This window comes from Spirillospora sp. CA-128828, from assembly GCF_050945415.1.
GTDB lineage: Bacteria > Actinomycetota > Actinomycetes > Streptosporangiales > Streptosporangiaceae > Spirillospora.
This window is the reverse complement of record NZ_CP191986.1, coordinates 1320001-1431726: the sequence shown is the minus strand read 5'-3', so window position 1 is coordinate 1431726 and position 111726 is coordinate 1320001. Positions and strand designations below refer to the sequence as shown.

The following is a 111726-nucleotide window of genomic DNA, read 5'->3' as shown; positions in this document are numbered from 1 at the left end:
GGCGGCCCCGCCTACGGCGCGGGCTTCGCGATGCTGGTCGCCGGGATCTCCGTGACCGGCCTGCTCGCCCGGCTGCTGCCGCGCCCGCTCACCTGGATCGGGCTGGGCCTGGCCGTCGCCGGGATGCTGTCCACGCTGACCCTGCTCGCCGACGGGTTCGCGCCGCTGATCCCGGTCATCCGGTTCGGCGGCCTCCTGTGGCTGGTGGCCGCGGCGGCGCTGCTGCCGCGCACCCGCCACAAGCGCTCCTGAGCCCCCGCACCGAGGCCGTCCCGGAACCCCCGGGGCGGCCTCAGTCGTCCCCCACGAGGACGTCGCCGACGGCCGTCCGCCGGTAGAGGACGGACCGGCCGCTGCGCTCCCTCATGACGAGCCCGGACGCGCGCAGCACGGCGAGGTGGTCACCGATCCCGCCGACGCTCATCCGCAGCCGCGCGCTCAGCCAGGTGGTCGTGGCGGGATCGGCGAGCAGGCGCAGCAGGTCGGCGCGGGTGCGTCCCACCAGCTTCGCGAGCGCGTCGGAGCCACGCGGCGGGCGGCTCTCCCAGAGCGCCGCCACCCCCCTGGCCCGGTACATCAGCGTGTACGGCCAGTCCTGGTCGAGCGCGGCGCCGAGCTCGGAGAAGACGACCGGCACGAACGTCAGCCCGGCCCCGCCGAGCCGGAAGGTGGCATCGGCGCGGATGTCCGCCTCGATCACGCCGTCCCGCCAGCGCACCTGGCGGGACAGGCCGTCCAGCGCCTCCGCCCAGCCGTAGGCGGCCAGCCGTCCGGCGCGATGGACGATGTCGCGCTCCAGGATCGACCGCAGCACCGTCCAGTCGGGTTCCAGCAGGGCGCGCCAGGCGGTCTCCAGCCCGGTGGCGAGCCGTTCGACCATGTCGGGGGCGTCCAGCACGTCCCGGACGACTGCGTCCGGCTCCGGCAGCCCCTCCAGGTTCCGGGCGATCTCCCGGCGTGCCTGGTCGAGCGGTGTCGCGCGCACCGTCGCCAGCTGCTCGGCGACCGTGAGGTTCGGCCGGGCGGGCGGCGGGACGACGAAGTCGGCCATGTACCCGTGCGGGCGGCGCAGGAAGGCCAGTGCCCGGACGGCCGGATCGCCGGCGACCCGCCGGTACGCCGGGCGGGCCCGCTCCACCCACGGCCCCAGCGGACCGATCGGCATCCGGCCTGCGAGCAGGCCGAGCGCACTGTGCACCTCGATCAGGGGCGCGATCCCGAACCGGCTGGCCGCGAGGTCGCCCGGCCCCACCTCGATGCGGTACATGTTTCGCTCCTCCCCGAAACATTGTCCCGGACGGCGGCCGCGATCGCAGAGTCAGCGTCATGACCGCTCCCCCGACGGCGACCGCCCGGTACCGCGACGTGTTCGGCGTCCCCGAGTTCCGGACGCTGTTCTCCCTTCAGACGCTGCAAGTGGCCGGCGACTCGATCCGCACGATCGCGCTGTCGGTCCAGACGTTCGAGCGGACGGGCTCACCCGTCGCCGCGGCGCTCGTCTTCGCCGCCGGGATGCTCCCTTACGTGATCGGCGGCGCCCTGCTGCTCTCGCTCGCCGACCGCGTCCCGGCGCGGCGGCTGCTCACCGGCTACCACCTGCTGCGCCTGGCGGTCACGGCCGTCCTCGCCCTGGGCGGCCTGCCGCTGCCGCTGGTCATGGCGCTGCTCGTCGTCGTGGGGCTGTTCGCGCCGGTCGGAGGGGCGACCGTCCAGGCCCGGCTGCCGGCCCTGCTGCCGGGGGACGGCTACGTGCTCGGCCGGTCGCTGTTCACGATGACCAGCGCGGGCGCCCAGATCGCCGGTCAGGCGGCGGGCGGGCTGCTGCTGGCGGTGCTCACCCCGGCCGGGACGCTCTGGCTCGCGGCGGCCGGCGCGGCGCTGGCCGCCGTGCTGGCACGGTTCCGGCTCCCGGACGCCGCGCCGCCCTCCCGTCCGCCGTCCGCGGGGATGGCGGCCGAGACGTGGCGGACCAACCGGCGCCTGCTGGGCGGCCGCGGCACGCGGGGACCGCTCCTGGCGGGCTGGCTGCCGATCTCCCTGTCGGTGGGGGCGGAGGGGATCGCCGTCCCGTACGCGGGGCACCTGGGCGATCCGGACGCGGCCGGGCTGCTGCTGTCCGCCGCAGCCGCCGGGATGTTCGGGGGGAATCTCGTGGTGGGCCGCTGGGTCCGCCCGGACCTGCGGGAACGTCTCACGCTGCCGCTGGCCGCGCTGACCGGCGCCCCGCTCCTGCTGTTCGTGTTCGGACCGGGCCTGCTCCCGGCGTGCGCGCTGATGGCGGCCGGGACGTTCGGGCTGGGCTACGAACTGGCCGTCCAGCGCCGCCTCGTGGACGCGGTGCCCGAGGAGATCCGCGGGCAGGCGATCGGCCTGTACGGCAGCGGCCTGATGACCGGCCAGGCGGCCGGCATCGGCGCGGCGGGCGCCCTGGGCGAGATCATGGCGCCCGGCCACGTCATGGCTCTGTGCGGCGCCGCCGCCCTGGTCGCGTGCCTGTTCCTCACTCGCCACCTCCGCTGACCTTCGGGCGCGGGGGCCACAGCAGCCAGGCCTGCAGCAGCCAGGCCTACTCACTTGGGCCGGGTACGTACCCAGATGGCGTGTTCGCCCTAGGCCGGGCGAACACGCCACACGGCGGTTACTTCTGCCAGGGGAAGCGGTCGGCGAAGGCGGGCTTCAGGTCGTCCAGCCAGACCGCGTCGGGGTCGTACTGGGCGAAGAAGGGCTTGCCTACCAGGTCGGCGTCGCGGCACTGGATGAAGTGCAGCGCGAACACCTTCTGGCCCATCAGGTCGATGACGCCGTCCACGCAGACCTTGCCCGGGGTCGCCGACATGGACGGCCCCCGGACGGTGCGGGAGAGCCCGGAGACGTTCTTGTAGGCGTCCCGGAAGATCTCGTACGCACGGTCGAGCGGGACGGCGAAGTAATCCTGCGGTCCCGTGTCGCGCTCGATGAACATGTAGTACGGGACGAGTCCCATCCGCGTCTGGGTGCGCCACATGGACTCCCACGTGGCGGCGTCGTCGTTGATCATCCGGATGAGCGGGGCCTGGGTGCGGATGATCGCACCGGTGTCGCGGATGCGGCGGCACGCCTCGGCGACCATGAGGGGCTCCAGCTCGCGCGGGTGCGTGAAGTGCGCCATGAACGCGAGGTTCTTGCCCGACTCCACGACCTGCTCGAACAGCCGGAGCATGTCGTCGGCGTCGGGATCGGTGACGAACTTCTGCGGCCAGTAGGCGAGCGACTTGGTCCCGATCCGGATGGATTCGAGCTGCTCCAGGTCGAGCAGCGGCTCGATGTAGCGGCGCAGCACCGGCTCGCCCATGATCATGGCGTCACCGCCGGTGAACAGGACGCTGGTCACCTCGGGATGGGAGAGGAGGTAGTCGCGCAGCGCGGTGGGCTCGTCGCCGGCCATCTTCAGGTCCGCCTCGCCGACGAACTGGGCCCAGCGGAAGCAGTACGTGCAGTACGCGTGGCAGGTCTGTCCCTGCTTGGGGAAGTACAGGACGGTCTCGTCGTACTTGTGCTGCATCCCCGGGATCTTGCCGTCCCCGAAGCTCGGGATGTTCAGCTCCATCTGGCCGGCGGGGTGCGGGTTCAGCCGCATCCGGACCAGGCGGGCGGCGGCCTCGATCTCGGCCTTCGGGGCCTCGCGGCGCAGCAGGTCCGACAGGTGCGCGACGTCCTCGGCGGGGAGCATGTCCTCCTGCGGGAAGACCAGCCGGTAGATCGGATCGTCGGGCGCGGCCGACCAGTCGATCAGTTCGTCGATCACGTAGGCGTTCGTCCGGAACGGCAGGACCGTCGCCACGGCCCGGGTCGCGAGGCGCTGGGCGGGCGACAGCCCCGCACGAGCTGTGAGCTCGTCGAGGTGCTTCGCCGTGAAGGCGCGGAACTTGCGACCTGTGGATCGCACTGCGGGCGCCGCGTCGTTCACCAGTGTCACGTGTTGGTACTCCTTGCTGTCAGCGGGGAAACGCACAGCCGGGCGGGATCGCACCCCCGGTGCGTCGTCACGGACCGTGATCAGTTCTGCTTGAGACACCCCCATTCAACCCTTTGGGACAGGTTAATGCCGAATTAATACCCCCTACCGGTGAGGGGCAACGGCTGGTCACGGACTATCCCGACATATCGCCTCGTCATCATGCTGGACGTCCCGCCGCTTGTACAACGACTACGGCACGTCAACTTCCCCATCACCCTGCGGCAAGGCTTGGGCCAGCGGATACTCGTCAAACGCCGCCCCAGGTCACCGACCGGCGGGATCTTCGGAAATACTGGACGGGGCGGGCAGGACCGATCGGCGCACGATCGTGCGAGCGTGAGGGGAGCCGGGTGGACTCTGACGAGCGGGAAGGGCCGGGCGTCGTACCCATGCGCGTGATCGTCCTCGCGCTGGTGGCGGCGATCAGCTACGGGACGTTCTTCCTGGAGAACGTGCTCAGCCCGAAGCTGGACTTCCTCAACGGCTACGTGAGCGAACTGTCGGCCGTCGACCAGCCGTTCCACCTCGTCTACAGCGGCGGCGACTTCATCACCGGCGTGCTGTCGATCCTGGTGTCGGTCGCGACGCTCCGCAGGCTCACGCGCAAGCCCCTGGCCACGGCCGGGTGGACGTTCCTCGGGCTCTTCGGCGTGTGCGCCATCGGCGACGCGTCCTTCCCGCTGGACTGCGCCCCGAGCCTGGAGACCTGGTGCGCGCTGCGGGAGCGCTCCGAGAACGTGTCGTTCTCGCACGAGTTCCACTCGGTGACCAGCAGCGCCGTGATCGTCTGCGGGGTGGCCGCGCTGCTGCTGCTGTCCCTCGCCGCCCGCCGGTACGGCTGGTGGCCGGCGCTCGCCCGCTGGGGCTGGCTGCTCGCGCTCGCCGAGACCGTGTTCGCACTGAGCACGCTGGGGGCGATGTACCTGGGACAGTGGCTCGGAATCGTGCAGCGCGTGCAGATCACCGTCCTGTGCCTGGGGCTGCTGACGATCGCATGGGCGCTGTACTCCGACCGGCGGGACGCGGCACGGGACGCGCGGGAAACGTCGGCGGCGCGGGAGGGGGCATGTCTGTGAACGGTGCGGGCGAGATCGTGAACGTGGGCCGCGAGCAGGTGCACGTGGTCGATTCGGGGCCGCTGGACGCACCACCGCTGCTGCTGAGCTCCGGGCTGGGCGGCGCCTGGTTCGACTGGACCCCTGCGGTGGCACTGCTGCGCGACGAGTACCGGGTCACCGTGTTCGACCGCCCCGGCCTCGGCCTCAGCCCGGCGGCGGTCGCACCGCCGTCGCTGCGCCGCGACACCGCGATCATGGAGGCGCTGGCGGAGCGCACCGGACGGCCGGTGACCGTCCTCGCGCACTCGATGGCGGCGTTCCACGCCGAGGCGCTGGCCAGGCTGCGGCCGGAACTCGTCCGGGGCATGGTGCTGGTCGATCCGAGCTACGAGCGCGACCCGCACGTGAGGGTGCGGGTCGCCGCCGCGCTGACCCCGCTCGCCACGGCGACGGGCGCGTTCCTCGGCGCGACGCGGCTGGCAAAGGCCGCCGGGCCGCTCGGGCGGCGGCTGGTCCTCAAGCACACCAGCCGGCGCGACGAGGCCGTCCCGGAGGACGTCGTACGGTCGGTGTACGGGCGCGGCACGGTGATCGGCGCGGTCATCGCGGAGGAGCTGGCCTACCGGGAGGAGGCCGCCGACCTGGCGCGGCTGCGTGAGCGGCGCCCGTTCCCGCCCGTCCCTCTGACCGTGGTCACCGCACTGGGGGACGTGGAGAAACCCGACAAGAAACGCGAATGGTCCGAGGACCACGAGCACCTCGCGCGGATGAGCCCGCGGGGCGGCCGGATCGAACTGCCGGACGCCCTGCACATGGTGCCGCTCGACCGTCCGGACGTGGTGGCCGACGCGGTCGCCGGCCTGCGCCGGGCGGAGATCGCCTCATGAGACGCGTTCCGGCCGTGCTGCTGGCCGTCCTGCTCGCGGTGACCATGTCCGGCTGCAAGGTCATGCAGAGGATCTCGGACGGGGCGTACCGCAACGCCGTCACCGACGGCGTCGTGGACGAGCTGAAGGCGCGGGGGATCGAGCTGGAGGCCCGTCCCACGTGCGAGTCGCCGGGACGTGAGAGCGACTCCGTGGTGCGCGTCGGCTGCACGGCCCGCACCACGACCGGCGAACCGGTCAAAGTGGAGGGCGTCGCGCTCAACGCCGACACAGCCGATCCACGGGAGTCCTACGTCGTCACCGTGGGCGGGCGCGAGGTGCTGCGCAAGGACTGCCTCGGCCTCGGCTGCGACCAGCAGAACCGCTGAGCCGGCAGGACCGGCCCGGGGCGCGGGGCAAAGGAAGCCGGGCAAGGAATCCGCATACGGAACGGAAAAACCCACCACCCGGTGCATACGCCCGCGTACCGTCGGTGACGTAGCCATTGTGAAGATACCTCGCGTGAACATGGCCCGCGTGAAGATGGCCCGTCTGAAGGTGCCGCGCCTCAAGATGAGCCGCACCATGGCTCTGATCCTGGGTTCCGCCGCGCTCCTCGTGGTCGTCGCGGTGGCCGGCGGCGCGTACCTGCTGCTGTCGGGCCACGAGGAGTTGACCTACAAGACGCAGGCCGCGCTGCGCAAGGCGCTGCCCGTCACCGCCACCGCCGAGTTGCACAAGCGCGGCGTGACGCTGACGTCGGCGCTGAAGTGCGAGGACCTGCCCGGCTGGACGCCGAGGAAGATGCGCGTGTCCTGCACCGGCACGACCTCGGACAAGAAGCCGGTCGAGGTCATCGGCAGCGGCGAGCAGGCGACCCGCAAGAACAACTACACGATCCTCGTGGACGGCCGGCCGGTCGTGGAGAACGCGCCGTGCCTGGGTGCCGACTGCGTGAAGAAGGAGGGCTGACCGGGACGGCGTGACGATCGCCACTCCGGCCGGGCACCGTCAAGACGGGTGGAAGAACGCCATACGATGCGATGAGCTGCGTTCTTGCGGCGCACCGCGTTTCCTTCCATCCTCCTGGAGCGGCCATGACCGGCACCGGCGAGCCGTCGCGCGCCGCGACGCCTCGCCCCGCGGTGCTCCGCCGACCGGCGACGGTGCGCCCGCTGCCGATCGCGGTCGACACGATGGGCGGCGACCACGCCCCGGCGGAGATCATCGAGGGCGCGGTCGACGCGGTCCGCGAGCACGGGGTCCGGGTGGTGCTGGTCGGGCAGGCGCCGCGGATCCGGCGGGAGCTGGACCGGCACGGCGCCGTCGGCAAGATCCCGATCGTGCACGCCGAGGAGGCCCTCGACATGGACGAGGGCGCGCTCGCCAGCTGGCGCAAGCCCCGCTCGTCCATCGCGATCGCCTGCCACCTGATCAAGCAGGGGCGGGCGTCGGCGCTGGTGTCGGCGGGCAGCACCGCCGGGGTGGTGGCGACGTCACGGCTGCGGCTGAAGGGCCAGCAGGGCGTGATGCGGCCGGCGATCGCGGTGACGCTGCCGACGCGTCCGCGGCCGACGATCCTGCTGGACGCGGGCGCCACCTCGGACGTCAAGCCGGAGACGCTCGTCCAGTTCGCCGCGCTCGGCACCGCGTACGCGCAGATCCTGCTGGGGCTGGACCGCCCGTCCGTGGGGCTGCTCAACATCGGCGCCGAGCCGGGCAAGGGGAACAAGCTCACCAAGCGGGCCCACGAGCTGCTCGCGGGCGGCAGCCACGGCATCGAGTTCGCCGGGAACGTCGAGGGCCACGACCTGCTCGGCGGCCGCGTGGACGTCATCGTCGCGGACGGCTTCACCGGCAACGTCGCGCTCAAGACCATGGAAGGGACGATCGGCACCGCGTTCGCCGAGATCCGCGACACGATGACGTCCAGCCCGGCCGCCCGGATGGGCGCCCTGCTCCAGCGCCGCCGCCTCCAGGACCTGCGCGACCGCCTCGACCCCGACACCTACGGCGGCGGCGTCCTGCTCGGCCTGAACGGGACGGTCGTCATCGCGCACGGCGCCTCCCGCGCCCGCGCCGTCACCTCGGCCTGCGACCTGGCGCACCGGCTGGCCGCCGGGCGGATCGTCGAGCGGATCCGCGAGCAGGTCGCCGCGACCCGCACGTCACGCTTCGGCCGCTGGACGCACGGCGAACGCGACTCGGAGCGGCAGGACCGGGCCGATCGGCCGGAGCCTCCCGCCGAAGAGGCCCCGGAGCCCCCCTCCCCCGCCGCGAACACCGTCCCCGATCCCCAAGAGCCGCCCGCCACGTCGTGACCGTCCGGAAAACCGGGTCGGGACGTGGGCGCGTCGCCGATAACCTTGGAACATGCCCGATCCGCAACTCGTACTCGCCGCCCGGGTCCAGGCCGCGCTGAGCGCCGCCTTCGGACCGTCGTACGCGGACGCCGACCCGGTCATCCGGCCGTCGCAGTTCGCCGACCTTCAGGCCAACGTGGCGCTGCCGCTGGCCAAGAAGCTGGGCCGCAAGCCGCGAGAGGTGGCCGACGAGATCGTGCGGAACCTCGACACCGCCGGCGTGGTGTCGGACGTCGAGGTCAGCGGGCCGGGCTTCATCAACCTGACCCTCAGCGACGCATGGATCGCCGGCGAGGCGCAGCGGGCCCTGGAGGACGAGCGGCTCGCCGTCCCCGCCGCCGGGGAGCCACAGAAGATCGTCGTCGAGTACTCCTCGCCGAACGTGGCGAAGGAGATGCACGTCGGTCATCTGCGGACCACGATCGTCGGGGACGCGATCGCGCGGATCCTGGCGTTCCTCGGCCACGACGTCGTCCGGGACAACCATGTCGGCGACTGGGGCACCCCGTTCGGCATGCTGATCGAGCACCTGCTCGACCTCGGTGAGGACGCCGCCGCGCGGGGCGACTCGTCCGTCAGCGACCTGACCGCGTTCTACCAGGCGGCGCGGGAGAAGTTCGAAGGCGACGAGGAGTTCGCCAACCGGTCCCGCGGGCGGGTCGTCGCCCTCCAGGCGGGCGAGCCGGAGACGCTGCGGCTCTGGAACGTCCTCGTGGACGTGTCCAAGCGGTACTTCAACGCCGCCTACGGGCAGCTCGGCGTCACCCTCTCCGACGACGACATCAGGGGCGAGAGCTTCTACAACGACCTGCTCGCCCCGACCGTCCAGGAGCTTGAGGACAAGGGCATCGCGGTGATCAGCGACGGGGCGCTGTGCGCGTTCCCGCCCGGCTTCACCGGCCGCGAGGGCGAGCCCCTTCCGGTGATCATCCGGAAGAGCGACGGCGGTTACAACTACTCCACCACCGACCTCGCGACGATCCGGTACCGGGTCGACATCGAGCACGTCGACCGGATGATCTACGTGGTGGGCGCGCCGCAGTCGCTGCACTTCCAGATGGTGTTCGCCGTCGCGCGGCTGGCGGGCTGGCTCAGCGACGAGGTACGGGCCGAGCACGCGCAGATCGGCAACGTCCTCGGCACCGACGGCAAGATCCTGCGGACCCGGGCCGGCGGCACCGTCAAGCTCTCCGAACTGCTGGACGAGGCCGTCGAGCGGGCGGGCGCGGTGTTCGACGAGATCCAGCACGACGAGCCGTTCGACGACGCGACCCGGGCGGAGATCGTCCAGGCGGTCGGCATCGGCGCGGTGAAGTACGCCGACCTGTCGGTGGCGCGCGACAGCGAGTACGTCTTCGACTTCGACCGGATGATCTCGTTCAACGGCAAGACCGGCCCGTACCTGCAGTACGCGACGGCGCGGATCCGGTCGATCTTCCGGAAGGGCGACCTGACACCGGAGGACGCGACCGGCCCGATCGTCCTCGGCCACCCGGCCGAACGGGCGCTGGCACTGGAACTGCTCGGGTTCGGCGCCGTCCTGAAGCAGGCCGGCGACACCGCCGAACCGCACCGGTTGGCGAGCTACATCTACTCGGTCGCGGACGCGTACACGACGTTCTACGAGAACTGCCCGGTGCTCAAGGCCCCGGACGAGGCGACGAAGGCGTCCCGCCTGGCCCTGTGCGCGGCCACGCTGCGCACCCTCGTCACCGGCCTCGGCCTCCTCGGCGTCCCGACTCCGGAACGCATGTAGCAGGCGCCCGCACGGTCAGGACAAACCGGCACCGTGGCGCGAGGACCGGCCGGCCTGCAACGAGGGCTCCAGGGGGTCGCCCCTCTGGGGAGATGCGGCCCGTTCGCGAGCGACCTGTTCGCGGACGGCGGGGACGACCTCCAGGGCGAACACCGGCAGCTGTTCGAGACCGCCGGCGAACAGGAACGAGTCGACGCCGTGGCCGACGGCCAGCTCGGTCAGCTCGTAGACCCACTGGCGCGGCGGGCCGTGCAGGAAACCCCGCGAGTCGCCCTCGTCGACCGCCCCTTCGAGGACGTAGACGCGGCGGATCTCGGCCGGTTCCCGGCCCGCCCGCAGTGCCGCCTCGTCGAGGCGGCGCTGACCGTCCACGAGCCGCTTCGGCGGCACGAGGGACGACGGCGCGATCCAGCCGTCGGCGACCCGCCCGGCCAGGTCGAGCCCGCGCGGCCCGGTGACGCCGAGCCAGATGCCGATCTGGTGCACGGGCGCCGGACCGGCCTGCGACGCCGCGAACCGGTAGTGCTCGCCCTTGAACCGCAGCCCGTTCTGGTCGCTCCAGTGCAGCCGGATGATCTGCACCGCCTCCTCCAGGGCGCGGCGGGCCGCCGCACCGCCGAGCCGCGGGCCGCCGTAGATCTCGATGCCGTCCGGCGACATCCCCGAGCCGAGGCCGAGCTCGACGCGGCCGCCGCTGAGCCGGTCCATCGTCGCGATGGCCTTCGCGAGCGCGGCGGGCGGGCGCAGCGGCAGGCACGCCACCGCCGGCAGCACCCGGATCCGGGACGTGCCGGCCAGCACGGACGCCATCAGCGTGAGCGCGTCGGCCGTGTCGCGCCGGTACGGCTGGTCGCGGACGCCGAGGAGATCGAGGCCGAACCGGTCCGCGTCCTGCGCGGCCCTCATCAGCGGGGCGGACGAGTCCGCGGCCAGCGACACACCGAACCGCAGGGGCGCGCGCGTCACTGCAGGTAGCCTTCGACCTCGTCGGGCGGCCGGACGCCGGTGCCGTCGTCCGGGTCCTCACCGGCCTCCAGCCGGGCCCTGCGCCGGCGCAGCAGATCCCAGCACTGGTCCAGCGCGACCTCCAGCCGCTCCAGCCGCTGGTGCTCCTCCTCGCGACCGAGCTCGTCCCGCTGGTACCGCTCGCGGAGCCGCTGCTCCTCGCCCACGTACTCGCTGATGCGGGCCAGGATGTCCTTCTCGTCCATCGGCTTTCAGCGCTCGCGGCCGGCGTTCGTGAGCCCGCTGAGGAACCCGCCGTCCGTCCGCGTCGAATGCTGGAGCGAGTTCGTCTTCGGCTCGACGACGGGCGGCGTGGGCGCGGCCGCCGCCTTCGTGCCCTGCCGGGCGGGCGTCTTGCGGGTCGCGTTCCCGGACTTGGCGGCGGTCTTCGTTCTGGCCGCCCCCTTCGCCGCGCCGGACCGGGTGCTCGCCGTCGTCCGCGACGACGTCGACTTGCGGGCCGCGGTCGTCTTCGACTTGGGCGTGCTCGCCTTCTTCGCCGTGCTCGCCGTCTTGGTCTTGCGCGCCGTGGACGCCTTGGCCGCGGTCGTCCGGGCCGACGTCGTCGACCGCGAACGGCTCGACGCGGCCGATGGCTTGCGCGCCGTGCTCTTGGCCGACGACGGGCTCTTCCTCGCCGTCGTGCTCTTGGCCGACGTGGACTTGGCCGTCGTGGTGATGACCTTCGCCGCCGCGTCCATCGCCTTCGCGGCGTCGGACATCGCCTTGGTCGCGCTGGTCATCGCCTTGGTCATCGCCGTCATGGCCTTGGCCGACGTGGACGCCTTGGTCGCCACCGACTTCATCTGCGTCGCGGCGGTCTTGGCCTGGCTCGCGGCCTTCGTGACGCGGGTCGCCGCGGCCGCCGACGAGGTGGTCCGGGCGGCCGACGTCGACCGCTTCGCCGTGCTGCTCTTCGTCCCGGTCGAGCGGGACGTCGTGGACCGTGTCGACGACTTCGCCGCCGAGGTCCGCTTCGCCGCCGGCTTCTTCGCGGTACCGGACTTGGTCGCTGATGTGCTCTTCGTACGACCGGCCGTCCCTCGGCTCGACGTCGTACGCGATGTGGTCTTGGTAGGCACTGATCTCCCCCCAGTGATGATCAGTTACGGGGAGATCTATTCCACACTTCGTGACCCTCTACACACGCAGCGTCATGCCAGATCAGACGCCGACGGGGTGCCAGACGGTCTTGGTTTCCAGGAAGGCGGTCATGCGGGTGGTTGTGGGTTGGGTGGTCCAGTCGGTTTCGGTGGGGTGGTGGAGGCGTTTGAGGTTGCCGGCGGCTTTGTCTTGCAGGTCGTGGCGGTGTTCGCCTGGTGCGCCGGTGAGGTCGAGGGCGTTGATGTCCATGTGGGAGGCCAGCGGGGGGGCGAGTTCGGTGCGGTGGCCGGTGAGGATGTTGACCACCCCGGCGGGCAGGTCGGAGGTGGCCAGGACTTCGGCCAGGGTGATCGCCGGGAGCGGGGCGGGTTCGGAGGCGATGACGATGGTGGTGTTGCCGGTGACGATGACCGGGGCCAGGACCGAGACCAGGCCGAGGAGGGGTGAGTCGGGGGCGATGACGGCGACGACGCCGGTGGGTTCGGGGGTGGAGAAGTTGAAGAAGGGTCCGGCGACGGGGTTGGCGGCGCCGGTGACGGCGGTGATCTTGTCGGCCCATCCGGCGTACCAGACCCACCGGTCGATGGCGGCGTCCACTTCGGCGGCGGCTTGGGGTTTGGTGGCGCCGGTGTGGCGGAGTTCGTCGGTGAACTGGTGGCGGCGGCCTTCGAGCATTTCGGCGATGCGGTAGAGGATTTGGGCGCGGTTGTAGGGGGTGCGGGCCGACCAGCCGGTGAAGGCTTTGCGGGCCGCGACCACGGCGTCGCGGGCGTCCTTGCGGGACGCCTTGGCGGCGTTGGCCAGGAACCGGCCTTTGGTGTCGGTCACGGGGTAGGACCTGCCGGATTCGGAGCGGGGGAACGCGCCCCCGATGTACAGCTTGTAGGTTTTGCGCACGGCCAGCCGCTCGGGCGCTCGCTCAGAGGGTCGCTCAGACATTGAGGTAGTCCTTGAGTCCGTGGCGTCCGCCCTCGCGGCCGAACCCCGATTCCTTGTAGCCGCCGAACGGGGAGGCGGGGTCGAACTTGTTGAAGGTGTTGGCCCACACCACCCCGGCCCGCAGCCGTTGCGCGGTCCACAGGATCTGCGAGCCCTTCTCGGTCCAGATCCCCGCCGACAACCCGTACGGGGTGTTGTTGGCCTTCACCACGGCCTCATCAGGGGTGCGGAAGGTAAGCACCGAAAGGACGGGCCCGAAGATCTCCTCGCGCGCGATCCGATGCGACTGCGCCACCCCGGTGAAGATCGTGGGCGCGAACCAGAACCCCTGCGCCGGGAGTTCACAGGGGGGCGACCACCGCCCGGCACCCTCGGCCTCCCCGGCGGCGGTGAGTTCGCGGATCTTGGCCAACTGTTCGGCGGAGTTGATCGCGCCGATGTCGGTGTTCTTGTCCAGGGGGTCACCGACCCGCAGGGTCGCCATCCGCGCCTTCAACCGGTCCAGGACCTGCTCGGCGACCGATTCCTGGACCAGCAGCCGGGACCCGGCGCAGCACACATGCCCCTGGTTGAAGAAGATCCCGTTCACGATCCCCTCGACCGCCTGATCCAGGGCCGCGTCCTCATAGACGATATTGGCGGCCTTGCCCCCGAGTTCCAGGGTGAGGCGTTTGTTCGTGCCGGCCAGGGTGCGGGCGATCTGGCGGCCGACGCCGGTGGAGCCGGTGAAGGCGACCTTGTCGATCCCGTCATGGGCGACCAGCGCGCGGCCGGTGTCACCGGCACCGGTGATGATGTTGACCACCCCGGCCGGCAGGTCGGCCTGGCGGCAGATGTCGGCGAACAGCAACGCCGAAAGCGGCGTGGTCTCGGCCGGTTTCAACACCACCGTGTTCCCGCAGGCCAGGGCGGGGGCGATCTTCCAGGCCAGCATCAGCAGCGGGAAGTTCCACGGGATCACCTGCCCCGCCACCCCCACCGGCCCGGGGTTGGCCCCGAACCCGGCGTGGGAGAGTTTGTCGGCCCACCCGGCGTAGTAGAAGAACCACGCCGCCACCAGCGGCACGTCCACATCCCGCGACTCGCGGATCGGTTTGCCGTTGTCGATCGACTCCAAAACGGCCAGCTCCCGGGAGCGTTCCTGGATGATCCGCGCGATCCGGTACAGGTACTTGGCCCGCTCGGCGCCGGGCATCGGCCCCCACACCGTGTCGTAGGCGGCCCGCGCCGCGGTCACGGCACGATCCACGTCGCTGTCGTCGGCGCAGGCGATGTCGGCCAGCACCGACTCATCGGCGGGGTTGATCGACTTGAACGGCTCGCCGTGCCCGTCGACGAACTCACCGTTGATGAACAGCCCGTAGCAGGCGCGGATATCGACGACGGCCCGGGACTCGGGGGCCGGCGCATACTCAAACACTGCCATGATCCCTCAGTCCAGGGTGAAGTAGTCGGGACCGGAATACACACCGGTGGCCAGCTTGCGGCGCTGCATCAGCAGATCGTTCAACACACTGGAGGCGCCCAGCCGGAACCAGTCGGGGGACAGCCAGTCCGGCCCGGCCGTCTCGTTCACCAAAACCAGATACTTGATCGCGTCCTTGGTGGTGCGGATCCCCCCGGCGGGCTTGACCCCCACCTGCCGTCCCGACGCCGCCCGGAAATCACGCACCGCCTCCAACATCACCAACGTCACCGGCAACGTCGCCGCCGGAGAGACCTTCCCCGTCGAGGTCTTGATGAAATCGGCGCCCGCCCGCATCGCCAACCACGACGCACGCCGCACATGGTCGTAGGTGGCCAGCTCACCGGTCTCCAAGATCACCTTCAGATGCGCCGCACCACACGCATCCTTCACCGCCACGATCTGCTCGAACACCGTCCCGTAATCACCGGCCAGGAACGCACCCCGATCGATCACCATGTCGATCTCGGCCGCACCCGCCGCCACCGCCGCGCGAGTGTCGGCCAACTTGGCCTCCAACGGCGCCCGCCCCGACGGAAACGCCGTCGCCACACTGGCCACCCCGATCCCCGACCCAGACAGGGCCCCGACGGCGACATCCACCATGTCGGGATACACACACACCGCCGCCACCTGCGGCACCGAGGCATCCGACGGGTCGGGGTGGGCGGCCTTGGCGCACAACGCCCGCACCTTCCCCGGCGTGTCCGCACCCTCCAACGTCGTCAGATCCACCATCGAAATCGCCAGATCGATCGCCGCCGCCTTCGCCGACGTCTTGATCGACCGCGACGCCAACCGCGCCGCCCGCTCCTCGGCCCCCACCTGATCCACACCCGGCAGACCACGCAGGAACGCACCCAGTTCGACAGCGCTGTTCAGAGTCTCCATTGACACGCCTCAAGCATCGCCGAATCACGCTCCCGGCACAAAACGGACGGCTTGATCGACCAGTGACCGCCTTCAGCCGCTCGGGGGCGGAGGACGCGCCGTCGGACGACCTGTAGAGGGCCCACACCACGGGCAGGTGTCGCCCTGCGGAACCTGGTGCCTCACGGCGCGCGAATCCGACACATTAGAAATTTGCAAACAAAAGGGAAATTCTTCCGTACGACTCGGGGACCCGACTCGATCCCACCACCGCTCCGCTCTCGGGGGTTGCCGAAGATCATCCGTTCCGGACGGTCGTCACTGCGGCCCAAGGCCGTACAGGCATCGAAAACAAAACCACGACAGGAGTTGGTCGGGATGAATAAACCCACCATCAGCGAATGGCAGAAGTGCGACGGGTTGTGCGTCACAATCCTGCCGTTCGACGACGAAGGCAATCTCTGGGCCGGCGTCAGCCGGCAGACGGGCGGGATCTACTGGCCCGCCGGTCACATCGACGAGTTCCGAGGGTCCGCCCGTGCGGCCACGGGTGAGCTCTCGGAGGAGATGGGCTTCAGGGCCCGTCGCCTGAAGAAGCTGAACTCGGAGATGATCTGGACGCCGAACAACTGCCAGCGCGAGTACAGCTTCAAGGAACGTGGACACTGGTGGGACCTCTACCAGGCCCTGGTCGACGGGACGCCTCGTCTCGAGTCCAGGGCTTTCAAGAGCGCCCGCCTGTTCACTCCCGCGGAGCTGCGGTCTCTCGGAGATCGGACGCTGTGTTCCCTACACGAGCAGACCTCGGGATACACGCGCCGGCTGGGTCAGGACGGCGAGTTCATCGATCCGCTGTGGCTGCTCTTCCTCTCGGAGGCCGGCCTCATCGACCTGAACGAGGAAGACCTCGAACTGGTCATGCTGGTCGTCGCGAACTCGGAGAGCCTGCCGGCAGGGCCTCCCGGGGCACCAGACCCGGGTCGGCCGGACGCGCGGGCCGGCGGTCCTCGGTAGAACAGGCGCGCGACCTCGCGGGCGACGTGGAATGAATTCACGTCGTGACCACATGGAGTGCGCGGGCACACGGTTTTCCGCGCCACCGTCGCGGAGACCTCTACACGGACCGGAATGCCCCTGACGGGCGGATTCCGAGCCAATCGATTTCCGGGTGGGCAAGGCTCAGTTGCCCGCCCGGAAATCTTGTCTCGCCGACCACTTGGCCGGAATTGACTTCGACCCCGCGCAGCTCTTCGCCGCCGTACTCAGATCGATCGCCTCGGCCTTAGCCGACGTCTTGATCGACCGCGACGCCGACCGCGCCGCCCGCTCCTCGGCCCCTGCCCGATCCACACCCGAGCAGACCGCGCAGGAACGCACACAGTTCGGCAGCGCTGTTCAGAGTCCCATCAACTCCCCAGCCCGGCGGCGACCGTCCAGAGCGGCGCGGCTCCCGGTGGCGACGGCGAACCTCGCCCCTTTCGAGCCGGAGGCGATCAACCGGTGACCGGCTGTACCTCCTGGGCGGCCCGCGCGTCGTAGTCGTCGCGGGCGTCCAGGACGGCGTTGATGTTCTCCTCGGACCAGGTGCGGATCGCATGCATCAGCGCGGTGACGCTCTCGCCCAGCCCGGTGGCCGCGTATTCGACCTTTGGCGGAATGGTGGGGTACACCGTGCGGGTGACGAGGCCGTCCCGCTCCAGGGTGCGCAGGGTCTGGGTGAGCATCTTCTGGGTGACGCCGTCCAGGCGGCGCCGCAGCTCGCCAAAGCGCATCGGGCCGCCTGACAGTGCGCCCATGACCAGCATGGTCCATTTGTTGGCGAGTACATCCAGGATCTGACGGGAAGGGCAGGCGGCCAGATACGCATCCGCGCCGCCGTAGAAGCGCAGGTTGTCAGTGGTACCCATGAGGTACCTATATACCTTCGAAGTGCCTTCTGTTCAATGGGTACCGCCCTGCCGAAGATAGGGACATCCCGAACGACTCTCCGAACAGGAGTGCATGACGATGCGCGCGATCACCCAGAAGACCTTCGGCAGCCCTGAGGTGCTGGAGCTCGTCGACGACGCACCCAAGCCGGCACCTGGACCGACGCAGGTGCTGGTCCGGGTCAGGGCGACCAGCGTCAACCCCGTGGACCTGTTCATCCGCTCCGGTGCCTTCCCGTTGCTGGGCGAGCCGCCTTTCGTCCTGGGCTGGGACGTCTCCGGGGTGGTGGAGCAGGTCGACCCGGGTGTGCACCGGTTCAAGGTCGGCGACGAGGTCTACGGGATGCCGTACTTCCCGGCCGCGGCCGGGGCGAGCGCCGAGTACTTGGTCGCCCCCGCGCGACAGTTGGCTCGCAAGCCCGCGGGGATCAGCCACGAGGAGGCCGGGGCACTGCCGCTGGTCGGCCTGACCGCCTGGCATGCACTGGTGGAGATCGCGCAGGTGCGGCCGGGGCAACGGGTACTGATCCACGGTGCGGGCGGCGGGCTCGGGCACGTCGCGGTGCAGCTGGCCAAGCACCTCGGCGCAGAGGTCATCGGGACGGCGAGCGCGGCCAAGCACGACTTCCTGCGCGGGTTGGGCGTGGACCAGCTGGTCGATTACCGGACCCAGGACTACACCGAGGTGCTCCGGGACGCGCCGGTGGACGTGGTGTTGGAGAGCCTGGGCGGTGGGAACGCAGAGCGTTCGTTCGGCGTGCTGCGGAAGGGCGGCGTGCTGGTGACGGCGGTGGAGCGGCTCGGCACCACACTGCCGGAGTTGGCAATGCAGTCCGGCGTCCGCTTCGCAGCGGTCGGCGTGGAGCCGGACCCTGCCGGCCTGGAGGCACTGACCGAGCTGGTCGAGGCGGGGAGACTTCGGGTGCACTTGCAGCAAGTTTTCCCACTGGAGAAGTTGCCCGAGGCGCACGAGGTGCTGGCTGCCGGCGGCGTGCAGGGCAAGCTTGCGATCACGGTCTGAAGCACCCTTGGTGACCTTGGTGCGCGGCTCTTCGCCGCCGAACCGGACGACTGGATCAGGTCTGGTTCAGGTAGGTGAGGACGGCGAGGACGCGGCGGTTGCCGTCGTCGGTGATGCCCAGTTTGCCGAACATGGACGTCGTGTATTTGCTGATGGCGCTTTCGCTGAGGTAGAGCCGCCGGCCGATGGCCTGGTTGGACAGTCCTTCGGCCATGAGGCCGAGCACGGAGTGCTCGCGTTCGGTGAGCCCTTCGAGACGCCGGTTGGAGGACCCGCTGGACAGCAGTTTGCCGATGACGGCGGGGTCCATGGCGGTGCCGCCGGCGGCGACGCGCTCCAGGGCGTCGATGAACTGGTCGGCCTCGAAGACGCTCTCCTTGAGGAAATAGCCGATGCCGCCGCTGCCGTCGGCCAGGAGTTCACGGGCGTACAGCTGCTCGACATGCTGGGAGAGGATCAGGATCGGGAGTCCGGGCACTTCGCGGCGGGCGGTGAGAGCCGCCCGCAGGCCCTCGTCCGACTGGGTCGGCGGCATGCGGACGTCGACGACGGAGACGTCCGGCCGCCATTTCAGCAGCGCGTCGACCGTCTCGGGGCCGGTGGTCGCCGTCGCGACCACCTGGTGCCCGTAGGCCTCGATGAGGCGGACCATTCCGTCGCGTAGGAGGTAGAGGTCTTCGGCTACAACGATTCGCATGGCACCGCCATTGTCGCGCGGGTCGGGCCGCCCGGCGGGCTGGTGATCTCCAGCGTGCCGTCGAAGACGGCGAGGCGGCGGCGCAGTCCCTCCAGTCCGCCGCCGGTGCGCGCACCGGCCCCGCCCCGGCCGTCGTCCTCGACGTGGACGACGATGGCGGTGCCGTCCTCGGCGATGGAGATCCGCGCGCGGGTGGCCCGAGCGTGCTTGATCGCGTTGGTCAGCAGCTCGGCGATGCCGAAGTACATGGCGGACTCGATCGGCGGGTCCAGGCGCAGCCGGAGGTCCGCGGTGACGGTCGTTTCGAGAGGGCTGTCCATGCCGAGGGTGCGGACGGCGTCGACGAGTCCTCGCTCGTTCAGGACCGGCGGGTTGATGCCCTTGACCAGTTCGCGGAGTTCGGTCACCGATGTGGCGGCGCCCGTCCGCGCCTCCCGGAGCAGCGCCTTGGCCTGGTCGGGGTCGGTCTCCATCAGCTTCTCCGCCGTCGCCAGGGAGAGCCCGAGGGCGACGAGGCGTGCCTGCGCCCCGTCGTGCAGGTCCCGCTCGATCCGGCGGATCTCGGCGGCCTGCGCGACCGTCGTGTCCGCGCGCTGGGCCGTCAGCTCGTCCACCCGGTCCGCAAGTTCCATCGCCGGCGTCGCGCGCAGGAAGCGGACGGCCACCGGCTCGACGGGCCGCCAGGCGTAGGGGGCCGTGGCGATGGCCACGACCAGTCCGAGCGCCCCGGCGGCGCGCGCGGCCGGATCGGGATGGCCGAGCCCGAGGATCGCCGCGGCCACCCCGGCGGGCGGAAGGCACGCGACCACCCCGGCGGTGAACGGCACGAGCGCCGTGAACCGGAGGTCGCGCCAGTTGGCGGGGTCGCGCCACCGGACCCGCCACTTCTGGTCCAGCAGGGCATCGTGCTTGGTGCGCTCGTAGCTGTAGCCGTTCCACCAGTACCCGGTGGACATCCGCGTCACCGGCCCGGCCTCCCGATAGCCGGCGGGGATGACGGTGCCGGTCCACCTCACGACGAGGTGGCGCACCATCTGGCAGACCGGACGGGACAGTGCGAGCGTGCCCACGCACACCAGCACGAGCGGCGCCACCCATGACCACGGGTTCGTCGCGCCCCACCAGATCCCCAGCGCCACAGCGGCGGCCCACACGGCCGGTACCAGCATGCTGACGGCGGCGACAACGCACGCCCGCACGAACCCGACGCCGGCGTGCCCCAGCCACGAACCCAGCTGCCTCATGTCTCTTCCTTCGCGTTCCGTTCGGTGCCTCTACTGTGCACCGTGCGAAGCCCGCTGCCGCCCTGGTCAGCCGAGGAGTGGGTCTAGCCCCACCCACCCGTGCGTCCAGGCCGATACCGGATCGGACACGCGCTTCCTAGCGTCGATGACCATGGAAACCGACACGCACACCACGACCGTCAACATCGACCAGCCGTACGTCCGGCGAGCCTTCGCCAAGGTGAAGAAGTTCGTCGCCGCCTACGGGGCACTCGCCGTCGCCGTCCTCATCGTGGACGTCATCCTCTCGATCGCCGGTAACGGGCTGACCTCCTTCATGTGGGGCCGGACGGGCGGCGTGCTCGCGAGCGCCGCCGTGACCTACTGGCTGACCGGTCTCGCGGCACGGGGATCGCGGCCGGCCTTTGTCCGCGTGCGCATCATCTCGGTCGTCGTGCCGATCGCGATCGTCGCCGTCGACCTGATCCCCGGCGCCCTCCCGCCGTGGTTCGTCGCGATGCAGATCGCGGCCGCCCTCGTCCTCGCCCCGACCGCGTTCATCGTCAACGGACCCCGGCTGCGGGACGCCTTCCGCAAGGCGCGCTGAGCCTCGCCGCATTGACAGACCGTAGACCTACACCTCTAAAGTACTAGCATCCTAGTTAAATGGAGGTGACGGTGATCGAGTTCCATCTGGACACCGGGTCAGGTGTGTCGCCGTACATGCAGCTCGTGCGGCAGGTGCGGCATGCGCTGCGGCTGGATCTGCTGCGGGTCGGCGATCAGCTGCCCACCGTCAAGGACGTGGTGGCGCAGCTCGCGATCAACCCGAACACCGTCCTCAAGGCGTACCGGGAGCTGGAGCACGAGGGGCTCGTCGCGCCGCGGCCCGGCGTCGGGACGTTCGTGACGCGGACGCTGGCGGGCGGGTCGCTCGCCGCGCACGGGCCGCTGCGCAAGGACCTGGAGCGCTGGCTGGCCAGGGCGCGGCTCGCCGGGCTGGACGACGAGAGCATCGAGGCGCTGTTCATGACCACATTTCGGTCCGCCGGTCAGGAGGACATAGCGTGACCGCCGTCCTTGAGGCCCGAGGGCTGGGCAAGAAGTACGGGCAGCGGTGGGCGCTGTCCGGGTGCACGCTCGATGTCCCCGCCGGGCGGGTCGTGGGTCTGGTGGGCCCGAACGGGGCCGGGAAGACCACGCTGCTGAACCTGGCGGTCGGGCAGGTGGCGCCGACGGCCGGGAGCATCGAGGTGCTCGGCGGTCGTCCGGCGAGCGGGCCGGCGCAGCTGGCGAAGGTCGGGTACGTCGCGCAGGACACGCCTACGTACGCCGGGCTCAGCGTCGGAGATCACCTGAAGCTCGGCGCCCGGCTCAATCCGGGGTGGGACGACGCCGTCGCGCGCGAGCGGATCGGCCGGCTCGGGCTGGACCTGGGGCATCGGGCCGGGAAGCTGTCCGGCGGGCAGCGTGCGCAGCTGGCGTTGACGCTGGGCATCGCCAAGCGGCCCGAGCTGCTGATCCTGGACGAGCCCGTCGCCGCGCTCGACCCGCTGGCCCGGCGCGAGTTCCTGCAGAGCCTGATGGAGGCCACCGCCGAGCATTCGCTGAGCGTCGTCCTGTCGTCCCACCTGGTGTCGGACCTGGAACGCACATGCGACTACCTGATCGTCCTCGTGGACTCGCGCGTCCAGGTCGCCGGGGACGTCGACGAACTCCTGGCCGCCCACCACCGGCTGACCGGACCGCGAAGGGACGCGGGCACGCTGCCGGCGGACCAGCACGTCGTGTCCGAGAGCCATACCGACCGGCAGAGCACGTTCGTCGTCCGCACGGACGGCCCGATCCACGACCCGGCCTGGACGGTCGGCCAGATCAACCTGGAGGACCTCGTCCTCTCCTACATGGCCGCGGCCCCGAGCCGCCCCGCGCTGGAGGCGATCCGATGATCTGGCTGACCTACCGGCAGTTCCGCGCCCAGGGTGCGGCGGTGTTCGGCGCGCTCGCGGTCCTCGGCGTGGTCCTTGCGATCACCGGGCCGGGCCTGGCGGACGACTACGGCAGCGGGCTCGCGTCCTGCACGACGGAGAGTTCCTGCAGCCGGTTCGCCAGGACGTTCTTCAACGACCACCAGGTGTACTACGGTGCCATGATCGCGATCGTCATGGTCCTCCCGGCCCTCATCGGGATCTTCTGGGGAGCGCCGCTCATCGCCCGCGAGCTGGAGAGCGGCACGCACCGGCTCGCCTGGAACCAGAGCGTCACGAGGACCCGCTGGCTGGCCGTCAAGCTCGGACTCGTCGGGCTGGCCGCCATGGTCGCCGCCGGGCTCGCCGTCCGCGCCGCGAACTGGTGGTCCGAGCCCCTGGACAAGGCCGTGGCCGACCGGTTCCCGCGGATCGAGCCGCTGTCCTTCGACGCGCACGGCGTCGTCCCGATCGGGCACACGGCCTTCGCCTTCGCGCTCGGCGTGACGGCCGGCGTCCTCACCCGCCGCACGCTGCCGGCCATGGCGATCACGCTCGCCGTCTTCACCGTCGTCCAGGTCGCGATGCCATTGTGGATCCGCCCGCACGTCATCCCCCCCGAGACCGCTACCGTCGCGATCACGTCGGAGAACCTCTCGCAGATGACGCTGGACCACGACGCCAAGGTCATGCTGGTGGAGACGGAGGCCGCACCGAGGTCATGGACGCTCACGAACCACACGGTCGACGCGTCCGGGACCGAGGCCAGGCTGCCCGGTTCCCTGGTCATGGGAGCGTGCGCACCCGCGCCACCAGAGGCGGGCCGCGAAGCCCCCGACGGACCGCCCGAGAAGTGCTTCGCCGAGATCGCCCGGCTCGGCTACAAGCAGAAGGTGGTCTACCAGCCCGCCGATCGCTTCTGGCCGCTCCAGCTGGCCGAGACCGGTCTGTTCGCCGTGGTCTCGCTGGGCCTGTCCGGTCTCTGCTTCTACTGGACGCGCCGCCGCCTCTCCTAAGAGTCCGCTCAGCCTGCGAGGGTCAGGGTGCGCTGGATGCGCTCAGCGGTCTCCCGCATCCGGTGCGCCGACCGTTCGATCTTGGGGAGCTTCCCGGGACGGCACGAGATGGCGAGCGCACCGCGGACGCTCCCGGCCGCGTCCGTCACCGGGACCGCGGCGCAGCCCGTGCCGAGCGCGTACTCCTCCCGGTCGAGCAGCAGCCCGCCGGCCGACCGCAGCGTGCGCATCAGCCGTTCGGGCTCGGTGATCGTGTGCGGGGTCAGGTCGTGGAGCGGATGCCGGGACAGGTAGTCGCGGCGCCGGTCGTCGTCGAGCTGGCTCAGCACGCACTTGCCCATCGCGGTGGCGTGCGCGGCATCCTCGAAACCGACCCACAGGTCGACGCGCGGGGTGCGCGGGCCGTCGGCGATGTCGATGAGGCGGATCTCGTCGTCCACCTGCATGCCGAAGTAGGCGGCGACGCCCAGCTCGTCGCGCAGCGCGACCAGGGTCGGGCGGATGCGTGCGAGCAGCTGCTGCGTCCTGCTCTGCCCGTGCAGGGCCTCGACCCGCTCGCCGAGCACCCAGACCCCGTCCTGCAGCCGGGTCGCGTAGCCCTCGTGGGCGAGGGTGCGCAGCAGGTGGTACGTCGTGGCGAGCGGCAGCTTCGCCTCCCGGGCGAGCTGCTTGGCGGGCGCGCCGTTCGGATGCGACGCCACCGCCTCCATCAGATGCAGGGCGCGTTGCACCGAGGCGATGAGAGTCGGTTTGCGTGTCTCATCCATTACGCACAGCGAACCCCTCTGGCCTGGTCCGGTCAAGGCCGTCGGCGACGGTCCGGACTCATTGGAGCATTTCTGCTCTCCGGCCGGGCAGGGTTTCCCCAACCGGCCACGGGAAGGTTCGATCACATGAGCCAGCGAACCCATGCGCACGTCGACGAGCGGACGGCCCGGAAGGTCGCCGAGGAGGCCCGGGAGACCGAGTGGCGGCTGCCGAGCTTCGGCAAGCAGCTGTTCCTGGGCGACTTCCGCCTCGACCTGATCCATCCGCATCCGCGCCCGGCCGAGGAGCCGCGGCGCCGCGGCGAGGAGTTCCTCGCCAAGCTCACCGAGTTCTGCGCCGCCGAGATCGACCCCGCGGTGATCGAGCGGGAGTCGCGCATCCCGGACGATGTCATCAAGGGCCTGCGGGACCTCGGCGCGCTCGGCATGAAGATCCCGGAGAAGTACGGCGGGCTCGGGCTCGGGCAGCTCTACTACGGCCGCGCGCTGATGGTCGCGGGGTCGGTCAGCCCCGCGATCGGCGCGCTGCTGTCGGCGCACCAGTCCATCGGTGTCCCGCAGCCGGTCAAGCTGTTCGGCACCCGGGAACAGCAGGACGCCTGGCTGCCGCGCTGCGCGCGGGAGGTCAGCGCGTTCCTGCTCACCGAGCCCGACGTCGGCTCGGACCCGGCCCGGCTGCGCGCCGCCGCCGTCCCGGACGGCGACGACTACGTCCTCAACGGCGTCAAGCTCTGGACGACCAACGGCGTCATCGCCGATCTCGTCGTCGTGATGGCGCGCGTCCCGAAGTCGGACGGGCACCGCGGCGGCATCTCCGCGTTCATCGTGGACATGGACACGCCCGGCATCACCGTCGAGAACCGCAACGCCTTCATGGGGCTGCGCGGCATCGAGAACGGCGTCACCCGGTTCCACGACGTCCGCGTCCCGAAGGCGAACCTGATCGGCGCGGAGGGCGCCGGCCTGAAGATCGCGCTCACCACGCTGAACACCGGCCGGCTGTCGCTGCCCGCGATGTGCGCGGCGAGCGGCAAGTGGGCCACCAGGATCGCGCGGGAGTGGTCGAAGGAGCGGGTGCAGTGGGGCCGGCCGGTCGGCGAGCACGAGGCCGTGTCCCGCAAGATCGCGTTCATCACGGCGACCGCGTACGCGATGGAGGCGATGCTCGACCTGTCCGGCCAGCTCGCGGACGACGAGCGGGGCGACATCCGGATCGAGGCGGCGCTCGCCAAGCTGTGGTCGTCGGAGATGGCGTGCCGGGCCGCGGACGAGCTGGTCCAGCTGCGCGGCGGGCGCGGCTACGAGACCGCCGAGTCCCTCGCGGCCCGGGGCGAGCGCGGCGTCCCGGCCGAGCAGGTGCTCCGCGACCTGCGCATCAACCGGATCTTCGAGGGTTCCACCGAGATCATGCACCTGCTGATCGCCCGCGAGGCGGTGGACGCGCATCTGTCGGTGGCGGGCGACATCATCGACCCGGACGCGTCCACCGGGGAGAAGGCGCGGGCGGCGGCGAAGGCGGGCGGGTTCTACGCGCGCTGGCTGCCGACGCTCGTCACCGGCGCCGGGCACCGCCCGAACGCCTACGCCGAGTTCGGGCCGCTGGCGCGGCATCTGCGGTACGTCGAGCGGGCGTCCCGCAAGCTGGCCCGGTCGATCTTCTACGCGGCGGGACGCTGGCAGGGCGGCCTGGAGTACCGGCAGGGGTTCCTCGGCCGGATGGTCGACATCGGCGCCGAGCTGTTCGCGATGAGCGCGGTGTGCGTCCGCGCCCACGCCGACGCGTCGGCGGAGGGCCCGCCGGTGGGCCCGGGCCCGGACGGCGCCGCCGCCCCGGGCAGGTCCGCCCTGCTGCTCGCCGACGCGTTCTGCCGGCAGGCGCACGTCCGCGTCGAGGAACTCTTCGACGGGCTGTGGCGCAACACCGACGCGATGGACGTGAAGCTGGCGCGGGCCGTCCTCGCCGGAGACTTCGCCTGGGTGGAGGAGGGCGTGCTGGACCCGTCCATCCCGGGGCCGTGGATCGCGTCGTCCGAGCCGGGACCGAGCAGCAGGGAGGACGTCCACCGCACCATCCGCTGACACCGCGCCCTCCTCTGACCTGGCGACACGCCCAGCGGGCGCCCGCGATCGATCACCGCGGGACGTCCGGCGCGTACGCATGGATAGACTGACCCGACCTTCGCGCCAGAGATCGAACCGTCCCACGGGGATCTGGTCGCGGCTCCGGAGCGGAGCGCCGGCGGAGCGGGGGTGTGGGGGTCGCCCCCACAGGAGAACGGTCCGGCGAACGAGAAGCCGAACGCCAACGCACCCAGCGAGCGGGAAGTAATGCAGTCACCTGGTCAGAAGAAGTCCATCGCAGGCACCCTCCTCAACCTCATCGGCAGCGGCCCGAAGAAGTCCGGCCCCGCCGCCGCCGGGCCCGCGCCCGACGGGGACGTCGTCCAGCCCGCCGCCGGTGAGGGCGCGCTGGAGAACCATCTGGGCGGGGACGAGGCCCGCAACTACCGCAAGTACGAGTACGACACCATCGCGCCGCACGTCGGCCGGTCCATGCTGGAGGTCGGCTCGGGTCTCGGGCACTTCTCCGAGCAGTTCGCCGGACGCCTGGACTACCTCGTCGTCAGCGACAACGACCCGTACTGCGTCGGCGAGCTGCGCAATCGCTACGAGGACAACGACGACGTCGAGGTCATCGACCTGGCCCTGCCGGCCGACATCAAGATCCGGCAGAAGGTCGACACCGTCGTGATGATGAACGTCCTGGAGCACATCAAGGACGACGTCCAGGCACTGCGCGACCTCGCCGCCGTCACCGAGCCCGGCGGCCGCATCGTCATCTGGGTGCCCGGCTACATGCAGCTCTACGGCGACTTCGACCGCAAGGTCGGGCACGTCACCCGGTACACGCCGGCCACGCTGGAGAAGTCCGTCCGCGAGGCCGGGCTGGTCCCCGAGGTCCTCAAGCCGATCAACTTCCTGGGCGGCATCGCCTGGTGGTTCGCGGTCCGCCGCGGCGGCGCCGGCTACCCCGACCCGAAGCTCGTCAAGATCTACGACCGGACGGTGGTGCCGCTCACCCGCACCATCGAGCGCTTCGTCAAGCCGCCGTTCGGGCAGACGGTCATCTGCGTCGCGCGCGTCCCGCGCTGACCCGCGCCGCACGGACGGGGACAGGTCACGGAAGCCGACCTGTCCCCGTCGCTTTTTTCTGTCGCCCGTAACGGTATGTCTCGCGCCGCGTCCGGGCCTACGGACCGCGACACTGGTCAGTGGCCCGACGGTCCCGGTTCGCCTCTCCGGGCGGCGAAGCACCGCCTGCTTCCGCGGGCCGTGACCGAGAAGGCCGGCCACGAAGTTCCCGTGTGGTCCGACGGTTCGTGTGGCGGGGGTCAGCGGAGGGGAGATCCCCGCCACCGAATCAGCTCCGGCGGGATCAGGCGCGGCAGGATCCGCACGATCAGGCGTCGACCCTCGGTGCGGCGAACAGGGCCAGGCGATGGGCGGTGGCGGCGGCCTCGCCGCGGCTCGTCACGTCCAGCTTGCCGAGGATGTTCGACACGTGGACGCTGGCCGTCTTCACCGAGATGAACAGCGCCTCGGCGATGTCGCGGTTGCTGCGGCCGTCGGCGACCAGCCGCAGCACCTCGTACTCGCGGGGCGTGAGCCCGAGCGGTGCGGACGCGTCGGTCCGGCGCGGCATCCGGGTGCGGCGCAGCAGGTCGGCGATCTGCCCGGCGAGCGGCGCGGCGCCCAGCCCGTCCGCGAGCTCGGCGGCGGTCTGCAAGGCGTCCGCCGCGGCGTCGTGGTCGCCCTCGGCGAGCGCCGCCTCCGCCGCGCGGGTCAGGGCCCGCGCCCGGTAGTAGGGGTTGGCGAGCGCCTCCCACTCGGCCGCGGCCTCCTCCCAGGCGGCGCGGTCGAGAGTGCCGCGCGCCCGGGCCAGTTCGGCGGCGAACGTGAGGCAGTGCGCGTGCTGGAGCGGGCCGCTGGCTTCGAGGCCGGCGGCGCGCTCCTCGAACCGGTGCAGATGGTCCGCGGCGGCGTCGCCCAGTTCGGTGCAGGCCGCCGCGCCGACGGTGAGCGCCGGCCACGCGTAGCGGGCGTCGTCCGGCATGCCGCCCTTGTCGAGGACGAGGCGCAGGGCGTTCAGCGCTTCCTCGGGGCGTCCCTCGGCGGAGGCGATGCTCGCCTCAAGCCAGAGGGTGCTGAAGTAGTCCTGTGTCTTCAGCCAGTTCAACTTGAGCCGCAGGATCTCGCGGGACCTGGCCAACTGCGCCCGGGCGGTCGCGAGGTCGCCGCGCACCAGCGCCACCCAGCCCGACAGGACGAGCAGCGACGTGCGGGTGGTGATCGCCGGGTCCTGCTCCAGCGCGTGGTTCATCACGGCCATGGCCTCGTCCCACCGGCCGAGCGAGACCAGGGGCTCGGCCTGGTTGATCGACAGGAACGTGCCCTGGGTGCGGGCCACGCCGTACTCGCGGGCGAGCGTCGTGCCGCGTTCGGCGACGGCGGCGGCCTCCTCGTGCCGTCCGGCGCCCTCCAGGAAGTGCGACTTGATCACGTAGTAGCGGAGCAGCACCCGGTGGTTGCGGCTACGCTCGGCCGTCTCCCCGACCTCGGTCAGGCGCCCCTCGTCCTCGTAGTCGATGTGGGCGCAGAACAGCGTGATCAGCGCTTCTGCCTCCGCGATGGGGTCGCCGAGGGCGCGCGCGATGGCGAGCGACTCCAGCGCCGCCTCGCGGGCCTCCTCCATGGAGATGGTGATGCGCACGTAGTTGCCCAGCGTGGACAGCGCCCGGGCGCGCAGGATGGTCGGCGGGTCGGCGGGCAGCGCCTCCACCGCGGCGCGCAGATCCTCGACGAAACCCGGGCGCGCCAAGTGGTAGAGCATGCGGCCGCGCAGCTCCAGCAGCATCGCCCAGCGGGCGGTGTCGCGCTCGCCGTCCGCGGCCTCGACCTCCTTGAGCGCGGCGGTGACGAGCTTGACGCCGCGGTCGTACTCGCCGGCCGCGTCGGCGGCGGCCGCGGCCTCCTCCATCACGGTGACGTGGTCGACGCCGATGTGCTCGGCGGCGTCCGGCACCTTGTCCCAGAGCTGGAGGACGCGTTCGAGCATCGCCAGACGTTCCGCGTAGGCGACCGCCTTGCGGGCCTCCCCGGCGGCGCGCCAGGACGCGACCAGCGCCCACGTGCTGTCATGGGCCTGCATCCAGTGGTAGCTCAGCTCCACCCAGAGCCGCCCTGCCGAGACGAGCCCCGGGTCCTTTTCGAGGGCCTCGGCGTAGCGGGTGTGGAGACGCGTGTACTCGCCGGGCAACAGGTCGTCGTGAACGGCCTCGCGAATCAGGGCATGCCGGAATGCGTAGCCGTCGCCGTCGACGACGAGGACGTTGGCGGCCACGGCGGGCCGCAGGACGCGGGTCAGCGCGGCGTCGTCGAGCCCGGACACGGCCGCCAGCAGCGCGTGCTCGATCCGGGTGCTGCCGCCGCTGGCGTCCCGCAGGACGTCCTGCGTCTCCTCGGGAAGCCGCTGGACGCCCGCCAGCAGCAGGTCGCGCAGCGACTCGGGCAGCTCGCACGCCAGCGTGCCGTCGTCGTCGAGCAGCGTCTCGATGAACAGCGGGTTGCCCTCGCTGCGGGCCTCGATCCGCTCGACCAGGCCGGGCGGTGGCGTCTGCCCGAGCAGCTGGGTGACGAGGGCCTCGACGTCGGCGCGGGGCAGCCGGCCGATCTCCACCCGGCGGACGCGTTCGAGCCGTTCGAGCCCGGCGAGCAGCGGACGCAGCGGATGGGTGCGGTGCAGCTCGTCCGACCGGTACGTCATGACGATCAGCAGCGGCGCGGTGCCGAGATTGCGGATCAGGAAGGCCAGCAGGTCGCGAGTGGAACGGTCCGCCCAGTGGGCGTCCTCGATGACCAGCACGAACGGGCCCCGCTCGGCCAGCCGCTCCAGCAGCGTCAGCACGACCTCGAACAGCCGTGCGCGCTCCTCGCCGGACGCGGTGTCCGACTCCGGCTCCCCGAACTCGGGCAGCAGCCGGGCCAGGGCGCCGGTGTCGCCGCGCGGGACGAGCCCGGCGACGCCGTCGATGCCGATGTCGCGGACGAGCCCGCGCAGGACGGTGGTGAACGGCGCGAACGGCAGGCCGTCGGAGCCGAGTTCCAGGCAGCCGCCGACCAGCACCCGCGCCTCGGCGTCCTTGGCGAACTCCCGGATCAGGCGGGTCTTGCCGAGCCCGGCGTCGCCGCCGACGAGCACGGCCCCGGGCGCCGCGGCGAGAGCGCCCCTGAGCCGCCCGAGTTCGGCGGATCTGCCGACCAGGACGGGACTCATCGCGCGTGCGTTCACGTCACAAGCATGCCAAACGTATCGGACAATCCGCCCGGAATTTCAGTCCGTGAGACGCCGCCAGGTCTGGCCTCGGTGCTCGTCCAGCCTGGGGACCGCTCCCTGCGGCAGGGGCGGGTGGACGGTGGTCCGCACGGGGCCTTCCTCCTGAATCCTCCGCTCCCGGAAATGGTCGAGATCGAGCATCTCGGCATGCGAGACGAGTGGCGCCACCGGTGCCCCCGCCTCGCCGAGCCTCTCGATGGCCTCGGCCTGCGTCAGCCCGGCCACCGCGGCGGTCACGGCCGCGTCCAGCTCGCCTATCCGCCCGAGCCGTTCGGCGAAGGGAACGTCGGCGTGCTCGTCGATCCCGAGGGCGCGGCAGGTGGCGGCCCAGAGCCTCTCCTCGGACACGACACCGAGGGTGATCTTCCGGCCGTCCTTCGTCGGGTAGACGCCGTAGCCGGGGACGGGCCCCGCGCCCGAACGCCGCGTCGCCGCCGGCACGGTGCCGACCCAGTGCGCCAGGACGTCCGCCATGCCCAAGTCGATGCGGTCGCCGACGCCCGTTCCGCGCGCCTTGAGGCAGGCAGCGGTGATCGCGAACGCGGCCATCGTCGCGGCCGCCATGTCCGCGAGCGGGAGCTCGTCGGCCTCCGGCGAGACGGCGTCGGGCGGCAGCGCGGCGGCGTACGCGCGGTAGTTGATGTCGTGCCCTGGGACGTCCTTGAGCGGCCCTTCCGCCCCGTACCCGGAGATGGAGCAGTAGACCAGGCGCGGGTTGAGCTCTCGCAGGGTTTCGTGCCCCACCCCCAGCCGCTCGGCGACACCCGGCCGGAACCCTTCGACGAAGACCTCGGCGTCCTTGGCGAGCCCCCTGAGGGCCTTGAGCCCGTCCTCGGACTTCAGATCGAGCGCGATGCCGCGCTTGTGCCGGTTGAGGACGTCGAAGTGGTCGCCGAACATCCGCATCGGCTCCCCGCCGGGCGGCTCCACCTTGATCACGTCGGCGCCGAGCTGGGCGAGCAGCTGCGTCGCGTACGGCCCGGGCCGCCACATCGTCAGGTCGAGGACGCGGAGTCCGTCCAGCGGCGCCATGGCGCTCCTCTCGCATGTCGTCCGCCTCACCGTGCCGGTCCGATGCGGCGACCGTCAAGCGAGCGCTTGGTCGACAACTCGATCCTCCGGGACCTTCCCCGGCAGAGGAAGAGCCCGACCTGCGAGAGCAGGTCGGGCACTTGTCCTGTCCGGGGCCGTCCGATCTCACCGGCCCAATCGGGCCGAACACAAGCCGACGGCGACACCCGCGGCCATACCGCAGATGAGATTGACGAGAAGGGCGTAGCCAACGGGGATGTCCCAGACCGGGGCGGCCAGGGCGACGCAGCCGATGACGGCGAGCACGATGCCACCAGCGATGTGGCGGGCGAGCTTCCTGCCGGCGGCGGCGTCGGGGCCGTCGAGGCCGCAGAAGACCCCGGCGATGCCGCCGATGCCTCCGCCCAGGGTGTGGAGGGAGAGATCAGCGAGAGCGAAGTCCGAGCCCTCGATGAGGGCGCCGACGAGGGCGCCGATGAAAGCGCTGATGAAGGCGCCGACAGCGTACGCGGTCCGGCGACGATTCTTCATAGTGGATTCCCTGGTTGTGTCGGGTGCTCGTGCGGCACGGGCACCGGGTTGTTTGCGTGGACGCTCGTGGCTTCACCACGGTTTCGGGCTCTACCGTGCCAAGCGCGGCCCTCCCGGCAAGCGAGCCGGGATGTGATCCCGGCCGGTCATGCGTGTTGACGCGGTGTCCAATTCGAGTGAGGCTGGCCGGGAGGTGGTTCGCCATGCGGTTCTCGCTGTTCTACGAGCAGCAGATTGACTAACGAATCTCTAGACTTAGAGGCATGCCAACCCCCGAAGACCTCCGCGTCCACGTCCCCGAGTGCGTACCCGTAACTGCCGAATACTTTCCGCTCGGCCGAGGCGGCCTGTCGTACTGGCTCATCCTCGATCCGCACACGTTCAGCGCGGGAGGCCCCGTCGTCGCCGGGGGGTACGCCCGGATCTCCCGCGACGAGGACCGTAGCCTTCGGGGCATCAGCAAGCAGATCACCGACGTCATGGAGCGCGCCGACGAGCTTTGTTGGCCACTGTCCCGGCTGTACGTGGACGACGACCTCACGGCCGCCAAGTACGGCGTTGTGCGGCCCGCGTTCGAGCAACTGATGAGCGATCTCGCCAAGGGCGTCATCAATGCCGTGATCACATGGAAGTCTGATCGATTCGCGCGTCTTGACTACGACCTGGCCCGGGTCTTTCGGGAACACGGACTCAAGCGGAACACCAAGCACGGCGGGATTCACTTCGCATCCAAGGCCACCATCTACGACCTGGACGACCCCGCCACGCACCAGCGCCTCACGCTTGAGATCTCCATCATCGGGACAGGCGAGGTATCGGCCATGCGGGAACGGCAGACTCGTGAGCACGCGCGCAAGGCCAGTGCGGGGCAACCGACCGGAGGCCGCCGAGGGTTCGGCTACCAGGCCACTCCCGAGGCACTGGCCGAGTTGCGGGAAGCCGAGGCATCCGCAGACAAGCTGCGCATTGACGCGGCCAAGAAACGCGTCTGGTACGAACTCCGCTACCGACAGGACCCGCGCGAAGCGAAGGCGCTGCGGGACGCCCGAAGGCGCGTACTGGCCGGTGAGAAGCTCACGGCCCTCGCACGGGAGTGGAACGAGGCGGGCTTGCTGACCCCACTCGGCAGGTTGTGGACGCAGAGCGTGATCAAGGCGGTACTCACCTCGCCAAGGCTGGCGGGATACCGCATCTACCGAGGTGAGATAGCGATTGGCCGTGATGGCAAGCCGGTGTTCGTTGAAGGTCAAGACCCCGTCTTCACCGTTGCCGAGCACGAGGAGATCGTGGCCTACCTCGCCGGCCGCTCCACGAGCCGAGCCAATCCGGCGCCAGGACAACGCCGATTCCTGCTGGCGTCCTTGCTGCGGTGCGGAGTGTGTAAGGGCCCGATGTACGGCAACGTGGTGGCTGGGTACAGCAAGGCAACCAAGACGTGGGAGAAGCGGCAGCGCCGGGTCTACAGGTGCAGCGGCGACGCAACATCGTGCGGGAAGATGACGATCAATGCCGACCGGACAGACGAGCATGTGATCGAACTTGTAGCCCGGCACATTGACGAGTTGTCGCCCGCGATCGTCCCAGGTGACAACGCGAAGTGGGATGGCGAGGAGGAGTTGGCCGACGCGATCAGCAAGCGCGACATGTGGGCCGACAAGATCGACTCTGGCGAGACCAGCGAGTCGTTCGGCATGTCGCGGGTCGCCAAGTGGGAGAACACCATCAAGGAACTGCGCCGTCAACGTCAGACATGGCAGCGCACCGCCACCGAGACCCACGCCCGTGTACTCGATAGCGGGAACGAACTGCGCGCCCTGGCGAAGGATCCAGCGACCATCGACCGGCAACGCGCCATCATTGACCGGTACGTGACGGGCATCCTGGTCAGGAAGCTTCCGCCAAAGGGACCGAAGTTCCAGCCTGAGCGCCTCGTTCCGCTCTGGCTTGAGCAAGAATCCTGACCGTGTCGCGGGCTTGGGCCTCACTGATGGGCGGTGCTTTGGCCAACTGCGCAGCGAACCATCGTTCCGACTCCTCAGACCACTTGTTCTCACCGCTCACGCAGCCCGCCTAGTTGCCGAATGATCGGGAGTGTCGGTCCGGGTTGCTTGGTCGAGTTGTGCTTGTCGGGTGACGCGTTCGTTGATCATGTGCATGAGCCGTCGTTCGATGGGCTTGACGTCGGGGTCGCCTGGTCCGGCGCGTTCCCAGACGTGGACGGCGTTCGGGTTGGCCGGGTTGAGCACGGGGATACCGGCCTCAGCGAGGCGGGCCAGGACCCACGCCTTACGGTCCGCCTTGTGGTCGGCGAGGGTCTTGCCGGACCATTTGCGGGAGACCAGGACGCGGCGGCCGCCGTAGCCGAGGTGTTCGTGTCGGTGTGCCTTGCCTTTGCAGTAGCCGGGGGTGAGGCCCTTGCGGGGTTCTTGGGCTGGACGCCGTAGCGCAGCCAGTTCGCGCACGTCGGTGAGCACGGCTCATAGCGGAGCGCTTCGGCCATCCGATCGGCATGTTCACGCTGCGTCGCAGTCTGGGCGGTGTGGCATTCGGCGACGCCCTTGACCAGGTACTTGGTCAAGTAGCCGATGAGCTTGCGGGACTTCGGGGAGTCGGGCATCACGCCTTGGGCGTCGATCTGCCGCCCGAACTTCACCACGTGGAGCGGTTCGGCATCCTCGTCCAGGCCCACGGCGTCCAGCGCCTCATCCCAGGTTGGGAGGACTTCACCGGTAGTGGGGTCGAGGTAGCCGCCATTGTCGCCCGCAGCGTCGTCCCAGACCGGGAGGTGTTCGCCGTCGAAGACGACGCGGTCGGTGGGAGGCCACCACACTTGGTGATAGGTGGCCGCCACCACCTGCCGCAGTTCGGCGCGGGAGATGGTGCCCCGGATGGCCATGTGCAGGTGGGGAGCCAATCGCCGCTGCGGTTCGACGGTGGCGAAGTACTGGACGTCGTAGCCGACGAACCGGCGCAGGTTCTGCACGAACCGGTCCACCAGCTTGGAGAAGTGCAGGGCATCGCGCGTGGCCCGCGTGTAGTCGTACGTCGCCGGGTCGACTGGGGTTCCGTCCGAGCGCACCCGCCCGTAGGAGTCCAGCGTCAGGGTCAGGAAGATCGACGGCCGGAACGTCTTGCCGTCACGGCCCCGGAACACCTTGCCGACCGTGCGGGAGTCGACCGGACGCCGAGGCAGATCCGGAGCGTCCTGCCGCCGCCGAGTCGACCGGGCACGCCGGCCTTTGCTCTCCTCGCCGGTCTTGAGCGAGCCCCGCACGCCGGAGCGTTCGAGTTCGATGTCGAGGTCACGCACCACGGCATCCCAGAACTCCGGCCCTTCCCCGTCCGCCGAACCCTCCTCGGCCGCACGGTCACGGGCCGATTGAGCTTGTGCCCGCAGTTCCATCCACGCGCGTTGCTCATCATCGGGGTCAGCGCGGGTGATGACGGGTTCTTCGGTCAGGTGCCAGCCTTGGGAGCACTGGACGGCGCGGAGTTTGCGCTTGCGTTCGGCGCACGAGGGGCACACCGAGGCCATTGTGTGATTGCACGGGACGTACACCACCTCAGCCGCGCCCGTGTTGAGGTCCACGCGCCGCATCGGCACCGGCCGGATGCAGACGCCGTGTTCGACCGCGACCGCTTCCAGCACCCCGCGCGCCAGCGGGGGCAGCGTCTTGACCACCGGTTCCGGGGCGGGTTCGGGCTCAGCCGCTGGGGATGCGCGACCGTCGAGGGTCAGTTGATTCACGCCGCCTCCACATCAGGGAAGCCCAGCGCGACCATGTCTTTGATGTCGTCATCGGACACATACGCCGCCCGCACCCGCACCGGATCCGGACTCGCCTCCAGCCGGACGAAGCCGACACCAGCGCCGACCTCGGGGATAGAGGAGATCTCGTCGGCCAGGGCGCCACGGTCGCGGGCGCCGTCGCCGAGCACCATGTCGACTTGGTCGTCTTCGTCCAGGCGCAGCGCGATGCGGTCGGGGAACAGGTTGCGCAGGTTGTTGACCTCTTTGCGGGCGTCCTGCTGCGCGCCGATCACGCAGTACCCGACCGACCGGCCCTGTGAGGTGAGCACGGCCAGCGCCGACTCGGCCCGCTTTCTCAGGTCGCGGTCGGGGCAGTAGGCGGTGAGGAAGGCCAGTTCATCGACCACGATGACCCGGAACGGGTGCTCATGCGACGGCGTGAACGAGCGGGTGACGCCTGCGAAGCGTTCGGCGCGGGCGTTCATGTCCTCGGCCGCCGCCTCCAGCAGTTCAACCATGCCGCCCTTGGGGTCGTCGCTGTAGCGCCCGCACCGTTCGAACAGCGCCCGCCCAAAGGACAGTTCCATGCGCTTGGGGTCGATGCCCCACACCTCCACCAGCCCGGACAGCATCCAGGGCAGCAGCGCACGGATGATCGACCAGATGACCGACCCCTTGCCGGCCCCGGTTGCGCCCGCGATGAGGACGTGGGTGCCGAGGAGCCGGAGCCGCCAGGGTGAGCCGTCCTCGGCCCGTCCGATCTCCAGCCCGGACAGGTCGACGTCGGCAGGGTCCGGGATCGGGAGTGCGGGGATGGGGACGGCGAGGGCATCGCGGCGGACGAACTCCAGCCAGATCCGGCCTGGACGGTCCCCGTCCCGGACGCGGACGAGGGTTGCGCCGAAGCCGTGCGCCAGGTTGACCGCGACCTGTTCCCAGGCGTCCGGGGCCTGGCCCTTGAGCATCTTCACCAGCACCCGATCCGACGTCGGGCCGCAGCGGACCCGGACCAGGGAGGGCAGGTATTCGCGCCCCTTGTGGACCTTGGTCAGTCCGGCGGTGACGAGGACGGGTTGCCAGTCGCGCCGGTAGATCGTGACGAGCCGCCATCGGGCCCGGACGGGACGGGCGATCCAGCGGACGAAGGACGGATTGTCGACCAGTGCCCACGCGCTCAGGCCCTGGAGGACGAGGGCCAGGACGATGACGGGGACCGTCCACCCGAACCGGTAGCCGAGCCAGCCCAGGCCGGACGCCACGGTGACGGGGACGATGTTGCGGACCAGGAAGGCGACCGTCCGGACCAGGATGCGGACGGCGTTGACGATGAGCACCAGGCCCTCGGGCATGTGCCACACCGGAGGGGCCCATTTCGGGGGCGCGAACGGGTCACGCTGCGCTTCGACGGCGACGTTGTCGCCCGGACGGATTTTGCGGAACTCCCATGCCATGATGGATCACCTCTTCGTTGCGTTGTTCAGGGGAGAGAAGCGGGGCGGCCGGAGGTACCAGCTCCAGCCGCCCCACCTGGTTTTCAGGCCGCAGGTGCGGCGGACTGTGACGCGGTGTGGAGCCGTTCCACCTCGGCCGCGTACCGGGCGAACAACTCCGCGAGCTGGCGGGCGGTCGCGAGGTCTTCGGCGGTCGGCGCGGTCGGGTTGGTCGGCATGATGACCACACGGGCGCCTGCGTGCGAGATCGAGATCTGCGCGCGGTCACGGCCACGCGGGCACAGCACCGAGACCTCCCGGTCGGGCCGCAAGGCCACGTTCACCGATGCCGTCCCGTCCGGGTCCACATTCACCGTGGTGTAGCTGTAGGCGTCCATCAGGCAGCCACCCCCTTGCCCGACGACCGGCCCGACGAGGGACGACGGCCGGAGCGATACAGCCGCTCCACCTCCACCGCGTACGCCGCCGCCTGCTCGGCCAGCCCCCGCGCGAACTCCACATCCCCAGCGTTGACCCGCTCCGGGAGCGTGAGGGTGACCAGCACCCGACCCGCCGACACCGTGAACAGCGGAGTACGCCCCCGGAACGGCTTGAACTTCACCGACGCCGACGCGTCGATGGGCAGCGACAGCGCCGACATGCGCCCGCCCGCCATCAGGCAGCGTCCTTGGCCGCGTTGTCCTTGCCCGTGCGGGAAGCGCCGCCGCCCTTGAAGTTGGCCGGACGGACCGCAGCCGCCTTGAGGCTGTAGGCCAGCCGCCCGGTACCGGAGTTGACGTAGGGCGTCACCGCCAGCCCATCGAACTCCACCGGCACGAACGGGAACCCCGCCGGAGCCTCCGGCACGATCGGCTGAACCGGCCCGGTCAGCTTGACCTTGAACGTGCCCTTGGACTCCGGATCGGCGTCCAGGACCTCCACCGCCCAGACCAGTTCGCCCGTGTCCTTGTCGCGGGCCTGGACGAAGTTCTCGGGGGTCGACCGGTCGAAGTCCCGCACCGGCTCCACCCCGCCCTTGATGAACGCCCCGAACGGGAACACGTCCCCGAACGAGACCTTGAACGGACCCCGTACCGCCATCGCGATCACACCCTCTCGATCGTTCTTACTGACGACAACTCGCTTTGTCGAGTTGCTGTACTTAGAACGTACCCGAGAGATCCGGATCTTCAACCGGTGAAAGACGACTTATCGAGTGATCTGCGTCACAAGCCGTAGCTGTCTTCGAGGACATGCAGCGAGCCCGGTAGGGCGACCTCCACCACCAGGACCGTCCGCCCGGCCGAGTCCACCACCGACCCCAGGACCGACAGCACCGGCTCACCCTCGACCAGGTCGAGCGCATCGCGTTCATCGCTGGTCGGACGACGGGCCCGCAGCCGTTCATCAATGCGGGTCAGTCGTTCGGTGATGCCCGCCGTCATCAACTGACGGACCGGCACCGTCAACGGGCCCTCCTGGTCCAGGCCGGTAGAGCGCGCGACATCCAGCGGAGCCCACAGCGAAACCAGTTCACTCGCGATGTCGTCGTACAGGCCCACGTACCGCCGCAGCAGGACCGGAGCCGACTCGGCCAGGCCCAGCAGCGCAGCCACCTGGTTCGGTGCAGGACGGCGGCCGACCTCCAGCACCCGGACAGACGACCCCGTCTCCTGCCGATCCAGGACCGCCAGACCGGGCCGGCTACTGTCCGAGGCCCGCGACGGGGAGGCGGCTCTAACGAAGGTGCCCCGCCCGTGCTCGCGATGCAGCTCACCCAACAGCGCCATCTCATTGAGGGCGCGGACCACCGTCGGTCGCGACGCCCCGAACTCCCGCCCTAGCGCCGCCTCAGACGGGATCGGGTCCCCAACGGGATAGGTGCCGTCCGTGATCCGACGCCGAAGCGTCTCCATGATCTGGACGTACTTCGGGGCGTACGAAGCGTGATCTGCCACGAGGTCCTGCCAACAGCTCGACAACACGAGTAGCACCAGCAAACCAGACGCCACCGGCCGCTGTCACGCTTTCACCGGTCCCGAGCTGGCAGTTCTTCACCCTGTCGTCCGCAGCCTGTCTGCGCGTCGCCGCTCATCACGATCAGGCCCCATCGGACAAGAAGGACTCGACCTGCTGACGGCTGAATCGACGGACGCCCCCCAGCGTGCGGACACAGGCCAGCTTCCCGTCATCAGCCCAGCGCGCCACGGTCTTGGGGCCGACACGGAACATATCGGCTACATCGCCAGGGCTCAGGAGCTGCTCAGGGCTGAAGTCCCAGCCGTCAATGATCAGCGGCCGGTTGATCGTTCGCTTGAGTCTCACGGGGGGGTTTCCATCTCGTTGAAGGCGATCGGCGGACGCTCGGGGAAACCCACCAGACCAGGGGACCCGGCAGGGACGCGCCGGGGGTCGTCTATCGGGTTGTCGTCGGTGCGGTCGGCCTGTCCACGTGCGGCAGGGGCCCGACCACCGGACGGCCCGCCGACCGCGCGGCGGACAGCATGCACGCGTAATCGATCGCGATGCGCGCCCAAACGATCTTGCCTGCTCCCAGGCTGCACCACCCCCAGCCACCGGACGCGAACGCCTGAACGATGATCAGCCCGCGCCCGCACTCCGCACCGTCACGCGGCGCTTGCAGCTCGGGGCGCCCAGGGTGCCCGTCCCACACGCACACCTCTACGCCTACATCGATCCGGCTCACCCAAGCCCGGACCGTGGCACCCTTGCAGAGCCTTGCGGCATTCCCTGCAAGCTCACCCATGATCTGACAGGCGTCGCTCTCGTAGGCCGCCAGCCCCCACCCGTCCAGAGCCTCACGCACCAGAGCGCGCGTCAGATACACGCTGTCCGGACACGCCTTGGTCAGCGTCTGCCTGCGCTGATGCGCCAAGGTGTCCACTTGGGCTGTCGCGGTCATCGGGTGCCGGCCTTTCCACCGGCGACCATTCCGGCCAGCACCGCCGGAGCCGACTCGACCTCATCGACCGGCACAATCCCCTCACCAGAGTCGGCCCGCACGAACCACCACACCCCGCCGACCCGCTCACACCCCACATGCACCGACCGCGCCCGATCCGCCCCGCTCACCACCAACAGCACCGGCGGCCCGCCCTCCCGGCTCACCAGCCCACACGACAACGGTTCCTCGCTGCGTCCGATTACCGCGTCCAGCGCCGCCAGATGCAGCCGACGCGCGCCCATCGCGTGATTGAGCCGAGCGGACCGACCGCCATCGCCCGCCGTCGACTCCATCGGCCCAGTGACCACGGTGGCCTTTCCCGTCTCACCCGCCATCGCAACGTCTCTCCCTTCGGTGTTCGGATACCGCCGGACGAACCGCCACGTTCACGCGCCCGCCCCCGCCATGTAATGGATGCGAGTCCGGCGACACGGGGTCACTGCCGTCCCCTGGTCGACCCGCAGCAGAACCGGGCCGATCAACGGCCGCCCGCACCGTGCCGCCGGACCCGCCGCTTTCACGCCACCTCGGCCCGGTCTGCCTCGCCACACTCGATGCAGTTCTCTCGCTTTCGTTCCGGTCCACGTCCGGAGCCACGCCGCGCCACCAGCAGGTCAACCCGGGACGACACCCAGGACCACCCGCGTCCCATGCACGCAACGCACTCGTTCCGGTCGTTCGCCTTCACGCGCTACCTCCGGCCCAGCTCGGCGATTAGGTGGGGACCATCGTGCGGCAGCGATCAGCCGGAACCGATATGAAGCCCATATATGGAGGTCATATATTCGGGGGGTGAGTGATCCGCGACCCTGGACAGACCCGCAGCTACGAGCAGCATGGGCGAAGCGCGATTGGGCCCGGATATTGAAGCGGTACCGGGACCTGACCGGTCTGACTCAGAGCCAGCTAGAGGCACAGATCGGGGTAAACCAACCGTACATATCGAACATCGAGCGAAGAGTTCACCGCGTGAAGACTGCGGCCATAGTCGAGCGGATCACTCTTGGTCTAGGGGTGCCAGCGGAGTTGAGCGGCGTATCAGCGGACGACGACAGTCCAACCATGTGGCAACCACCAGTAGAGCTGCGAGAACGTATCGCCCACTCGCAGAGCCGGGGCCGGGTTGATATGAGCCTTGCGAACTGGATAGCCGACGTGTTGGCTACCTACCGCCGGGCCGAGGACAACGCCAAGGGGCGCGACCTCTGGACAGTTGTCCGGAGCCAGCTGGACGCAGTAACCGAGCGTCTTCCCGACTCCTCAGGCAAGGTCGCTGACGGACTCCTCACCTTGGCCGCAGAGCACGCGCATTGGCTGTCATGGGTGGCAGCCCAGGAGAACAAGCCCGGTCCAGCGTTGGCATGGCTGGACCTCGCCCAGGGATGGGCCATCGACGCCGGAGCCGAAGACCTCACATCATGGGTCACCCGCGTCCGGTCCTACTACGCCCTAGACCGAGGGGACCCAATCCGAGCACTGCGCACGGCCGAGCTGGGCCGCCGCAACGCCGGAGGTCTCACCCCGGCAGCCGCTTCCGCCGCAGCGCATCAGGAAGGTCTGGCAGCGGCAGCACTCGGGGAACGCGACCGGGCGCGCAGTCTTGCGGATGAAGCGCTCGACCTGGCGCTACGGGCGCCGGACGCGGAGGAGCGCCCCGGGTGGCTCTACTGGCTTGACCCCGTACGCGCTCAACTCCAGCGAGCCGACATGGCGTATGCCGTGCGTGATTGGAGCGACGCAGCCGCGGGCTATGCCCAGAGCCTTGACCAGCTGCGCGAGTACCCCCGAGATCACGCCTACTACTCAGCCCGCTACCAGGACGCCCGCAGTCGTACCAGCTCTTAACTGGTGATCTGCTGAGCGTCCGTCAGGATCGCACCTTCGCCCGCGTGCTCACGAACAGCAGCGCGCATCATCTCTAGAATGCGCTGCTCGTCGTCACCTTCCCGCTTCAGACCCGCCGTGTTCAACTTGTCAATCCCCTCAAAGCGTGGAGACGGTGTTATGCCACTTCGGCCCTGAGCTGGGCCGTTGATGCTCTGCGGGTTTCTGCCATCTGACGCTCGAACGTGATCGGGGCGAGCCCGTCGTTGGCGCTGTGCCTGCGGCTGGTGTTGTAGAAGTCGGCGATCCAGGTCGCGACCTTGATGCGGGCCTCGGCGCGGGTGGTGAAGCGGTGCCGGTGGACGAACTCGACCTTCAGAGTGCTGTTGAACGCCTCGGCGGCGGCGTTGTCCAGCGCGCAGCCGACCCGGCCCATCGACTGCACCACGCCCAGGGCGCGGCAGGCCGCGGCCGTGCGGGCCGCGGTGTACTCCGATCCGCGGTCGGTATGGAAGATCACCCCGTCCACGTCACCGCCTCTGGTCGCGGCCGCCATCTGCAGCGACGCCACCGCCAGGGCCGCATCGTGGTGCTCGCTCATGGCGTGGCCGAGCATCCGGCGCGAGAACAGGTCCTCGACCGTGGCCAGATACAGCGGTCCCTCGTCGGTGTCGATCTGCGTCACGTCCCCGCACCACAGCAGATCCGGCGCCACGGCGGTGAAGCTGCGGCGCACCAGGTCGGGCGCGGCCGGCCGACGTCCCGGCCGGGTCAACGACCGCCGCCGCCCCGGCGGACGCCCGGCCAGACCGAGCTCGGCCATCCGCACGGCAACGGTGTTGACCGAGACCCTCCAGCCCTCCTCCCGCAGATCATCGGTGATCCGCGGGCTGCCGTAGGTGCCGCCCGAGGCGGTGAACAGCCGCTTGATCGCCTCGTCCAGCCGGGCCCGCCGCTGCTCGCGCGCGGTCGGGGCGCGGTTGATGTGCTTGTAGAACCAGGACTGCGAGACCTCAAGGGCCCGGCAGGCGATCGCGTGCGGGATGCCGTGCTCGGTCCTGCAGGACGCGATGAACTCCGCGACGATCACCGGTTCATCGAGTCCTTCACCCACAGGACCACTGATCGCTTGAGCACCTCACGCTCCATCTCAAGCTCAGCGCGTTCCTTGGCCCACTCGGCCTTCTGCCGGCGCAGCCGAGCCAGCTCCTCACGCTCGGACCCGCGCAACGCCTCGCCCGCGGCCTCCCGCTCACGGTCGACCTTCATCCAGTTGTGCAGCGTGTAGGGGTTGATCCCCAGATCCCGCGCGACCTGCGCGACGGGCTTGCCGGTCTCCTTGACGATCCGCACCGCTCCCTCACGGAACTCCGGATCGAACCGGCGTCTCTTGTCTCCCACGACCCAACCATCTCTCTGGTTCAGGTCTCCACGCTACGAGGGGAGGCACAAACTCGACCTCAAACGGGTGTTCACGCGCAGGCTCCAGGCCGAACATGCCGCCGCCATCGTTGACCACATAGGTCAGCTTCCACTTCTCCATACCGCTCCCTACCAGTGCCAGCCTGCACAGCGAGCCTACCGACGCGCAGCGACTCGCAGCGAACAGCCAGCGGACACCCGTGATCATTGCCGAATTGGGCTGTTTGAGATCAAGGGGCGGCGGCGCTCAGGCCGCTGGCGCGGCCCCGCGCCAGGCCGCCCGGAGCGTGCGGCGTGGGCGCCGGTCACCGGACGGCCGCGCCGGGCCACGCATCGCGCCACGCCCGCCGGCCCCGCCCCGACCGCTCACCGCAGGGGCGCGCCGCCGCCCTGACGAGTCGACGCCGGAGCTTCTAACTAGTGCAACTGGAGTGGCTGACATCCCGGAATCGGTCTCATGCGCAAGCGGGGTCCCTGCGGACTGTCCCTCCCGTACTCACTTACAAACTGAGCTTGGACGACGTACTCGTCCCAAACAGTCGGGAGACATCCGATGACGAGCAGCGAGGCTGCGTCGAACGGGAATTACGCACTCACCGTGGGGTCCGTGACCAGGTTTCCCGATCCCGGCACGAGCCGGGAGGAGGCCATGGTCGCGATGCTGCGCCGGGGCTGTGAAGCCTTTCCTGGCGCGGCACTCCAGATCCAGTACTGGGCAGATCCCAGCGAGTACGACGAGTCGAGTGGCTGGCCTAAGCCGCCCTGGTTCCCGGCCGTGACAGCCAGGCCCGTCGACTGAACCACGGGAGACCGCTTCGCAGCGGTCACCTCATCAGTGGCCCTTCCCGAGCACGGGGAAGGGCCACATCCATGTTCTTCCCCGCCCAGCGAAACCACCTAGAGCCATTCGGCGGCGAGCACCAGGGCGTGAATGTGCCGAGCGCCGTTGGAGTCCTCGGAGGTTGCCGGAAGATCGGCTGAGCGTGCGCGACTGGGGAACCCCGTGGTTCCCCAGACCCCTCCTGGACCCGGAGGGCACTCCCGCGCGAATCGGTCTATCACGGGGTACGCGCCATTCGCGCGGGAGCACCCTCCGGACAGGTCCGTTCGTCCGTTGCGGAGCGCGGGACGACGGCAGACGGGAAGCTCAGGCCGGTGGGTGCTGCATGTGATCCACGCAGCAGCTTCCTCAGCTTGAGACGTCCCGCCGTTGACGATCCGTCCAATTCGGGTGACGCTGGCCAGATGAGGCCGGGACAGGCGCGTTCTGCCTGGTCAGGCGGAAGGGGTGTTTGAGATTCGTTTTTCCATCTTCTACGAGCACCAGTTGCCGCGGCCGTGGAGCGACGGGCAGGAGTTGAAGCTCTACCAGGACGCGCTGGACCAGGTGGAGATCGCCGACCGGGTCGGGTTCGACTACCTGTGGGAGGTGGAGCACCACTTCCTGGAGGAGTACTCGCATTCCTCCGCGCCCGAGGTGTTCCTCGCCGCCGCGTCGCAGCGGACCAAGCGGATCCGGCTCGGGCACGGCATCGTCCAATTGCCCCCGGCCGTGAACCATCCGGCGCGGATCGCGGAACGGATCGCGACACTCGATCTCGTCTCGAACGGGCGAGTCGACTTCGGGACGGGCGAATCCAGCTCAAGCGCCGAGCTGGGCGGGTTCGGAGTGCGTCGCACCGAGAAGCGGGCCCAATGGCAGGACGCCATCGACGCCATCACACGGATGTTCGTCGAGGAGCCGTTCGCCGGGTGGTCGTCGCGGGACATCAGGATGCCGCCGCGCAACGTGCTGCCAAAGCCCGTCCAGAAGCCGCATCCGCCGCTGTGGGTGGCGTGCTCGCGCCGGGAGACCATCCAGTTCGCGGCCCGTAACGGCATCGGCGCCCTGTCGTTCTCCTTCGTGGAGCCCGAGGACGCGGGCAAATGGGTGGACGAGTACTACCGCATCCTGGCCTCCGAGGAATGCGTCCCGGCGGGGTTCGCCGTGAACCCGAACGTGTCGGTCGTCCTGCCGATGATGCTGCACGAGGACGAGGCCACCGCCATCGAACGGGGCATCGACGGAGCGCATTTCTTCGCGTTCGCACTGGCGCACTACTACGGGCCCACGCCGCACGATCCCGGACGCACCGACGTCTGGGAGGAGTTCCTTTCGCGGCGCGACGCCCGCGGGTTCTCCCGCGAGCAGATCATCGCCAATGCCGAGACGCTCAACGTCAACGTCGGGTCCCTCCGTGGCGCCGTCGGCACGCCGGAGCAGGTCATCGAGCTGATCCGGCGCTACGAGTCGGTCGGCGTGGACCAGATCGGGTTCGTCCTCCAGGCGGGGCCTAACAGGCACGAGCACATCTGCGAGTCGCTCGAACTGTTCGGGAAGGCCGTCCTGCCGCACTTCACCGAGGGGCGCGAGGAACGGGAGGCCGCCAAGGCCGAACGGCTGGCCCCGGCCGTCGAGGCCGCCCTCGCCCGCCGGAAACCCGCCCGGACTCTGCCTCCGGGCTACCGCATCGACGAAGACGCCGAAGTGGCCCGCGCGCACCGTTCCCGGGACATCCGCTCCGCGAGCCGCAGACGGTTCAGGGAAGGTTTCTACAAACTCGTCCACGGCCGGTCGGACGAGCAGATCGAACGCCACTTCGGCCCCGCCGCCCAGCGCATCTTCTTCGCCGGAATGGCGCGCGCGTTCGACCCGTCCGCCGCGGCCGGCTTCACCGGTGAACTTGAGTTCCGGCTGACCCGCACCGTGTGGACGCTCGAAATCGGGAAGACCCGCGCCCGCGCTCATCCGGGCCCGGCGAAGGACCCATCCCTCGTCCTCACGATGGCGACGGCCGATTTCTTACGGGTACTCGCCGGCGACGCCAATCCGGCGTCGCTCCTCATGGACGGCCGCCTGCGACTGCGCGGCGATCCCGAACTGGCCCCGCGCCTCAGCGAGATGTTCGGCGGCCCGTCCCCGTACTGACTCGGGGTGGCCGTGGTCCCCCGACATCCACGGCCACCGTTTTGTCAGACGTCCACGCCTCCGGCAAAGTTCGCACAGCTGGATGAAAAGCCTCGCTCCCGGACAAGAAGACGGGCCGCACCCCCGCGTCGGCCGCTCGATGGCGGCCGGCGCGGAGTGCGGCCCGTCGGTTGCTCAGGAAGACCGGGAGGCCTCCCCGATGTCACGTCCGTCCGGCGCCGGGGCGCCGGACGGACGCGGGTGGGTGATCAAGGTGCGTCGCTCACATCCGGTCGGGTGTGGGGACGCCGAGGAGGCTCAGGCCGGTGACCAGCGTGCGCAGTGTGACCGCGCACAGGGCCAGCCGGGACGCCCTGGTCTCCTCGTCGGGGGCCTTGAGCACCGGGCAGTTCTCGTGGAACGCCGTGTAGTGCTTGGCGAGCTCGTAGAGATAGCCCGCCAGCAGGTGCGGTTCCGCCGCCGCGCCCGCCTGCTCCAGTGTGGTACCGAAGTCCAGCAGGTGCAGCGCCAGGGCCCGCTCCTCAGTGGTCCCGATCACGATCGGGCCCGTGGCCGTCTCCGGCGTCCGCCCCGCCTTGCGGAGGACGGACTTCATCCGGACAACGGCGTACTGCACGGAGCCGGCCGACTTGCCGGTGAACGAGACCATCCGACCGAGGTCGAACGTGTACTGCTTGTCCCGCGCCACCAGCAGGTCGGCGAACTTCACCGCACCGATGGCCACGTCGCTGACGATCGCCGCACGGGTCGCGCTGTCGATCGGCGCGTCGTGCCGGATCTCGTCGAACACGGCGTTGGCACGCTCGTACGCCTGGTCCAACAACTCGGACAGTTTCACGGCCTCGCCGGACCGGCTCTTGAGCTTCCGGCCGTCGGGGCCGGTCACGAGGCCGATCTTGGCGTGTTCGAGGACGACCCCCTCGGGCAGCCAGCCCGCCATCTCCGCGATGGCGAACAGCAGCTCGAAGTGCTCCGTCTGCTCGGCGCCCACCACGTAGACGACCCGGTCGGCGTGCTCGACGCCGATCCGGTATCGGATCGCGGCGAGATCGGTGGTGGTGTAGAGGTACCCACCATCGCTCTTGCGGACGATGACCGCCTTCGGCCCGCCGTCCTGCCCCTTGAACCCGGGCGGGAAGGCGCACAGCGCCCCGTCACTGACGAACGCGAGGTTGTGACCCACCAGCGCGTCGACGGTCAGGGCGAGCTCGCCGTTGTAGAAGCTCTCGGCCTTGACGTGGTCGTCGGTGAGCTGGACGCCCAGCCGCTCGTACAACGAGTTGTAGGAGCGCATGGAGACGTCCACGAGGAGCCGCCAGTACCGCAGCGTCTCCTCGTCGCCGGTTTGCAGTGCGACCAGTCGCCGCCGCGCCCGTCCGGCGAACTCCTCGTCCGACTTGTCCTTCGCGTCGGCCGCCTTGTAGAAGGCGCCCGGGTCGCTCACGAACGCGTCGGCTCCGGCGTCGGGGCCCCCCTCGTGGTCGAGGAGGTACTCGATGAGCTTGCCGAACGGCGTGCCCCAGTCACCGATGTGGTTGACGAGGATCACGTCGTGCCCCAGGAAGTCCAGGACTCGGGCGATGGCGTCGCCCACGACGGTGCTCCTCAGGTGACCGACGTGCATCACCTTGGCGATGTTGGGTGACGAATACTCCGTCACGATCCGAAGCGGCTGCTCGGCGATCGGCACCAGAAGGCGCAGGTCGGCCGAGATCCGCTGGACCTGGGCGGCGATCCACTCGTCACTCAGCGTCAGGTTGATGAAGCCGCGCCCGCTGATCGCGATGTCCGACACGACGTCCGCGACGTCGAGTCGGCCCACGATCTCCCGCGCCACCACCCGGGGGTTGTACCCCAGGGGCTTGGCCAGCGCCATTGCGACGTCGGCCTGCAGATCCGCGTAGTTCGACGGACGGATCGCGGGGTCGGTGCTCGCGTACTCCCGGCCGAAGGCCTCGCTCAGCACGGCCTGGAGCCGTTCGGTGAGCACGAGCACCGGCGACGGGCCGGTGACGGTGAACCTGGGTCGTTCTGGGTTCATCGCGCTTTTCTCCTGTTCTTGTTTTTCTCGGTCGCGGGACTATCCCGCACCGATTACCGTCCGCATTCGCCAAGCCGCGGCAACCCGGGGTTACGGAGGCGAGTCCGCAGATTCAGCCCCCTGCTTCACTAAGACTTGATGGACGGGCGGCCGGCGACGAGGTCGCTCAGCCGGTCTCCCAAGCGCTGGATGGGGAGGCGGTAGCGGCGCTCCCGGATCCGCGCCCGCCGTTCCTTCCGGGAGCCCTCCGCGTACCGGCGCCGCGCCCACAGCGAGTCGGGACGGGCCAGCCGGACCGCCCCGACGATCGCGAACACACTGATGAACAAGCCGAGGACGCCGGTCCAGACCTTGCCTTTGAGCAGCGCGATCACAGCCACGCACAGGTTGAACAAGATAACGCTCACGATGCTCCAGAGGCCGTCCCCGGCGTCGTTCACACCCACGGGGCTGAGCCCGAGCAGCATCAGCCCGCTCAGCGCGATCGTGATGAACACCACCTCGACCGACAGCCGGCCCTGCTCGGTCCAGTAGACGTCCTGCAGATGCAGGACCAGCGCGAACTCGTCCAGCACGAGGGCCGTCCCGACACCGAACACGGCGGCGGCGGCCGCCGCCCATCCGGCGGCGTCTTCCGGGACGGCCAGGCCGCCCACACCCCCCACGCACATGAACACCAGCCCGAACACCACGTGGTGGACGTGGTGCCCGCCGGGCGTGACGTTTCCCGGCCACCATCGCACCTGCGCCCGGATCATCCGCACGCTGAACCGGATGAACAAAAACCCCGCGATGAACGCGACGAAGAAGCAGAACAACCGGAGCCGTCCGGCGTCCGTGATCTCCCGCGTGAACCAATCCCCCACATCGGGCCCCATTCCCCCGAAGCGGTAAAGCCCACCTCCTCGTTGACGGACCCGCTGGAGGCGGACGATCTACCCTTCCGGGTAGAAGAGGAACAGCGTGCAGCCCGAGGTCGTCTGCGGGACGTGCGAGGAACCCGCGGGGGCGTGGATGAACGAGCCCGCCGGATAGTCCCGGTCACCGTCGTTGAAGACGCCGGAGACCACGTAGACCTCCTCGGGACCCGGTTCGTGGACGTCGACTCCCTGCCAGCGTGTGTTCGCGTCCATCTCCAGCACAAAGGCCTTCGCGCCGTTGTCCCCGCTCCACAGCGGGCGCAGGCGGATGCCGGGGAAGAGGTCGCGGACCGGCGCGTCGTGGACGGAGGCCCACACGTAGGCAGGCGTGTTCCGTTCTGTCGTCATGGAGCCAGCCTGGCCCCCGGCCGCCGGCCCCGCCGAGTGTCAGGAAAGACATCATGCGGTACTTTTCTGCCATGCACCGAGTAGCGGCGCTCGTCCGGCCGCCGCAGTCGACCTTCGAAGTCGCCTGCGCGGCCCAGGTGTTCGGGATCGAGCGGCCGGGACTCCCAACGAGGTACGCCTTCGGCGTGTGCACGGAACACCCCGGCCCGATCGCGACACGCGCCGGGTACGACATGCTCGTGACCGACGGCCTGGACGCGCTCGACCGGGCGGACACCGTGGTCATCCCAGGCTGGGTGCCCGCCGACGAGCCCTCACCCGCGGTCGTCCGGGCATTGCGCCGCGCACACTCCCGGGGAGCGCGAGTGGTCAGCATCTGCTCCGGTGCCTTCGTACTGGCGCACACCGGCCTCCTGGACGGACGCACCGCGACCACCCACTGGGCGCTGGCGGACGAACTCGCAGCACGCTTCCCGCGCGTCCGGGTCGACCCGGACGTGCTCTACGTGGACCACGGAGACGTGGCCACCAGCGCCGGCGCAGGCGCGGGCATCGACCTGTGCATGCACCTGGTACGTGGCGACCAGGGCGCCCAGTACGCCGCACACATCGCACGGACCATGGTCATGCCGCCCCACCGCGAGGGCGGGCAACTGCAGTACACGACGCCGCCGCACCCCGCACAGATCGACGGCACGCTCGCACCGTTGCTGGAGTGGATCACCGGGAGACTCAGCGAGCCGGTGACCATCGAGAGCATGGCCGCACACGCGGGCGTATCGGCGCGCACCCTCACCCGGCGGTTCATCGATCAACTCGGCACCAGCCCGGGTCAGTGGCTGCTATCCCAGCGGATCGCCACGGCCCAGGACCTGCTGGAGTCCTCCGACCTTCCCCTGGACGCCGTGGCCCGCCGCGTCGGCCTCTCCTCGGCCACCAACCTCCGCCGACGCTTCCTCAACACCCTCGGCACGACCCCGGGCGCCTACCGCCGCGCCTTCCGCACCAAGCCGGCCGGCAATGGCCTGCCGACAGCCAAGTCCAGTTGAAGCCGCCCTTCGCGGGGCCGCCCTCTCTGATAGCGAAACAGCGGCGGGCGGGCGCGGGTCAGAGCCAGTCCACCGATGACCACGCCGATCGGCGCCGACACGGCGACCGATCGACGCGGCTCAGCTCTCGGAGGCTCGAACCAAGGGTCAGCGGGGCTGTTGATCGAGGTTGCCGTGAGCCTCGGCCGAAAGGTCCTGCCCGTCGGCCCAGGTCTTGAGCCGGTCGGCGTAGGCCTGCTGGATCATCGGGTAGAAGCCCAGGCCGAACAGCACCCGCAGGGGCGGGTCGTCGGAATCGACGATCTTGAGGAGGGTCTGCGCCGCGGCGGCCGGGTCGCCGGCGGGCTGCTTGCCCGCGACCTCGGCGAGGCGCCGGCGGAGACCGTCGTAGGCCGGGTTCGTCTCGGCCATGTGGCCGTTGTTGAGTGGATCGGGGTTCTCGCCGGACCTGGTGGCGAACCCGCCTGGCTCGATAATGGTCACCTTGATGCCGAAGTCGGCGACCTCGTGGGCGAGGGCTTCGTTGAGGCCCTCCAGCGCCCACTTGGAGGCGTGGTACGCCCCACCGAGCGGCATCGCGATGAGGCCGGCGGCAGAGGACAACTGGATGATGTGCCCTGAGCCCTGCTCGCGCAGGTGGGGCAGCGCGGCCTGGACGACCCACACCGCGCCGAACAGGTTGGTCTCCATCTGGTCGCGCAGCTCCCGCTCGGTCAACTCCTCGATCGCGCCGATCTGGGCGTAGCCGGCGTTGTTGACGACGACGTCGAGACGGCCGAAGTGCTCAATGGCCCGCTTCACTCCCGCGAAGGCGGCGGCCTTGTCGGTCACGTCCAGCTCAAGCGGCAGCACCGCGTCGCCATAGGCGGCGACCAGCTCATGAAAGCCGTCGGTGTTCCGGGCGGTCGCGGCCACTTTGTCGCCGCGCGACAGCGCGGCCTCGACGAAGCTGCGGCCCAGACCGCGCGACGAACCGGTGACGAACCAGACCTTGCTCATGATGACCTTCCGTTCTTCCGTTGTCGGCTGCCGAACACGAGATGCCGTCGACCCGATCCCTGTGACGGGTACGGCTACGTGATCTGCGCCATAGATGGTTCGCAGTTGTGCAGTCATTGCACTGCTGTGCAACGACTGCACCAAGGTATACTCATGCCACGAGCGGCCGTCAAGACAGCCGCCGACCGACCCGACCGGCCCAGGGAGTGACAGGCGGCACGATGACCAGTGACGATCCGGTCCGGCGCGGTGGACGTGAGGCGCAGCGCCGCCGCACCCGCAAAGCGATCGTCGACGCGGCGGTCCGGCTGAGCGCCGGTGGAGCGACGCCGTCCATCGATGAGATCGCGGCCGCCGCCGACGTATCCCGTCGGACGATCTACATGTACTTCCCGACCCTGGACCACCTGCTGATCGATGCGACCCTCGGCGCGTTCAACGAGCCTCCGATCGAGGACGTACTGGCCGACCCCGCGCTCGCCGACGATCCCGCAGGTCGGGTAGAGGCCCTCATCCGGACGATGCTGGAACACTCGCCGCAATCGCTTCCTCTGGGCCGCCGGCTGATCCGTCTGACCGTCGACCCGCCGCCGAACGAGGCTCGGGACCCGGCCATCCCGCGCCGGAGCCCACGCAGGGTGCTATGGCTGGAGCGAGCCTGCGAACCGCTCCGCGGCACCCTGAGCGAGGAATCCTTCGAGCGCCTGGTCTCGGCCCTGACCGTCGTGGGCGGCTGGGAGGCGCAGATCACCCTGCGCGACGTCCGCGGACTTGACCCGCAGGCCGAGCAGGAGGCCATCACCTGGGCCGCACGCGCCCTGGTAGAGGCGGCAATCAAGGAACACCGAGCCGACACCGAGCGCACGAACGACGATTGATTCGCTGTCCCATGCGCCATCCGACCACCGCCCTGTCGAAGACGATCCGGTCACTGATCCGTCGCCGGTGGCAACCCAGAGGGTGGCCCGGGTCGTAGTGGGGCCGCTCGGGCACGAGTGCGGCGAATTGGTTCCATAGAGGCTCGGCGAGCCAGGAGGCCAGTACAGGCACAGGCCTTCCAAGTGATCATGGAGCGTCGCAGCTTCGTGATCGAACGCGGTGCCTGTGGCGATGCGGCCCTCAATGCTTGAGCCTGTGGCGCAGAGACGTGCATCTCCTGGGGGAGGGACAAGGCTTCTGTGCCCCTCCCCCGGATGGAGATCAGGCGGATTCGATGGGGAGTCCGGCTTCGATCCAGTCCTGGATGCCCTCGCGGTACTTGCGGACGTTGGTGTAGCCGAGGGCGGTGAGCCGGTCGGCGACCTGTCCGCTGTTGGGGCACGCCGGGTTGGAGCAGTAGGTGACGATCGCGGCGTTGAGGTCGGGGAGCAGGGCGGGGGCCTGGGTGTCGACATCGTCGCGGATCAGTGCGATGGCACCGGGCAGATGCTGCTTTGCGTAGTACTCGCCGCCCAGCGCGTCGATGACGGTCACGGCGCCGGCGTCGATCGCCGTCTTGAGTTCGTCGCGGGTGATGAGTGCGGTCATACCACTGCCTCCAAGAGATTCGGACTATAGTCCGGTTGCATCTCGGTGACGATAGCGGACCATGGTCCGGTTCTGCAATGCCGTTGGAACCACTGCGCCTACCCGCCATCGTGGTCGGCGAGGCAGGTGCGTCCCAGGGGCTCGCGTTCGGCGATCGCCCGGCCCGCTACGGGAACCCAGAAGACGAAACCGGCTGCTGCCGCGTTGGTCACCGGTACTCGGCGGCCAGTTGGGCCCACACCGTCTTCCCGTCGAACTCTGCGCGAACCCCGTACTCCTTTGACAGGAAGTCGACGATGCCCAGCCCCCATCCACCGGGGTCGGGGGCGTCATCGGGGAGGGGGCATTCCGGCATCGAGAGATCGGGGATGGACGCCTTGGGTCGGACCGGCGACGAATCCCAGACCTCCACCCGCAGCCCGGCCTCGGACAGAGCCATCCGCAGCGACACCGGGCGGCCGCGCGTGGCCCGCACCGCGTTCGTGAGCAGCTCCGACGCCACCAGCACGGCGTTCTCCACCGTCTCCTCGGCCAGACCCCACTGCAACGCCTGCGACTCGACGATCAGGCGCCCCTGCTGGACGACCTCCGGCATGGCCTGAAATCTCCGCCGCAAGGCCCGCGGCCCGGCCGCCGTCCTTTCCATTCGAACCAACGCGTCCGTTTTGCCGAACTCATCGCTCGGCCGCACCCGCCTGACGATCATTTCTCCCACCGCTTTCGCCGCTCGAATCACATGATTCCGCACACATTCTGTGAGACGGCGGCTACCGTCGGAAGTGGAATCGACTTTGTCCAACTCGATACTTCAGGGGGGCATCTCGTGGTGAATCGGAAGCGTCTCGATCCGACCGAGTCGGCCGCGGCACTTTTCGGGGCAAAGCTCCGGAAGCTTCGAGACAAAGCCGGACTTTCGCAGGCTCAGCTGGCCGGCGAGGTCGGCTACTCGAACGACACGATCTCCAAGGTCGAGACCGGCGCCCAGGCCCCGTCCCCCGAACTCGCCGAACGCCTGGACGCCCACTTCGGCACCGAGGACCAGTTCCAGGAGCTCCAGCCCCTCGCCGCCAAGGAGGGCATCCCCCTCTTCTTCCGCCCCTACGCCGCCTGGAGGCCACCGCGGATTCCCTCCGCGTTTATGACCACCTCGTCATCTCCGGCCTACTACAGACTGAGGACTACGCTCGGGAAATACTGCGCCCAGGCCAGTTCACTGGCGACTTGGACAGAGCTGTGGCTACGCGAATGGCCCGCCAAGAGGTGCTCGGGAGAAGCAACCCGCCGTGGGTCGTCGTTCTGCTGATGGAGACGGCGATCCGCAACGTCGTCGGCAGTAAGGACATAACAAAGGCACAGCTCATTCGGCTCTTGGAACTCCGCCAGGAACCCAATATCAACGTTCTGATCGCGCCGAGCGGCTCACCCGTCTACCCCGCGAGCGGGTTCACCCTTCTGAGCAGCAAGGACGACCCCGACCTTGCCTATGTCGAGGCGGCAGGCGGCAACGGGCATGTGATCGAACTAAGCTCGAAAGTCGAGCAGATCCGTCGGCTGTGGGACATGATCAGCAGCGTTGCTCTGACTGACTCGGCCTCGGAAGCTCTGATCCGCGAGGTAATGGAGAGCTTGTGAATGACGTGAAGAGCGCCACCTGGCGCAAGAGCAGCCACAGCACCCAGGAGGGCGGACAGTGTGTCGAGGTGGCTGACTTGGAGACCACGGTGGGCGTTCGGGACAGCACGGACCCGCGTGGGCCTGTCCTTCGGTTCAGGCGGGACGCCGTGACCGGGCTCCTCGGCCGTATCAAGAGCGGCGAACTCGATTGGTAGCCGTCCCTCCGCCGGGGCCCTCTTGGGAGGGCGCGTTCTTCTGGCGGGTGTTGCGGCGGTGGCGGCCGGGGGCGATGCCGAATTCGCGCTTGAAGGCGTTGGCGAAGGCGTATTCCGAGGTGTAGCCGACCTGGCCGGCCACCGCGCTGAGCGGGGCGTCGGAGTCGCGCAGCAGGCGCATCGCGGTCGCCAGCCGCCACCAGGTCAGATACGCCAGCGGCGGCCGTCCGACCAAGGTCGTGAAGCGGCGGGAAAAGGCCGCTCGTGACAGTCCCGCCTGTGTTCCCAGTGTGGCGACGGTCCAGGGGTGGGCCGGGTCATTGTGAATGGCGGCCAAGGCCGCGCTGATCGCCGGGTCTGTGAGTGCGACCGCCCAGCCGGTGGCCTCGCCGTGCGCGGGTCGTTCGGCGAGCCACGCCCGGAGTATGTAGAGCAGGAGGGTGTCCAGCAGGGCGGGCACGATGGCGTCCGTCCCCGGCTGCGGCCGTTCCAGTTCCGCGCCGAGTAGATCGACCGCGGCGCGCAGGTGGGGGTGGTGCCCGACGCGGGCGGGCAGGTGCAGGAGCGGGGGCAGGTCGTCCAGCAGCGGATGGCCGCGTCCCGCACCGAGTTGGTAGGCCCCGCACAGTGTCACCGTGGCGGGGTCGTCGGCGTGCACCCGGCCGACCGGCGCGGCGGCATACCTGCGTTCGAACCTCACGTCGTCCTGTGGGTCGCAGACGTGCTCGGCCAGCGGCGTCGACGGGGCGTCGGCCAGACCGTGCTCACCGCCGTGCGGAAGGAACACCACATCCCCTGCGGCCAGCGGAAACGGATCACCTTCCTCGGGGATCACCCAGCACGGTCCGCGCAGGACGATCTGAAAGCCCGCCGCTCCCGGGATCGTCCGGAACCGCTGACCCCACGGCGCCTGCCATTCCACGAGGGCCGACCGTGGCTCACCGGTGCGCATCACTGCGATCACATCGCTCAGCACATCCACCCGGGCAGGGTAGTCACATCTTGCGACGAGAGACGAACGCGTATGAATCCGAGATGAATGCGCATTGGTCGTCTGGCGGTCGCCCCCTACGGTCAAGGTGAACGAAGATCACCGAACGGCGGAGGCGGCTCATGACGGCAGAACAGACGGCGGCTCGACGGAGCCTGACGATGATGGCCGCCCGCGTGCACGCGTTCGGTGGCCCCGGTGTGATCCATCATGAGCGGGTCCCCCGTCCTGCTCCCGGGCCGGGCGAGGTGCTGGTGCAGGTCGCCGCCGCCGCGTTCAACCCCTCGGACGTCGGGTTCCGGGCGGGCCTGATGCGGGACGTCGTGCCGCTGGACCTCCCGTTCACCCTCGGCGCCGAGGCCGCCGGGACGATCGTCGAGACCGGAGAGGGCGTCGAACACCTGCGCGTCGGCGACGATGTCGTCGGACGCCTCGACGAAGGCGGCGCCGCGGCCGAGTACGTGACCGCCCCCGCCGCCCGGATGGTCCGCGCTCCGCGCGGCATCCCGCTGGCCCATGCCGCGGCGATCCCCGTCGCCGGCCTGACCGCCTGGCAGGGGCTGTTCGAGCACGCGCGCCTCGGGACGGGCACACGGATTCTCATCAACGGCGCGGGCGGTGGGGTGGGCATGTTCGCCGTCCAACTCGCCCAGCACGCCGGTGCGCACGTGATAGCCGCCGCCGGCCGGCGGAGCACGGAGCGAGTCCGCGAGTACGGCGCCGAGCAGATCATCGACTACACCCTCCATAGGCCGCATGAGGTTCTGGCCCGTCCGGTGGATCTGGTGTTCAACCTCGCCGCGATATCGCCCGAGGACGCGACCGGGCTCTGCCGGGCGGTCCGGCCGGGTGGCGCGCTCGTCTCGATCACCGGCCCGGTGGAGCCTCCGGCCGGAGCCCAGGTGACCGCCGTACACTTCGTCGCCCGCAACGTCCCTGATCAGCTGGCCGAACTCGTCGCCCTCGTCGATAAGGGCGTGATCCGCGTGGACATCGGCGCCGCCCGTCCACTCGCCGAGATCGCGGCGGTGCACGCCGACGCCGAGGCCGGCCGTACCGGCGGCAAGACCATCCTCATCCCCTGACCTAATGAGCCGGCGAGGACGGGGTCGCTCGGATGCTCGGTCAGCGGCGTGGTCTCCACCCGCATCAAGGGGTAGAGCGGTAACGACTCAAGGATTGCCTGCATCTCGTCCGTGTCCCTGGCCCGCCAGAGGCCCAAGGCTTCGGGACCACCGTCAGTAGGCAGCGCCCACAGCCGCAGGAGGTTCCCCAGTGCAGCCAGCTCACGCGCCCGGTGCGCCTCACCCGCGATCGCCTCATCGACATCCCCGCGGGGAGTCCCCTCGGGGACGGCGAAGGTGAAGGTGGTGAGGAACTCCCGAGGCCCCTGCGCGGGCTGCGGCACCGGGTCGTTCGGGTGCGGCAGGAGTGGGGTGACCTCGTCGGTGCGCCATACCCGCAGCGGCATCGAGGACAAGGCTCTCTCCAGTTCATCGCCGTCAACGGCGGAGAAGAGCCCGAGAGTTCGCCACTCGCCGGGCCGCAGCGGCGGACGCCACAGGCGCAGCAGGTGCCGCTCCGCGGCGAGTTCCCGGGCGCGTGCGGCCTCGCGCGTACGGATGTCGGTGACGGCTTCGTCCGACGTCCCATCTGGTACGTGCGTGGTCATGGTGACGAGATATTCCATATACAAGACCTGCCCGTCCCGATGGGCATGTCACTCCACGCCACGTGATGCGTTCGGCGGCTCCTACCTGAGCGTCCAGGTGGTGAGGCTGGTGCCGCCGGCGGCGATGGTTCTGCTGTCCGGGCTGACGGCGACGCAGGTGATCAGGGCGTCGGTGCCGGTTTCGAGGGCGGTGATCTTCCTGCGGCGGGTGATGTCCCACAGCGTGACGATGCCGTTCTTGGAGCCGGCCGCCAGGAGGCCCTTCCCGCCGGATCCGATGCAGGTCATGCCGGATCCCGGGCCGGTGAGGGTCGCGGTCGTGGTGCGGGCCGCGACGTCCCAGAGCGTGATCGTTCCGTCGTTGCAGAGGTTCGCCAGCGTTGCGCCGCCGGGGCCGAACGCGAGGGAGTGAAGGTCGGAGTTCGTATTCGCGAGAGTGGCGATCTGCTGCTGCGAGGAGGCGTCCCACAATTGCAGCAGGCCGTCCGTGCTGGTGTTGCCCGGGATGCGGTTGCCGCTGGCGGTGGCCAGGACGTCACCGGAGGGGCTGAACGCCAGCGCCGCGACCCAGTAGCCCACGCTGCCGGTGGTCAGGGTCGCACCGCTCTTGCGGCTCGCCCGATCCCACAGCCTGACGAGCGGGGAATCGTAGGTGGTCGCGAGCGTCCGGCCCGCCGGGTCGATCGCCACGTCGCCGAAGGAGCCGTTCCACAGGACCGGGTCGGTATAGGGCAGTTCGGCGAGGGTTCCGTTCCTGATGTTCCGGAGACTGATCGTCCCGTCGCCGTTGCCGATCACCAGGGTGTCCCCGTCCGGGGTGAAGACCGTGGACAGGGTGGCCTGGAAGTCCGGGCTCAAGGCGATGACCTCCGACAGCGGCTTGTCGAACGGGTTGACGGCTCGATGAGCGAACGACCTGGTCGGCGTCCTGGAGGACACGTCCCACAGGTCGGCCGTGCCGCCGTCCCCGACACCGGCCAGGAGTGCGCCGTCGGGGCTGAACGCGACGGATCGCACCACCCCGTGATTTCCGGGAAGTGTCACCGGCGGGCCGAAGCGGGAGGGCCTCGGGTCCGGTTTCCCGGCATCCGCCGGGGGCGAGCGCAGGAGCCAGGCCGCCGGGACGGCCGCGCCGACGGAGGCGACGCCCAGCCCGGCCATCATGAACCCGCGGCGGGTCGGACGCCATGCGCGGGCGGGTGGAGAAATGTCCGGCACCGGCTGCGAGAACTCGCGGTCGTAAGCGCCGATCATCGCCGTGACGATGGGTGGGAGCCAGCCTCCGACCGGCTCGGCCGGAACGGCCAGGCGGTCGAGGATCTCGGCGAGGCCCGGCCGCCGCTCCGGGTCCTTGGCCAGGCAGGCGCCGACCAGAGCGGCGAGGTGGGAGCGCAGGCCGCTGAGGTCCGGGGCGTCATGGACGATCCGGTAGACGATCGCGCTCACCGGGCCCGTGCCGAAGGGGCCGTTCCCGGTCGCGGCGTAGGTGAGCACCGCCCCCAGCGCGAACACGTCGCTGGGCGGCCCCACATGGAGACCGCGGGCCTGCTCGGGTGACATGAACCCGGGCGTCCCGAGCACGGTGGTGGAGGTGTGGGCGTCGTCCAAGGCGCGGACAATGCCGAAGTCGATGACGCGGGGGCCGTCGGCGGCGAGGATGATGTTGCCCGGCTTGAGGTCGCGGTGCACCAGGCCCGCGGCATGGATCGCGGCCAGCCCCTCGGCCAGCCCCGCCCCGAGGACGCCGAGCGCCTCCGCGGGCAGCGGCCCGTGCTCGGTGACGGCCTGGTGCAACGACGGGCCGGAGACGAAGGCCGTCACCAGCCACGGCGGGTCGGCCTCCGGATCGGCGTCGACCACCTGGGCCGTGTAGAAGCCGCCGACCTTCCGGGCCGCGGCGACCTCCTGGGCGAAGCGGCGGCGGAACCCCGCGTCGTCCGCGAGCTCGGGACGGACGAGCTTGACCGCGACCAGCCGGCCTCCCGGCGACCGGCCCGCGAACACCTGGCCCATCCCGCCGCCGCCCAGCCGTCCCAGCAGGCGATACGTCCCTACCCGCTGCGGATCGCCGGGCCGTAGAGGGTCCATGTGGAGAGAGCCGCCCATCTAACGAACACCGGTGTACTTCTGACAGATTCTTTCAAGAACCACCGGCCCGGGCAACGCACGCCGGGGTTCAGGGAACTTGCGTTATGCCTCCGTCCACGCGGAGGTCTATTCCGTTGACGTAACCGGCCAAAGGGCTGGCCAGGAAAGCCACCGCGGCGGCGATGTCGTCTTCGGTGCCCAGGCGGCCGCTGGGATTCGGGGCGTACTCGGCCAGCACCGTGGGCTCCAGCTCGGACCATGGGGCGGGACGGCCCTGGGCGGCGGCACGGTCTTCGAACATGCGCCGCATGCCTTCAGTGACGATCACGCCGGGGCTCACGGTGTTGGCGGTGATGCCCGATCCGGCGAGGTGGCGGGCGAGGCCGGTGGTCATGTTGACCACGGCGGCCTTCGCGGCGGAGTAGTCGACCATGTTCGGAAGCGGTGTGGTCGCCGCGCGGCTCCCCACGTTGATGACCCGGCCCCAGCCGCGCTCGCGCATCGGGGGGACGAGCACGCGGATCAGCCGCACGGCGGACACGACGTTGCCGTTCACCGCGTCCAGCCAGGCAGAGGGCTCGGCGGTGTCCCAGTCGTGCTCCACGAACGGCCCTGCGTTGTTCACCAGGACGTCCACGCCCCAGAGGCGGGCTCGGGCGGCCACGTCCGCGGCGGCCTCGTCATCGGTGAGGTCGCCCAGCACGACTTCGGATTCCCCGCCCGCGGCGCGCACACTCTCCGCGGCCTCCAAGGCCCGCCCCTGATCGCGGCCGTGCACCATCACTGCACAACCCTCGCCGGCCAGCCGGCGAGCGACCGCCGCGCCGATTCCGCCGCTGCTCGCCGTCACCAGCGCCCGCCGTCCAGAAAGCCTAAGGTCCATGGCCGGCACCTTAGGCGGGCACCCCGACACTCAGCGGCGGCGCGGGACGACGACGGTCGCGGCCAGAGCGGCGGCGGCCAGGACGGCGAAGACCGTGAAGCCCTGCGCGTAACCGGATTCGGAGGGCCAGGACGAGGACGCCCGAACCGCCAGGACGGCCGCGGCGGTCTGGGCGCCCACGGCCCCGCCGACCGTGCGCACGATGGTGTTGACGCCGGTGGCGATGCCGGTCTGGTGAGCCTCGGCGTTCTGCACGATCAGGAGTCCGATGGCGGCGAAGGCCAGGCCGTACCCGGCGCCGAGCAGCAGACCGGCGAGGTAGAAGTACGCGATGTGCCCGTGCGCGGCCGCGAGGACGGCGAGCGATGCGGCGGCGCAGACCGTCCCGGCCTGGAGAGGGAGCCTGGCCCCGTGGCGGTGGCCGAGCCGGGCGGCGACGGGTCCGGCGATCAACATGACGAGTGCCACCGGCAGCATGATGAGCCCGGCCTCCGACGGCGTGGACGCGAAGCCGTACCCGGCGCCGGCGGGCGTCTGGACGAACTGCGGGACCAGCGTGATGGCCCCGAACATCGCCACGGCCACGACGAACGTGACCAGGTTGGTCGTCGCCTGCCCCCGGACGCCCATCAACCGGAGATCCACCAGCGGGTCGCCGATCCGTGCCTCCAGGACGGCGAACGCGGCCGACAGCAGCAGAGTCGCGCCGAACAGCGCGAGAACGGCGGGCGATGTCCAGCCCCACGTCCCGCCCTGGCTGATGCCAAGCAGCAGGCACACGAGCGCGCCGGACAACAGCGCGGCGCCGCCGAAGTCGATCCTGCCGCTACGGGCCGGACGGACGGCGGGCAGCGCCGGGGCGGCGGCGAGGGCGGCTCCGGCGAGCAGGAGCGTCCCCCAGAACAGCGCCGGTGTGCCGAACGCGTCCACGAGGGGCCCGGCCACCACCATCCCCGCCGAGCCGCCGATGCCGAACATGGCGCTGAGGAGGGCGACGGTCCAGGGGAGCCGAGCCGGTGGCAGGGCGGTGCGCGCGATGCCGAAGGCCAGCGGGAACACGCCGCCGGCGACGCCCTGGAGAGCGCGCCCCGCGACCAGCGCGCCGAGGGAGCGGGACTCGGCGGCCAGCGCGCACACCAGGCTGCCGGCCGTGAAGAGGCACAGGCAGGCGAGCAGGACTCGGCGGTGGCCGAACAGGTCGCCCAGCCGTCCGGCGATCGGCGTCGCGACCGCGCTGGCGAGCATGAAGGCCGTCAGCACCCAGGTCACCTCGGCGGTGGGCGCGGACAGTTCGCGGGCGAACGCGGGCAGCACCACGATGACGATCGTCTGGGCGAGGCTGGCCGCCAGCGCGGCCACCAGCAACGCCGCCGCCACGATGCCGGGCGCGCCGCCCGCCGACGTCCCGTGCCGTACCGGCACGGCCTGTTCCTGGGGAGCCACGAGACACGTCCTTTCCGGGGCCGAGCAGCTTTAGGTTAGGCAAACCTAAATCTTGTGGACGCCTGTCCGCAAGATACGGTTTCGGCTGTGAGCCCGTCCTCCACCCCGCGCCCGGCCGGGGAGCGCCGCGCCTGGGGCACGCTCGACCGCGCGCAGATCGTCGACGCCGCGCTGCGCATCGCCCGCAGCGAGGGCATGCAGGCGCTCACGATCCGCCGGCTCGCGTCCGATCTCGGTGCCTCGCGGATGGCGCTGTACCGGCACGTGTCCGGCAAGGAGGAACTGGTCGATCTCGTCACCGACGCCATCGCCGAGCAGGAGGTCGTCCCGCCCGGCATCGACGACGGGCCCTGGGACCGGCGGCTGCGTCTCCTGGCCGCGGGCATCCGCCGCGAGATGGCCGCCTATCCCGGCCTGGCGGAGATCGCGACGACCCGCGCCCACCACGGCCCCGGCGCGCTGCGCACCGTGGAGCTCACTTTGGAGATCCTCGCGGAGGCGGGACTCGACGAACGACAGGCCGCCCGGTACTACATGGTCTTCCTGGACATCGTGCTGGGACGGGTCCAGCGCGAACTGCACGGCGACCCCGCGAGCATGCATCGCCGCGCCAGCCTGGACGCAACCGAGGGGGGAGAGCACCCGCGACTGGACGCCGCCGAGGCCCATCTCCGCGCGATCACCGCCGACGAGATCTTCGACACCGAACTCGACATGCTCGTCCACGCCATCGAAGCCGCCGTGCATCCCCGCTGAACCGTCGGGCGTTACGTGGCCGGAACGGCTAGCGGGCGTCCCGCTCCGCTTCTTCGGCGATGCGCTTGATGTTCGCCAGGCGCCGGTCCCAGTCGGCCGCGAGCGCGGCCATCCACCGCGCCGTCGCGTTCAGGGCCGCGGGGCGCACCGCGTACCGCACCTCGCGTCCGACCCGGCCGCAGGTGACCAGCTCGGCCGCGTCCAGGACGGCGAGGTGCTTCACCACTGCCTGCCGCGAGACGGGAAGCCGTCCGGCGAGCGTCGTGGCGGTGGCCTCGCCCTGTTCGGCGAGAAGATCGAGCAGGCGGCGTCGCGTCGGATCGGCCAGCGCCGCGAAGACGCTGTCGACCGACGCGACGCCGTCGCGAGGGGTGTCGGTCACGCGGCTTCGACGCGGGTCTTGAAGGCGTCCAGGACCTGCGGCCAGCCGCCGGCGTTGTCCTCCAGCGCCTTGCGGCGCAGGTCCTCAGATCCGGCCAGCAGCGCGAACCCGCTCTCGACGACGCGGAGCCGGGTCTTGCCACCCTCGGGGGTCAGCGTGAACTCCACGAGGGTGCTGTTGTCGTCGCGCAACTCCTCCCCGGGAAAGGCGCTGGCCCAGCGGTAGGCGACGTACGTCGGCGGCTCGACCTTCTCCACGCGCACGGGGAAGGTGCCGTACTCGGCGTTCTTCGCCACCATCGACTCGCCTTCCTTGGCCGCGCCGGGCGGGCCCGGCTCGTCGGACACCCAGAACCCGGGATCGGTCACCAGCGACCAGACCCGCTCCAAGGATGCCGCGATCAGGGTTTCGCGTTCAATCCGGTCCTCACTCATGTGATCGCTCCTCCCTCGTACCATTTCTGCAACCACAGGGTTGCACATGGATCCAGCCAGGCGCAACTCTGTGGTTGCAGGACGCGCTGCCGGAGGTCTACCTCCGCTGGCGGCGACCGGGGAGTTGCGCAGGTGAGCGCGCTTGTGAAGGATGATCCGCACGTTGAACGAAGGTGGCGATGTGGACATCACGGTCGAGTACCAGCCCACCGCGGACGAGGTGGTGCGGGCGTTCTCCCAGGGACTCAGACGGCAGCTCGCCGCCCTTTACGCGGTCCTGGTGTCCGTACTGGTCGCCGGAGCTCTGGTCTTGTTCGTCACCGGCAACGTGACGATGGCCATCGCCCTGCTCGTCTCGTCGGTCTTGGGCCCGCTGGCCGGGAACTGGTGGCTCCGCAGGCGCGCACGGACGCAGCTCGCGTTCCTCTGCGTCCCCACGACGGTGCGGGTGACCGATGACGGTTACGAGTGCCGCACCGACCAGTCGACCACGGCGATGCGGTGGTCCATGTTCTCCACCGTCGTGACCACCCCGGAGTTCTGGCTTCTGTTCGTGAACAAGCAGCCTGCGGCGTTCCTCCCCAAGAGTGCCTTCGACGCTCGGCAGCAGGCCGAGATCGACGGCTTCCTGACCGCCCGCAAGTCAGTCGCAGTCGGTGACCGCTAGGACGGCCACCGTCCGGTGGCCGGGACGGAGGGCGGCGATGCCCACGTCCAGCGGCGGGATGACCTGGAGATGCCACTCCGAGGTGTAGAAGAGCCAGGTGCACCGGCCGGCGGCCTGCTCGATGGCCGCGACGTCGGTCTCCCGCGCGCCCGCCAGGGCCGCTAGCGACTCCCACGACGCCATGCGCGCATAGCCGCCGTGCATGCCGGGGCCGTACGCGCCGCCGGACGCGGCTCCGGCGTAGAGCTTCCGCAGGACGTGTCCGGCGGTCACCCGCCGTACTCCGGTCGCGCCGGCGCCGGTGCTGTCCGCTGGAAGGACGCGGAGCAGCGAGGCACCGAAATCGGCGGCGGCAAGGGGACGATCCAGCCGGAGCAACCGGGCCTCCTCGACGTCCGCGCCCGACGGCCAGTTGCGGTAGGCGCTCAACGCCTGCCGCGCATCGGGCCAGTCGAGCGCCGCCGCCGTGATGTCGATGCCGGCCGGCCCCGGCGCGTCCCGCGCCTCCTCGTCCAGGTGACGCCAGCGGGGCTTCGGCAGCCCGGGATACCAGGGCAGGCCGTGGTCGCGCTCGGCCGGGGACGGGCGCAGCGGCAGGTCCGCGAGGGGATGCCCGGCGGCACGCAGCCTCCCGGCGAATCCCACGGCGGACGTCACGTCATGCCGCAACGCCGCCTCCTGGAGCAGGCAGGCCGCGAGTTCGTCCGAAGGATCGGCATCCTCGAAGACCGTGAGGAGATGTTCCAAGGGCTGCCCGCAGGCCAGCCATTCCGCGACCTCGGGCAGGCTGTAGCCGACATCGCCCCACGCCCGTCCCTTGGCGGCGATGGCGCGGACGCTCGCGACCCGGCCCGCGTCACCGGGTGCGGTGGCCAGTCGCCGCAGCGCCATATTGAAGCCGTACCGCATCGGATAGGTCGGCTCCTCAACCTCCAGCAATGCCAGGAGCAGCCGTTCAAGCCATTCCGGCGCCGCCTTCTGGACGGTGTTGTCGGTCACCTTGACCGCCCGGCTCCAGTGCCGGTCCCGGTAGGTGTCCGCGAGCCCCATCCGCCGGACGACCTCCTTAATCTCCATGCCGCGAAGTCTCACACACGCGGCACCGCGGGGAAGGGCGGCATCTAGAGTGAGCCGGTGATTCACGTTCCACGGCATGCCACCACCTTCAGCCTTTTCGTCCCCGACGAGGAAACGGCCCGGGAGGGCGCCCAGGAGCTGGCCGCGCGTGGTCACACACTGGTCCGCGTCGCTCCGGCGTCCGGTTCCGGGTGGCGGATCGCCAGCCTCGACGAGGGTCCCTACCCGGACGAGGACGACACCTGGTGGACGGCCGCCGAGGACCGCGTCGTCACCGAACTCGCCGTGGACCTGGGTGCCGACCTCAGGCGCTCCATGGCTCATCCGGAGACGGCCCGCCGGATCTTCCCCGAGGGGGAGACCGTCTGCGACCGGACCGTGGAGCAGGTACGGGACACGCGGATCTCGGCGCTCTCCCGGATACCCGCCCGCGCTACCCGCCCGGCCGTCGTCCACGACCTCGGGAAGCCGGAGCCGCCGGACGTACCGACTGGCGAACCCGTCGTCCTGCGGGGGCTCGACGACGTCGACTGGGCCGCGCTCACCGGCGCCTACGGGTCGGCGGAGGAGGTCCCGGACATACTGCGGGGGCTCGCCGCCAACGACGAGGGGTGGGACCAGGCCATGGAGGAGTACTTCAGTGCCGTCGTCCATCAGGACACCTGCTACGACTGCACGCCGGAGACCGTCAGGTTCCTCGTTCAGCTCACCCGCGCGCCGCACCTCTCCCCCGTGTACCGGCTAGAGCTGCTGATCCACCTGAGCTACATCGCCACGATCGAACCGGTGCCGCCCACCGGTGAGGACGGATCGGACGAGGCGGCCACCTGCCGGGCCGTCATCGACCGCCTCCCCGACCTGCTGGGCTTCTGGCCGGACGCCCCGGCGGCGGCACGGGCATGGCTGATCGTTCTGGCGGCCCTGCGGCCCGCTAGGGATCGGCTCCCCGATTTCCAGGAGTTCCGGCGGCAGGTGGACGGGCCGAGCCCCGCGCTCGATCTCGCGCTCGCCCTGGTGTCCGGCGACGACGACGTGGTCCTCGACCTGACGCTCGCCGCCGCCTCATGGGACGAACAGGTCTCGGCCATGCTGGAGACCCCGATCCCCCTGCGCGCCCGCCACCTGAAGATCCTCTTCCACCTCGCCCAGGCCGAGCTCACGCCCGGGAACTAGCCGTCTCAGCGGCCCTGGAAGTCGGGGGGACGGTTCTCCAGGAAGGCCGTGATGCCTTCTTTGGCGTCTTCGGTGGCGGTCAGCTCGACCAGTTCGCCGAGCAGGTGGGCGACCTGGTCTTCCAGGGGGCGGCCCTCGACCGCGAAGAAGGCGTCGCGGCCGCGGCGCAGGCCCACGGGGCTCTTGGACGCGATGACCCGGGCGAGGTCGTCGACGCGGGCGTCCAGGTCGGCGCGCGGGACGACCTCGGTGACCAGGCCGATGTCGCGGGCCTCGGCGGCGGTGATGCGGGAGCCGGTGTAGTAGAGCTTGAAGGCGTGCTTCGGGGCGACGTTCCGGTTGATGATCGCCATGATCATCATGGGCCAGAGGCCGACGTTGACCTCGGGGGTGGCGAGCTTGACGTCGTCCGCGGCGATCACCAGGTCGCAGGCGGCGGCGAGGCCGAGGCCGCCTGCCACGGCGTGCCCGGAGAGGCGCGCGATGATGGGTTTGCCGAGCTTGGGGAAGGCTGTGAAGAGGCGGAACGGGGCGCTGTCGCGGATAGCGGCGGCGTCGGCGACCGGCCGTCCGTCGGCCTGGGCCCGGCCGAGGCCGCCCAGGTCGGCACCGGCGCAGAAGGCGCGGTCACCGGCCCCGGTGAGGACGATCACCCGGACGTCGGCGTCGGTCTTGGCGCGGTCGAACGCGTCCAGGAGCTCCTCGATCATCTGGTCGCTCAGCGCGTTCCGCGCCTCCGGCCGGTTGAGCGTGATCGTGGCGACCCGCTCCGCCACCTCATAGATGATCGCCTCGTACACGCGCCCTCCTGGATGGGGAACGGGCGGGACGTAAAGTCCCGCCCGTGACGACCGAGGTCGCTAAAGCCTTTCAATAATCGTGGCGTTGGCCTGGCCGCCGCCCTCGCACATCGTCTGCAGGCCGTAGCGGCCGCCGGTGCGCTCCAGCTCGTGCAGCAGCTTGGTCATCAGCACGCCGCCGGTGGCGCCGAGCGGGTGGCCGAGGGCGATCGCGCCGCCGTTGGGGTTGGTCTTCTCCAGCGAGGCGCCGGTGTCGGCCGCCCACGCCATCGGGACCGGGGCGAACGCCTCGTTGACCTCGAAGACGTCGATGTCGTCGATCTTCAGCCCGGCGCGGTCCAGGGCCTTCTCGGTGGCGGGGATCGGGCCGGTCAGCATGTAGACCGGGTCGGAGCCGCACACGGCGAGGGTGTGGATGCGGGCGCGCGGGGTGAGGTTGTGCCGCTTGACGGCCTCCTCGGAGGCGATCAGCACCGCGGACGAGCCGACGGAGATCTGCGAGGCGACCGCGGCGGTGATCCGGCCGCCGTCCCGCAGCGTCTTCAGGCCCGCCATCTTCTCCATCGTGGTGTCGGGGCGGGCGCCCTCGTCCTTGGCGAGCCCGGCGATGGGGGCGATCTCCCGGTCGAAGTAGCCGGCCTCGATCGCCTTGGCGGCGCGCTGGTGGCTCTCCAGCGCGAACCTCTCCAGGTCCTCGCGGCTGAAGCCCCACTTCTCGGCCATCAGCTCGGCGCCGCGGAACTGGGAGATCTCCTGCATGCCGTAGCGCTCGGCCCAGCCCTCGCCGTACGGGAAGGGCATCCCCTTCTCCAGGGCCATGGCGACGGACGACCCCATCGGGACGACGGCCATCTGCTCGACGCCGGACGCGACGACGAGGTCCTGGGTGCCGGACAGGACGCCCTGGGCGGCGAAGTGGATCGCCTGCTGGGACGACCCGCACTGCCGGTCGATCGTCACGCCGGGCACGGACTCCGGCAGCCCGGCCGACAGCCACGCGGTGCGGGCGATGTCGAGGGACTGCGGGCCGACCTGCATGACGCAGCCCATGATCACGTCTTCGACCGCGGAGGGGTCGACGCCGGTGCGGTTGACGAGCTCCTTGAGCACGTGGGCCCCGAGGTCGGCGGGGTGGACGTCCTTCAGGGCGCCCTTCTTGGTACCGACGGGGGTACGGACCGCGCCGACGATGTAAGCCTCGGCCACTACGCCTCCAAAATCTGGGGTTCCGTCCCTAAACCGAGTGGGATTCGGTCTGTCAGTATGAGATTACATCGCTCACGGCGCAACGCCATGTGAGCTGGGTCTCGGGGACCCTACGCCCCGCGCTCGGCGGGCCCGGACTCGGGGCTCAGGACCTTGCCGTCCGTCTCGTCGCCGAGGGACGCCTCGGCGAGCCTCGTCAGGACGTCGGCCAGCTCGGGATGCTCCTCGGGCGCCCAGCCGTCCAGGTGCCGGGCGAGTCCGGCGCGGCGGGCGGCGAACAGGCGTCCGGCCACGGTCTGCCCCGACGCCGTGATGGCGAGGATCCCGTCCTGCCGCTGGACGTATCCGGCATCAACGAGCAGGTCGACGTACGGGCGCCCGTGTTCGACGGGGACACCGGCGCGGGCGGCGAGTTCCTGGCCGCTGACCGTCTCGTCCTTGGCGATCCGGCACAACGCCCAGACGCTGCCCGCGGGCAGCGAGACGCCTGAGAGCGCGGCCAGCCGGTCGTACAGTTCGAACGCCTTCGCGTCCTTGCGCATGAGTTCGCTCAGCGCGCGCTCTATCTCGTGCCTGGACGAGCGGACCGTCGGCGCCGCGCCGAATCCCTCCCCGTAGTCGCGCGTCTGCCCGGTCGCCCGCAGCGGGACCTCGCGCAAGAACCAGGTCAACACGAATGCCGCCGCCGCTACTGGGACCGCCCAGAAGAACACCGAGTCGATCGACTGCGCATAGGCGTGCAGGACGTCCTGCTTCACCGCGGCCGGGTACTTGTCGAGCAACTGGGGGTTCCCCTGGATGGCCGCCGGGTCGAACCCAGGCGGCAGGGCCCGCGCCAGATCCTCGACATGCCCGGCGAGCTGATTACTGAAGACCGAGCCGAACACCGCGACACCGAACGACCCGCCGATCTGCCGGAAGAACGTGACACCGGATGTGGCCGAACCGAGGTCCTCGTACGTCACCGCGTTCTGGACGGCGATGACGAGCACCTGCATGACGAGCCCCAGCCCGAAACCGAGCAGCGCGAACCGCAGGCTCATCGTGAGGGTGGACGACCCCTCGTCCAGCCCCGAGAGGAGGAACATCGCCAGCGCGATGATCGGGGTGCCGACGACCGGGAAGATCTTGTAGCGGCCGAACCGGGTGATCAGCTGCCCGGACCCGATCGAGCTGACCAGCATGCCGAGCATCATCGGCAGCAGGTAGACGCCGGACAGCGTCGGCGAGACGCCGTGCACCACCTGCAGGAAGATCGGCAGGAACGTCAGCGCGCCGAACATCGCGAAGCCGACGGCGAAGCTGATCGCGGCGCCGAGCGAGAACACCGAGTTCGCCAGCAGCGCCGGCGGCATGACCGGCTCGGCGGCGCGGCGCTCGACGAGCAGCCACACCACGATCAGGACCACCGAGCCGGCGGCGAGCGCGACGATCGGCGCGGACAGCCAGTCGTAGCGTGTCCCGCCCCAGGTCGTCATCAGCACGAGCCCGACCGCCCAGCCGACGATCAGCAGCGTCCCGAGGTAGTCGATGCGGTGCCGTTCCCGCTCCCCCGTCGCGGGCAGCACGGCGGCGATCACGGCGAGCGCCACGACCCCGATGGGCAGGTTGATGTAGAAGACCCAGCGCCAGGACAGGTTGTCGACGAACCAGCCGCCGAGCAGCGGCCCGCACACGCTGGCCACGCCGAAGACCGCGCCGAACAACCCCTGGTAGCGGCCGCGCTCGCGCGGCGGCACCACGTCCCCGACGATCGCGACGACGAGCACCATCAGCCCGCCGCCGCCGAGGCCCTGCAGGGCGCGGAACCCGATCAGCTCGGTCATGTCCTGCGCGAGACCGCACAGCGCCGACCCGATCAGGAAGAGGACGATGGACGCCTGGAACAGCCGCTTGCGCCCGTACTGGTCGCCGAGCTTGCCCCACAGCGGCGTCGACGCCGTGGACGCCAGCAGGTACGCCGTCACGACCCACGACAGGTGGTTGAGCCCGCCGAGATCGCTCACGATCGTCGGCAGCGCCGTGGACACGATCGTCTGGTCCAGCGCCGCCAGCAGCATGGCGAGCATGAGGGCGCCGAGGATGACGTACAGGTCCCTGCCCTTCGGCATGACCCGCTCGTCCCTCGCCGTCGTCGCCGCCGTCATGCCGCCGTCCCCCTGCCGCCCAGTTGACGGGTGTGTGCCGGGGGAGATCTACCCATGAGCCGGGCGAGATCACCCAGCTCGGGCGGCAAGGTCGGAAAAGGTCAGCGCAGCAGGTCGCGGGCGACCTTCGCGGCGCCGATCGAGGCGGCGACGCCGGCGATCCCAACCGCTCCGGCGGTGACCCACAGCGGCAGCCCCCTGCGGGTCTTCAGCCCGCTGGCGAGGTCCATCGAGTCGACCGCGAGGCCGAGCCGGGCCCACAGCCGGCGCCCGGACTCCTCGCCGCTGAGCAGGTAGCCGGCGCCGAGGGCGATCTCCCGGGCGGCGAACATCCGGACGACGTAGTCGCGGCCCGGGTGCGCGTCCCCGCCCAGCCCCGTCAGCTTCACCGTCAGCTTCGGCGCGGCGAACGCGGCGAGCCCGAGGGCGACCCGTCCACGCGCCAGGTTGGTCATCATGTCGTCGACCTTGTCCCGGTCGTCCACTTCCTTCACATCTGCCACAAGAGGGAGATTATCCGCCCCCACCCCGCACGCGCCGACCCGTCTATCGTTCAAGGAGGCGGCACTCCCCCGGAATGAAGGTGGCCATGGAAGGCATCCTCACCCTCGTCGTCGTGTCACTACTGGCCGCGTTCTGCGTGCGCTGGGCTGCGGTACGGCTCCGGCTGCCGATGCCCACCCGGATCGCGGTGATCACGGTGTTCGTGCTCGTCGCCCTCGCGATGTACGGCAACCATGTGCGGGGCTGAACCGCGCGGTGGAACAGGACCGCGCGGCCGGACGTCGCATCTGAACGGCCGGAGAATTTCCGCGGCCGATTTCCGAACCTCCCGGCCCGGCGGCGAGTCATAACAGGCGAAACCGGCTTCACGCCCGTTCGACGTCCCGCCGAGGACGATGCGCCTCACCCGGCCCCCGGGTGGGATCCCCGGGGCGCACCCCGCGGCGGACGCGAGCGGTACCCCGTCCGGCGAAGCCGGCCCGAGCCGAGGGAGAACACCCGTGCCGCATCCGGCGATCGCCGTCCAGGAGACCGGGGGCACGATCGCCCCGCATCTGAGGCGCCTGCTGGAGTTCGTCGAACCCGACCGGGACGACGTGTGCCTGGACGTCGCGCGCGGACGCGGCCCCATGCCCGCCGCGCTCGGCCCGCAGGTCCGCCACATGACCGCGGTGGACGCCATGCCCGTGCCGGCGGCGTCCGCGACCGGCCGGTCCGGGGGGCGGGACGGCGGCCGCATGGAGACGGTCGAGTTCGGGACGGGCCCCGTCCGGATCACCGGCGGCGCCCGCGACGGCGACCACGTGCCGTCGTCGGTGACGCGCGAGGACCGCAGACCGTGGGCGGGCGGCCCGGACCGGCGCACGACGATCAAGGCGGACGCCACCGCGCTGCCGTACCGGGACAACGCGTTCTCCCTGGTGACGGCCCGGTTCTCGCTCTACAACCTGGGCGATCCCGATCATGTGCTGCGGGAGCTGCTGCGGGTGTGCCGGCCGGGCGGGCGGGTGGTCATCGCCGACCTCGTCCGCGGCAACCTCGCCGGCCCCGAACGCGACCGGATCGAGCGGCTCCGCGACCCCGACCATCCCGGCACCCCGTCCATCGCCCGGCTCACCGAGATGATCACCTCGGCGGGCGGCAGCATCCGGCGGCTCGACGTGTTCACCGTGGAACGTCCCGCGGAGCCGTGGCTCGCCGGGGCCCGCGACGACGCCGCGGCCGACCGCATCCGCATGGCCCTGCTCAACGAGGTGGACGGCGGCCCGAAGACCGGTTCGAAGCCCCGCATCATCGGCGGCGAGCTCTGGTTCACCCAGTCCTGGGCGCACGTCGCCGCGGAACCGATCCCCTAGGGAACGAGAACGGCCGCGCCCGTGAAGCGGTCCGCGGCCAGGTCGCCCAGGGCGCGGTCCGCGTCGTCCAGCGCGTAGGTGTGCGTCGTGACGGCGACGTCGAGGCGCGCGGCGAGCATCAGGAACTCCTCGCCGTCCGCGCGGGTATTCGCCGTCACCGAGCGGACCTGCCGCTCCTGGAACAGGTACCGCTCGTAGTCCAGGGACGGCACGTCGCTCAGGTGGATCCCGGCGATGGCGCACGTCCCGCCGCGGTCGAGGCGTTCCAGCGCGGTGGCCACCAGCTCCCCCGCCGGCGCGAAGACGATCGCCGAGTCCAGCGGGGCCGGGGCCGCGTCGAACGAGTCGCCCGCCCAGGACGCGCCGAGGTCGCGGGCCAGCTCGCGGGCGGCCGGGCTCCGGGTGAAGACGTGCACGTCGGCGCCCTCGGCGACGGCGATCTGGGCGGCCAGATGAGCGGAGCCGCCGAACCCCCAGATGCCGAGCCGCCCCCCCGGCGGCAGGGCGGAACGGCGCAGCGCCCGGTACCCGATGATCCCCGCGCACAGCAGCGGGGCGGCTCGCACATCGTCCAGCTCGGGGGGCAGCGCGTAGGTGTAGGCGTCGACGGCGAGCGCGTAGTCGGCATAGCCGCCGTGCGCGTCCCAGCCGGTGTAGACCGAGGCCGGGCACAGGTTCTCGGCGCCCCGGCGGCAGAAGCGGCAGGCGCCGCACGTCCCGCGCAGCCACGCCACGCCGACACGGTCACCACGACGATGCAGAACGCCGGGGCCCGCGCCGGCGACCTCCCCGACGATCTCGTGGCCGGGCGTCACGCCCGGCAGGTGGACGGGCAGGTCGCCCTCGGCGACGTGCAGATCCGTCCGGCAGACGCCGCAGGCGAGCACGCGGACCAGCAGCTCGCCCGGGCCAGGTGAAGGCACGTCCCGGTCGGCGCGCCGCAGCGGCCCCGCCGCGATCGGGGACGGCTTCTCGACCACCCACGCGCGCATCGCGGTCAGGACGGCGTCAGCGGCAACTCGAACCAGACGGCCTTGCCGTCCGAGATCGGCCGGGCACCCCACCGGGTGGCGAGCTGGTCGACCAGGTACAGGCCGCGCCCGCCCTCGTCGGTCTCGCCCGCGCTGCGGATGCGCGGCAGCCGCATGTCGGAGTCGAACACCTCGACCCAGATCGCGTCGGCGCCGCGCCGCAACCGGAGCCGGAACTCCTTGGTCGGCGGCTCGCGGCGACCGAGGTCGGCGCCGAGGTTCCAGTCGTCCTCGCCGAAGTCGCCGCCCTCGAACGCACCGGCCTCGAACGAGTCGGCGGACGTCCCGGTGCCGAACTCGGTGTTGAACTGGACGGGCGGCGGCGCGCTCAGCGGCTCACCGCCCCGTCCGGGCGGCCCGGCCGGGACCGGGACGACCATCTCGCGGCGCGGCGCCGGGGTGGCGGTGGCGTGCAGGACGACGTTCGTGACGACCTCGGAGACGAGCAGGCAGGCGAGTTCGGCCTGCTCGTCGAGCATCCCCCAGGTCGCGAACGCGTCGGCGGCCATCCGGCGGGCCTCCGACACCATGATCGGCTCGGCGGTGAAGGTGCGCTCCTCCACGGCCAGTTCCTCGCCGGCGGTGCGGATCACCACAATGGCGACGTCGTCGTCGATGTCGCCGGGCACCGCGTCGTAGGCGGCGTTGGCGATCGCCTCGACGCCGGCGCGCGCGACCTTGGCGACGGCGGTGCGGACGAGCTCCCGCGACTCCTCGCGGGTGTAGTAGTCGCCGTCGTCCTTGGGCCGCCGGTCGATGAGGCCGTCGGTGTAGAGGACGAGGGTCGAGCCCGGCTTCAGCTCGGTCGTCTCCTCGTTGAAGAGGATCTCCCCGCCCATGCCGGGGGCGCGCAGGCCGAGCATGCCGCCCTGGCTCTCGAACGCCAGCTCGCCGACCTCGCCGTCCACGATCAGCAGGGGCGGGTCGTGCCCGGCGTTGGCGAACTCCAGGACGCGCGACCACGCGTCGTACACGAAGTAGGTGCAGGACACGAGCGGCGGCCGGACGAGGTCGTCGCTGTTCCAGCCGGACCGCATCCGCTCGGGCCGCGTCATCGTCCGGACCCACTCGTCCAGCTTGCGCAGTATGTCGGCGGGCGGCTTGTCGTCCTGCGCGAAGGCGCGCAGCGCAGCGCGGAGCTGGCCCATGACGGCGGCGGCTCGGGCGCCGCGCCCCTCCACGTCGCCGATGACGAGGCCGACGCGTCCGGCCGACAGCGGGATGACGTCGTACCAGTCGCCGCCGACCTGTGTCTGGATGCCGTGGCCGTGCGACTCCAGCGGGCGGGCCGGCTCGTACCGCCAGGCGATCTGCAGGCCGTCCAGCGGAGGCGGCCGGTCGCCGGGCAGGAGGTGCTTCTGGAAGGCGAGCGCGGTGTCGCGCTCCTCCTCGAACAGCAGCGCGTTGTCGACGGCGAGCGCGACCCGGCTGGCGATGGCGCCGATCAGGTCGCGGTCGAAGCCGTCGTAGTGCGGGTCGGGCCGCTTGGACAGGTTCGACAGGGCCAGGCTCATCACGCCGAGCAGCTCGCCGCGCACCAGGAGCGGCGCGGAGATCACCGAGGTGATGCCCATCTCGGTGCCGAGCCGCTGGGACGACTCGGTCGGCGCCGCGAACCGGTGCTGGATCATGTCCTCGACGAGGATGGCGTCGCGGCGGTCCATCGCCTTGGCGCTGAAGTGGCCCGGCGGGTAGGACACGGGCTCGCCGACGTCGGCCCAGGTGCCGGGCGGCGGCTCCCAGCCGCCGGCGTGCCGGGACACCCGCCGGTAGAGCCGGTCGCCGCTGTAGAGGTCGATGAAGCAGTGGTCGGCGAACTGCGGGACGAGGGTGTCGGCGACGCGCCGGAGGGTGCTCTCCAGCTCCAGCGACCCGGCGAGCCGCTCGCCGATCCGCTCCATCAGGCCGTAGCGGTCCTGCTCGCGCTGGTTGGAGCGGAGCGCCTCCCGCGCGAAGATCACGGTGCCGTCGACCGCACCGGACGGGTGCCGCAGCGGGACGGCGTGCGCGCGCGTGTAGACGGTGGTGCCGTCCGCGCGCAGGTTGCAGAAGGTCCCCTCCCAGACACCGCCCTTGAGGACGTGCTTGGCCAGCTCGGTGGCCTGCTCGTGGTCCTCCTCGGCGATGCCCAGCGACAGGATGGAGTGGCCGATGATCTCGTCGCCGCCGAAGCCGAACAGCTGGCGGGCGAAGGCGTTGCCGTAGATGACGTTGCTGAAGCGGTCACAGACGATGACCGCCATCTCCATCTGGTTGAGGACGGTCTCGGGCGGCAGATGCGCCTCGTCAGGCGCTTCCCCCCAGTGGTTCATCTCCCCATCCCGATAACAGTCGCGATCCTCGCCCCGATGATCACCGCGCGTCGCGGCACGGACGTCGTACGTGTTTGCCTCGTCGTATTGAACGACGAACCGGCCGCTGGGATACGCCCTGGAGACACGAAGCTGTGGAGATCTTCGGTATAGACCGTCGAGGCGGGTGCGCGCACGCCGTTCGTGTCAGCGCTGGCTGACGAAGACGTGCTCGGCGATGTCGCGCCGCAGCTCGGTCGCGGGACTGTCGTCCTCGTCGTCACTGATCACCCGCACCCCGTCGTCGGTCGCCCGGAGAATCACCTCTCGTCCCGGTTGTATCCCTATCTGCTTGAGTCTAAGCATCAGGTCGCTGTCGCTCTGCACCTGCTCGCTGATCCGCCGGATCACCGCGGCCGCGCCCGCCGGGCTCGCCACGGCGGTCATCACCGAGAGCGGGGCGGAGTCGGCGTCGTCGCCGTGTCCGCCCAGTTCGTCCAGGCCGGGAATGGGGTTGCCGTGCGGGCAGGCGGTCGGGTTGTCCAGCAGCGCGACGAGACGCCGCTCGACCTCCTCCGACATCACGTGCTCCCACCGGCACGCCTCGATGTGGACGTCCTCCCAGGGCAGCCCGATGACGTTGACCAGCAGACATTCGGCGAGGCGGTGCTTGCGCATGACGCGGGTCGCGAGACCGCGTCCGCTATCGGTCAGCTCGAGGTGCCGATCGCCTTCGACCCGCAGCAGCCCGTCGCGCTCCATCCGCGCGACCGTCTGGCTCACCGTCGGGCCGCTCTGGGAGAGCCGCTCGGCGATGCGCGCGCGAAGGGGAATGATCCCCTCCTCTTCCAGCTCGAAAACCGTCCGGAGGTACATCTCCGTGGTATCGATCAGGCCGTGTGAGGTCACAGCTCCCTCCAGTCTTATTTGCAGAAGTCTACTTGCATCGGCCCCGGGTCGCCGGGGCACGCGAATATCCCTCTGAAGCCGGGTACAGGGGAACGCAAGATGAACGCGAAACCTTCCCAGGACGCGGAACCGTTCCTGCCGGAGACGCCCGAGGAACGATCCGATCTCGACGCGCTGCGCCGGGCCGCCGCGGACTGCCGCGGCTGCGGCCTCTATGAGAACGCCACCCAGACGGTCTTCGGTGAGGGCTCGCCGGGCGGCCGGGTCGTGCTCGTCGGCGAGCAGCCCGGCGACCAGGAGGACCGCAAGGGCCACCCGTTCGTCGGCCCGGCCGGACGCGTCCTCGACCGGGCGCTGGAGGAGGCCGGGATCGAGCGCGGCGACGTCTACGTCACGAACGCCGTCAAGCACTTCAAGTTCAGGCGGCAGGAGGGCGGCAAGCGGCGCATCCACGAGGCGCCGAACGCCGGCGAGATGCGGGCGTGCCGCCCCTGGCTGCTGGCCGAGCTGCGGCTCCTCGATCCGGACGTTGTGGTCGTGCTGGGCGCCACGGCGGGCAGGGCGCTGCTGGGCTCGTCGTTCCGCGTGACGAAACAGCGCGGGCGCCTGCTACCGCTGCCGGATCTGGAGACGATAGGGACCCCTGCCGCCGCGCGCGAGATCGGCGACGAGCCGCCCGGCGAGGCCGACACGCGGCTGCTCGCGACCGTCCACCCGTCCGCGGTCCTGCGCGCCGAGGACCGCGACGCGATGTACGCCGGGCTGGTCGACGACCTGAAGCTCGCCGCCTCAGCCCTCCGCTAGGACGTGGGCTCGCCGCGGGGTTCCGCGCTCGGCGATGACACCGGCACGGTCTCGGCGGTGCGGGTGTCGTAGCGGAGCAGGGCGGGGACGGCGAATCCCGCCACGACGACCAGTGCCGCGCAGGCGAGGCCGCCGCCCACCCAGGACGCGGTGGCGCCGGCGACGCTCGCGGTCGCGCCCGCCCGGACGTCCCCGAGCCGGGGCCCGCCCGCGACGACGACGGTGAACACGCCCTGGAGACGTCCGCGCATCCGGTCGGGTGCGTAGGTCTGCAGCATCGACTGGCGGAAGACCGACGACACGAGGTCGGCCGCGCCGCCGACGGCGAGCAGCACGACCGCGAGCCACAACCGGTGGGACAGCCCGGCGGCCGCCACCGCCAGCCCCCAGATCGCGATGGCCGTGACCAGGGCGATCCCCTGCTTGTGCACCCGCCCGATCCAGCCGGACGACAGCCCGCCGGCGAACGCGCCCACCGCGATCGCGGCGAACAGGTAGCCGACCGCCCCCTCGCCGCCGAACCGTGTCTCGGCCACCTCGGGGAACAAGGCGCGCGGCATGGCGATCGCCATCGCGATGATGTCCACGACGAAGGACATGAGCAGGACGGGCTGCGTGACCAGGTACCGGAGCCCGTCGAAGACCGACCGCAGCCCCGGCGAGCCAGTGACGTCGCCGAGCGGCGGGACCGGCGGCAGGCGCAGCGCCGCGTACAGCACGACCGTGAACAGCACGGCGTCGAGCGCGTACGCCGCCGCGTAGTGCCAGTGGGCCAGGAGCACACCGGCGAACAGGGGCCCGGCCAGCATCCCGAACTGGCTCGCGGTGAAGTTGAGCGTGTTGGCCGCCGGGACGAGCGGCCGGTCGATCAGCCGGGGAATGATCGCGCTGCGGGTGGGCGAGGACACGGCGAAGCCGACCGCCTGGAAGGCCACCACTCCCATGATCAGCGCGAGGCTGCCGACGTCCAGCAGCGCCTGGACGAGCAGCAGCAGCGTCGCCGCCCACATGACGCAGGAGGAGGCGAACAGCAGCCTCCGCCGGTCCATGTGGTCGGCCACCGCGCCGCCCCAGAGCCCGAACACGATCAGCGGGACGAGGTTGACGATGCCCAGCACGCCCACCCAGAAGGACGACCTCGTCATGTCGTACACCTGGACGGGCACGGCGACGGCGGTCACCTGGAACCCGACGAACGAGACGCCCTGCCCCAGCCACAGCCGCCGGTAGGCGGGGTGGCCCAGCGGCCGGGTGTCGATCGCGAGCCGCCGCAGGCGCCCGCGGCGGGCCCCGGCGCGGGGTCTCGCGGGTTCCTCCGGTTCGGAGTCGCCCTGCTCGGAGGACTCGGTGGTGTCAGGACGGTCGGCGGGGGTTCGGTGCTGTTCCGCTGTCACGGGGACAGTCTCTCCAGCACCCACCCCTCCTTGTCGTCCGGGGCCGTGCGCCGGTAGCGGATTCGATCATGGAGGCGGTCGGGACGGCCCTGCCAGAACTCGATCGACTCGGGGGCCACGCGGTAGCCGCCCCAGAAGTCCGGCAGCGGGACGGCGTCGGCGGCGTCCTCGTCCGGCGCCCCCGGCGGCCGGCCCTCCGCCGGGTCCGGCCAGCGCTCGGCCAGCTCGGCGTAGCGGCGCTCCAGCACGTCCCGCCCGGAGATGACGCCCGACTGCTCCTCGCTCGCCCAGGCCCCGAGCCGCGACCCGTACGGCCGGGTCCGGAAGTAGGCGGCCGAATCCTCCCGGGACAGCCGGAACACCGGCCCCGCCACGCGCACCTGCCGGTACATCGCGTGCCAGGGGAACACGAGCGCCGCGCGCGGGTTCTCCGCGAGGTCGCGGCCCTTGTGGGACGAGAAGTTGGTGAAGAACCGGAAGCCCTGCGGCCCGTACCCCTTCAGCAGGACCGTGCGGGCGCTCGGGACACCGTCGCCCGACGCGGTGGCGAGCACCATCGCGTTCGGCTCGATCAGCCCGGAGGCGTGCACGTCGGCGAACCACGCGGCGAAGAGGGCGAGCGGATCGGCAGGGAGCGCCGACTCCGACAATTCGCCCCCCTCGTAGGATCTGCGGAGCCGTGCGGGATCGGGCGTTGGGGAATCCACAGCGTCAGAGCCTCTCACCTGGGTCTTGTGCAACTCACATGACCCCTGGGTACTGGTCGGTAAGGCGGACAGGGTTCAATGGCACGGCACCGCCTTATCACTCTGGGAAAGGCAGGACGACATGTCCGACTTCAAACCCGGTCTCGAGGGGGTCGTCGCCTTCGAGACCGAGATCGCCGAACCGGACAAGGAGGGCGGCGCCCTCCGCTACCGGGGCGTCGACATCGAGGAGCTCGTCGGCCGCGTCTCCTTCGGCGACGCCTGGGGCCTCCTCGTGGACGACAGTTTCGACCCGGGACTGGCCCCCGCCGACCCGCACCTGCTCCCGGTCACCTCCGGTGATGTCCGGGTGGACGTGCAGAGCTCCCTCCCCACCCTCGCCACCGCGTACGGGATGAAGCCGCTGCTCGACATCTCCGACGAGGAGGCCCGCGCCGACCTCGCCCGAGTATCGGTGACGGCGCTGTCGTTCGTCGCGCAGTCGGCCCGCGGCGTCGGTGTTCCCATGGTGCCGCAGAGCCGGATCGACGAGGCGAAGACCATCACCGAGCGGTTCATGGTCCGCTGGCGCGGTGAGCCCGACCCGAAGCACGTCCGGGCCATCGACGCGTACTGGGTGTCCGCCGCAGAGCACGGCCTGAACGCCTCCACCTTCACCGCCCGCGTCATCGCCTCCACCGGCGCGGACGTGGCCGCTAGCATCTCCGGCGCTATCGGCGCCATGTCCGGCCCGCTGCACGGCGGCGCGCCCGCCCGCGTCCTGCCGATGATCGAGAAGGTCGAGCAGCTCGGCGACGCCCGCAAGGTGGTCGCCGGCATCCTCGACTCCGGCGAGCGGCTGATGGGCTTCGGCCACCGCGTCTACCGCGCCGAGGACCCGCGCGCCCGCGTGCTGCGCCGCACCGCCAAGGAGCTGGACGCGCCGCGCTTCGAGGCCGCGAAGGCCCTGGAGGACGCCGCGCTGGCAGAGCTGCGCGAGCGCCGCCCGGACCGTCCGATCGAGACGAACGTGGAGTTCTGGGCCGCGGTCATCCTGGACTTCGCCGAGGTCCCGACCGCGATGATGCCCGCGATGTTCACCTGCGGCCGCACCGCCGGCTGGGCGGCGCACATCCTGGAGCAGAAGCGCACCGGACGCCTCGTCCGGCCGAGCGCCCGGTACACCGGCCCCGGCAGCCGTTCCATCGGGGACGTGGCGGGCGGAGCGGAGATCCTCAAGCGCTGACCCGTCCCCCCGCACGACGCGCCTTGAGGCCCCCGGCCCGGACCGGGGGCCTTTGCCGTGTCCGGGGCCTACTCCGGCGCGTTCCCGCCCTTCTCGCCCCCGGGCGGGCAGTCGGCCCTGCCCTGCCGGCCCGCGATGAGGCGGCCGCAGACCTCCTTCACCTCGGTCGTGCCGTCCTGCTTGATCGTCGCGAGGATGACCGGCCGGTCGATCACCTGGTGGCCGGTACCGCGGGAGCCGAACCGCAGCACGCCGCTGGCCCCGTTGCGCAGGACGTCGTGGTCCGGGTCGTTCAGCGCCGCGAACACCGACCCCGCCGACGGCAGCGCCTTCTCCTGCCAGTACACCTTGCTCGCCACGGTCGCGACGAGCGTGGCGGCGTCGTAGCCGACGGCGGCGCGCGTGATCGACGGCCGCTGCCCGGACCCCTGGTCCTCGTCGGTCATCTCCCGGACGGCAGGGTCGTAGTCGGAGTAGAAGGTCTGCGGCGACTGGTCGCCGATCCACCGCCACGTCCACGCCTCCCGCGCGGCCAGCGGCGTGAAGTACAGGTCGAAGGTGTTCTTGCGGCCGATGTCCTCGGCGTTGTCGCTGACGTACTTGGCGATCTCGTCGTCCGCCAGGACCAGCGGGCGCTTGGGGCAGGACAGTTCGAGGACGTTGATGAACGAGCGGAACTCGTCCGAACGTCCGGCGTAGTAGAACAGGTCGGGCTGGTCCTGGCACGCCTCCCGGACCGACCTGTTCAGTTCGCCCGGGTTCTTGTAGGGGCGCATCAGCGCCTTGCCGGGCCGGAACGCCTTCTGGAAGTCGGTGGCCAGGTTCCCGCTGTACAGGTCGTCGGGGTCGCCGTCGTAGATGACCACCGCGTCGTCGACCTTCCTGCCGCCGACGTCGCCGTGCCGCGCCCAGTACGCGGCGTGCGCCGCCGTCCGCGAGTTCGGGGACGCGAGCCGGAAGTAGTACGGCGAGTAGCCGGCGTCGCCGTCCAGCAGGGCCGTCCCGTCGTAGCTGTTGGCGGTGCCGACGAGGGGCAGCGCCGATTTGGCCAGCAGCTTGATCGCCTGCTGCGTCTGCCGCCGGCTCTGCTCGAAGCCGATCACCGCGACGATGGAGCGGTCCTTCAGCGCCCGCCTGCGGATCTGGTCGGCGACGTGCTCGGCGTAGCGGAACCTGGCGCCCGCGTTGGCGATCAGCACCCGCAGCCGCAGGTCGTCGCCCTCGGCGGCGTCGTTGAACCGCTTCTGCGCGATCGCCAGCCCGATCAGCTCGCCCTGCACCCCGGCGAGCAGGTCGATCCGCTTGTTCTTGATGGACGGGTCGGCGGTCACCGGGCCCAGGTAGACGACCGTCGCGTACGGCTTGCCGGACTCCTTGACGTGGTCGTTCTGCGCCTCGATCGCGTCCAGGACCTTGTTCAGCCGGTTGTCGTTGTTCTTGCCGCCGGAGTCCTCGCCGAAGCGGTAGGACCCGTCGGTGACGCCGACGCATTCGCCGTTCGCCATCCGCCTGATGCCGAACGGCGAGCAGTACTTCACCACCTGGACCGAGATCACGCTGATGGAGGCGGCGGCCACCGCGACCATCGCGATCCACGGCAGCGCCGGATGGGTGAGCCGGGGGCGGCGCCGCACCGGCCGGACCGGCGGCAGGTCGCCGCCCGGGTCGCGGGTGATGTCGACGCGCAGTTCCCTGCGCGAGCCGAGGACGCCGACGCGGCGCTGCTCCCGGGTGTAGCGGTCCCACAGGCCGCGCGCGGCGATGACGCTCTGCGGCTCGCCGGACGACATGTCCACCCGGACGGCCTGCGCGAGCCGGTCGACCAGCCGCGGCCCGGACGGGGCGGACGGGTCGTCGTCGGCCGGCGCGGTCGGGTCGACGCCGGCGACGACGATCAGCGGGTCGAACCCGGGCAGCCGGCCGGTCATCTGGCTGTCGGCGCGGACCCGCTCGACCAGCTCCACGAACGTCACGCCGGGGTGCCCCGCGGACAGGTGCTCGAAGATCAGCACCGGGTAGCGGACCCGTGCCCACGCCGCCCGCCGGTAGTCGCGCCGGTAGTTGCGGCGCAGGTCCTCCAGGAACGCGGCGACGAGCAGCAGGTCGAGCTGCTCGCCGTGGTCCTCCGGCTCGACCGGGCGCGGGTCGAACACGCCGAGCGCGAAACCGAGGAAGCCGGTGGAGTCGCGGTCGACGTAGGGCTGGCGGAGGAACCAGCTGAACCTCCGCACGCCGTACCAGCCGCGCGTCCGGGCGAGGATCTGCACGGTCACGAACGCGAGCCCGATCACGGCGGCGAGCACGGCGGACGCGAGGTCGAGCGCCGCCGCCGTCCCCGCGCTGATCAGCGCGACGACCGCGATCCCGATCGGGGCGATCTGCTCCAGGAAGGACAGGAACGTGGCGGGCCGGCTGCGCACCTCCTCCAGGTCGCGCAGGACGTCCCGGCCGCGCCGCCGGATCACCCGGTTCAGCTCGCGGCGCCGCGCGTTCTCGTTGTCGCCGACCGGCGGATGCGTCAGCCGCCGCACGAGCTGGTGGTTCTCCCGCTCGGTGGACGACGCGCCGCGCGGCGCCGGACGGTCCCCGGCGAGTCGGATCTCGCGCAGGTCGCGCAGCCACAGCGCCATCTCCAGCAGCGGGAACCGCAGTCCCGGCTCGCCCCGGGCACGGCTGCTCGGCTGCGACAGCTCGCGCTTGGCCTCCCGCAGCACGCCCGCGACGTCGGTGGCCGGGGTCTCGGCGGCGATGTGCGACACCGGGGCCCGCTCGTCCTCGCACCGGGACTTGAGCATCTCGGCCGCGTGGGACGCGGCGCGGCCCGGTCCGAGCAGGAGCAGCAGCGGCCGCAGCCGCTCCCGCCACCGCCACGGCGGTCGCTCCCGCAGCCGTTCGAACAGGTCGAGCACCCCGCGGAGCCGATCCTCGCTCAGGATCCGGTCGCCGTCGCCCGCCATGCGCCACGCCTCGCTCTCTCGCTCGCCTCCGCCCGGCCGCTCCCCCACCGCCGCCCTTTCGAAGATTGGACGCGCCGGGCAGCGAAAAAGATCGAAAATTTCCACTGATCATGCGACCGAGCATGAAACTCGGCCACTTTGTCATCATTGGCGCCATGAGTGAAGACCCCGCCGGCCGCGACGAGCCCCTGGAAGGCGACATCGGTCCCGCGTCCGGCATGGCGGCTCCCACGGCGCCGAAGCCCGACGCCGCCGAGGAGCTGCGCCGGTACGAGGCGGAGCGCGAGGAACGCCGCCGCCGCACCAACGCCGTGTCCGGCCGGATCGCCGTGATCGCCGCCGCCCTGTTCCTGGCGTTCCTGACCTACGACTCCGTCAACACGGCCATCGAGGCGCACTCCAAGGGCGACGACTGGCTCTACCCGCCCGCCGTGATCGCCGGGGTCTGCACGGCAGCACTGGCAGCCCTCCTGACCTGGACCCGACGCCGCCGGCGCAACTGACCTCAGCCGCCATCACGGGCCGGGCGGCCGGAGGGCGCTCTGCGCCCGGAGGTCGCACGGTCCGCCGGGCGGGAGGCCGTTTCGCGAGACGCGGAGCGGATCGGGAAACGGCCTCCCGCCCGTGACGGGGGTTCCAGGGGGTCGCCCCCCTGGGCAAACACAGGTCAGATAACCTCGGGTGAGTGACCGAAAGCGCGAATCCAAGCATTGACATTCCCGCCAATCTCAAGCCCGCGGACGGCCGTTTCGGGTGCGGTCCGTCGAAGGTGCGGCCCGAGCAGCTCGCCGCCCTCGCCGAGTCCGGTTCGACCTACATGGGGACCTCGCACCGGCAGAAGCCGGTGAAGTCCCTCGTCGGCCGCGTCCGGGAGGGGCTGGCCCAGCTGTTCTCCCTGCCCGAGGGGTACGAGGTCCTGCTCAGCAACGGCGGCACCACGGCGTTCTGGGACGCGGCCGCGTTCGGCCTCGTCCGGCAGCGGTCGCAGCACCTGACGTTCGGTGAGTTCTCCAGCAAGTTCGCCAAGGTCACCACGGGGGCGCCCTGGCTGGGCGACCCGACCGTCATCAGCGGCCCGCCCGGGACGCACCCGGAGGCGTCCGCGGAAGAGGACGTGGACGTCTACGCGTTCACCCACAACGAGACCTCGACCGGCGTCGCGATGCCGATCAGGCGCCCGGCGGGCACGACGGCGCGGGAGGGCCTCATCCTGGTGGACGCCACGTCCGGCGCGGGCGGCCTGCCGGTCGACGTTTCGGAGACCGACGTCTACTACTTCGCGCCGCAGAAGTGCTTCGCGGCCGACGGCGGCCTCTGGGTGGCGCTGGCGTCCCCGGCGGCGCTGGAGCGGATCGACGAGATCGCCATGTCCGACCGGTACGTCCCGGAGTTCTTCAACCTGAAGACGGTCGTGGACAACTCCGCCAAGGACCAGACGTACAACACCCCGGCCGTGGCCACGCTGCTGCTGCTCGCCGAGCAGATCGAGTGGATGAACGGCCAGGGCGGCCTTGAGTGGACGACGTCCCGCACGGCCGATTCGTCCCAGCGGCTCTACACGTGGGCGGAGAAGACGTCGTACACAACGCCGTTCGTGGTCGACCCCGCGCAGCGTTCGCAGGTCGTCGGCACGATCGACTTCAACGACGACGTGGACGCGGCCGCCGTCGCGAAGACGCTGCGCGCCAACGGGATCGTCGACACCGAGCCGTACCGGAAGCTGGGCCGCAACCAGCTGCGCGTCGGCATGTTCCCGGCGATCGACCCGGACGACGTCGAGGCGCTCACCGCCTGCGTCGACTACGTCGTCGAGCGCCTCTAGGCGAACGCCGTGAAACCCTCGGGGGCACCGCGCCGGGCCCCCGAGGGCCGTCCCCTCAGGCGACGGTCAGCAGACCGCCGGTGCCGCCCTCGCGCTCCACGACCCGGTGAAGCAGGCCGACGCGGTCGCTGTCGGCGTCGGAGCGCGTGAAGCCCGTCCACACGCGCGGGTCCATGTCGGTGTCTCGGGCGGTCGGCACGAAGGTGGCCGTCGCGAGCACCTCAGGGAGGTCACGGCGTCCGGGACGGCTTTCCATGCCGACCTTCAGGTAGGTGCCCTCGCGCAGCATGACGGCGGTGGCGAACCGCACCCGCGTGTGCCGCTCCGCCTCACGGAACCAGCGCGGGTTGGACGCCCAGTAGATGTTCTGGTCGGTGTCCACGGCCACGGTCAGCGGGCTGAGCGCGCCGCGGGCCAGGTGCACCTGGGTGGGGCGGTCGCGGTCGACCCAGGCCAGCGCGACCCGTCCGACCAGGGCTTCGAGGACCCCGGTGACGTCGGACGGGGTCCGGCAGCCGGCCAGCAGCTGGAAGACGGGCTCGCTGTCGGTCGTGCCGGACGCGGGCGGCGGCGCGAACCGGGCACGCAGGCCGGCTGCGTCGATGTCGCCGTTGTGCGTGGCGACGACCCCGGCCGACGGGCCGCCCGTGGCGGGGAACGCGGCGGCGGTGCCGGGGACGACCATCGGGCTGGCGTTGTCCGCCTCCGCCGGGGAGCCCTGCGTCGCCCAGCGGGTGTGGCCGAGCGCGACGGGCGCGCGGTCCAGCTCGGGGAGGAACTCCGGCCGCCAGATCCCGGAGAAGCGCCCGCGGCCCTTCACCACCCGGCAGCTCGCGCCGCCGGTTCCCGGCCCGCCGAGGCCGGGCCAGTCGCCGAGCAGCGCCAGGCCGGCCGAGTCCGTGCCCCGCTCCTCCGCGAGCGTTCCCAGCGTGACGAAGACGTCCGAGGCGAGCCCCGGATCCTCGGCGAAAGGCGAACGCAGCACCCCGAACAATCCGCACATGCAGGATGAGATGCAGATCATGGGCGGGCGGTTCGAGCCGGGTGGCGGGCCGAATAAGCTCGGGGGCGTGAACCGCGCGCCCCAATGGCTGCTTCCCACCGTGCTGACCGCGCTCGTCCTGGCCGTGGTCGTCGGTGCGCTGCTGAGCTGACCGGCGCGAAGTCACATGATCGTCGGGGCGCGGAACGGGGATGATCGGGCCATGACAGCACGCCGCGCCGCCGTCCGCGCCTGTGCCGCGACCGTTCTCGCCGGCACCGCCGTGTGCGTCTTCTCGCCGGCCGCCTCCGCGGGCCCGCCGGCCGCGCGCCGGGACGACAGGGTCGCGTTCACGATCAAGGATCCGCGGATCACCGAGTCCAGCGGGCTCGCGGCGAGCGCGCGGCATCCGGGCGTCGTCTACACCCACAACGACTCCGGCGGCGTCCCGAAGATCTACGCGCTCGGCCCGGACGGGCAGGTCAAGGCCGTCCTCACGGTCGGCGGCGCCGGGGCCCGCGACTGGGAGGCGATGGCGCTCGGCAAGGACGGCCGGGGCCGCCCGGCGATCTTCGTGGCGGACATCGGCGACAACCTCGGTGGCGCGTGGCCGTACGTGACCGTGTACCGGATTCCGGAGCCGTCCAGGCTGCAGAGCCGGACGCTGTCCGCGACCCGGTTCCGGATCAAGTACCCGGACGGGCCGCGCAACGCCGAGACCATGATGATCAACCCGCGCACCAACCGGCTCTTCATCGCCAGCAAGCTGTTCGGCGGCAAGATCTACGAGGCGCCGGCGCGGCTGCGGACCGGCGGGTTCAACGTGCTGCGCAAGATCGGGGACGCCCCGGCCATCGCGACCGACGGCGCGTTCTCCCCCGACGGCCGGACCTGCGTCATCCGCACCTACTTCGGCGCCCGCCTGTACTCGGTGGACGCCGACGGCCGTCCGGGCGAGACGCTGAAGACGATCGACCTCCCCATGCAGTCGCAGGGCGAGTCGGTGACGTTCACGGCCGACGGCAGGTCCCTGCTGGTCGGGTCGGAGGGCAGGAACCAGCCGGTCTACCAGGTTCCGCTCCCGGAGGAGGCGCTGCCGTCGCCGTCCCCGTCGCCCAAGAACGCGGGGAACGGCGGGAACGGCCACCGGGACGCATCCAACACGCGGATCGGGCTGTTCCTCGCGCTCGCCATCGCCGCGGCGGTCGGCTACGGGCTGATGCGGCAACGGCGGTGACGGCCGGGGCCGATGTGACGGGTGCGAATCGGCGGACCTGACCGGCACGATGGAAGTCGGTTTCGGAGGGCGATCGGATCGTGGAAGGGGGCGACGGTCCCGCGGGGACCCGTGTGAGGATGCGGACTGTGGAGCATGAGCTGGTGGGACTCGCGGGTTCCGGCGGGCGGTGGCGTCCCGTCGCCGCCGGTCCGTTCACCGTCCTCGCGGTGGCGCTGGCGCTGCTGCCGATCCGGCCGGTGTGGCTGTGGGCGGCGCTGATCGGCGCCGTCGCGGCGATCCCGTGGCTGCTGGGCGCGGCCCCGGAGGCGCGCCGCCGCCGTCCCCGGCCGTACTGGCGGCTGTCGGCGGCCGGCCTGGAACGTCTCGGGCCCGGTGGGCTGATCATGGTCTCCTACGAGCGGTCCCGGATCGACGGCCTGGCGATCACCACCGGCGACGGCATGCTGACGGTGTTCCACAGGTTCGGGCGCACCGCGGTGGGCGGGATGACCGCGATGGGCCTGGAGCCGCTCGCGGTGTTCGTGACGGCCCGCCGGCTCGGCATCCCGATGCACGTCCTGGACGGCGAGGCGAACGACCTCCTCGATCCGGCGCTCGACGAGGCCCTGCGCGCGTCCGGGCTGGAGGACGACGTGCCCGGGGGCGGCCCGCTGCCACGCGACCACGTGGCCGAGAAACGGCTGCTCGACCAAGAGGCGGCCCTGCTGGCGGCGGCGCACGAGCCGCCCGCCGAGACGGCCGCCGCGGCCGGGCGGACGCGCGACGAGCAGCGGCTGGACACTCCGGAACCGCTGCCCAGCCGCCGCCGGATCGTGCTCCTCGGCGCGCTCACCGCGCTGCTCGGCTCCGTCATGATCATCCGGATCGCGGTGGACGGGACGGGCGAGTTCGGCGCCCGGCTCGCCGCGGGCTGCTGGGCGCTCGCCGCGGCCGGCGGCGTCCTCGCGGCGCGCCGCCGGCTGCTGCGGGCGGCGCAGATCCGCTGGACGATCACCGCGGAGCGGCTGCGGGTGCGGGCCCGCCCCGGCCGCCGCCGGGAGATCCAGGACCTTCCCGCGGGGGACGTCGCCGCGGTCGTCGTCGGGCCCGGCCTTCGCCTCGACCCGCTGAGCGGCGAACCGCGCCGGGCCGACCTCGCCGCGCTCGCGTTCGGGCACCGGCTGGAGCTCGTCGCCCGGCTGCCCGCGCACGGCCTGGACGGCTTCCAGCTCGCGCACGCCCTCGACGACCACGGCTACCGGGTGATCACGCCGGGCGCGAAGGCGCCGCGCCGCCCCGACTACGGGCTGGAAGGGCTGCCGGAGATCTTCGCGCAGGTGCCCGGCGGGCGGCTCGTCGTCGCCGACGACGGGCTCGGCTGGGCGGACGCCGCCGGCGACGTCGTCCTGAAGATGCCCCAGGACCGCATCGGCGGCATCGAGCTGCTGACCATCGCCGGGCACGCCTGGGTCCGGCTGTACGACTCCGACGGCGACGAGTTCTTCGCCGCGCCCCTGTCGGCGCTGCGGATCTCCCGCACCGACCTGCGCGACTCCGCCCGCCGCGCCGGGCTGCCCGTCAACGACGCCGAATACGACGCCTACCTGAGCGCCGCGTTCCATTCGGCCGTGTCCACGCTCGCCGCCGATCCTGCACCCGCCGCAGCTCCGGTGCCCGCGCAGAGCGTGGGTTCCCCCTCCCAGCCCGATCTCGCGGAGGGGCACGACTTCACGTTCCCGGTCTCCGCACCACCCAGCCCTGCCACGGCACCAGGTGCGCTCTTGGACGCGACCCGCCGCTCCCGCATCGGCACGTACGGGATGAGCGTCCTGCTATGCGAGGCGGTCGCGCTGCTGGGTGCGGTCTGGCTCGGCCCAGACCTGGGCGGGTTCAACGCCACGGCGAGCTGGTCGGTTCCCCTCGGGTTCGCCATCGGGCTCTTCGGCTACTGGCTGTACGACCGAAACCGGTCGCAGCTGCGCGTGTCGTCCGCCGGTCTCGCCGTCGTCACCCGGCGCGGCAAGGTCGAGTGGGATCTGGCCCGCGACCGCATCGGCGGCGTCGGCATCGACGAGGCGGCCGAGCGGATGCCCCGGCTCGTGGTGTGGGGGCCGTCCGGGCGGGTGCTGCGGCAGATCACGTTCCCGCCCGACCTGGACGAGCTGCGCCGCGCCTGCGAACGCTACGGCGTCCCCTGGGGGCCGCCGGACGCCGACCGTCCCGCCCCTCCGCCGCCGGAGCTCTGACGCAGCGACCACGTCTTCAGCGACTCGTACGTCACCTGGCTGTAGTCCTTGCCGGGCAGGTGGCTGCGCATCAGGTGCACGGAGTCGGCCGTCCACGACACGCCCGCGAACGATGACAGCGCCTCGACGAGCCATCGCACGTCCACCGGGCGCCGGGTCCGCGCCAGCGTCATGTGCGGGCGGAACCCCTTGTGCTTGTCGGGCAGCGTCCCGACGCGGCGGCCGGCGGCCGTGGTGGACGCGGCCAGCCGCGCCAGGCTGCGCCGGTCGCCGTACAGGCCCGTCCACAGGACGCGGGCGTGGGCGCCATTGGCCGGGAACGCGCCCGCACCGGCCAGCGACAGCGTCATCCGCTCGTGCCGGCGGGCGGCGCGTTCCAGCCTGGGGAGCAGCTTGTCCAGGGTGCGGTCGTCGACCTCGCCGAGGAACGTCAGCGTGACGTGCAGCAGGTCGCGCCGGATCCAGCGCAGGTCGGGGAGCGCGTCGAGGTGCGGCCTGACGGCCTCCTCAAGCTCGTCCAGCACGTCCGGCGGCGGGACGAGCGCCACGAAAAGCCTCATGAGAGCGTCCGGAGGGCCACCCCGCCAGCTTTTCAGCAGGTGGCGCCCGTTGTCACGCGGATAGGCGGGACGGCCTTCATCCTTCGGCGGCCCGGGCGCGGCGGAACCGGGCCAGCGCGGGACGCACCCGCCCCCGCTCGTCCGGCGCCCACCGCAGCGCCAGCACGCCCACCGCGGCGGCGGCGACGGCGGAGATCAGCCCGCCGAGGATCAGGCTCATCCGCGCGCCGAAGTGCTCGGCCAGCCAGCCGATCGTGGGTGCGCCCACCGGGTTCGTCCCGAGGAAGACGAGCATGTAGAGGGCCATCACCCGGCCGCGCATCTCCGGCGCGACGCCGAGCTGGACGGTCGCGTTCGCCGCCGTGGTGATCGTCATCATCGCGATGCCGGTCGGGACGAGCAGCACCAGGAACGACCAGTACGTCGGCATGAGGCCGGTGAGGACCTCCAGCGTCCCGAACGCCAGGCCCATCGCCACCAGCAGCCGCAGCCGGGGCCGCGCCACGCGGCGGGCGGCCAGCAGGGCGCCGCTGAGCGCGCCGAGCGCCAGCATGCTGGACGCCAGGCCGAACGCGGACGCGTCGGTGTGGAAGACCTCCTTGGCGACCAGCGCGACCGTGGTGGTGAAGTTCATGCCGAACATGGCGAGGAACCCGATGAGGATCAGGACGAGCATCAGGTCCCGGCGTCCGCGCACGTAGCGGAGCCCCTCGCGGAGCTGCCCCTTGGCGCGCTTGACGGGGACGGCGTGACGCAGCTCGTCGGTCCGCATCGCGTACAGGCTGAAGAGGACGGCGCCGAACGACGCCGCGTTCACCAGGAAGACCGGGCCGGTGCCGATCAGCGCGATCAGCACGCCCGCGACGGCCGGGCCGAGCAGCCGGGCGCCGTTGAAGGTGGCGCTGTTCAGCGCGATCGCGTTCGGCAGGTCGCGCTTGCCGACCATCTCGACCACGAACGACTGGCGGGTCGGGTTGTCGACGACGGTCGCGACGCCGAGCCCGAACGCCAGCAGGTACACGTGCCACACCTGCGCCGAGCCGGACACCGCCAGCAGGCCGAGGATCAGCGCGAGCACGCCCATCGAGACCTGCGTGAGCATCAGGACCCGGCGCTTGGGGTAACGGTCGGCGATGACGCCGCCCCACAGGCCGAACAGCAGCATCGGCAGGAACTGCAGGCCGGTCGTGATGCCGAGCGCGGTGCCGCTGCCGTGGGCGAGGCCGAGTACCAGCCAGTCCTGCGCGACCCGCTGCATCCACGTCCCGGTGTTGGAGACGACCTGGCCTGCCGCGTACACCCGGAAGTTGCTGTTGCGGAGCGACCGGAACATGCCGCCGCTGCGCTCGGCCTCATCGCCAGAGTGCTCCACCGGCTCGCGGACACCCTCTTGGAACGTTCCGCTCGCCTCGGGCACGACACCCGCTCCCTCCCGCCCGAGCGCAACCTCAGCAGGCGGTGCGGCCTCACCAGTCGCCGCAGAATCAGCAGGCGGCGCGGAATCAGCGGGCGGGGTGGAGGTGTCGGCGGCCGCGCGGGTGGCGGGGCGGGGCGGGGTGTGCGCGCTCGGATGGGCGGCCGCGGGGCGACGGCGGCGGGGGCGCGTGGGAGGCGCGGTCAGGGGGGACGGTTTGGCGGCGGCGGTCCGGGGCGGGTGTACGGGCCGCCGGCCGTGGGGGCCGCGCGTCGCGGTCCCCTCCGGTTCGTCGGGGCCTTCGTTAGCAGAAGTCATTACCAAGGCTAACGGTAATCGGAGCGGCCGCATTCCGGCAAGGGCATATCCGGACGATCACACCGGCGGGCCGCCCGAATCCCGCCGCGAGGTCAGGAACGGCTGAGCTTGTCGATGACCGGAGCGGCCCGGCGGAGGATCTCCCGCTCGTCGTCGGTCAGCTCGCCGAGCCGCTGGGCGAGCCACGCCTCCTTGCGGCGCCGTTCGTCCGCGAGCAGGGCGGCGCCCTCCTCGGTCGCGTTCAGCACGACCTGGCGCCCGTCCGTCGGATGCGGGCTGCGCGCGACCAGGCCCCGCTCCTCCAGGTAGGCGATCACACGGGTCATCGACGGCGGCTGCACCTTCTCGTGGTCGGCCAGCTCGCGCGGCGTCATCGACCCGTGCCGCTCGATGGCGGCGAGCGCGGCGAACTGCGTGAGCGAGAGCGGGCTCGGGCCGGCGTCGCCCGCCGCGGACGGCCGCAGCGTGCGCAGCCTGCGCGAGAGCCGCGCGATCGAGATGCGCAGCTCCTCGGCCAGGCCCGGCGCGGACGCCGTGCGGCCCCGGATCGGTGGGGTGGTCATCGTCATTGGTCTCCCGTGCTGCTGCCCATGCTGCCACGCCGCCGCTTGACACACTCACTAAGGCTATTAGCCTCTAAGCTAGCGATATTAAAGGAGGATCGGAATGCCCCGTGCGGGACTGTCGCCGGACGCGGTCGTGGACGCCGCCGTCGCCGTCGTGGACGCCGGGGGTCCCGGTGCCCTCACGCTGGCGGCGGTGGCGGGAAGGGCAGGGGTCGCGACGCCCTCCCTCTACAAGCATGTCCGCAATCTCGCCGAGTTGCGACACCTGGTCACCGCACGCGTGCTGGAAGAGCTGGCCGGACGGCTCGGGGAGGCGGCGCTGGGACGGTCCGGCGACGACGCCGTCCGGGCGCTCATGTACGCCTACCGGTCCTATGTGGTGGAGCACCCGGACCGCTACGGCGCGATGGAGCAGACGTCCGCCCAGGACGACTCCACCGCACGCGACGCCGCGGCGGAACGCATCCTGAACATCCTGTACGGGGCCCTGCGCGGCTATGCGCTGGAGGGCCCGGAGCTCGTGCACGCCGCCCGCTGCCTGCGCTCGGCCGTGCACGGGTTCGCCGTCCTGGAGGCGGCGGGAGGCTTCGGGCTGCCCGCGGACCTGGAGGCCAGTTATGAGCTTCTCATCACCATGGTCATCGGAGGTCTGGCCCAGGGCCGCCACGTAGCCTGATCCCATGACCCCTCCGCGCCGCCCGGACCCCCCGCCGATGCAGACCAACGATGTCCGCATCGCGGCCGCGGGCACGGCCGCCTGGGCGGTGGCACTCGTCGTGCTGCTCATCGTCGGGCTGCCGTCCGACGACCGGTGGTGGCTGTGGGTGTGCGGTGCCGGCGTCGTGATCGGTCTGTTCGCCATGTGGTACACCCCCAGGCTCCAGGCCGGGCGGGCCCGGCAGGAGGCCGACCGCGCCGCCAAGCGCGGAACGGCCGGCTAGGGCTGCAGGTCGTCTTCGGCCAGCAGCATTGGCAGGGTTCCAGGGTCGCGTAGGACGGCCTCCAGCAGGAGCCGGTCGGTCCAGTGCCCCGTGGACCATGCGAGAGCTCGTGCCAGGCCACTGACGTTGCTCGCGTGGATCTGGCCGTCCCTCGTCCACCACGGGACGTTCTGGCCGTCGACGGTCAGGCGCTCATGCGCGAGGTAGCCGGCGGGGGCATCCGGCAGGACGGCCTTGACGAAACCTGGCACCGGACGCTTTTCGCCCTCCGACTCGACCACTCCCGGCACCTCATCGCCCGCAAGGGGCAGGTCGAGCATTTCGGCCAGCCGCACGTCCCTTCCCTGCGCGGCGATGATGAGCGGTTGCCCTTGGAGGAGAGGCAGGACATCGGGGCTGTCCAGGACGAGGGCGTCCGCAGCGTCGACGACCTCGACTTCTCCGTCCACGACTGCACGCACACGGTCGGGCGGCTCAACGACTGCTTCTGGAGTGTCCGCCAAGGCCGTCCACAGCACGCCCAACTGAGCGCGGCTCACGGATCGGTCAGGGTTACCGAGCCGGTCGAGCAACTCTTGGGCGCCCCTGGGCTCGTCGAGCAGGTCCGTGAGCGATGTGCGGACTCCCAGAGCAAGCAGGAGCCGCTCGTCCAAGCCCTCTGGCGCGACGTCGTAGAGGCCGGTCAGGGACTCGTCGCCGCCTAGCCGGAACTCGCCGGGTCTACGGCCGTCCAGAACCGGGTGTCGACTCAGCCACCACGCCGTGTACGACGGGACGGCGACACGCATACCGTTGTGCAGCGTGACGTGGGCGGGATCCACGATCGCGGCCCGCCATGGCGGTTCGGCGAGAACCTTGAGCGCGGCCGTCCAGTCGTCCACGAGTTCCAGATCGCGGACGGCCGCGAACTCGGGAACGAGCGGGGGAAGGTCCTGGGCGCCGATGCGCCGCAGCACGTCGTCCGCCCACAGATCCTCGTCGTCGAGTTCCAGGGTCTCGGCCTCGTCGGCCAGGCCCATGAGGTTCACGTCCTCGGCCTTGGCGAGGGCGAACCCGTCCAAGACGCCGACGGCCGTGAGCGTCTCCGGACCCCACCGCTCCAGCGTCTCGCCGTCCACGACGCCGAACGGCGCGTCCTCCGCCATGAGGCCCCGCAACGGGCTCTCCGGCAGGAGCAACTCACCCGCCGGGTAGAGCTCGCCGTCGTCCCCCGGCAGAGCCAGTTCGGCCAGCCAGGGCTCGTCACCGGGATCGACGTGCGCGGCCGCGGCCAGCCCCAGGACGGCCTCGGCGACCGCGTCCGGGTCCTCGGCCTCGAACGAATCCGCGACGGCCGCACGCACGGCCGCGTCCGCGAGCACGGCCCGCGGCCCCGCCTCGACCGCCCCGAGCCGGAGCAGCAGCGGATGCACGGCCTCCGGATGAACGAATCGCAGGCCCAGCGCTTCCGATCCCGCCGGATCGACGCCATCCGCGATCAACAACCCCCGCGGTCCTCGCACCAGACGACCCGCGTCGCCCGCCAACGGCACCGGCAAGGCCCCCAGAGCGTCCGTGGCGGCCCCTGCGAGCGCTTCGTACATCCGATGCCACCACGCGGGTTCCCGGTCCACAGCGGCCAGCTCATCGATGACGTCGGCCAGTTCCACCCGCCGGACCCCGAGCGCGGCCAGCGCCGGGCTCCGGGCGGGCCACTCCGGCGGCAGCAGGCCGCCGACCACGGCGTCCTCGCCGCCGAGCACGCCGACGAACGCGGCCGGCGCGTCCACGGCGATCGCGTCCCGCCCGCGCGTGCGGTGGGGCAGCAAGGGCGCCTCCGGAAGCCGCTCCCGGATCCCCCGCCGAATCCGCGCGTCGAGTTCCCCCGCCCCGACCGGCCCTGGGACGAGCCCGAGCACCTTCGGCGAAACGGGCAGCTCGCTCAACAACCTCACATAGGCGTCCGCAGCCCGGTCCACGAGGAACTCGGTCAGCGCCCCTGGCGCAACATGCCTCCGATCAGGCGCGAGTGGAAACGACCCAATGAGCAACGCGGGCAGATCAAGCCGTTCGTCGCTGGGCGTGGGCGCATGCAGAACACTCGGCGTGCCTTCCGGAAGGCCGTCCTCAGGCAGGGCCCAACGCACCTGCCAGAAAGGGCGTCCCCGTTCCTCAACCGGACGGTCTTCCAGAAGCGCCGCAGGAATCTCCCCATGCGCCTCGACCGTCCGCCACACACCCCCGTCGATCACCACCTCGCCCGGCGGGCGATGCTCGGCGGTCAGCGTCCGGACGTCCCCGTCAACATCGGTCTCAACGCGCTCCAGGGCAGGCAAGGCCAGCATCAGCGCGGCCCCGACCTGCCCCAGCTGCCGCCGGACCGACCCGACCGCGTCGTCCCGCAACGGCAACCGCACAACCGTGTCGAACCCGTCCGGAACCTCGGGCGGCTCATCCAAGGCGAACGGCAACCGCAGCAACGGAACATGTCCGCCCCGCCGCCGAAGTTCGTCACCGAGCCCCGGAATCGCCTCGGCCAGCCCCCGAGCCCGCTCCAGCGACCACCCGACCCCCGCCGCCCCAGACGCGATGGACGGTTCGTCGGTCACGGCGACGACGGCGGCGAAGCCCACGCCGAAACGGCCGACCGCTCCGGTCTCGTCGCGTTTGGCTGAGGCGCGAAGTGTGGAGAGGGCCTCCACGCCGGCGGCGTCCAGCGGCGCACCCGTGTTCGCCGCCATCAGCACCGGCCGGCCATCGGTGCGGAGGGTCAGGCGGAGACGGCCGGGGGCAGCGGCACGGAGCGCGGCATCGGCGGCGTTCTGGGCAAGCTCGATGACGACGCGATCGCGATAGCCGCCAAGGGCGTGGTCCTCTTCGGCGTTGGCGTCCTCGCGGAACCGCGCCGGCGACTCGGCCCAGGCGCGCAGCACGCGCTCACGCAGGTCCCCGGCGCCGAACACGTCCTCCATGGGATCAGCTGTGGCCGAGAGCCTCGTCGTCCAGTGACGCGGCGTCCTCGTCACCACTCGGCGGGACGATCTCGTAGCCCAGTTCGTCGATGACCGGCGGATTGTGCTCGGAAACGGCCGGAAGGGACACGGCCTCGGAGTGGGCGCCGCAGCCGTGGTCGGCGGAGACGACGCGACCGTCGTCGGGGGCGTACTCGTTGGCGCAGACGCCGAAGACCTGCCGCAGCTCGCCCGCGAGGGCGACGAAGAAGCCGCAGGTGGAGCACTGGGCGGGCGCGGACGCGGCGATCGGGGCGCGCGGGCCGGCGACGCCGTCGTACCAGCGGGTGGCGGCCTCGTCCCGGCCCTCCCGGGACAGCACCCGGACCCGGCCGAGGCCGAGCTCCCACTGCGCCTCGCGGTCGGTGGTCTCGTCCACCTGCGTGAAGCCGGCGGCGAGCCGGACGTCGTCGGGCGCGGTCGGGAGCAGGTCGCCGGGGCCGAGGTCGCCGGGGCGCAGCCGCTCCAGCCACGGCACCCACGGCGGCGCGAGGAGGGCGTCGTCGCCGGGCAGCAGGACGCATTCACTGACCGTGACCGACTTGGCGCGCGACGCACGGGTCACGGTGACGGCCCAGCGCCAGCCCGTGTACGCGGCGTCGAGGCACGTGAAGTAGTGCGTGACCACGCGGTCCGCGTCGGCGCGCACACCGAGGTGCTCGCCGACCCGGCCGGGCCGGGCGGTGTCGGCGGCGGCCTCGCGGGCCAGGTCGACGGCCTCGGCGCAGGCGGTGTCGATGGCGGGCGTACGGGTCCGGCGGGCGGTCCCGGAGGCGGTGCGCGCGGCGGCCGGACGCGCAGGGCTGGACTGACGCTGTGGGCTCACAGGTCAATTCTCGCCCATGCGAGCACGTGGCCGGACACGAGCCCGGGGCGTCGGTGAGGTGAGCCCGCATCCCAGCGGGGAACGTACTCTCAATTGAGCCACTCCAAGGTCCGTGCCTCGACGAAGAGCCGGGACGACCGCAGGGGAGAGATCAGCGCGCATGGGAGACCGCACACGGGCGGGTCGGTCCGTACGCGCCGTCGCCGGTGGTGCGGCGCGGGCGTGCCGCGGCGCCCGCTCGGCCGTGCTGGGGACGGGACGGCTCACCCGCCGCGTCACGCACGCGCAGGGCGCCGGGCGCAGCGGGCTCGGCAGCCTGATCGAGTCGTCGGCGTTCAACTCCGCCGGGGACGCCCTGGTCACGGTCGCCCTGGCGGGAACCCTGTTCTTCGGCCTGGACGTCAACCAGGCGCGCGGCCAGGTCGCCCTCTACCTCGTCGCCACGATGGCGCCGTTCGCGCTCGTGGCGCCGCTGATCGGCCCGGCGCTGGACCGCGCCCGGCACGTCCGCCGGTACGCGATCGCGAGCACGTTCGTGATGCGGGCGCTGCTGTGCTGGGCGATGGCGAGCGCGCTCCCGCACGGCGACCAGGTCACGTTCCTGCCGGCCGCGTTCGGGGTGCTCGTGCTGTCGAAGGCGTTCGGGGTGCTGCGGGCGGCGGTCACCCCGCGCGTCCTGCCGGACGAGATCACGCTGGTGACGGCGAACGCGCGCTCGTCGTTCGCCGGGCTGATCGCCGCGTCGATCACCGCGCCGATCGGGGCCGGTCTCGCCGTCCTGATCGGGGCCGGCTGGGTGCTGCGCATCGGCACGGTCGTGTTCCTGCTGGGCGTCGTGTTCACCATGCGCCTCCCCCGGCACGTGGACGTCCCGGAAGCGGAACCGGCGGCGGACACCTCCGGGAGACCCCGCCGGCTGTGGCGGGCCCTGCCGCGCGTCGGACCGGTCGTCGCGGAGGCGATGCAGGCGAACGCGGCGCTCCGCGCGTTCTCCGGCTTCCTGATCATCTACCTGGCGTTCCTGCTGCGGCAGGAACGGTTCGACCCGGTGTCGCACCACGTCGCGCTCGGCCTGCTGGCGGCGTGCGCGGGGGCGGGCGGGCTGATCGGCACGGCGCTGGGCGCCTGGATGAAGGCGCGGGCGCCCCGGTTCATCGTGTCGGCGACGCTGGCGTCCGTGACCGTCGTGACCGCCGCCGGCGCCGCGTTCTTCGGGCTCTGGGCGGCCCTCGCCGTGGCGACCGCGGCCGGTCTCGGCCAGGTGCTCGGCAAGCTGTCCATGGACGCGGTCGTGCAGCGCGAGATCGGCGAGGAGATGCGCTCGTCCACCTTCGCGGTGTCGGAGACGCTGCACCAGCTGAGCTGGGTGCTCGGCGGACTGCTCGGCCTGGGCATGTCGATCGTCGCGGACGGACGGGTCGCGCTGGCTGTCGTGGCGGCGGCGCTGGCCCTCGCCTTCGGCCTCCTGCTGTCCCGTCAGGCCGGCACGCACCACAGGGAGCACCATCCCGGCCGCCCCACCACGATCAAGGACGCCCGCCCCGAGATGCACACCTGAGGCGAGTCCCGGCGGTCAGGGGGACAGGTCGTCGGCGACGGCGCGCAGGACGATGGCGATCTTCTTGGCCTCCGCCGGGGCGGGGTGCTTGCCGCGCCGGTAGGTGTTGGAGATCCCGTCCAGCAGCTTGATCAGGTCCTCGGTGATGACGACCATCTCGTCCGGCTTCTTGCGCCGCTGCTTGGCGATGGTCTTCTCCACCGACGGCAGCGTCTCCAGCACCCGGACCTGGAGTGCCTGCTGGCCGCGGCGTCCCTCGACCACGCCGAACTCGATGCGCTGGCCCGGCCGCAGCGTCGTGACCCCGCCAGGGAGCGCCGACGAGTGCACGAAGACCTCACCGCCGTCGTCGCGGGTGAGGAAGCCGAACCCCTTGTCGGAGTCGTACCACTTGACCTTGCCAGTCGGCACCGGAGACCTCGTTCGGTAATCGTCCTGAAATCGACCCCAAGATTAGTGCCTCGCCGCGGGCCGGTGAACACGCCGGGTGCCCCCGCGACGCCTGTGGGGCAACGCCTCAGAAGCTATCCCGGACGTCCCGGCATGGCATCCGAATATCGACCCGCAGTTCAGGCCGTCCGGAACTCGCCGAGCCATTCGGGGAAGGCCAGCAGGTCCGGCAGGACGACGTCCGCTCCGTAGGCCGCGAGGGCCGCCGAGTCGTACGAGCCGGTCGCCACGGCCACCGCGACCGCGGACGCGGCCCGGGCGGCGTCCACGTCGCCGGTGTGGTCGCCGATGTACGCCCCGGCGCCGTGCGCGCGCAGGGCGCCGCCCTTGTCCGCGCCGAACAGGCCTCCCACCACGGCGTCGGCCTCCAGCCCGAGGAACCGCACGGTGCGCTCGGTGTCGGCCTGGTTCTTGCCCGAGACGACCACCACGCGCCCGCCCCTGGCCCGTACCGCGTCGAGGGCTTCGACGGCGCCCGGCATGGGGAGGGTCGCCGGGACCGCGACGTCGGCGTAGATCGCCCGGTAGCGCGCCGCCATCACGGGCACCTCGTCCGGCGGGAACCAGTACGCGAGTTCCTCCTCCAGCGGAGGGCCGATGCGCCGCACCACCAGGTCGGTGTCGATCGCGACGCCCGTCTCCGCGGCGAGGGACGCGTAGACGGCGCTGATGCCGGCCCGGGTGTCGGCGAGGGTCAGATCGAGGTCGAACCCGACAGCGAAGTCGATGTCAGGAGATTTCGGGAGATCAACGTCGAGCACCCCCCTAGGGTAAGGGGCTGGACACACGCGAGGACCCGCGCTCTCCTGGTAGTGGCGATGCGACGGGATCCGAGTAGGAGAGCGCGGGACCGTGCTGCGGATATACCCGGGCCCCCGGCCATAAACCAGGTGACCAGGGAAAACACAGCACCCGAACAAACCACCCCCACCCCAAGGACGATCACCGCCCGCGCCGCCGGAGTCCCCCGGTGAAGGAGGCCGCAGATGGCAGAGACCCAGACCGAGCCCGGCGGTGACCACCGCGCCCCGCGCACGCGGCGGCTCACGGCCGGCGCCGCCACGGCCCGCCGCCGAGCCGTCGGCCTGCTCGCCACGGTGATCTCCGTCGTGACCACGCTCGTCGTGCTGGTCCTGGCCGTGCACATCGTGTTCGTGGCGTTCGAGGCCAACACGGGCAACGACCTCGTCCGCTGGTTCGGCGAACGGGCCACCGACCTGTGCTGGCAGTTCAAGGACGTCTTCCAGCCCGAGAACCACAAGGTCGAGGTCGCCGTCAACTACGGCCTGGCCGCCCTCGTCTACCTGGTGTTCGGCCGCATCCTCGTCGGCCTGGTCCGCCGCCTGGGCTAGTCGCGACCGGGGAAACGGACCATGTCGAAGGGCCACGCCGTGGTGACCCACGTGCGGACGAACTCCTCCAGCTCCTTGTCCAGGGCGGAGTTCTCCTCGTCCGCACGCACCCAGAAGACCACGACGGCGTCCGCCCCGGCCTCGTCGGACGGGGCGACATGGATGCGGCCGAGCTGCCGCTCCCCGTCCGGTGTGATCACGACGTAGCTGAACGAGCGGCGCAGCTGCCCCTGCTTCTGCAGCCACGCGACGTCGATCAGGGCCTGCTCGAACGTGAACTCACGGTCGGGCCAGCCCCACTCGGGCCCGAACCGGCCGGCCAGCCGGTCCAGGCTGCCCATCACGGCGCCGTAGTCCTTGACCACGTCGTGCACGGTGATCGGGCGGATCTGGAAGTCGGGCCCGGCCACCAGGGTGGGCACCACGAAGTCCTCGGGCAGGAAGGCCCCGTCGGCCGCCTTCCGCGGAGACTTGAACATCGCCGACCTTTCCGACAACGCCCCTCCCGGCGATAGGGCGCGGACGAAGGAACTCTAGTCGCCCCCGGCCCGGTACGAGCCGCATCGGGGATTCGGGCGCGCCGCGACGTCACGCGGCGCCCCGGCCGGTCGAAGATGCCTTAGTGTTCTTGCGGAGGATTTCATCACCATGACGACATCTACGCGCGAGCGCATCGTGGCCGAGTCGCTCCGGTTGTTCGCCGAGCGGGGCTACGCGGCGACGTCCGTCGCGGAGATCGAGGCGGCGGCCGGGCTGTCGCCGGGCGCGGGCGGTCTCTACCGGCACTTCCGGTCGAAGGAGGAGGTGCTCGCCTCCGCCATCCGCGAACACATCGAGCGGACCCGCCGGCAGATCAGCGACGTGCTCGTGCAGGCGACCGCGTTCGAGGGCCGTCCGCTGGAGATCCGGCTGCGGATGACGTGCCAGGCCGGGCTCGCGAAGATGCGCGAGGAACAGGACCTCATCCGGGTGCTGTTCCGCGACCTCGACCAGTTCCCGAACCTCGTCGCGGAGATGCGCGAGGGCATCGTCAACCCGCTCTACGACGGGATCGCGACCTGGCTGTCGGCCCAGCCGGAGTTCGAGGGCGTGGACGAGGACTGGCCGGCCGTCGCGGCGATCCTCGGCGGCGCGGTGGTGAACTACTGGCTGGCGAACGAATCGATGTACGAGCCGCCGACCCGCATCGACGAGAAGCGGTTCGTGGAGAGCTGGGCGCGCCTCGGGCTCGGGCTGGTGCACCTGGAACGCACTCCCGCCACCTGACCTGCGCCATCCCTGTTCCCCGTCGCGCGCGGGCTTCTACTCTTGAGGGCCTGCGCACCCGCGGCGTGCACGCCACATAAAGTTGGGGAACTGATGGAAACGTATGCGGACTGGCTGCGCGCGCGAGGCGATGACGAGCTTCGCGCGCTGCTGTCCGCGCGTCCCGAGCTGCTCGCCCCCGTTCCCGCCGACCTGACCGCCCTCGCCGCCCGTGCCGCGACGCCCGCCGCGGTGTCCCGGGCGCTCGACCGCCTGGACCGTTTCACGCTCGCCGTCCTGGAGGCGCTCCTCGTCCTGCCCGCACCGGCCGGGCCGGACGCGCTGGCCGCCACCCTCGACGCCGCACCCGGCCAGGCCGCCGACGCGCTCGGCACGCTCCGCCGGTACGGGCTGGCCTGGGGGGACGACACGCCGAACACGGCACCCGGCGTCCGGCAGGCCCTGCCGCACCCGGCGGGGCTCGGACCGCCCGTCCGGGAGGTCTTCGCGGGCTACTCCACCGAGCGGCTCACCGATCTGATCACCGACCTGGACGGCGAGGAGCCGCGCGGGTTCGCCGACGCCGCACGGCTCCTGGGCCGGCTCACCGAGCTGCTCGCCGACCCCGGCGCCCTGATCGACGACGCCGGACCCGACGCCCGCGCCGCCCTCGACCAGCTCGCCTGGGGCCCGCCGGTCGGACGGGTCGCCGACGCGCGCCGGCCCGTGCGGACCGACACCGCGACCACCCCGATCGAGCGGCTGCTCGCGCGCGGCCTGCTCGCCGCCGAAGACGACCGCACGGTCACGCTGCCCCGGGAGGTCGCGCTGCATCTGCGCGGCGGCCGGCTGTTCCGCGACGTCCCGGCGGAGCCGCCCCCGCTCACCTCGGCCACGGAGCCGCGCCGGGAGGACGTCCTGGTCCGCGCCGCCGCCGGCGAGGCGTTCAACGCCGTCAGGCTCACCGAGGAACTGCTGGAACGCTGGGGCCTGGATCCGCCTCCCGTGCTGCGCAGCGGCGGCCTCGCCGTCCGCGACCTGCGCGCCGCCGCGGTGCTCCTGGACGTCCCGGAATGGAAGGCGGCGCTCCTCGTCGAGGTCGCGTGCGCCGCGGGCCTGCTGACCCGCAGCGGCGACCTCGACGGCGAATGGCTGCCCACCCCCGCCTACGACCTGTGGCTGATGCGCGACACCGCCGGCCGCTGGACGGAACTGGCGCGCGGCTGGCTGAAGTCCGACCGCGCCGCCGGCCTCGCCGGGGAACGCGACGACCGCGACCGGCTCATCAACGCGCTCAGCGAGGCGATGGTGCGCAGCAGCGCGCCGTCCACCCGCCGGGCGATCCTGGACGTCCTCGCGGGCGCGGGTCGCGGCGTCGTCGTCGACGAGGACGCGCTCCGCACCCGGCTCGCGTGGCTGCGGCCCCGCCGCGGCGGCCCGACCCGCGACCGGCTCCTCGGCTGGACGCTCCGCGAGGCCGCCGTCCTCGGCCTCACCGGCTTCGGTGAGCTGGCCCCCTTCGCCCGCGAGCTGCTCGCCGGCGACGACCCCGAACCGGGGCTGGAGAAGTACCTCCCCGCGCCCGTCGACCAGATCGTCATCCAGGCCGACCTGACCGCGATCGCGCCCGGCCCGCTGGTCACCGACCTCGCCCGGGAGCTCGCGCTCGCCGCCGACGTCGAGTCCACCGGCGGCGCCACCGTGTACCGCTTCACCCCCGAGTCGATCCGCCGGGCCCTGGACGCCGGACGGACCGCCGCCGACGTCACCGACCTCCTCACCAGGCATTCGGCGACCCCGCTCCCGCAGCCGCTCGGCTATCTGATCGACGACGTGGCCCGCCGGCACGGGCACCTGCGCGTCGGCGTGCTCTCGTCCTACGTGCGGACCGACTCGCCCGCCACCCTCGACGAGATCCTCGCCGACCGCCGCGCCGGCCCGCTGCGCCTGCACCGCCTCGCCCCGACCGTCCTCGCGTCCGGGCTGCAGCGCACCGACCTGCTCGACGGGCTGCGCGCCATGGGCCTCGCCCCGGTCGCCGAGGCGCCCGGCGGCGGCGTGATCGTGACCCGGCCGGACGCGCAGCGCGCCGAGCCGCCGCCGACCGCCGAGATCGTCCGGCTGCGCCCCGACACCCGCAGCGACGCCTCGATGATCACCGCTGCGGTGCGGGCGCTGCGCGCCGGGGACGAGGCCGCCCTGCACGGCGCCGAGCACGCCCGGCAGGCCCCGTCCGGCGAGCCGCCCCGCTCCCCCGCGATGGCCACCATCGAGCGGCTCCGCGCCGCCGTCGAGCGCGGCGGACGCGTCTGGATCGGCTACCTCGACCAGCAGGGCCAGGCGTCCAGCCGCATCGTCGAGCCGGTCCGCGTCGAGGGCGGCTTCCTCACCGGCTACGACGCCACCCGCGCCGCCGTGCACCGGTTCGCCCTGCACCGCATCACCGGCGTCTCCGAACTCGACGACGCCTCATAACCGCTCCGGTGCGGGGGCCGGTGCCCGGTGTCCGGAAACGGACGCGAGAAACGGCGGGAACCGGCGAACGTCGCATACGGTCCAACCTGTGACCCATCGGACCGATAGCGTGTCCGGGCGAGTGGTGTGAGGAGGCTCCCGATGAGCGGGTACGGAGGGCGTCCGCCGTCGGGCTGGGACGACCCCTATGGCGGATCGCAGGGCTGGGACTCTGGCGGCACGTACGGGCAGGGGCAGGGGTACGGCTACAGCCAGCCCGGATACGGCCAGCCCGGATACGGCCAGCCGGGTTACGGCCAGCCGGGATACGGCTACGGGCCCCCGGGCGTCCCGTACGGGGCCCCGAGCAACGGCTCCACCATCGCCGCCCTCGTCTGCAACGCCGTCGCGATCCTGCTCTGCTGCAACATCGTCGCCATTCCCGGCGTCATCACCGCCGCGGTCGCCCTCGGCCGCACCCAGACCGACCCGCCGTCCGCCCGGAGGCTGACGATCTGGAGCTGGTCGCTCTTCGCCGCGTCCGTGTTCATCGCGATCATCGTCCTGATCATCTACATCATCATCGGCGTCACGGCGTCCGACCCGGACTACAGCTCGTCCGACGGCATCTGACCGGCGGGCGCCGGCGCTAGGAAGACCGGCGCAATAAAGACGCCGGACGGGGCGTTGAACCCTGCGATCCGGCATGGAACGCGCGACGTGGCGTCGCGGCTCGGGTAGCGTGCGGCAGCGGTGCCCCGGCGTCCGGACGAGGCATCGATCACCGAAATCCGACGGGGGCTCCTGCTTTGACCGACGGTCCGCTCATCGTCCAGTCCGACAAGACGCTGCTGCTGGAGGTCGACCACGAACTGGCCGACGCCTGCCGCAAGGACATCGCGCCGTTCGCCGAGCTCGAACGGGCCCCCGAGCACATGCACACCTACCGTGTGACGCCGCTCGCCCTGTGGAACGCGCGTGCCGCCGGGCACGACGCCGAGCAGGTCGTCGACACGCTGATCCGGTACTCGCGGTACCCCGTCCCGCACGCGCTGCTCGTGGACGTCGCCGACACGATGGCGCGGTACGGGCGGCTGCGGCTGGAGAAGGACCCCGCGCACGGGCTCCTCCTGTCGTCCTCCGACCGCTCGGTGCTGGAGGAGGTGCTGCGGGCCAAGAAGATCAAGGGCATGCTCGGAGACCGGGTCGGCGAGGACGCCGTCGCCGTCCACCCGAGCGAACGCGGCGCACTCAAGCAGGCCCTGCTCAAGCTCGGCTGGCCCGCCGAGGACCTCGCCGGCTACGTGGACGGCGAGGCTCACGCCATCTCCCTCGTCGAGGACGGCTGGGAGCTCCGCTCCTACCAGCGGGACGCCACCACGGCGTTCTGGCACGGCGGGTCGGGCGTCGTCGTCCTGCCCTGCGGCGCCGGCAAGACCATCGTGGGCGCCGCCGCCATGGCCCGCGCCCAGGCGACCACGCTGATCCTCGTCACCAACACCGTCTCGGCGCACCAGTGGAAGCAGGAGCTTCTGCGGCGCACGTCCCTCACCGAGGACGAGATCGGCGAGTACACCGGCACGAAGAAGGAGATCCGGCCGGTCACCATCGCCACCTACCAGATCATGACGACGCGCCGGAAGGGCGCCTACGCCCACCTGGAGCTCTTCGACGCCCGCGACTGGGGGCTCGTCGTCTACGACGAAGTCCACCTGCTGCCCGCGCCGATCTTCCGGATGACCGCCGACCTGCAGGCCCGCCGCCGTCTCGGCCTCACCGCCACCCTCGTCCGGGAGGACGGCCGCGAAGGCGACGTGTTCTCGCTGATCGGGCCGAAGCGCTACGACGCGCCCTGGAAGGACATGGAGGCGCAGGGCTGGATCGCGCCCGCCGACTGCGTCGAGGTCCGCGTCACCCTCACCGACGCCGAACGTCTCGCCTACGCGACCGCCGAACCTGAAGAGCGTTACCGCTTCTGCGCCACGACGGATACCAAGACCAAGCTCATCCAGGCACTGGTGGACCGGCACCGGGGAGAGCAGACACTGGTCATCGGCCAGTACATCGACCAGTTGGACGAGCTCGGGTCGCTGTTGGACGCTCCCGTCATCAAGGGCGAGACGCGTGTGCGTGAACGGGAGCGCTTGTTCGACGCGTTCCGCGCACGTGAGATCGACGTCCTGGTCGTGTCCAAGGTGGCGAACTTCTCCATCGACCTGCCTGAAGCCTCTGTCGCCGTCCAGGTGTCGGGGGCCTTCGGGTCACGGCAGGAGGAAGCGCAACGGCTGGGACGTCTGCTGCGGCCCAAGGCGTCCGGGGCCGGGGCCCGGTTCTACGCCGTCGTCGCCCGCGACACCCTGGACCAGGACTATGCCGCCCACCGGCAGCGGTTCCTGGCCGAGCAAGGGTACGCCTACCGCATCGTCGACGCCGACACCGTCCTGGCCGGAGACGATTTCTGACGCGATGACCCGAGGGCGCTCCCGGGCTAATCGGGCTTCGCGTGCCGCCAGAGAATCGGCCGACCGTCGGGGGTCGAGGTCAGCCAGCTGCCGTCGCCCAGTGGCTCGAAGTCGTAAGCGTTGCGGGAATGGGCATCGAGGCTGTCCTGAACACCACCCGTCCGCAGATCCACCAGGTAGTGCTGGTGCCACTCCTCTTCGTCTTCCGTCTCGCCCCCGACCGTGACGATCGCCGTATCGGGGTCCAGGTAGCCGCCGCTCCATTCGACGCAGGCATCCTCAGGCCCGTGCCCGAAGACTTCGATGGGGAGGGTCAGCACGACCTCGCCGCCGGGGTGGTCATGAAACTGGACGTCGGACTGGCCATGGTCGACGCTCATGAAGCGGCGACCATCCGGCGAAATGTCGATCGGACAGCGGTCGGCCCATGGATACCGGTCGAGAACGAGTGCGCCGTCCGAGAGGGCACCGCGGTAGACGACGCAGCCGTCCTGGCCTTCGCCGACCGAAAGCATGAAGTGGGAGCCGCTGGGATGCCTGAGGCTTGTGGCGCCGTGTCCGGCGGTCTCCAGCTCGGCTTGGGCTACGACACTCCCTGAGCCGGCGTCCAGGACGACCCACATGTCGGGGTTGCCGCGGCCGGCCATGGCATCCGGGCGGTAGACCCAGACGAGAGATTCATCGAGGGAGTAGTCGCAACTCGGCCAATGGCCGTACTTCTCCTTCGACCTGGGGGCGAATTCATAGCGCCATAGCTCGGCGCCGGCCCGGTCAATGCAGACGACTTCGTGTTTGGTGGCATACAACGCTCTGTGGAGTTCAGCGGTGACCGCGTGATCGTGTACTTCGTCGTCGGAGGCGATCCGGAACTTCGCCACCGGATCAAGCTCTCCGGGCCGGGACGTGGTCGGCTCGTAGGCGCACACACTGCCTTGCAGATGGCGAGTGATGATCCGCTGCATGGCGGAAAGAGTATCTAAAACGAGGAAGGGCCCCGCCGTGTCGGCGGGGCCCTATCCATAATATGAGTCCGGCGGTGTCCTACTCTCCCACACAGTCTCCCATGCAGTACCATCGGCGCTGAAGGGCTTAACTTCCGGGTTCGGGATGGGACCGGGTGTTTCCCCCTCGCCAAAACCACCGAACGACCAACCCCCAACACCCCCAGCAGGGGTGCGGGAAGAACTCGTCCGAGCAACCAAGGCTCGATATTATGTTGTGCGGGTTCCCGGTTGTTTCCTGGGAACCACACAGGGACGCGAACATCGTCTCGCAGCGAGATGCTTTGAACGTTCAGTGTGTTCAAGCCACTCGGCCTATTAGTACCGGTCGACTCCACACGTCACCGTGCTTCCATCTCCAGCCTATCAACCCGGTCGTCTACCGGGGGCCTTACACCCCACAAAGGGGGTGGGAGAACTCATCTCGAGGAAGGCTTCCCGCTTAGATGCTTTCAGCGGTTATCCCGACCGAACGTAGCCAACCAGCCGTGCCCCTGGCGGGACAACTGGCACACCAGAGGTTCGTCCGTCCCGGTCCTCTCGTACTAGGGACAGACCCTCTCAATTCTCCTACGCGCACAGCGGATAGGGACCGAACTGTCTCGCGACGTTCTAAACCCAGCTCGCGTGCCGCTTTAATGGGCGAACAGCCCAACCCTTGGGACCTACTCCAGCCCCAGGATGCGACGAGCCGACATCGAGGTGCCAAACCATCCCGTCGATATGGACTCTTGGGGAAGATCAGCCTGTTATCCCCGGGGTACCTTTTAGCCGTTGAGCGACACCACTTCCACACGTAGGTGCCGGATCACTAGGCCCTGCTTTCGCACCTGCTCGACACGTCCGTCTCACAGTCAAGCTCCCTTGTGCCCTTGCACTCGCCACCTGATTGCCAACCAGGCTGAGGGAACCTTTGGGCGCCTCCGTTACTCTTTGGGAGGCAACCGCCCCAGTTAAACTACCCACCAGGCACTGTCCCCCACCCGGATACACGGGTGCGGGTTAGACGCTCAAAACGACCAGAGTGGTATTTCACCAATGACTCCACCCAAACTGGCGTCTGGGCTTCACAGTCTCCCACCTATCCTACACAAGACGCTTCAGGCGCCAATGCCAAGCTGTAGTGAAGGTCCCGGGGTCTTTCCGTCCTGCTGCGCGAAACGAGCATCTTTACTCGTACTGCAATTTCGCCGGGCCTGTGGTTGAGACAGCGGGGAAGTCGTTACGCCATTCGTGCAGGTCGGAACTTACCCGACAAGGAATTTCGCTACCTTAGGATGGTTATAGTTACCACCGCCGTTTACCGGCGCTTAGATTCTCAGCTTCGACACCCGAAAGCGTCTAACCGGTCCTCTTAACGTTCCGGCACCGGGCAGGCGTCAGTCCGTATACAGCGTCTTACGACTTCGCACGGACCTGTGTTTTTAGTAAACAGTCGCTTCCCCCTGGCCTCTGCGACCCCACCCAGCTCCCCGTGCAAGACGGTTCACCAAGCGTGGTCCCCCTTCTCCCAAAGTTACGGGGGCAATTTGCCGAGTTCCTTAACCACAGTTCACCCGATCGCCTTGGTATTCTCTACCTGACCACCTGAGTCGGTTTAGGGTACGGGCCGCCGATACACTCGCTAGAGGCTTTTCTCGACAGCATGGGATCACTCACTTCACCTAAAACGGCTCGGCATCACATCTCACCCTTAAACGGTGCACGGATTTACCTGCACACCGGGCTACATGCTTACCCCAGGACAACCATCGCCTGGGCTGAGCTACCCTCCTGCGTCACCCCATCACTCACCTACTACCCCCTCGGGCCGACCGCTAGGCCCAGGACAAGCCCGAAGGCTCAACCCGGGATTCGGGGTCTTAGCATCAGAGGGTTCAGCGTTGGCGCATACCAGCGGGTACGGGAATATCAACCCGTTGTCCATCGACTACGCCTGTCGGCCTCGCCTTAGGTCCCGACTTACCCTGGGCGGATTAGCCTGCCCCAGGAACCCTTGGTCATCCGGCGCACACGTTTCTCACGTGTGATTCGCTACTCATGCCTGCATTCTCACTCCCACACCCTCCACCCCTGGGTCACCCCGAGGCTTCACCGGACGCAGGACGCTCCCCTACCCATCACACCCAAAAGGATGCAATGCCACGGCTTCGGCGGTGTGCTTGAGCCCCGCTACATTGTCGGCGCGGAATCACTTGACCAGTGAGCTATTACGCACTCTTTCAAGGATGGCTGCTTCTAAGCCAACCTCCTGGTTGTCACAGCAACTCCACATCCTTTCCCACTTAGCACACGCTTAGGGGCCTTAACCGATGATCTGGGCTGTTTCCCTCTCGACTACGAAGCTTATCCCCCGCAGTCTCACTGCCACGCTCTCACTTACCGGCATTCGGAGTTTGGCTGACGTCAGTAACCTTGTAGGGCCCATCAGCCATCCAGTAGCTCTACCTCCGGCAAGAAACACGCAACGCTGCACCTAAATGCATTTCGGGGAGAACCAGCTATCACGGAGTTTGATTGGCCTTTCACCCCTAACCACAGGTCATCCCCCAGGTTTTCAACCCTGGTGGGTTCGGGCCTCCACACCGTCTTACCGGCGCTTCACCCTGCCCATGGCTAGATCACCCCGCTTCGGGTCTACAGCATGCGACTAAAACGCCCTATTCAGACTCGCTTTCGCTACGGCTACCCGCCACCGGTTAACCTCGCCACACACCATAACTCGCAGGCTCATTCTTCAAAAGGCACGCCATCACGAACAAGAGAAACAAGTTCCCCTCGAGGACGCTCTGACGGCTTGTAGGCACACGGTTTCAGGTACTATTTCACGACCCCTCACCGGGGCACTTTTCACCTTTCCCTCACGGTACTAGTCCGCTATCGGTCACCAGGAAGTATTCAGCCTTACCACGTGGTCGTGGCAGATTCACACGGGATTTCACGGGCCCCGTGCTACTCGGGAACACACCCAGAAGCCACTCGAATTTCGTCTACCGGACTCTCACCGTCTACGGTCGGCCATCCCAAGCCGTTCAACTATCCGAGCAGTTTATAACTCCTTGCCGTCCCGGCAGAGACGACCAGATGGTCCCACAACCCCGCACACGCAACGCCTGCCGGCTATCACACGCGCACGGTTTAGGCTCCTCCGCTTTCGCTCACCACTACTCACGGAATCACAATTGTTTTCTCTTCCTGCGGGTACTGAGATGTTTCACTTCCCCGCGTTCCCACCAACCTGCCTATACATTCAGCAGGCGGCGACACCCCATGACGAGTGCCAGGTTTCCCCATTCGGAAATCCCCGGATCAAAGTCTGGTTGCCGACTCCCCGAGGCATATCGCAGGCTCC

General features: G+C 70.6%; 104 protein-coding genes, 2 rRNA genes and 5 pseudogenes (2 of these 111 cut by a window edge). 47 read left to right on the top strand and 64 right to left on the bottom strand.

Annotation, left to right across the window (positions count from 1 at the left end):
- Nucleotides 1-252 carry the 3' portion of a hypothetical protein gene (locus ACQPXG_RS07405; protein WP_433466863.1) on the top strand. Its footprint begins 438 nt before the window's first position, so the window shows 252 of its 690 coding nt (coding positions 439-690); its start codon lies beyond the left edge, outside the window; the stop codon is at nt 250-252.
- Between the two features lie 40 nt (nt 253-292).
- Here ACQPXG_RS07405 and ACQPXG_RS07400 read toward each other — a convergent pair whose 3' ends face one another.
- On the bottom strand, nt 293-1267 hold the full coding sequence (locus tag ACQPXG_RS07400) for an ArsR/SmtB family transcription factor (protein WP_433466862.1): 975 nt from the start codon (nt 1265-1267) through the stop codon (nt 293-295).
- Nucleotides 1268-1326: 59 nt separating this feature from the next.
- Between ACQPXG_RS07400 and ACQPXG_RS07395 the strand changes: the two genes are divergently transcribed.
- On the top strand, nt 1327-2520 hold the full coding sequence (locus tag ACQPXG_RS07395) for an MFS transporter (protein ID WP_433466861.1): 1194 nt from the start codon (nt 1327-1329) through the stop codon (nt 2518-2520).
- 118 nt (nt 2521-2638) lie between these two features.
- Here ACQPXG_RS07395 and ACQPXG_RS07390 read toward each other — a convergent pair whose 3' ends face one another.
- Nucleotides 2639-3955, bottom strand: a complete 1317-nt coding sequence (locus ACQPXG_RS07390) for a KamA family radical SAM protein (protein WP_433466860.1) — start codon at nt 3953-3955, stop codon at nt 2639-2641.
- 392 nt (nt 3956-4347) lie between these two features.
- Between ACQPXG_RS07390 and ACQPXG_RS07385 the strand changes: the two genes are divergently transcribed.
- The 6 genes from ACQPXG_RS07385 (at nt 4348) to argS (ACQPXG_RS07360) (ending at nt 10040) form a co-directional block, all read left to right on the top strand.
- On the top strand, nt 4348-5073 hold the full coding sequence (locus ACQPXG_RS07385) for a DUF998 domain-containing protein (protein ID WP_433466859.1): 726 nt from the start codon (nt 4348-4350) through the stop codon (nt 5071-5073).
- The gene (locus ACQPXG_RS07380) at nt 5064-5942 is read left to right on the top strand and encodes an alpha/beta fold hydrolase (RefSeq protein WP_433466858.1); all 879 of its coding nucleotides are present in this window, start codon (nt 5064-5066) and stop codon (nt 5940-5942) included. The genes ACQPXG_RS07385 and ACQPXG_RS07380 overlap by 10 nt, the downstream gene beginning before the upstream one ends.
- Complete coding sequence (locus ACQPXG_RS07375; RefSeq protein WP_433466857.1) at nt 5939-6310, top strand: hypothetical protein; 372 nt, start codon at nt 5939-5941, stop codon at nt 6308-6310. The genes ACQPXG_RS07380 and ACQPXG_RS07375 overlap by 4 nt, the downstream gene beginning before the upstream one ends.
- A 154-nt stretch (nt 6311-6464) precedes the next feature.
- Nucleotides 6465-6893, top strand: a complete 429-nt coding sequence (locus ACQPXG_RS07370; protein ID WP_433469914.1) for a hypothetical protein — start codon at nt 6465-6467, stop codon at nt 6891-6893.
- Nucleotides 6894-7018: 125 nt separating this feature from the next.
- On the top strand, nt 7019-8242 hold the full coding sequence (plsX, locus tag ACQPXG_RS07365) for a phosphate acyltransferase PlsX (protein WP_433466856.1): 1224 nt from the start codon (nt 7019-7021) through the stop codon (nt 8240-8242).
- Between the two features lie 52 nt (nt 8243-8294).
- Nucleotides 8295-10040 carry an arginine--tRNA ligase gene (argS, locus tag ACQPXG_RS07360; protein ID WP_433466855.1) on the top strand — a complete coding sequence of 582 codons (1746 nt, stop codon included), beginning with the start codon at nt 8295-8297 and terminating at the stop codon, nt 10038-10040.
- Nucleotides 10041-10055: 15 nt separating this feature from the next.
- Here the strand turns inward: argS (ACQPXG_RS07360) and ACQPXG_RS07355 are convergent, their stop codons facing one another.
- From ACQPXG_RS07355 to deoC, 6 genes are all read right to left on the bottom strand, one after another.
- Nucleotides 10056-11006, bottom strand: coding sequence for an LLM class flavin-dependent oxidoreductase (locus ACQPXG_RS07355; protein WP_433466854.1), 951 nt, complete (start codon nt 11004-11006; stop codon nt 10056-10058).
- Entirely contained in the window at nt 11003-11251 is a 249-nt protein-coding gene (locus tag ACQPXG_RS07350) for a DUF2630 family protein (RefSeq protein WP_433466853.1), read from the bottom strand. The genes ACQPXG_RS07355 and ACQPXG_RS07350 overlap by 4 nt, the downstream gene beginning before the upstream one ends.
- A gap of 6 nt (nt 11252-11257) precedes the next feature.
- Entirely contained in the window at nt 11258-12127 is an 870-nt protein-coding gene (locus ACQPXG_RS07345) for a hypothetical protein (RefSeq protein ID WP_433466852.1), read from the bottom strand.
- Nucleotides 12128-12209: 82 nt separating this feature from the next.
- Nucleotides 12210-13088 carry an aldehyde dehydrogenase family protein gene (locus tag ACQPXG_RS07340; RefSeq protein WP_433466851.1) on the bottom strand — a complete coding sequence of 293 codons (879 nt, stop codon included), beginning with the start codon at nt 13086-13088 and terminating at the stop codon, nt 12210-12212.
- Nucleotides 13081-14514, bottom strand: a complete 1434-nt coding sequence (locus ACQPXG_RS07335) for an aldehyde dehydrogenase family protein (protein ID WP_433466850.1) — start codon at nt 14512-14514, stop codon at nt 13081-13083. Before ACQPXG_RS07335 ends, ACQPXG_RS07340 begins: the two co-directional genes overlap by 8 nt.
- A gap of 6 nt (nt 14515-14520) precedes the next feature.
- Complete coding sequence (deoC, locus tag ACQPXG_RS07330) at nt 14521-15444, bottom strand: deoxyribose-phosphate aldolase (protein ID WP_433466849.1); 924 nt, start codon at nt 15442-15444, stop codon at nt 14521-14523.
- 267 nt (nt 15445-15711) lie between these two features.
- On the opposite strand from deoC, the gene ACQPXG_RS07325 reads away from it, so the two are divergent.
- A complete protein-coding gene (locus ACQPXG_RS07325) occupies nt 15712-16437 on the top strand; it encodes an NUDIX domain-containing protein (RefSeq protein WP_433466848.1) in 726 nt (241 codons plus the stop codon).
- 154 nt (nt 16438-16591) lie between these two features.
- Nucleotides 16592-16927 (top strand): hypothetical protein, encoded by a 336-nt coding sequence (locus tag ACQPXG_RS07320; protein WP_433466847.1) that lies wholly within the window; start codon nt 16592-16594, stop codon nt 16925-16927.
- Here the strand turns inward: ACQPXG_RS07320 and ACQPXG_RS07315 are convergent.
- A complete protein-coding gene (locus ACQPXG_RS07315; protein ID WP_433466846.1) occupies nt 16917-17330 on the bottom strand; it encodes a winged helix-turn-helix transcriptional regulator in 414 nt (137 codons plus the stop codon). The genes ACQPXG_RS07320 and ACQPXG_RS07315 overlap by 11 nt on opposite strands.
- A 94-nt stretch (nt 17331-17424) precedes the next feature.
- Here ACQPXG_RS07315 and ACQPXG_RS07310 point away from each other — a divergent pair, with 94 nt between their 5' ends.
- Nucleotides 17425-18372 carry an NADP-dependent oxidoreductase gene (locus ACQPXG_RS07310; protein WP_433466845.1) on the top strand — a complete coding sequence of 316 codons (948 nt, stop codon included), beginning with the start codon at nt 17425-17427 and terminating at the stop codon, nt 18370-18372.
- Between the two features lie 55 nt (nt 18373-18427).
- Here ACQPXG_RS07310 and ACQPXG_RS07305 read toward each other — a convergent pair whose 3' ends face one another.
- Both ACQPXG_RS07305 and ACQPXG_RS07300 read right to left on the bottom strand, forming a co-directional pair.
- Nucleotides 18428-19069 (bottom strand): response regulator transcription factor, encoded by a 642-nt coding sequence (locus ACQPXG_RS07305; protein ID WP_433466844.1) that lies wholly within the window; start codon nt 19067-19069, stop codon nt 18428-18430.
- Entirely contained in the window at nt 19054-20313 is a 1260-nt protein-coding gene (locus ACQPXG_RS07300) for a sensor histidine kinase (RefSeq protein ID WP_433466843.1), read from the bottom strand. Before ACQPXG_RS07300 ends, ACQPXG_RS07305 begins: the two co-directional genes overlap by 16 nt.
- A gap of 151 nt (nt 20314-20464) precedes the next feature.
- On the opposite strand from ACQPXG_RS07300, the gene ACQPXG_RS07295 reads away from it, so the two are divergent.
- Genes ACQPXG_RS07295 through ACQPXG_RS07280 form a run of 4 tightly spaced genes read left to right on the top strand, consistent with a single transcriptional unit; the run spans nt 20465 to nt 23275 of the window.
- On the top strand, nt 20465-20899 hold the full coding sequence (locus ACQPXG_RS07295; RefSeq protein ID WP_433466842.1) for a hypothetical protein: 435 nt from the start codon (nt 20465-20467) through the stop codon (nt 20897-20899).
- Between the two features lie 59 nt (nt 20900-20958).
- On the top strand, nt 20959-21363 hold the full coding sequence (locus ACQPXG_RS07290; protein WP_433466841.1) for a GntR family transcriptional regulator: 405 nt from the start codon (nt 20959-20961) through the stop codon (nt 21361-21363).
- Nucleotides 21360-22241: an ABC transporter ATP-binding protein gene (locus ACQPXG_RS07285; RefSeq protein WP_433466840.1), complete on the top strand. Its 882-nt coding sequence runs from the start codon at nt 21360-21362 to the stop codon at nt 22239-22241. The genes ACQPXG_RS07290 and ACQPXG_RS07285 overlap by 4 nt, the downstream gene beginning before the upstream one ends.
- Nucleotides 22238-23275, top strand: coding sequence for an ABC transporter permease subunit (locus tag ACQPXG_RS07280; RefSeq protein WP_433466839.1), 1038 nt, complete (start codon nt 22238-22240; stop codon nt 23273-23275). The genes ACQPXG_RS07285 and ACQPXG_RS07280 overlap by 4 nt, the downstream gene beginning before the upstream one ends.
- An 8-nt stretch (nt 23276-23283) precedes the next feature.
- Here the strand turns inward: ACQPXG_RS07280 and ACQPXG_RS07275 are convergent, their stop codons facing one another.
- Entirely contained in the window at nt 23284-24042 is a 759-nt protein-coding gene (locus ACQPXG_RS07275; protein WP_433466838.1) for an IclR family transcriptional regulator, read from the bottom strand.
- 126 nt (nt 24043-24168) lie between these two features.
- On the opposite strand from ACQPXG_RS07275, the gene ACQPXG_RS07270 reads away from it, so the two are divergent.
- Together ACQPXG_RS07270 and ACQPXG_RS07265 are read left to right on the top strand one after the other, a co-directional pair.
- A complete protein-coding gene (locus ACQPXG_RS07270) occupies nt 24169-26121 on the top strand; it encodes an acyl-CoA dehydrogenase family protein (RefSeq protein ID WP_433466837.1) in 1953 nt (650 codons plus the stop codon).
- A 249-nt stretch (nt 26122-26370) separates the two neighbouring features.
- Entirely contained in the window at nt 26371-27195 is an 825-nt protein-coding gene (locus ACQPXG_RS07265; RefSeq protein ID WP_433466836.1) for a class I SAM-dependent methyltransferase, read from the top strand.
- A gap of 307 nt (nt 27196-27502) precedes the next feature.
- Here ACQPXG_RS07265 and ACQPXG_RS07260 read toward each other — a convergent pair whose 3' ends face one another.
- The 3 genes from ACQPXG_RS07260 to ACQPXG_RS07250 all read right to left on the bottom strand — a co-directional run bounded on the left by ACQPXG_RS07260 (nt 27503) and on the right by ACQPXG_RS07250 (nt 31999).
- Complete coding sequence (locus ACQPXG_RS07260) at nt 27503-30391, bottom strand: helix-turn-helix transcriptional regulator (protein ID WP_433466835.1); 2889 nt, start codon at nt 30389-30391, stop codon at nt 27503-27505.
- A 42-nt stretch (nt 30392-30433) separates the two neighbouring features.
- Nucleotides 30434-31468: a CaiB/BaiF CoA transferase family protein gene (locus ACQPXG_RS07255; protein ID WP_433466834.1), complete on the bottom strand. Its 1035-nt coding sequence runs from the start codon at nt 31466-31468 to the stop codon at nt 30434-30436.
- Between the two features lie 165 nt (nt 31469-31633).
- Nucleotides 31634-31999: a hypothetical protein gene (locus ACQPXG_RS07250; RefSeq protein ID WP_433466833.1), complete on the bottom strand. Its 366-nt coding sequence runs from the start codon at nt 31997-31999 to the stop codon at nt 31634-31636.
- 263 nt (nt 32000-32262) lie between these two features.
- Between ACQPXG_RS07250 and ACQPXG_RS07245 the strand changes: the two genes are divergently transcribed.
- The gene (locus ACQPXG_RS07245; protein ID WP_433466832.1) at nt 32263-33960 is read left to right on the top strand and encodes a recombinase family protein; all 1698 of its coding nucleotides are present in this window, start codon (nt 32263-32265) and stop codon (nt 33958-33960) included.
- A gap of 96 nt (nt 33961-34056) precedes the next feature.
- Here ACQPXG_RS07245 and ACQPXG_RS07240 read toward each other — a convergent pair.
- The 10 genes and pseudogenes from ACQPXG_RS07240 to ACQPXG_RS07195 form a co-directional block, all read right to left on the bottom strand.
- A pseudogene (locus ACQPXG_RS07240) lies at nt 34057-35597 on the bottom strand (replication initiator).
- 146 nt (nt 35598-35743) lie between these two features.
- On the bottom strand, nt 35744-37201 hold the full coding sequence (locus ACQPXG_RS07235) for an FtsK/SpoIIIE domain-containing protein (RefSeq protein ID WP_433466831.1): 1458 nt from the start codon (nt 37199-37201) through the stop codon (nt 35744-35746).
- Nucleotides 37202-37284: 83 nt separating this feature from the next.
- Complete coding sequence (locus ACQPXG_RS07230) at nt 37285-37578, bottom strand: hypothetical protein (protein ID WP_433466830.1); 294 nt, start codon at nt 37576-37578, stop codon at nt 37285-37287.
- Complete coding sequence (locus tag ACQPXG_RS07225; protein ID WP_433466829.1) at nt 37578-37856, bottom strand: hypothetical protein; 279 nt, start codon at nt 37854-37856, stop codon at nt 37578-37580. The genes ACQPXG_RS07230 and ACQPXG_RS07225 overlap by 1 nt, the downstream gene beginning before the upstream one ends.
- Nucleotides 37856-38281 (bottom strand): plasmid replication, integration and excision activator, encoded by a 426-nt coding sequence (locus ACQPXG_RS07220; RefSeq protein ID WP_433466828.1) that lies wholly within the window; start codon nt 38279-38281, stop codon nt 37856-37858. The genes ACQPXG_RS07225 and ACQPXG_RS07220 overlap by 1 nt, the downstream gene beginning before the upstream one ends.
- Nucleotides 38282-38406: 125 nt before the next feature.
- On the bottom strand, nt 38407-38832 hold the full coding sequence (locus tag ACQPXG_RS07215; protein WP_433469913.1) for a UTRA domain-containing protein: 426 nt from the start codon (nt 38830-38832) through the stop codon (nt 38407-38409).
- 99 nt (nt 38833-38931) lie between these two features.
- Nucleotides 38932-39096: pseudogene (locus ACQPXG_RS07210) on the bottom strand (GntR family transcriptional regulator); the annotation flags it as partial.
- Nucleotides 39097-39280: 184 nt separating this feature from the next.
- Nucleotides 39281-39505 (bottom strand): helix-turn-helix domain-containing protein, encoded by a 225-nt coding sequence (locus tag ACQPXG_RS07205; protein ID WP_433466827.1) that lies wholly within the window; start codon nt 39503-39505, stop codon nt 39281-39283.
- Nucleotides 39506-39596: 91 nt separating this feature from the next.
- Entirely contained in the window at nt 39597-40103 is a 507-nt protein-coding gene (locus ACQPXG_RS07200) for an ATP-binding protein (protein WP_433466826.1), read from the bottom strand.
- Nucleotides 40100-40480, bottom strand: a complete 381-nt coding sequence (locus ACQPXG_RS07195) for a hypothetical protein (protein ID WP_433466825.1) — start codon at nt 40478-40480, stop codon at nt 40100-40102. The genes ACQPXG_RS07200 and ACQPXG_RS07195 overlap by 4 nt, the downstream gene beginning before the upstream one ends.
- 457 nt (nt 40481-40937) lie before the next feature.
- Between ACQPXG_RS07195 and ACQPXG_RS07190 the strand changes: the two genes are divergently transcribed.
- Nucleotides 40938-41990, top strand: a complete 1053-nt coding sequence (locus tag ACQPXG_RS07190; RefSeq protein ID WP_433466824.1) for a helix-turn-helix domain-containing protein — start codon at nt 40938-40940, stop codon at nt 41988-41990.
- 157 nt (nt 41991-42147) lie between these two features.
- On the opposite strand, the gene ACQPXG_RS07185 is transcribed toward ACQPXG_RS07190, so the two are convergent.
- Nucleotides 42148-43059, bottom strand: a complete 912-nt coding sequence (locus ACQPXG_RS07185; protein ID WP_433464066.1) for an IS3 family transposase — start codon at nt 43057-43059, stop codon at nt 42148-42150.
- Entirely contained in the window at nt 43056-43370 is a 315-nt protein-coding gene (locus ACQPXG_RS07180) for a transposase (protein WP_433461962.1), read from the bottom strand. Before ACQPXG_RS07180 ends, ACQPXG_RS07185 begins: the two co-directional genes overlap by 4 nt.
- Nucleotides 43371-43998: 628 nt before the next feature.
- Here ACQPXG_RS07180 and ACQPXG_RS07175 point away from each other — a divergent pair.
- Together ACQPXG_RS07175 and ACQPXG_RS07170 are read left to right on the top strand one after the other, a co-directional pair.
- The gene (locus ACQPXG_RS07175; protein ID WP_433466823.1) at nt 43999-44190 is read left to right on the top strand and encodes a hypothetical protein; all 192 of its coding nucleotides are present in this window, start codon (nt 43999-44001) and stop codon (nt 44188-44190) included.
- Nucleotides 44191-44679: 489 nt separating this feature from the next.
- Nucleotides 44680-46359 (top strand): LLM class flavin-dependent oxidoreductase, encoded by a 1680-nt coding sequence (locus ACQPXG_RS07170; RefSeq protein WP_433466822.1) that lies wholly within the window; start codon nt 44680-44682, stop codon nt 46357-46359.
- Between the two features lie 262 nt (nt 46360-46621).
- On the opposite strand, the gene argS (ACQPXG_RS07165) is transcribed toward ACQPXG_RS07170, so the two are convergent.
- The 3 genes from argS (ACQPXG_RS07165) to ACQPXG_RS07155 all read right to left on the bottom strand — a co-directional run bounded on the left by argS (ACQPXG_RS07165) (nt 46622) and on the right by ACQPXG_RS07155 (nt 49668).
- Nucleotides 46622-48400 carry an arginine--tRNA ligase gene (argS, locus tag ACQPXG_RS07165; protein ID WP_433466821.1) on the bottom strand — a complete coding sequence of 593 codons (1779 nt, stop codon included), beginning with the start codon at nt 48398-48400 and terminating at the stop codon, nt 46622-46624.
- A 128-nt stretch (nt 48401-48528) separates the two neighbouring features.
- The gene (locus tag ACQPXG_RS07160; RefSeq protein WP_433466820.1) at nt 48529-49266 is read right to left on the bottom strand and encodes a hypothetical protein; all 738 of its coding nucleotides are present in this window, start codon (nt 49264-49266) and stop codon (nt 48529-48531) included.
- A 69-nt stretch (nt 49267-49335) separates the two neighbouring features.
- Nucleotides 49336-49668 (bottom strand): cupin domain-containing protein, encoded by a 333-nt coding sequence (locus ACQPXG_RS07155; protein WP_433466819.1) that lies wholly within the window; start codon nt 49666-49668, stop codon nt 49336-49338.
- A gap of 53 nt (nt 49669-49721) precedes the next feature.
- Here ACQPXG_RS07155 and ACQPXG_RS07150 point away from each other — a divergent pair, with 53 nt between their 5' ends.
- Nucleotides 49722-50717 (top strand): helix-turn-helix domain-containing protein, encoded by a 996-nt coding sequence (locus tag ACQPXG_RS07150; protein ID WP_433466818.1) that lies wholly within the window; start codon nt 49722-49724, stop codon nt 50715-50717.
- Between the two features lie 147 nt (nt 50718-50864).
- Here the strand turns inward: ACQPXG_RS07150 and ACQPXG_RS07145 are convergent, their stop codons facing one another.
- A complete protein-coding gene (locus ACQPXG_RS07145) occupies nt 50865-51716 on the bottom strand; it encodes an SDR family NAD(P)-dependent oxidoreductase (protein ID WP_433466817.1) in 852 nt (283 codons plus the stop codon).
- Nucleotides 51717-51937: 221 nt separating this feature from the next.
- Between ACQPXG_RS07145 and ACQPXG_RS07140 the strand changes: the two genes are divergently transcribed.
- The gene (locus ACQPXG_RS07140) at nt 51938-52594 is read left to right on the top strand and encodes a TetR/AcrR family transcriptional regulator (RefSeq protein WP_433466816.1); all 657 of its coding nucleotides are present in this window, start codon (nt 51938-51940) and stop codon (nt 52592-52594) included.
- 7 nt (nt 52595-52601) lie between these two features.
- On the opposite strand, the pseudogene ACQPXG_RS07135 reads toward ACQPXG_RS07140, so the two are convergent.
- The 3 genes and pseudogenes from ACQPXG_RS07135 to ACQPXG_RS07125 form a co-directional block, all read right to left on the bottom strand.
- Nucleotides 52602-52766, bottom strand: a pseudogene (locus ACQPXG_RS07135) (IS5/IS1182 family transposase); the annotation flags it as partial.
- A gap of 150 nt (nt 52767-52916) precedes the next feature.
- The gene (locus ACQPXG_RS07130; RefSeq protein ID WP_433466815.1) at nt 52917-53243 is read right to left on the bottom strand and encodes a rhodanese-like domain-containing protein; all 327 of its coding nucleotides are present in this window, start codon (nt 53241-53243) and stop codon (nt 52917-52919) included.
- 208 nt (nt 53244-53451) lie between these two features.
- A complete protein-coding gene (locus ACQPXG_RS07125) occupies nt 53452-53838 on the bottom strand; it encodes an ATP-binding protein (RefSeq protein ID WP_433466814.1) in 387 nt (128 codons plus the stop codon).
- A 141-nt stretch (nt 53839-53979) separates the two neighbouring features.
- Here ACQPXG_RS07125 and ACQPXG_RS07120 point away from each other — a divergent pair.
- The 3 genes and pseudogenes from ACQPXG_RS07120 to ACQPXG_RS07110 form a co-directional block, all read left to right on the top strand.
- Nucleotides 53980-54270 (top strand): annotated as a pseudogene (locus tag ACQPXG_RS07120) (helix-turn-helix domain-containing protein); the annotation flags it as partial.
- Between the two features lie 80 nt (nt 54271-54350).
- Complete coding sequence (locus tag ACQPXG_RS07115) at nt 54351-54875, top strand: DUF5753 domain-containing protein (RefSeq protein ID WP_433469912.1); 525 nt, start codon at nt 54351-54353, stop codon at nt 54873-54875.
- Entirely contained in the window at nt 54872-55072 is a 201-nt protein-coding gene (locus ACQPXG_RS07110; protein WP_433466813.1) for a DUF397 domain-containing protein, read from the top strand. Before ACQPXG_RS07115 ends, ACQPXG_RS07110 begins: the two co-directional genes overlap by 4 nt.
- Here ACQPXG_RS07110 and ACQPXG_RS07105 read toward each other — a convergent pair.
- Nucleotides 55047-56054 carry an AraC family transcriptional regulator gene (locus tag ACQPXG_RS07105; RefSeq protein WP_433466812.1) on the bottom strand — a complete coding sequence of 336 codons (1008 nt, stop codon included), beginning with the start codon at nt 56052-56054 and terminating at the stop codon, nt 55047-55049. The two genes, ACQPXG_RS07110 and ACQPXG_RS07105, sit on opposite strands and share 26 nt — an antisense overlap.
- Nucleotides 56055-56185: 131 nt before the next feature.
- Between ACQPXG_RS07105 and ACQPXG_RS07100 the strand changes: the two genes are divergently transcribed.
- On the top strand, nt 56186-57148 hold the full coding sequence (locus ACQPXG_RS07100) for an NADP-dependent oxidoreductase (RefSeq protein ID WP_433466811.1): 963 nt from the start codon (nt 56186-56188) through the stop codon (nt 57146-57148).
- A 35-nt stretch (nt 57149-57183) separates the two neighbouring features.
- Here ACQPXG_RS07100 and ACQPXG_RS07095 read toward each other — a convergent pair.
- The 4 genes and pseudogenes from ACQPXG_RS07095 to ACQPXG_RS07080 form a co-directional block, all read right to left on the bottom strand.
- A pseudogene (locus ACQPXG_RS07095) lies at nt 57184-57753 on the bottom strand (muconolactone Delta-isomerase family protein); the annotation flags it as partial.
- A 63-nt stretch (nt 57754-57816) separates the two neighbouring features.
- Complete coding sequence (locus tag ACQPXG_RS07090) at nt 57817-59823, bottom strand: WD40 repeat domain-containing serine/threonine protein kinase (protein WP_433466810.1); 2007 nt, start codon at nt 59821-59823, stop codon at nt 57817-57819.
- Between the two features lie 88 nt (nt 59824-59911).
- The gene (locus ACQPXG_RS07085; protein ID WP_433466809.1) at nt 59912-60706 is read right to left on the bottom strand and encodes an SDR family NAD(P)-dependent oxidoreductase; all 795 of its coding nucleotides are present in this window, start codon (nt 60704-60706) and stop codon (nt 59912-59914) included.
- Between the two features lie 30 nt (nt 60707-60736).
- Complete coding sequence (locus tag ACQPXG_RS07080; RefSeq protein ID WP_433466808.1) at nt 60737-62149, bottom strand: MFS transporter; 1413 nt, start codon at nt 62147-62149, stop codon at nt 60737-60739.
- 87 nt (nt 62150-62236) lie between these two features.
- Here ACQPXG_RS07080 and ACQPXG_RS07075 point away from each other — a divergent pair, with 87 nt between their 5' ends.
- A complete protein-coding gene (locus ACQPXG_RS07075; protein ID WP_433466807.1) occupies nt 62237-62905 on the top strand; it encodes a TetR/AcrR family transcriptional regulator in 669 nt (222 codons plus the stop codon).
- Nucleotides 62906-62933: 28 nt separating this feature from the next.
- Here ACQPXG_RS07075 and ACQPXG_RS07070 read toward each other — a convergent pair whose 3' ends face one another.
- Together ACQPXG_RS07070 and ACQPXG_RS07065 are read right to left on the bottom strand one after the other, a co-directional pair.
- Nucleotides 62934-63287, bottom strand: a complete 354-nt coding sequence (locus tag ACQPXG_RS07070; protein ID WP_433466806.1) for an ArsR/SmtB family transcription factor — start codon at nt 63285-63287, stop codon at nt 62934-62936.
- Complete coding sequence (locus tag ACQPXG_RS07065; protein ID WP_433466805.1) at nt 63284-63721, bottom strand: SRPBCC domain-containing protein; 438 nt, start codon at nt 63719-63721, stop codon at nt 63284-63286. Before ACQPXG_RS07065 ends, ACQPXG_RS07070 begins: the two co-directional genes overlap by 4 nt.
- A 181-nt stretch (nt 63722-63902) precedes the next feature.
- On the opposite strand from ACQPXG_RS07065, the gene ACQPXG_RS07060 reads away from it, so the two are divergent.
- Nucleotides 63903-64388, top strand: a complete 486-nt coding sequence (locus ACQPXG_RS07060) for a YcxB family protein (RefSeq protein ID WP_433466804.1) — start codon at nt 63903-63905, stop codon at nt 64386-64388.
- Here ACQPXG_RS07060 and ACQPXG_RS07055 read toward each other — a convergent pair.
- Nucleotides 64365-65465 (bottom strand): DUF6183 family protein, encoded by a 1101-nt coding sequence (locus ACQPXG_RS07055; RefSeq protein ID WP_433466803.1) that lies wholly within the window; start codon nt 65463-65465, stop codon nt 64365-64367. The genes ACQPXG_RS07060 and ACQPXG_RS07055 overlap by 24 nt on opposite strands.
- Nucleotides 65466-65522: 57 nt before the next feature.
- On the opposite strand from ACQPXG_RS07055, the gene ACQPXG_RS07050 reads away from it, so the two are divergent.
- Nucleotides 65523-66638: a hypothetical protein gene (locus ACQPXG_RS07050; protein WP_433466802.1), complete on the top strand. Its 1116-nt coding sequence runs from the start codon at nt 65523-65525 to the stop codon at nt 66636-66638.
- Nucleotides 66639-66643: 5 nt separating this feature from the next.
- On the opposite strand, the gene ACQPXG_RS07045 is transcribed toward ACQPXG_RS07050, so the two are convergent.
- The 4 genes from ACQPXG_RS07045 to ACQPXG_RS07030 all read right to left on the bottom strand — a co-directional run bounded on the left by ACQPXG_RS07045 (nt 66644) and on the right by ACQPXG_RS07030 (nt 71294).
- Nucleotides 66644-67438, bottom strand: coding sequence for an enoyl-CoA hydratase-related protein (locus tag ACQPXG_RS07045; protein ID WP_433466801.1), 795 nt, complete (start codon nt 67436-67438; stop codon nt 66644-66646).
- Nucleotides 67439-67498: 60 nt separating this feature from the next.
- On the bottom strand, nt 67499-68644 hold the full coding sequence (locus ACQPXG_RS07040) for an acetyl-CoA C-acetyltransferase (RefSeq protein ID WP_433466800.1): 1146 nt from the start codon (nt 68642-68644) through the stop codon (nt 67499-67501).
- A 110-nt stretch (nt 68645-68754) separates the two neighbouring features.
- Entirely contained in the window at nt 68755-70791 is a 2037-nt protein-coding gene (locus ACQPXG_RS07035) for an MFS transporter (RefSeq protein ID WP_433466799.1), read from the bottom strand.
- Nucleotides 70792-70892: 101 nt separating this feature from the next.
- Entirely contained in the window at nt 70893-71294 is a 402-nt protein-coding gene (locus tag ACQPXG_RS07030) for a hypothetical protein (protein ID WP_433466798.1), read from the bottom strand.
- Between the two features lie 86 nt (nt 71295-71380).
- Here ACQPXG_RS07030 and ACQPXG_RS07025 point away from each other — a divergent pair, with 86 nt between their 5' ends.
- Together ACQPXG_RS07025 and ACQPXG_RS07020 are read left to right on the top strand one after the other, a co-directional pair.
- On the top strand, nt 71381-71542 hold the full coding sequence (locus ACQPXG_RS07025) for a hypothetical protein (RefSeq protein ID WP_433466797.1): 162 nt from the start codon (nt 71381-71383) through the stop codon (nt 71540-71542).
- A 253-nt stretch (nt 71543-71795) separates the two neighbouring features.
- Nucleotides 71796-72650: a class I SAM-dependent methyltransferase gene (locus tag ACQPXG_RS07020; protein WP_433466796.1), complete on the top strand. Its 855-nt coding sequence runs from the start codon at nt 71796-71798 to the stop codon at nt 72648-72650.
- Here ACQPXG_RS07020 and ACQPXG_RS07015 read toward each other — a convergent pair.
- The 3 genes from ACQPXG_RS07015 to ACQPXG_RS07005 form a co-directional block, all read right to left on the bottom strand.
- Nucleotides 72647-73642, bottom strand: coding sequence for a zinc-dependent alcohol dehydrogenase family protein (locus ACQPXG_RS07015; RefSeq protein WP_433466795.1), 996 nt, complete (start codon nt 73640-73642; stop codon nt 72647-72649). The two genes, ACQPXG_RS07020 and ACQPXG_RS07015, sit on opposite strands and share 4 nt — an antisense overlap.
- A gap of 5 nt (nt 73643-73647) precedes the next feature.
- Nucleotides 73648-75993: a SpoIIE family protein phosphatase gene (locus ACQPXG_RS07010; protein ID WP_433466794.1), complete on the bottom strand. Its 2346-nt coding sequence runs from the start codon at nt 75991-75993 to the stop codon at nt 73648-73650.
- A gap of 186 nt (nt 75994-76179) precedes the next feature.
- Complete coding sequence (locus ACQPXG_RS07005; RefSeq protein WP_433466793.1) at nt 76180-76881, bottom strand: metal-dependent transcriptional regulator; 702 nt, start codon at nt 76879-76881, stop codon at nt 76180-76182.
- A gap of 99 nt (nt 76882-76980) precedes the next feature.
- Here ACQPXG_RS07005 and ACQPXG_RS07000 point away from each other — a divergent pair, with 99 nt between their 5' ends.
- Nucleotides 76981-77685 carry a UdgX family uracil-DNA binding protein gene (locus tag ACQPXG_RS07000; protein WP_433466792.1) on the top strand — a complete coding sequence of 235 codons (705 nt, stop codon included), beginning with the start codon at nt 76981-76983 and terminating at the stop codon, nt 77683-77685.
- Here ACQPXG_RS07000 and ACQPXG_RS06995 read toward each other — a convergent pair.
- Together ACQPXG_RS06995 and pdxH are read right to left on the bottom strand one after the other, a co-directional pair.
- Nucleotides 77682-79079 (bottom strand): MFS transporter, encoded by a 1398-nt coding sequence (locus ACQPXG_RS06995; protein WP_433466791.1) that lies wholly within the window; start codon nt 79077-79079, stop codon nt 77682-77684. The two genes, ACQPXG_RS07000 and ACQPXG_RS06995, sit on opposite strands and share 4 nt — an antisense overlap.
- Nucleotides 79076-79786, bottom strand: a complete 711-nt coding sequence (gene pdxH, locus ACQPXG_RS06990) for a pyridoxamine 5'-phosphate oxidase (RefSeq protein WP_433466790.1) — start codon at nt 79784-79786, stop codon at nt 79076-79078. The genes ACQPXG_RS06995 and pdxH overlap by 4 nt, the downstream gene beginning before the upstream one ends.
- Before the next feature lie 121 nt (nt 79787-79907).
- Between pdxH and ACQPXG_RS06985 the strand changes: the two genes are divergently transcribed.
- Nucleotides 79908-81011 carry a citrate synthase 2 gene (locus ACQPXG_RS06985; RefSeq protein WP_433466789.1) on the top strand — a complete coding sequence of 368 codons (1104 nt, stop codon included), beginning with the start codon at nt 79908-79910 and terminating at the stop codon, nt 81009-81011.
- Nucleotides 81012-81079: 68 nt separating this feature from the next.
- On the opposite strand, the gene ACQPXG_RS06980 is transcribed toward ACQPXG_RS06985, so the two are convergent.
- Nucleotides 81080-83968: an ABC transporter substrate-binding protein gene (locus ACQPXG_RS06980; protein ID WP_433466788.1), complete on the bottom strand. Its 2889-nt coding sequence runs from the start codon at nt 83966-83968 to the stop codon at nt 81080-81082.
- A 155-nt stretch (nt 83969-84123) separates the two neighbouring features.
- On the opposite strand from ACQPXG_RS06980, the gene ACQPXG_RS06975 reads away from it, so the two are divergent.
- Nucleotides 84124-84471, top strand: coding sequence for a hypothetical protein (locus tag ACQPXG_RS06975; RefSeq protein WP_433466787.1), 348 nt, complete (start codon nt 84124-84126; stop codon nt 84469-84471).
- Between the two features lie 182 nt (nt 84472-84653).
- Nucleotides 84654-85790 carry a phosphoserine transaminase gene (gene serC / locus ACQPXG_RS06970; RefSeq protein WP_433466786.1) on the top strand — a complete coding sequence of 379 codons (1137 nt, stop codon included), beginning with the start codon at nt 84654-84656 and terminating at the stop codon, nt 85788-85790.
- A 55-nt stretch (nt 85791-85845) separates the two neighbouring features.
- Here serC and ACQPXG_RS06965 read toward each other — a convergent pair whose 3' ends face one another.
- Complete coding sequence (locus ACQPXG_RS06965; protein ID WP_433466785.1) at nt 85846-86775, bottom strand: class II glutamine amidotransferase; 930 nt, start codon at nt 86773-86775, stop codon at nt 85846-85848.
- 16 nt (nt 86776-86791) lie between these two features.
- On the opposite strand from ACQPXG_RS06965, the gene ACQPXG_RS06960 reads away from it, so the two are divergent.
- From ACQPXG_RS06960 to ACQPXG_RS06950, 3 genes are all read left to right on the top strand, one after another.
- On the top strand, nt 86792-86944 hold the full coding sequence (locus ACQPXG_RS06960) for a hypothetical protein (protein WP_433466784.1): 153 nt from the start codon (nt 86792-86794) through the stop codon (nt 86942-86944).
- 51 nt (nt 86945-86995) lie between these two features.
- Entirely contained in the window at nt 86996-88009 is a 1014-nt protein-coding gene (locus tag ACQPXG_RS06955; protein ID WP_433466783.1) for a hypothetical protein, read from the top strand.
- 128 nt (nt 88010-88137) lie between these two features.
- Nucleotides 88138-90237, top strand: coding sequence for a hypothetical protein (locus ACQPXG_RS06950; protein ID WP_433466782.1), 2100 nt, complete (start codon nt 88138-88140; stop codon nt 90235-90237).
- Here ACQPXG_RS06950 and thpR read toward each other — a convergent pair.
- From thpR to ACQPXG_RS06935, 3 genes are all read right to left on the bottom strand, one after another.
- The gene (gene thpR, locus ACQPXG_RS06945; protein ID WP_433466781.1) at nt 90174-90797 is read right to left on the bottom strand and encodes an RNA 2',3'-cyclic phosphodiesterase; all 624 of its coding nucleotides are present in this window, start codon (nt 90795-90797) and stop codon (nt 90174-90176) included. The two genes, ACQPXG_RS06950 and thpR, sit on opposite strands and share 64 nt — an antisense overlap.
- 76 nt (nt 90798-90873) lie before the next feature.
- Nucleotides 90874-92130, bottom strand: coding sequence for an MFS transporter (locus ACQPXG_RS06940; RefSeq protein ID WP_433469911.1), 1257 nt, complete (start codon nt 92128-92130; stop codon nt 90874-90876).
- Nucleotides 92131-92621: 491 nt separating this feature from the next.
- Nucleotides 92622-93092, bottom strand: coding sequence for a MarR family transcriptional regulator (locus ACQPXG_RS06935; RefSeq protein ID WP_433466780.1), 471 nt, complete (start codon nt 93090-93092; stop codon nt 92622-92624).
- A gap of 103 nt (nt 93093-93195) precedes the next feature.
- Here ACQPXG_RS06935 and ACQPXG_RS06930 point away from each other — a divergent pair, with 103 nt between their 5' ends.
- The gene (locus tag ACQPXG_RS06930) at nt 93196-93771 is read left to right on the top strand and encodes a TetR-like C-terminal domain-containing protein (RefSeq protein ID WP_433466779.1); all 576 of its coding nucleotides are present in this window, start codon (nt 93196-93198) and stop codon (nt 93769-93771) included.
- Between the two features lie 4 nt (nt 93772-93775).
- Entirely contained in the window at nt 93776-94036 is a 261-nt protein-coding gene (locus ACQPXG_RS06925) for a DUF2530 domain-containing protein (RefSeq protein ID WP_433466778.1), read from the top strand.
- Here ACQPXG_RS06925 and ACQPXG_RS06920 read toward each other — a convergent pair.
- Both ACQPXG_RS06920 and ACQPXG_RS06915 read right to left on the bottom strand, forming a co-directional pair.
- Nucleotides 94033-96987, bottom strand: coding sequence for a sacsin N-terminal ATP-binding-like domain-containing protein (locus ACQPXG_RS06920; RefSeq protein WP_433466777.1), 2955 nt, complete (start codon nt 96985-96987; stop codon nt 94033-94035). The two genes, ACQPXG_RS06925 and ACQPXG_RS06920, sit on opposite strands and share 4 nt — an antisense overlap.
- Nucleotides 96988-96991: 4 nt before the next feature.
- Complete coding sequence (locus ACQPXG_RS06915) at nt 96992-97735, bottom strand: DUF3027 domain-containing protein (RefSeq protein WP_433469910.1); 744 nt, start codon at nt 97733-97735, stop codon at nt 96992-96994.
- Nucleotides 97736-98012: 277 nt separating this feature from the next.
- Here ACQPXG_RS06915 and ACQPXG_RS06910 point away from each other — a divergent pair, with 277 nt between their 5' ends.
- Nucleotides 98013-99410, top strand: coding sequence for an MFS transporter (locus ACQPXG_RS06910; RefSeq protein WP_433466776.1), 1398 nt, complete (start codon nt 98013-98015; stop codon nt 99408-99410).
- Nucleotides 99411-99425: 15 nt separating this feature from the next.
- Here ACQPXG_RS06910 and ACQPXG_RS06905 read toward each other — a convergent pair whose 3' ends face one another.
- Nucleotides 99426-99821 carry a cold-shock protein gene (locus tag ACQPXG_RS06905; RefSeq protein WP_433466775.1) on the bottom strand — a complete coding sequence of 132 codons (396 nt, stop codon included), beginning with the start codon at nt 99819-99821 and terminating at the stop codon, nt 99426-99428.
- Nucleotides 99822-99979: 158 nt separating this feature from the next.
- Complete coding sequence (locus tag ACQPXG_RS06900; protein ID WP_433466774.1) at nt 99980-100621, bottom strand: HAD family hydrolase; 642 nt, start codon at nt 100619-100621, stop codon at nt 99980-99982.
- A 225-nt stretch (nt 100622-100846) separates the two neighbouring features.
- On the opposite strand from ACQPXG_RS06900, the gene ACQPXG_RS06895 reads away from it, so the two are divergent.
- On the top strand, nt 100847-101212 hold the full coding sequence (locus ACQPXG_RS06895) for a hypothetical protein (RefSeq protein ID WP_433466773.1): 366 nt from the start codon (nt 100847-100849) through the stop codon (nt 101210-101212).
- Here the strand turns inward: ACQPXG_RS06895 and ACQPXG_RS06890 are convergent.
- A complete protein-coding gene (locus ACQPXG_RS06890; protein ID WP_433466772.1) occupies nt 101209-101691 on the bottom strand; it encodes a GNAT family N-acetyltransferase in 483 nt (160 codons plus the stop codon). The two genes, ACQPXG_RS06895 and ACQPXG_RS06890, sit on opposite strands and share 4 nt — an antisense overlap.
- 169 nt (nt 101692-101860) lie before the next feature.
- Here ACQPXG_RS06890 and ACQPXG_RS06885 point away from each other — a divergent pair, with 169 nt between their 5' ends.
- From ACQPXG_RS06885 to ACQPXG_RS06870, 4 genes are all read left to right on the top strand, one after another.
- Nucleotides 101861-102478, top strand: coding sequence for a TetR/AcrR family transcriptional regulator (locus tag ACQPXG_RS06885; protein WP_433466771.1), 618 nt, complete (start codon nt 101861-101863; stop codon nt 102476-102478).
- Nucleotides 102479-102571: 93 nt separating this feature from the next.
- Nucleotides 102572-104932, top strand: a complete 2361-nt coding sequence (locus ACQPXG_RS06880) for a helicase-associated domain-containing protein (RefSeq protein WP_433466770.1) — start codon at nt 102572-102574, stop codon at nt 104930-104932.
- Between the two features lie 141 nt (nt 104933-105073).
- Complete coding sequence (locus tag ACQPXG_RS06875; protein ID WP_433466769.1) at nt 105074-105544, top strand: hypothetical protein; 471 nt, start codon at nt 105074-105076, stop codon at nt 105542-105544.
- 176 nt (nt 105545-105720) lie between these two features.
- A complete protein-coding gene (locus ACQPXG_RS06870) occupies nt 105721-107373 on the top strand; it encodes a DNA repair helicase XPB (protein ID WP_433466768.1) in 1653 nt (550 codons plus the stop codon).
- Between the two features lie 26 nt (nt 107374-107399).
- Here the strand turns inward: ACQPXG_RS06870 and ACQPXG_RS06865 are convergent, their stop codons facing one another.
- The 3 genes from ACQPXG_RS06865 to ACQPXG_RS06855 all read right to left on the bottom strand — a co-directional run.
- Nucleotides 107400-108335, bottom strand: a complete 936-nt coding sequence (locus ACQPXG_RS06865; protein ID WP_433466767.1) for a hypothetical protein — start codon at nt 108333-108335, stop codon at nt 107400-107402.
- A 66-nt stretch (nt 108336-108401) separates the two neighbouring features.
- Nucleotides 108402-108518, bottom strand: a 5S ribosomal RNA gene (gene rrf, locus ACQPXG_RS06860).
- Nucleotides 108519-108671: 153 nt separating this feature from the next.
- Nucleotides 108672-111726 (bottom strand): 23S ribosomal RNA (locus ACQPXG_RS06855) (it continues 60 nt past the right edge of the window).

What these genes read in the sequence shown, in the direction of transcription:
- ACQPXG_RS06930 (WP_433466779.1), top strand. Translation starts at nt 93,196, where the DNA reads ATGCCCCGTGCGGGACTGTCGCCGGACGCGGTCGTGGACGCCGCCGTC.
- ACQPXG_RS06975 (WP_433466787.1), top strand. Translation starts at nt 84,124, where the DNA reads ATGAGTGAAGACCCCGCCGGCCGCGACGAGCCCCTGGAAGGCGACATC.
- ACQPXG_RS07270 (WP_433466837.1), top strand. Translation starts at nt 24,169, where the DNA reads ATGAGCCAGCGAACCCATGCGCACGTCGACGAGCGGACGGCCCGGAAG.
- ACQPXG_RS06875 (WP_433466769.1), top strand. Translation starts at nt 105,074, where the DNA reads ATGAGCGGGTACGGAGGGCGTCCGCCGTCGGGCTGGGACGACCCCTAT.
- ACQPXG_RS07335 (WP_433466850.1), bottom strand. Translation starts at nt 14,514, where the DNA reads ATGGCAGTGTTTGAGTATGCGCCGGCCCCCGAGTCCCGGGCCGTCGTC.
- ACQPXG_RS07300 (WP_433466843.1), bottom strand. Translation starts at nt 20,313, where the DNA reads ATGAGGCAGCTGGGTTCGTGGCTGGGGCACGCCGGCGTCGGGTTCGTG.
- ACQPXG_RS07140 (WP_433466816.1), top strand. Translation starts at nt 51,938, where the DNA reads ATGACCAGTGACGATCCGGTCCGGCGCGGTGGACGTGAGGCGCAGCGC.
- ACQPXG_RS07305 (WP_433466844.1), bottom strand. Translation starts at nt 19,069, where the DNA reads ATGCGAATCGTTGTAGCCGAAGACCTCTACCTCCTACGCGACGGAATG.
- ACQPXG_RS07130 (WP_433466815.1), bottom strand. Translation starts at nt 53,243, where the DNA reads ATGACCGCACTCATCACCCGCGACGAACTCAAGACGGCGATCGACGCC.
- ACQPXG_RS06880 (WP_433466770.1), top strand. Translation starts at nt 102,572, where the DNA reads ATGGAAACGTATGCGGACTGGCTGCGCGCGCGAGGCGATGACGAGCTT.
- ACQPXG_RS07220 (WP_433466828.1), bottom strand. Translation starts at nt 38,281, where the DNA reads ATGGCGGTACGGGGTCCGTTCAAGGTCTCGTTCGGGGACGTGTTCCCG.
- ACQPXG_RS06925 (WP_433466778.1), top strand. Translation starts at nt 93,776, where the DNA reads ATGACCCCTCCGCGCCGCCCGGACCCCCCGCCGATGCAGACCAACGAT.
- deoC (WP_433466849.1), bottom strand. Translation starts at nt 15,444, where the DNA reads ATGGAGACTCTGAACAGCGCTGTCGAACTGGGTGCGTTCCTGCGTGGT.
- ACQPXG_RS06910 (WP_433466776.1), top strand. Translation starts at nt 98,013, where the DNA reads ATGGGAGACCGCACACGGGCGGGTCGGTCCGTACGCGCCGTCGCCGGT.
- ACQPXG_RS06895 (WP_433466773.1), top strand. Translation starts at nt 100,847, where the DNA reads ATGGCAGAGACCCAGACCGAGCCCGGCGGTGACCACCGCGCCCCGCGC.
- ACQPXG_RS07125 (WP_433466814.1), bottom strand. Translation starts at nt 53,838, where the DNA reads ATGCCGGAGGTCGTCCAGCAGGGGCGCCTGATCGTCGAGTCGCAGGCG.
- ACQPXG_RS07250 (WP_433466833.1), bottom strand. Translation starts at nt 31,999, where the DNA reads ATGAAGAATCGTCGCCGGACCGCGTACGCTGTCGGCGCCTTCATCAGC.
- ACQPXG_RS07255 (WP_433466834.1), bottom strand. Translation starts at nt 31,468, where the DNA reads ATGGCGCCGCTGGACGGACTCCGCGTCCTCGACCTGACGATGTGGCGG.
- ACQPXG_RS07100 (WP_433466811.1), top strand. Translation starts at nt 56,186, where the DNA reads ATGACGGCAGAACAGACGGCGGCTCGACGGAGCCTGACGATGATGGCC.
- argS (WP_433466821.1), bottom strand. Translation starts at nt 48,400, where the DNA reads ATGAACCCAGAACGACCCAGGTTCACCGTCACCGGCCCGTCGCCGGTG.
- ACQPXG_RS06865 (WP_433466767.1), bottom strand. Translation starts at nt 108,335, where the DNA reads ATGCAGCGGATCATCACTCGCCATCTGCAAGGCAGTGTGTGCGCCTAC.
- ACQPXG_RS06960 (WP_433466784.1), top strand. Translation starts at nt 86,792, where the DNA reads ATGCAGGATGAGATGCAGATCATGGGCGGGCGGTTCGAGCCGGGTGGC.
- ACQPXG_RS07315 (WP_433466846.1), bottom strand. Translation starts at nt 17,330, where the DNA reads ATGGGTACCACTGACAACCTGCGCTTCTACGGCGGCGCGGATGCGTAT.
- ACQPXG_RS06885 (WP_433466771.1), top strand. Translation starts at nt 101,861, where the DNA reads ATGACGACATCTACGCGCGAGCGCATCGTGGCCGAGTCGCTCCGGTTG.
- ACQPXG_RS07350 (WP_433466853.1), bottom strand. Translation starts at nt 11,251, where the DNA reads ATGGACGAGAAGGACATCCTGGCCCGCATCAGCGAGTACGTGGGCGAG.
- ACQPXG_RS07225 (WP_433466829.1), bottom strand. Translation starts at nt 37,856, where the DNA reads ATGGCGGGCGGGCGCATGTCGGCGCTGTCGCTGCCCATCGACGCGTCG.
- plsX (WP_433466856.1), top strand. Translation starts at nt 7,019, where the DNA reads ATGACCGGCACCGGCGAGCCGTCGCGCGCCGCGACGCCTCGCCCCGCG.
- ACQPXG_RS06920 (WP_433466777.1), bottom strand. Translation starts at nt 96,987, where the DNA reads ATGGAGGACGTGTTCGGCGCCGGGGACCTGCGTGAGCGCGTGCTGCGC.
- ACQPXG_RS07015 (WP_433466795.1), bottom strand. Translation starts at nt 73,642, where the DNA reads ATGCGCGCGTGGGTGGTCGAGAAGCCGTCCCCGATCGCGGCGGGGCCG.
- ACQPXG_RS07265 (WP_433466836.1), top strand. Translation starts at nt 26,371, where the DNA reads ATGCAGTCACCTGGTCAGAAGAAGTCCATCGCAGGCACCCTCCTCAAC.
- ACQPXG_RS07380 (WP_433466858.1), top strand. Translation starts at nt 5,064, where the DNA reads ATGTCTGTGAACGGTGCGGGCGAGATCGTGAACGTGGGCCGCGAGCAG.
- ACQPXG_RS06955 (WP_433466783.1), top strand. Translation starts at nt 86,996, where the DNA reads ATGACAGCACGCCGCGCCGCCGTCCGCGCCTGTGCCGCGACCGTTCTC.
- ACQPXG_RS07340 (WP_433466851.1), bottom strand. Translation starts at nt 13,088, where the DNA reads ATGTCTGAGCGACCCTCTGAGCGAGCGCCCGAGCGGCTGGCCGTGCGC.
- ACQPXG_RS07090 (WP_433466810.1), bottom strand. Translation starts at nt 59,823, where the DNA reads ATGGACCCTCTACGGCCCGGCGATCCGCAGCGGGTAGGGACGTATCGC.
- ACQPXG_RS06935 (WP_433466780.1), bottom strand. Translation starts at nt 93,092, where the DNA reads ATGACCACCCCACCGATCCGGGGCCGCACGGCGTCCGCGCCGGGCCTG.
- ACQPXG_RS07010 (WP_433466794.1), bottom strand. Translation starts at nt 75,993, where the DNA reads ATGAACCACTGGGGGGAAGCGCCTGACGAGGCGCATCTGCCGCCCGAG.
- thpR (WP_433466781.1), bottom strand. Translation starts at nt 90,797, where the DNA reads ATGAGGCTTTTCGTGGCGCTCGTCCCGCCGCCGGACGTGCTGGACGAG.
- ACQPXG_RS07035 (WP_433466799.1), bottom strand. Translation starts at nt 70,791, where the DNA reads ATGACGGCGGCGACGACGGCGAGGGACGAGCGGGTCATGCCGAAGGGC.
- ACQPXG_RS07055 (WP_433466803.1), bottom strand. Translation starts at nt 65,465, where the DNA reads ATGGAGATTAAGGAGGTCGTCCGGCGGATGGGGCTCGCGGACACCTAC.
- ACQPXG_RS07280 (WP_433466839.1), top strand. Translation starts at nt 22,238, where the DNA reads ATGATCTGGCTGACCTACCGGCAGTTCCGCGCCCAGGGTGCGGCGGTG.
- ACQPXG_RS06940 (WP_433469911.1), bottom strand. Translation starts at nt 92,130, where the DNA reads ATGTTCCGGTCGCTCCGCAACAGCAACTTCCGGGTGTACGCGGCAGGC.
- ACQPXG_RS07375 (WP_433466857.1), top strand. Translation starts at nt 5,939, where the DNA reads ATGAGACGCGTTCCGGCCGTGCTGCTGGCCGTCCTGCTCGCGGTGACC.
- ACQPXG_RS07065 (WP_433466805.1), bottom strand. Translation starts at nt 63,721, where the DNA reads ATGAGTGAGGACCGGATTGAACGCGAAACCCTGATCGCGGCATCCTTG.
- ACQPXG_RS06985 (WP_433466789.1), top strand. Translation starts at nt 79,908, where the DNA reads ATGTCCGACTTCAAACCCGGTCTCGAGGGGGTCGTCGCCTTCGAGACC.
- ACQPXG_RS07275 (WP_433466838.1), bottom strand. Translation starts at nt 24,042, where the DNA reads ATGGATGAGACACGCAAACCGACTCTCATCGCCTCGGTGCAACGCGCC.
- ACQPXG_RS07235 (WP_433466831.1), bottom strand. Translation starts at nt 37,201, where the DNA reads ATGGCATGGGAGTTCCGCAAAATCCGTCCGGGCGACAACGTCGCCGTC.
- ACQPXG_RS07000 (WP_433466792.1), top strand. Translation starts at nt 76,981, where the DNA reads ATGAACGCGAAACCTTCCCAGGACGCGGAACCGTTCCTGCCGGAGACG.
- ACQPXG_RS07290 (WP_433466841.1), top strand. Translation starts at nt 20,959, where the DNA reads ATGGAGGTGACGGTGATCGAGTTCCATCTGGACACCGGGTCAGGTGTG.
- ACQPXG_RS07245 (WP_433466832.1), top strand. Translation starts at nt 32,263, where the DNA reads ATGCCAACCCCCGAAGACCTCCGCGTCCACGTCCCCGAGTGCGTACCC.
- ACQPXG_RS07230 (WP_433466830.1), bottom strand. Translation starts at nt 37,578, where the DNA reads ATGGACGCCTACAGCTACACCACGGTGAATGTGGACCCGGACGGGACG.
- ACQPXG_RS07310 (WP_433466845.1), top strand. Translation starts at nt 17,425, where the DNA reads ATGACGATGCGCGCGATCACCCAGAAGACCTTCGGCAGCCCTGAGGTG.
- ACQPXG_RS07145 (WP_433466817.1), bottom strand. Translation starts at nt 51,716, where the DNA reads ATGAGCAAGGTCTGGTTCGTCACCGGTTCGTCGCGCGGTCTGGGCCGC.
- ACQPXG_RS06980 (WP_433466788.1), bottom strand. Translation starts at nt 83,968, where the DNA reads ATGGCGGGCGACGGCGACCGGATCCTGAGCGAGGATCGGCTCCGCGGG.
- ACQPXG_RS07295 (WP_433466842.1), top strand. Translation starts at nt 20,465, where the DNA reads ATGGAAACCGACACGCACACCACGACCGTCAACATCGACCAGCCGTAC.
- ACQPXG_RS07155 (WP_433466819.1), bottom strand. Translation starts at nt 49,668, where the DNA reads ATGACGACAGAACGGAACACGCCTGCCTACGTGTGGGCCTCCGTCCAC.
- ACQPXG_RS07085 (WP_433466809.1), bottom strand. Translation starts at nt 60,706, where the DNA reads ATGGACCTTAGGCTTTCTGGACGGCGGGCGCTGGTGACGGCGAGCAGC.
- argS (WP_433466855.1), top strand. Translation starts at nt 8,295, where the DNA reads ATGCCCGATCCGCAACTCGTACTCGCCGCCCGGGTCCAGGCCGCGCTG.
- ACQPXG_RS07200 (WP_433466826.1), bottom strand. Translation starts at nt 40,103, where the DNA reads ATGACCGCGACAGCCCAAGTGGACACCTTGGCGCATCAGCGCAGGCAG.
- ACQPXG_RS07370 (WP_433469914.1), top strand. Translation starts at nt 6,465, where the DNA reads ATGGCCCGTCTGAAGGTGCCGCGCCTCAAGATGAGCCGCACCATGGCT.
- ACQPXG_RS07195 (WP_433466825.1), bottom strand. Translation starts at nt 40,480, where the DNA reads ATGGCGGGTGAGACGGGAAAGGCCACCGTGGTCACTGGGCCGATGGAG.
- ACQPXG_RS07150 (WP_433466818.1), top strand. Translation starts at nt 49,722, where the DNA reads ATGCGGTACTTTTCTGCCATGCACCGAGTAGCGGCGCTCGTCCGGCCG.
- ACQPXG_RS07025 (WP_433466797.1), top strand. Translation starts at nt 71,381, where the DNA reads ATGGAAGGCATCCTCACCCTCGTCGTCGTGTCACTACTGGCCGCGTTC.
- ACQPXG_RS07400 (WP_433466862.1), bottom strand. Translation starts at nt 1,267, where the DNA reads ATGTACCGCATCGAGGTGGGGCCGGGCGACCTCGCGGCCAGCCGGTTC.
- ACQPXG_RS06890 (WP_433466772.1), bottom strand. Translation starts at nt 101,691, where the DNA reads ATGTTCAAGTCTCCGCGGAAGGCGGCCGACGGGGCCTTCCTGCCCGAG.
- ACQPXG_RS07395 (WP_433466861.1), top strand. Translation starts at nt 1,327, where the DNA reads ATGACCGCTCCCCCGACGGCGACCGCCCGGTACCGCGACGTGTTCGGC.